We start from the raw sequence: 115343 nt of genomic DNA on the forward strand, positions 1-115343 counted from the left end.
GTCGGCGATGTCGTCGTCACCGCCCGGGACCACGACGGCGACAAGAGGCTGGTCGCGTATTACACGGGTGTCGGTGTGGAGGTGCAGGCCCTGCGTGAGCACCTGCGCGCCACCCTGCCCGACTACATGGTGCCTTCGTCCTTCGTACGGCTGGACGCCCTGCCGCTCACCCAGAACGGCAAGACCGACCGCAACGCCCTGCCCGCCCCGGACACCGACGCCCTCGCGCGCAGGGACTTCGAAGCGCCGGTGGGTGAGGTGGAGCAGGTCCTGGCCGAGACCTGGGCGGATCTGCTGGGGGTCGAGCGGGTCGGCCGTCACGACCACTTCTTCGAACTCGGTGGGCACTCCCTCCTGGCCGTCTCCATGACCGACCGGATACGCCGGACCGGGCTGCGGGCGGATGTGCGCACGCTCTTCACCTCACCGGTGCTGGCCGACTTCGCCGCGACGGTCGACGACGTGGACGGACAGGAGGCGGTCCCGCCGAACCTGCTCCCGCCGGACGGCGCGGTCATCACCCCGGACCTGCTGCCGCTGGTGGAACTGGAGCAGGGCGAGATCGACGAGATCGTCTCCCGGGTGCCCGGCGGCGCGGCCAACGTCCAGGACATCTACCCCCTGGCGCCCCTGCAGGAAGGCCTCCTGTTCCACCACATGATGAGCGCCGATGGCGACGTCTATCTGGACCTCTCGGTCCTGGCCTTCGACACGCGGGCCCGGCTGGACTCGTTCCTGGCGGCCTTGCAGGCGGCGGTCGACCGGCACGACATCCTCCGTACCGGAGTGACCTCCCAGGGCGTCCGCGAGCCGGTGCAGGTCGTGTGGCGCAAGGCGGTCCTGCCGGTCGAGGAGATCGCGCTGGACGAGGACCGCGACGCGGTGGAGGAACTGCGTACCCGCTTCGACCCGCGGGAATACCGGATCGACCTCGCACACGCGCCGCTGCTGCGGGTGATGATCGCCTTCGACCGGCGGCGGAACCGCTGGCTGTCCCTGCTGCTGACCCACCACCTGATACTGGACCAGACCACGGTGGCCCTGCTGCTCGACGAGGTCCGCACCCAGATGGACGGCGCGGCTTCGTCGGACGGTACGGCACCCTCCTCGCCGGCGGCCCCGCCGTTCCGGGACTACGTGGCCCGGACCCGGTCGGCGGTGAGCCACGGCGGACACGAGGAGTTCTTCACCCGGCTCCTCGGCGGGATCGACCAGCCGACGGCTCCGTTCGGCGTCCTCGACGTGCGGGGCGGCGCCGCCGGGGAGACCGAGGCACGGCACGCCCTCGACGAGGTCCTGGCCCTGCGGGTGCGCGAGCAGGCGCGGGTGCTGGGTGTGAGCCCGGCCGCCCTCTTCCATGTCGCGTGGGCTCAAGTCCTCGGGCGGCTGTGCGACCAGTCCGACGTGGTGTTCGGAACCGTTCTGTTCGGACGCGCACAGGGCGGAACGGACCGGATGCCGGGCATGTTCGTGAACACCCTGCCCCTGCGCGTCACCATCGGCGACGACAGCGTCCGCCACACCGTGGCCCGGACCCACGCCCTGCTGGCCGACCTGCTGCGCTACGAGTACGCCCCGCTCACCGCCGCCCAGCGGTGCAGCGGCGTCCCCGCCCCCACCCCGCTGTTCACCTCGTTGCTCAACTACCGGCATGTCGCGGCCCACAGCACGGTGACGGCTCCCCGCCCGGCCGGCGAAGGCATCGAGATCCTGCACACCGAGGAACGCACCAACTACCCCGTCGGCATCGCGGTCGACGACTTCGGCACGGCCTTCGAGCTCACCGCGCAGACGGCACGCGGCCTGGACGCGGAGTTGGTGTGCGACATGACGCGCACGGCCCTGGAGGGGCTCGTGGACGCGCTCCAGCACGCGCCCGAGACCCCGGCGGAGCGCATCGACGCCCTGCCCGCGCCGCACACCGAGCGGGTGGTGTACGAGTGGAACGACACCGCGGCCGCCTTCCCGGACGAGGCCTGTGCGCACGAGCTGTTCGAGCGGCAGGTGACCGTCCGCGCGGACGCCCCGGCCGTGGTCGCCGAGGACGGCACCCTGACCTACGGGCACCTCAACGCGGCGGCCAACCGACTGGCGCGACACCTGCGCTCCCTCGGCGTGGGACCCGACACGCGGGTCGCCGTCTGCCTCGAACGCGGCCTCGATCTCGTCGTCGCCGTGCTCGCGGTCCTGAAGGCCGGCGGCGCCTACGTCCCCCTCGACCCCGGCTACCCGCGGGAACGGCTCCGCTTCATGCTGGACGACAGCGCGCCCGTGGTGGCCCTGACCCACAGCCGGCTCGGCGGCCTTGTGGAGGACCACGGCCGTGTCGTCCGCGTGGATGCCGACGCCCACTACTGGGCCGACCTCGACGACACCGACCTCGACCGGGGCGGCCTCACCCCCGACCACCTCGCGTACGTCATCCACACCTCCGGCTCCACAGGCGTGCCGAAGGGCGTCATGGTCGAACACCGCAGCGTGTGCAACCTGGGGCTCTCTCGGCTCCCGGGGTTCGAAGTGGGGCCGGAGCACCGTCTCCTGCAGTTCGCCTCGTTCAGTTTCGACGGGTTCGTCTTCGAGCTGTTCGTCACCCTCTTCCGGGGCGCGTCCCTGCACGTCCCTCCGCCGGGCCCGTTGCTCGGCGACGATCTCCTCCGCATGGCCGCCGACCATGCGGTGACCCATGCCGTGCTGCCCCCGGCCGTCCTGGCCTCACTGCCCGACGACGCCGCTCTGCCGTCCGTCACGTCGCTCATCGTGTCCGGCGACGCGCCCCCGGAGACGGTCATGAACCGCTGGTCCGAGGGACGGTCGCTCGTCAACGGGTACGGACCGACGGAAGCCACCGTGTGCGCGACACTCCACCCCTGCGAGGAGGGCGGCACAACCGGCCGCACGCCCATCGGCCGCCCCATCGCGAACACCCGCGTCTACGTGCTGGACAGCCGGGGGCGTCCGGCGCCCGTGGGCGTGGTGGGCGAGTTGTACGTGGCGGGGGTCGGCGTCGGCCGTGGCTATCTGGGACGTGGGGAGCTGACGGCGGAGCGGTTCGTGGAGGATCCGTTCGTGCCGGGGAGCCGGATGTACCGCACGGGGGACCTGGGCCGCTGGCTGCCGGACGGTTCGGTCGAGTTCGCGGGCCGCGGCGACTTCCAGGTCAAGGTGCGCGGCTTCCGTGTCGAGTTGGGCGAGGTCGAGGCCCGGCTGGGTGAGATACCGGGCGTCGGCGACGTCGTCGTGACCGCCCGGAAGCACGAGGGAGACGACCGGCTCGTCGCGTATGTCACCGGTGAGGCGGAGGCGGAGTCGGTGCGTGCGCGTCTGGCGGCGGTGTTGCCGGAGTACATGGTGCCGGCGGCGTTCGTACGGCTGGCCGAGCTGCCACTGAGCCCCAACGGCAAGGTGGACCGCAAGGCCCTGCCCGCCCCGGACACCGACGCTTTCGCGCGCAGGGGTTTCGAGGCGCCGGCGGGCCAAGTGGAGGAGGCCCTCGCGGAGATCTGGGCGGACCTGCTGGGCATCGAGCGGGTCGGCCGCCTGGACCACTTCTTCGAACTCGGAGGACACTCCCTGCTCGCCGTGTCGCTCGTCGAGCGGATGCGGCGGGCGGGACTGACCGCTGACGTGCGGGCACTGTTCACCACTCCCGTCCTCGCCGACTTCGCCGCGACGGTGGACAACGCGGCCGACCAGGCGACGGTGCCGCCGAGCCTGATCGAGCCGGGCTGCACGCTGATCACGCCTGACCTGCTGCCGCTGGTGGAGCTGGAGCAGGACGAGATCGACGGGATCGTCTCCCGGGTGCCGGGCGGCACGGCGAACGTGCAGGACATCTACCCGTTGGCGCCCTTGCAGGAGGGCATCCTCTTCCACCACATGATGAGCGCGGAAGGAGACGTGTACCTCGATCCGTCGACCTTGACGTTCGACACGAGGGCCCGCCTCGACGCGTTCGTCGCGGCCTTGCAGGCGGTGGTGGACCGGCACGACATCCTGCGGACGGCGGTGGTGTGGCAGGGCGTGCGTGAGCCGGTGCAGGTGGTGTGGCGGCAGGCGACCGTGCCGGTGGAGGAGGTCCGGCTGGACGGTGCGGGGGAGGCGGTGGAGCAGTTGCGCGACCGCTTCGATCCCCGCCGGTACCGGATGGACGTCGGACAGGCCCCGCTGCTGCGGGCCGCCGTGGCCCACGACGGAGCCCGGGACCGGTGGCTGCTGCTGTTGCTGACCCACCACATGGTGGTGGACCACACCACGCTGGTCGTCCTGCTCGACGAGGTACGGCACGTCCTCCGCGGCGAGGCGGACGCTCTGCCGCCCGCCCTGCCGTTCCGCGACTTCGTCGTGCGGGCGCGGTCGGCGGTGAGCCGTGCCGAGCACGAGGAGTTCTTCACACGGCTGCTCGGCGAGGTCACCGAACCGACCACGCCGTTCGGGCTGCTGGACGTGCGCGGCGACGGCTCGGGGGTGACCGAGGCCAAGCGCGCGGTGGCACAGGGCCTGGCAGCACGGATCCGCGCACGGGCACGAGCGCTCGGAGTGAGCCCGGCCGCGCTCTGCCATGTGGCCTGGGCCCAGGTCCTCGGCCGGGTGTGCGACCGCACCGACGTGGTCTTCGGAACGGTGCTGCTCGGCCGCATGCAGGGCGGTGCCGGATCGGACCGGGTGCTGGGCATGTTCATCAACACCCTCCCCATCAGGGTCGAGATCGACGGCGGCGTACGCGACACCGTGCTGCGCACCTCCGCGCTGCTCGCGGACCTGCTCAGGCACGAGCACGCCCCGCTCACCCTCGCCCAGCGGTGCAGCCGCGTGACCGCCCCCACACCGCTGTTCACCTCCCTGCTCAACTACCGTCACACCTCGGCCGAGCAGGTCACCTCCCTGATCTCCGCCGACGGCGGCTGGGCGGGGACGGAGGTCCTCAGCAGCGACGAACGCAGCAACTACCCCCTGACCCTCGATGTCGACGACTTCGGCGCGGACTTCGAGCTGACAGCGCAGGCGGTGGACGGCGTGGACGCCGCGTCGGTGTGCGACATGATGCACACCGCGCTGGAAGGGCTGGTGGACGCGCTGGCGCAGGCTCCGGAGAGCCCCGCCGACCAGGTCGACGTGCTGCCCGCCGCCGCCCGGGACCAGGTGGTGGAGTCCTGGAACGACACGGCGGAAGCGTTCCCCCTCCACCTCTGCGCGCACGAGCTGATCCAGCAGCGGGCGGCCGAGTCCGGCGATGCGGTCGCGGTCGTGGCCGAGGAAGGGCAGCTCACCTACCGGGAGTTGAACACCGCGGCCAACCGGCTCGCCCGGCACCTGCGCTCGCTCGGGGTGACACCGGACACGCGGGTGGCGATCTGCCTGGACCGCGGCCTCGACATGGTCACCGCGCTGCTGGCCGTCCTCAAGGCGGGCGGGGCCTATGTCCCCCTCGACCCGACCTACCCGCGCGACCGCCTTCGGTTCATGGTCGCGGACAGTGCTCCTGTCGTGGTCCTCACCCGCACCCGCCACGACCACCTCGTCGACGACCACGACCGGGTCGTACGCATGGACGTCGACGGTGGCCTCTGGGCCGACCGGCCGGCCGACGACCTCGACCGGGACGAACTGACCGCGGAGCACCTCGCCTACGTCATCTACACCTCCGGCTCCACCGGAACGCCCAAGGGCGTCATGATCGAACACCGCCACCTGGTGAACTACGCGCTCGGAGCGGCCCGACTGTTCGGCATCACCCGCGACGACGTCGTCCTCCAGCAGAACACCCTGGGCTTCGACCTCTCGGTGGAGGAGATGTTCCCCGCCCTGGTCACCGGGGCGGCGCTGCTGGTGAGCACCGACCCGTTCGGAGCGGGCGATCCCGGCGACACGTCTCCGACGGTCCTGCATCTCACCGCGGCACACTGGCACGCCCTCGTCACCGAATGGGAGCGGTCGCCCGGTCTGATCCACGAGCAACTCCAGGCGGTACGACTGCTCAACGTCACCGGCGACACACTCTCCCCCCAGAAGCTGATGCGGTGGGACGCCGTACGGCCGACGGGAACACGGCTCGTCAACACGTACGGCCCGACAGAGGCGACCGTCTCCTGCACCGCCGCGTACGTCACGCACGACCCCGCTCTCGCGAGCGTCCCGATCGGGAGACCGCTGCCCAACTACCGCATCCACATCCTGGACGGCCGGGGTCGTCCGGTGCCCGCGGGTGCGGTGGGCGAGTTGCATGTGGCCGGGGTGAGCGTGGGACGCGGCTATCTGGGACGTGGGGAGCTGACGGCGGAGCGGTTCGTGGAGGATCCGTTCGTGCCGGGGGGCCGGATGTACCGGACGGGGGACCTGGGCCGCTGGCTGTCCGACGGTTCGATCGAGTTCCTGGGGCGCGGCGACTTCCAGGTGAAGGTGCGGGGCTTCCGGATCGAGTTGGGCGAGGTCGAGGCCCGGCTGGGCGAGGCGCCCGGCGTGGACGAGGCCGTGGTCGTGGCCCGTGAGGGCGACGACGGCAAGCAGTTGGTCGCGTATGTCACCGGTGAGGTGGAGGCGGAGTCGGTGCGCGCGCATCTGGCGGCGGTGCTGCCGGAGTACATGGTGCCGGCGGCGTTCGTACGGTTGGCCGAGCTGCCGCTGACACCGAACGGGAAGGTGGACCGTAAGGCCCTGCCCGCCCCTGGCACCGACGCTTTCGCGCGCAGGGGCTTCGAGGCGCCGGTGGGTGCGGTGGAGCAGGCGCTGGCGGAGATCTGGGCGGAGCTGCTGGGGGTGGAGCGGGTCGGCCGCCAGGATCACTTCTTCGAGCTGGGCGGGCACTCGCTGCTGGCGGTGTCGCTCGTCGAGCGGTTGCGGCGGGCGGGGCTGACCGCGGATGTGCGGGCGCTGTTCACCACTCCCGTCCTCGCCGACTTCGCGGCGACGGTCGGCGGCGCGGCCGACCGGGTCGTGGTGCCGCCGAGCCTGGTCGAGCCGGGCTGCACGCGGATCACGCCGGACCTGCTGCCGCTGGTGGAGCTGGAGCAGGACGAGATCGACGAGGTCGTCTCCCGGGTGCCCGGCGGCGCGGCCAACGTCCAGGACGTCTACCCGTTGGCGCCCTTGCAGGAGGGCATCCTCTTCCACCACATGATGGGGGACGGCGGCGACGCCTACCTCGAGACACTTGTCCTCGGCTTCGGCCCCGACCGAACAGAGATCTCCGCGTTCGTCGCGGCCTTGCAGGCGGTGGTGGACCGGCACGACATCCTGCGGACGGCGGTGGTGTGGCAGGGCGTGCGTGAGCCGGTGCAGGTGGTGTGGCGGCAGGCGACCGTGCCGGTGGAGGAGGTCCAGCTGGACGGTGCCGGGGACGCGGTGGAGCAGTTGCGCGACCGCTTCGATCCCCGCCGGTACCGGATGGACGTCGGCCAGGCCCCGCTGCTCCGCGTGATCACCGCGTTCGACCGGGGGCGGGGCAGGTGGCTGGTGCTCCTGTTGACCCATCACCTCGCCATCGACCATGTCGCGCAGGAAGTGCTGCAGGAAGAGGTCTTCCTCCACCACCAGGGCCGGACGGACGCCCTGCCGCCCGCGCTGCCGTTCCGCGACTTCGTGGCAGAGGCACGCCTGGGCGTGAGCCGCGCCGAACACGAGGAGTTCTTCACCCGGCAGCTGGGAGACGTCAGCGAGCCGACCGTGCCGTTCGGGCTCGTGGATGTGCGCGGCGACGGATCGGCCGTGGCAGAGGCGCATCATTCCGTGGAAGCGGACCTGGCGCGGCGGATCCGCGCCTGTGCCCGCACGTTGGGGGTGAGCGCGGCAGCGCTGTGGCATGTGGCGTGGGCGCAGGTTCTGGCCCGGGTGTGCGATCAGGACGACGTGGTGTTCGGGACGGTGCTGTTCGGCCGTATGCAGGCCGGTGCCGGATCGGACCGGGTGCTGGGCATGTTCATCAACACGCTGCCCCTGCGCGTCACCGTCGCCGACGACGGCGTACGGGAGGTCGTACGCGAGACCCACGCCCGCCTGGCAGACCTGTTGCGCCACGAACACGCGCCGCTGGTACTGGCGCAGGGGCGCAGCGGCGTCCCCGCCCCGGCCCCGCTGTTCACCTCGCTGCTCAACTACCGCCACAGCCAGGCGGAGGGCTCCGTCGATGCCGCCCTCACCTGGGAGGGCGTTGACGTGCTGTTCCGCGAGGAGCGCACCAACTACCCGGTCACCGTGTCGGTCGACGACTTCGGTGTCGGTTTCGAGCTCACCGCTCATGCCGCCGACGGAGCCGACCCGGAACTGCTGTGCGCGATGCTGCACACCGCCCTCGGCAACCTCGTGTCCGCGCTGGAGCAGTCGTCGCCCGAGACGCCCGCGAACCGGGTGGAGACGTTGCCCGACCGGTACCGCGTCCTTGTCCAGGACTGGAACGACACCGCGGTCGAGTACCCGGACCAGGCACTGGTGCACGAACTGTTCGAGCGGCAGGCGGCGCGGTCCGAGGACGCCGTGGCCGTCGTCGGCGTCGACGACCAGGAGATGACGTACCGGGAGCTGAACGCGGCGGCGAACCGGCTGGCGCGCCATCTGCGGTCGCTCGGCGTCGGGCCGGACACGCGGGTGGCGGTCTGCCTCGACCAGGGCGCGGACCTCGTCGTCGCCGTACTCGCCGTCCTGAAGGCCGGAGGCGCCTACGTCCCCCTGGACCCCGCCCACCCGCACCAGCGGCTACGGTTCATGCTCGCCGACAGTGACGCGGCCGTCGTGCTCACCCACACACGCCTCAAGGACCTCGCGGACGGCCACGACCGGGTCGTCCGCATGGACGTCGACGGCGGTCTCTGGGCCGACCGGCCGGACGACGACCTCGACCGGGGCGAGTCGACCGCCGACCACCTCGCCTACGTCATCTACACCTCGGGCTCCACCGGAGTACCCAAGGGCGTGGCGATGCCGCACGGGCCTTTGGTGAACCTCCTGCGCTGGCAGACGTCCCGCCCGGACTGGATCCCCCGTCGCACGGTGCAGTTCTCCGCGCTGGGATTCGACGTGTCCTTCCAGGAGATGTTCTCGACCCTCGTCTCCGGCGGGTGCTTCGTCCTCATGGACGCGAGCCTCAAGCCGGACGGGGAGAGGCTGCTGGCATTCCTCACGGAGCGGAAGATCGAACGTGTCTTCCTCCCGTACGCCGCCCTGCGCATGCTGGCCGACAGCGCCACCGGCGGGCCTGCCGCGATCCGCGCCCTCTCGCTACGGGAGGTGATCACCGCGGGGGAGCAGCTGGTCGTCAGCGGTTCGGTGGCCGCGTTCTTCGCGCAGCTGCCCGACTGCCGGCTGGAGAACCAGTACGGGCCGACCGAGACACACGTCGTCACCGCGCTGACCCTGCCGCGCGATGTCGCCCACTGGCCGAAGCTGCCGCCGATCGGCCGACCGGTCGCGAACACCCGGATCCACCTCCTCGACCGGCACGGTCGTCCCACACCCCAGGGTGCGGTCGGGGAGATCCATGTGAGCGGGGCCGGCGTGGCACGTGGGTACCTCGGTCGGCCGGACCTGACCGCGGAGCGGTTCGTGGAGGATCCTTTCGTGCCGGGTGCCCGGATGTACCGGACGGGGGACCTGGGCCGTTGGCTGCCCGACGGTTCGATCGAGTTCCTGGGGCGCAACGACTTCCAGGTGAAGATCCGGGGCTTCCGGGTCGACCCGGGGGAGATCGAGGCCCGCCTCGGCGATGTGCCCGGTGTGGGAGACGTCGTGGTCACGGCTCGCGAGCACGAGGGCGGCCACCGTCTGGTCGCCTACTACACCAGTGGTGAGGATTCCGTCGACGCCGGTCTGCTGCGCGCCCATCTGCGAGGCGTGCTGCCGGAGTACATGGTGCCGGCGGCGTTCGTACGGCTCGCCGAGCTGCCGTTGAGCCCGAACGGGAAGGTGGACCGCAGGGCCCTGCCCGCCCCGGACACCGACGCCTTCGCGAGCAGGGGCTTCGAAGCGCCGGTGGGTGCGGTGGAGCAGGCGCTGGCGGAGATCTGGGCGGAGCTGCTGGGAATCGAGCGTGTCGGCCGCCAGGACCACTTCTTCGAACTCGGAGGCCACTCCCTCCTGGCGGTGTCGCTCGTCGAGCGGATGCGCCGGGCGGGACTGCGAGGAGAGGTGCGGGCACTGTTCACCTCGCCTGTGCTGAGCGACTTCGCCGCGGCCATGGAGAGTGCGGGTGCCGAGGTCGCGGTACCGCCGAACCGGATCCCGCCGCACTGCGCGGCCATCACGCCCGACTTGCTGCCGCTGGTGGAGCTGGGCCAGGAGGAGATCGACGAGGTCGTCTCACGCGTGCCGGGCGGCGCGGAGAACGTGCAGGACATCTACCCGTTGGCGCCCTTGCAAGAGGGCATCTTCTTCCACCACATGATGGTGGGGAACGGCGATCCGTACGTACTTCCAGCCGTACTGGCCTTCGACACACGGGCACGGCTGGACGGCTTCCTCGCCGCCCTGCAGACGGTCGTCGACCGGCACGACATCCTGCGGACCGGGGTGGTGTGGCAGGGCATCCGCGAGCCCGTCCAGGTGGTGTGGCGCGAGGCCGCCGTCTCACTGGACGAGGTCGTACTGAGCGGTGACGAGGACGCCGTCGAGCAGTTGCGCGACCGCTTCGATCCCCGCAGCCACCGGATGGATCTCGGTGCCGCCCCGCTGATGCAGGCCTTCGCCGCATTCGACGCGGAGCGTGGCCGTTGGCTGCTGCTGCTGTTGACCCACCACCTGATCCTGGACCACACCACCCTGGTGGTGCTCCTGGAGGAGGTGCGGCAGGTGCTTCGCGGTGACCGCGACACGCTGCCCCCCGCGCTGCCGTTCAGGAACTTCGTCGCACAGGCGCGGCTGGGCGTGAGCCGTGCCGAGCACGAGGAGTTCTTCACCCGTCTGCTGGCCGACATCGACGAACCCACCGCCCCCTTCGGCCTGTTGGACGTCCACGGTGACGCCTCAGGGGTGGCGGAGGCACGCCGTGCGGTGGAGGGGAACCTGGCGGCGCGCGTGCGGGAACAGGCGCGGGTGCTGGGGGTGAGTGCGGCAGCGCTGTGGCATGTGGCGTGGGCGCAGGTTCTGGCCCGGGTGTGCGATCAGGACGACGTGGTGTTCGGGACGGTGCTGTTCGGCCGTATGCAGGCCGGTGCCGGATCGGACCGGGTGCTGGGCATGTTCATCAACACGCTGCCCCTGCGCGTCACCGTCGCCGGCGACGGGGCACGGGAGACGGTGACGCGCACCCACGCGTTGCTCGCCGACCTGCTGCGCCACGAGCACGCTCCGCTCACCCTCGCCCAGCGGTGCAGCGCCGTCCCCGCCCCGGCCCCGCTGTTCACCTCGTTGCTCAACTACCGCCACTCCGCCGGCGAAGACCCCGCCGGCCAGTCCGCACTGCGGTGGGAAGGCGTCGAGGGGCTGCTCCACGAGGACCGCACGAACTACCCGGTGACGCTGTCGGTGGACGACCTCGGCGCGGGGTTCGACCTCACCGCACAGGTCGCGTCCGGAGCGGACCCCGAACAGGTCTGCGAGCTGACGCACACCGCCCTGGAGCGCCTGGTCGACGCTCTGGAACACGCTCCGGAAACCCCGATGGAGCTGATCGACGTACTGCCCGCTCCTCGGTGGAACGAGACAGCGCCCCGCGGGAACGACACCGCGATCGCGCACCCCGAGCAGCCGTGCGTCCATGAGCTGTTCCAACGGCAGGCCGCCGCCCGCGGGGACGCGGTCGCCGTGACCGCCGAGGACGGTGCCCTGACCTACGGTGAGCTGAACGCCCAGGCCAACCGGCTGGCCCGCCACCTGCGGTCGCTGGGCGTCGGACCGGACGTGCTGGTGGCGGTCTGCGTCGAACGCGGCCTGGACCTGATCGTGGCGGTGCTGGCGGTACTGAAGGCGGGCGCCGCGTACGTACCGCTGGATCCCGGCTACCCGGGGGAGCGGCTGCGGTTCATGATCACGGACAGCGCTCCCGCGGTCGTCCTGACGCAGGATCGTCTGGCCGACCGGTTCAGCGACCACGACCAGGTCGTGTGCCTGGACACCGACAGTCATCGATGGGGCGACCTCGCGGCCACCGACCTCGCCCGTGCCGGGCTGACCGGGGAACATCTCGCCTACGTCATCTACACCTCCGGCTCCACCGGAACCCCCAAGGGTGTGATGGTGGAGCACCGGCAGGTGACGCGGCTGTTCTCCGCCACACGCGAGCTGTTCGCGTTCGACAGCGGTGACGTCTGGTGCCTGTTCCACTCCTTCGCCTTCGACTTCTCGGTCTGGGAGATCTGGGGAGCCCTGGCTCACGGCGGCCGGCTCGTCGTCGTGGACAAGGACACCGCCCGCTCACCGGACGCCTTCCACGAACTGGTGTGCCGCGAAGGGGTGACGGTACTCAACCAGACACCGAGTGCCTTCCGGCGCTTCGTGACGGCGAGCGACGGCAGCGGCCGAAGCCACCGCCTGCGCCACGTGGTCTTCGGAGGCGAGGCACTGGACCCGGCCGCGCTGGAGCCCTGGTGGCGCGAGAACGACCCCGCCTCGACACGCCTGACGAACATGTACGGCATCACGGAGACGACGGTGCACGTCACCCACTGCCCGCTCGGCCCGGGTACGCGACAGTCGGGCGCGCACAGCCCGATCGGGACGCCGCTCGCCGACCTCTCGGTGTACCTGCTGGACCGGCGGGGCCGCCCGGTGCCGACCGGTGCCGTCGGTGAGATCCATGTCGGCGGCGCCGGTGTGGCTCGTGGCTACCTGGGCCGCCCGGAGCTGACGGCGCAGCGGTTCCTGCCGGATCCGTTCGTCTCCCGGCCGGACGCGCGGATGTACCGGTCGGGTGACCTGGGCCGATGGCGTCCGGACGGGACCCTTGAGTACCTGGGCCGCAACGACTTCCAGGTCAAGATCCGTGGCTTCCGCATCGAGTTGGGCGAGATCGAGGCCTGCCTGGCCGAGGCCGACGGAGTCCGCGAAGCCGTCGTGGTCGCACAGGAGCACGGCACGCATGAGCACGGCACGCATGAGCACGGCGCGGGCGACACGCGTCTGATCGCCTACTACGTCGCGTCCACCGACCCCGCCCCCGACGCACACCAGCTGCGCGAGCACCTCAGCGGCACCCTTCCCGACCACATGGTCCCGGCGGCGTTCGTACGCATCGCCCAGGTTCCGTTGACGGCGAACGGCAAGATCGACCGCAAGGCACTGCCCGCCCCGGACACGGGCGCCTTCGCGCAGCGCGGCTACGAGCCGCCGGCAGGCGAGGTGGAGGCGAGCCTGGCGCCGATCTGGGCGGAACTGCTGGGGGTGGAGCGCGTCGGACGCGGCGACCACTTCTTCGAACTCGGCGGCCACTCCCTGCTGGCGGTCTCCCTCATCGAGCGGATGCGTCAGGCCGGGCTGCGGGCCGACGTGCGGGCGTTGTTCACCAGCCCGACGCTGTCGGCGTTCGCGGCGGCGACGGAACTCACCAGGGCGCACGGCGTGGACGACGACATCACCGAGATCAGGTTGTGAGCCACCGGCCCGGGACAGCGCACGGTCCGTGACCTCGTACGACCGCCCCCCCCGCCGGGCGCGACACCACAGCCCATTGCCCACCTCACCGTCGAGGTGTGACCGAAGCCGACAGGACAGGGAGACGAAGAACAGTGAACGGACAGGACATCCGGGGCCAGGCCGACGCGTTGGCGGAGCGGTACCCGGACCTCCGCGACCGGGTGGACCCCTCCCGGGTCGAACGCCTGCTCGGCGAGGCGGCCAAGGACGCGGTACACCGCGACGACTTCGGTTCCTCCGCCGAGGGCGGACGGGGCCAGAGCTACGTCGCCGCGCAGCGGTCCACCCACACTCGGGCACACGGAATCAACCAGCTCGCGCGTCTTTTCACCGAGCGCAGCCGGGCCCAGTCGGACGTGGTGCTCGATCTGCTCGGCGGCGACGGGCTCGTAGCCCGGGTCCTGGAGTCGACCGGCACGACAGCCCCGCGGGTCATCACGTGCGACGCCTCGCCGTTCATGGTGGAGGCCGCCTGGGCCCAAGGCATCCCGGCCCTGCTGCAGCGCGCCGAGTCGCTGCTCTTCCACACCGGGTCGGTGGGCGGAGTGCTCTTGGCCTACGGCACGCACCACATCCCCGAGGCAGACCGGCAGCGGGTGGCCGACGAGGCGTTCCGGGTGATCGAACCCGGTGGTGTCTTCGTGCTGCACGACTTCCTGGCGGGTTCGCCGGTCGACACATGGTTCACCAAAGTCGTGGACGTGTATGCGGCGACCGGACACGACCACCCTCATTTCCAGCTCGAGGAGACGGAGTCCCTACTGACCTCGGCCGGGTTCACCGACGTCGAACTGCTGTCGCTGGACGACCCGTTCGTGGTCAAGGGCCCCACCCGGGAACAGGCCGAGCTTGAGCTGGGCCGCTACCTTGTCGACATGTACGGCCTTGTCGCGCTGGTCGACGAGTACGGGCCGGAGGACGCCGCCCGACGCGCGTTCGAGCTGGCCTGCGACATCTTCCAGTACGAACGACCGGAACCGGCCCGCAGCGCGGTGTGCGCGGAGCCGGACACGGTGGGCGATCAGTGGACGGTGACGATGCCGCGGGAGGCGCTGGTAGCTGTCGGACGCAGACCGCCGCGCGACGTGGCCGCCTGACGACGCCCCGGACGCCGGGCTGAGGAGGTTGATGAAAACGGACGCCGTCCGCAGACTTCCGGTTGGTGCCGGCCCGGCTCCCCACTGGCCTGACGGCATCCCGGACGGATGCGCTGCGGCTCAAGGCAAAGAACGTCCGACACCACGGACCGTTCATGGGTGGTGGAACCCTGCGCGTTGGTGCCGACGGGGTCAGGTGCTGGGTGCCTCGAAGGTCTCGATCGCGCAGCGTGTTGCCCCGCTGCGCTCGATCCTGGCGTCGCTGGTGATCAGTGGGACACCGAGGCTCTCTGCGAGGGCCACGTAATGGGCGTCGTAGACGGAGAGGTTGTTCGACAACTCGCGTACGCGCCGCCACAGGACCAGCGTGGGGTGCAGATCGAGGGCGAGGGTCTGGTAATCGGTGATCGCCTTCACGGCCTCCTTTTCCGTGATCTTCGGCTTGCTGCCTCGCCGGCCGCGGGCCAGCCCGAAGACGGCCGAGGTGATCTCGTAGTCCAGCAGGCCGGGCGCTGCGAGGCTGTCGGCGCGGCTCACCCGCTCACGGATCGCGGTTCCGGTCTCGCCGTGGTCGAGGAGGAAGTGCACGAGGCTGGAGCAGTCAACGACGATCAACGTCGGCCCCGCCCGTCCTCGATGGCGTCGAGGATGTCGGTCGTGCTGAGCTCGGTGCGGGTTTCCCGCTCCAGGCGGGTGGCCATCTCCGTGAGGGTGGGCTTGGCGGCTTCCCGGGAGAGAAGGTCCAGGGCGTACGCCTGGAGAGACTTGCCCGCCTGCGCGGCGCGGACCTTCAGGGCGTTGACTGTGTCGTCCGGGACATCCCGGATCGTGATCGCGGTCATGCCTTCACTTTAGCAGCCATGCAGGCAATATGCAGTCATCAGGGCCGGTCGTACTGCCACAGTGGTACTGGCCCAACCGTGGGGATGCGGCGAATCCAAACGCTGCCGCTTGTCGGGCTCGTCGACGGACGCGGTGCTGCGCCCGTCGACGGCTCCACATCGGCGGCCCGAGCTGGATCAACCAGCACGCCGACGGCAACCCCTGGCGGAACAACTTCCGTGCCCGGACCATGCAGGTGGGTAGAGGTCAGAGTGAGGTGCTACCGGGGACGATCCGTGGAGGAGCCCACTGGTGGATGGCTTGTAGAGGTCCCACAGTGACCTCCGCTCATCCCGCCGGCCGGTCGACCGTGTCGTTGCAAGCCCGGCTCCAGTCTCGCTGGCGGGCACGGCGAGAGCCCGCCGGTGGACAGGCGGTGGACAGACGCCTTTGGACGGTGCATCACGGGATGGCACGGGCTAACCTGCCGCACGTGCTCTGATCAGGAAAAACGTCACCGGACAGTACGGCGAGGCACTACGCAACACGAACGCTCATGGTCTCGTAATGCGTAGGTCTCGGGTTCGAATCCCGAAGGCGGCTCCATCCGGGACCCCAGGTCAGGCCTCTGACCTGGGGTTTTTTGTTGTTCGTGCTGTCTCGTCCGGGCAGGATTGCGGCTGTTGACCTGCGCAGCCGTGATGCGTAGGTCGGAGGTTTGATCGCGGGTGTGGTTCATATCGTCCGGGAGGTGAAAGCCGTCTGACCTGCTGCTTTCAAGGCTTGGATGATGCCTGATCAGTTTCGGATGTCGATGGTGCGCGCAAGGGGAGCGCATCGGTGCATTCGGAGTGCAGCGGGTGGTCTGAGTGACGGGCCGTCGAGCGGGGCGCGTCGTCCGTGCCGAGATTGTCGATGTCGGTCAACTTGCGGCGCAGTTGATCTCCTGTGTCGCGGGACAATCTGGGAAGTGCGCAGGTGGACACGGCGGTTTACTGTCAAAGGATCTGCCGTCTTTGCGCGGCGGATGCCAGGGGTTCGACTCCCCTGGGCTCCACTTGCTTGCACCTCTCTGAACTGCGGAAAAGCAGTCAGGGGGGTGCCAAAATGCAAGCGGCTAACGGGGCCGGGACGAGTTTCGTCCCGGTCTGGTACGGCAGAGGCGGTTGCGCCGGGTGAAAGGGAGGGCAGGCCGGCGACTTTGGGGCGGAGCCCTGAGCGGTATCGCCGGGCGGGCCGGGTGCCTGGTCGGAGGAGGGCGTGTCGCTCACTATGGGCAGTGCGAAGCCGAAGCCGCCCGGCACCAGCGCCGCGGAGACCATAACGACCGTGCGCTGCTGGGCGGCCGTCAACTGCGGCTGTCCGCTCTTGTGCACGCGGCCCCGAACTCCTCGTTGCCCAGGCCGACGTGCTCCTCGTCGTCGCGCTGTCGGCCATGGCTTTTAGAGGCGTCAGCGGTGTGCGTCGAGCAGTGCCTTGCGCAGAGCCTGGTCGTCCTCCGGGGTCGAGGATCCGGACTGCCACGGATAGTCCAGAACCTGTGCCACCGTCCGGGCCATCTCGGTCCCCTCAAGGCGGTCGACGAGGTGGAGTGCCATGTCGATGCCGGCGGAGACGCCCGCGCTGGTCACGATGTGTCCGGCGTCGACCCAGCGCTGCTCGGCGCGTACCTCGATGTCCGGGGAGTGCAACGCGAGGTCGTCAAGGACGCTCCAGTGAGAGGTCGCGGGGAGCCCGTTGAGGAGCCCTGCCGCCGCGAGGACGAGGGCGCCGTTGCAGACCGACGCCAGGAGCGCGCCCTCGGCCGAGAGGGACCGCAGGCGTGACAGGTGGGCCTGGTCGGTCTGGAGGGCGTCGACTCCGGCGCCGCCCGGATGGATGAGGAGGTCCGGCTTCGGGTCGTCGTCGACGGCGCCGTCGGGTGTGACCCTCAGCCCCAGACCGCAGCGCACCGGTCCGCCGTCGATGCTCGCGGTGCGGACGACGACGTCACGTTCGGTCAGCTCCTGCCAGAAGCGGAGGGCCTCCCACGGGCCGATCGCGTCCAACTCCTCGACGCCTTCGAACAACAACACGGTGACTCGGTACGGGCGGGCTTCGGGCATGACTGTGGACCTCCTGGCGGAGCGGGTGGGGTGAATTCGACGTGGTGCCGGGCCACTTGACCTGGTCGTTTCGATCGTCCGAGGACGCCGTCACCCCGACAAGTGGCAGAAGTGGCCAAGGCGGATAGATTTCTGCCATGACCGTTCATCGCGTCGCCGTGCTCGCCCTCGACGGAGTACTGCCGATGGAAGTCGGCATGCCCTTCCACATCCTCGACAGGCCGGAGCTGTCCTACGAGTTGACGCTCTGCGGCCGTACTCCCGGACCCGTCGTGACGGACAACGGATGGCCGCTGACCGCCACGCACGGCTTTGACGCGGTCGGCGCCGCGGACACCGTGATCGTGCCCGCCTTCCACGGTCACGGACCCGCCGGCGGCGTACCGGACGACGTGGTGGCGGCCCTGCGCCGGGCCCACCGCGACGGCGCCCGGATCGCCTCGATCTGCACCGGGGCGTTCGCGCTCGCCGCCGCGGGGCTGCTCGACGGCAGGCGCGCGACGACCCACTGGCGCTACGCCGACGACCTGGCCCGCCTCCACCCGGCGGTCGAGGTCGATCCCGACGTGCTCTATGTCGATGACGGGGGTGTCCTGACCTCCGCGGGGGTGGCCAGCGGCATCGACCTCTGCCTGCATCTTCTGCGCCGCGACAACGGGGCGGCCGTGGCGAACGCGGTGGCGCGGGAGATCGTCGCCGCACCGCGACGGGAGGGCGGGCAGGCGCAGTTCATCAGGAGGCCGTCCGCGCCGCCTGCGAGGACGGGTCTCGGGGCGACCCTGGAGTGGGCGCTGACCCGCCTCGACCAGCCGCTGACGGTCGCCGGACTGGCCGCCCACGCCCGGCTCTCCACCCGGACCTTCGTGCGCGCCTTCGCGGCCGAGACCGGCACCACCCCGATCCGCTGGCTCAACGCGGCACGTGTGGACCGGGCCCGCGAACTCCTGGAGACCACCGACGCCACCGTCGGCCGCATCGGCGAGCTCTGCGGCCTCGGCACCCCGGCGAACCTGCGGCAGCACTTCCGCCGCGCCACGGGGACCACGCCGAGCGAGTACCGCCAGGCATTCACCGTGATCCGACCCTTCCCCATGTGACGCACGTCATGGTCGAGCGTCGGAACTCGGTGCCTTGCCACTCCGACTCCTGGAGCGGCATGGCTTCAACCGCTGCCTCTCGTACGACGGTTCGATGAGAACGATGAGAACAGGAAGGTCGAGCATGGCCGAGTCCCCGCGCAGATTCCTGCCTCCGCCGACGCTCTGCGGCTTCCTGCTGCTTCTCGTCCTGGTGTTCTCGGTGTCGTACGCCGTCGGATCGGCCGCCGGACCGGTGGCGCCCGGTATGCGCGGCACGGGGAGCACCCCGACCGGCGGCGGGAGCGAAGGCGGCAGCGAGGGTGGCATGGAGGACATGCCGGGGATGCACGGGAGCGGCGAGTGACGGCGGATGAGCCGGTGACGAGCCCGGTGGTTACGGACATCGCCGTCGGCGGTATGACCTGCGCGGCCTGTGTCCGGCGGGTGGAGAAGAAGCTCGCCAAGCTGGACGGTGTCACCGCGACCGTGAACCTGGCCACCGGGCTGGCCCGGGTCAGTCATCCGGAGAGCGTGCTGCCGGAGGAACTCGTCGTCGCGGTCGAGCAGGCGGGCTATCAGGCCGTTTTGCCCGTACGCGAGGAGAAGAAGGGGGCAGCCGAGGACGACGGGTCCGCGGCCACCGCCCGTCAGGAACGCGAACGGCTCCTCGTCACCGCGCTGCTCGCCGTCCCGGTCCTGGTCCTCTCCATGGTTCCGGACCTGCAGTTCCGCAACTGGCAGTGGCTGTGTTTCGCGCTGGCCGCCCCGGTGGCGGTGTGGAGCGCCTGGCCCTTCCACGAGCGGGCGGTACGAGGGCTGCGGCATTCCACGGCCACCATGGACACCCTTGTCTCGCTGGGCGTCGTCGCCTCCTTCTCCTGGTCGGCGTACGCGCTGTTCCTCGGGGGAGCGGGTGAGCCGGGGATGCGGATGCCGTTCAGTCTGCTGCCGTCCGCGTCGGACGGCACGGCGCACGTCTATCTCGAAGCCGCCGTGAGCGTGCCGCTGTTCGTGCTGACCGGGCGGTTCCTGGAGGCGCGGGCACGCCGGGGGACCGGAGCGGCCCTGCGCTCGCTGGCGGAGCTGGCGGCCAAGGAGGTCTCCGTCCGTGACGAGCGCGGCGAACGCTCCGTCCCCATCGGGGAGTTGTGTGTCGGGCAGGTCTTCGTCGTGCGCCCCGGCGAGCGCGTCGCCACCGACGGGCGGGTGACGGAGGGCAGTTCCGCCGTGGACCTGTCCCTGGTCACCGGCGAGAGCGAGCCCGTCGAGGTGGGCCCCGGATCGGCGCTGGTCGGCGGGGCCGTGAATGCCGGCGGGCTGCTTCTCGTACGGGCCACGGCAGTTGGCGCCGACACCCAGCTGGCGCGGATCACCCGGCTGGTGACGGAGGCGCAGGCGGGCAAGGCTCGGGCGCAGCGGCTGGCCGACGCGGTGGCCGGGGTGTTCGTGCCGGTCGTGCTGTCCGTCGCGGTGACCGTCCTCGGGTTCTGGCTCGGCGCCGGGGCCGATCCGCAGGCGGCGCTCACCGCCTGTGTGGCCGTCCTCGTCGTGGCCTGCCCCTGTGCGCTCGGATTGGCCACCCCGACCGCCCTGATGGCCGCCACCGGGCGCGGGGCCCAGCTGGGTGTGCTGGTGAGCGGGCCGCAGACGCTGGAGGCGCTCCAGCACGTGGACACGGTCGTACTCGACAAGACCGGCACTCTGACCTCCGGCCATATGACGGTCGCCCAGGTGACCGCGGTGCCCGGTGGGCTGGGGCAGGAGGAGCTGTTGCGGCTGGCCGGGGCGGTGGAGCAGGGTTCCGAGCATCCGCTCGGTCGGGCGATCACGGCGCACGCGCGCCGTTCGTCGGCCGGGGAACCGCTGCCCGCCGTGCGGGACTTCGTCGCCACACCGGGACGGGGTGTCAAGGGCCGCGTGGACGGTCGTACGGTCGAAGTGGTCGCGTTGGATGGTGAGTTGACCGGCGTGCTGGCCGAGGCGCTGGCCGCGGCGGAGAGCGCCGCGCACACGCCCGTACTCGTGCGCGTGGACGGCCGGGCCGAGGCCCTGATCGCCGTCGGTGATCTCGTGCGGCCCGGCAGCTACCGGGCCGTGGACCGGCTGCGGCGGCTCGGTATCCGCCCGGTGCTCGCCACCGGCGACCACGAGGCGCCCGCACGTGCCGTGGCCGAGGCTCTGGGTATCGACGAGGTGCACGCCCGCTGCTCACCGGAGGACAAGGCCGCCCTGGTGCGTCAGTTGCAGGAGGAGGGCTACCGGGTCGCGGTCGTCGGGGACGGCGTGAACGATGCCGCCGCGCTCGCCGGCGCCGATTTGGGCATTGCCATGGGCGGCGGCACAGACGTGGCCATCGGGGCCGCCGACCTGACCCTGGTGCGCGGCGACATCGAGGCGCTCGCCGATGCCGTACGGCTGGCCCGGCGCACGCTCGGCACCATCCGCGCCAACCTGGTGTGGGCCTTCGGCTACAACGTTGTCACCGTGCCGCTCGCGATGGTCGGGCTGCTCAACCCCATGGTCGCCGCCGCCGCGATGTCGGCGAGCTCCGTGCTGGTGGTCGGCAACAGCCTGCGGCTGCGCGCCTGGCAGCCCTCGCCCACACGCACACGCGGGACGCTGTCCGGGCAGGCAGGTGCCGTCCGATGAGGAAAGCCCTGGAGCGGATATCGGCCCGGATCGGCGACCGGCGACGGCTGAGGGACACCGCCCTGGCCGCCCTCGTGCCCGTCGCCGCGTGCAGTGTGGCCCTGGCGGGACTGACTGCCTGGACGGGCACGGGCAAGGCCGGTACTCCGGCACGGGTACGGGTCACCGACGGACGCGTCCTGCTGCCGTCGGCGGGTGTCCCGGAGACGGCGGCGTTCTTCCGCATCGCCAACGAGGGCGGCTCGGCCGACCAGCTGATACGGGTCACCTCGCCCGACGTCCCCGGCGGCATCACGCTCGCCCGACACCGGATGAACGGGGGGAACGGGGCCTACCGGAGCGCGGTCGGCTCCGTCGCCGTCGCGGCGGGCGACAGCCTCGACATGTCGCCGACCGGGGTGGACCTGACGGTCTCCGCCGGTTCGGGGAAGTGGCGGTCGGGCGACCTCGTCCCCTTCACCCTGGAGTTCCGGCGCAGCGGGCGGGTCAAGGTGCTCGCGGTCGTGGTGCGTCCGGGGACCATCTCCTTCCAGTAGTCGTCCCGGTGGACCGTCGAGTTCCCGCGCCGATCAGGTGACATGAGTCACTGTCCGGTTCGTGAGTCGCGGGCCCGGGGTGCGTCCATACCCTCTGACGACGATTGGGACCCGGGTGCGAAGATGGGCGCGTCATGGCTGTCGGAGGGTGGTGCCGCACGCTGCGGGCCGGTGTGTTCGCCACCGCCTGCGTGCTGCTGGCTGCCCTCGGCCACGTGATGATGTCCGGCGCTACCGTCCCCTGGTGGACCATGGCCGCCGGTGCGGCGGCGACCGGCACGGCCGGCTGGCTGCTGGCCGGTCGTGAGCGCGGGCGCGCGCTGATCGTCACCGTCGTGGTCGCCGCCCAGGCGGTGCTCCACGAGACGTTCTCCCTGGGGCAGACCCTGATGTCCGGACCGGCATCCGATCCGGCTGCCACCCACACGGGCATGGACATGGATGCCATGGACATGGGGTCCATGGACACGGGCGGCATGACGCACATGACGCACATGACGCACGGCTCCGGCGGCATGGGGCACACGCACACCATGGGCGGCTCCGCCTCGTTCGGGATGCTCGCCGCCCACCTCCTCGCCGCCGTCCTGTGCGGCTTGTGGCTCGCGTACGGCGAGCGCGCCGTCTTCCGCGTCCTGCGGGCCGCGGCAGCCCGGCTGACCGCGCCGCTGCGGATGCTGCTGGCGCTGCCCGTGCCGGCCCGCCGTCCCTCCGTGTGCAGGCGCCGTACCGCGTTCCGGTCCGCTCTGGCCCGCTTCCTTCTCTGCTGCTCGGTCACCTCCCGGGGGCCGCCCGTGGGCGCCGCTGTCGTCTGAGACAGCCGGAACGACCGGGGCAGAACCGCTTTCCTCCATGCCGTGATTCCCGTGTGGAGGGCAGCACGCTCGCCGTACGAGCCAATGCGACGCGCGACGAGCCCCGGGCATTCGCCGTACCCACCGCGTACGGCCGCACCCATGTCCCGCAGAGCCGACGTGTCCCGTGACGGGACGCCGGCTCCGGATGACCCGAGAAGGACACCACGTGACCACTTCTGTCCTGCCCGCTCCCCGCCGGCCGGAGCGTGCCACGGCGGACGCCTCCGCCACCGCCTGGGCACTGGCCGCCCGCGGCGGCGACCCCGACGCGGCCGAGCACTTCGTCCGCGCGCTGCACGGCGACGTACTGCGCTACGTCGCCTTTCTGAGCGGCGATCCCCAGGCCGCCGACGACCTGGCCCAGGACACGTTCGTCCGGGCCCTCGACAGCCTGCCGAGGTTCGAGGGGCGGTCCTCGGCCCGCACCTGGCTGCTGTCCATCGCCCGTCGCGCGGTGGCCGACAGCTTCCGCCGGGCTGCGGTCCGGCCCCGGCTGGCCGACGCGCATGACTGGCAGTCGGCCATGGAGCGTGCCCAGCCATGCGGACTGCCGGGCTTCGACGACGGCGTCGCGCTCCTCGACCTGCTGGAGACGCTGTCGGACGAGCGCCGTGAGGCGTTCCTGCTGACGCAGGTGGTGGGGCTGCCGTACGACGAGGCGGCCGGTTTCATCGGCTGCCCCGTCGGCACGGTCCGCTCCAGGGTGGCCCGCGCCCGGGCCGCCCTGGACCGCCTGCTGCTGCAAGCCGAGACACAGGCCGCCGAAGCGGCGTGACGGGAAGGCCGGCGCCTGCCGGCAGGCGCCGGCCTTCGCCGAATACGCAGCGATCGACGGGAACTTGGAGCCGTCTCCTCCCGACTGCTGTACCAGAACCCTTCAGCGCAGTCCGTACGCAAGGAGCCCGCATGTCGATCAACCGGCCGGTCGCCACCGCCCTGGCCGCAGCCCTCTGCCTGCTCACGGCGGCGTGCGGCTCCTCGTCCGACGCCACGGCGGGCGACAGCACCACGGAGGCCGCCTCGAAGTCCGGCTACCCGGTGACCATCGACAACTGCGGTGTGAAGCAGACGTTCGAGAAGGCGCCCAGCCGGGTCGTCGTGATGAACGGTGCCTCCGTCGCCGAGGTCTCCACCCTCCTCGCCCTCGGCCTGGGCGACAGGATCGTCGCCAACCAGCAGTCGTACGGCGCGTCCGAGGTGCCGGGCCGCGCCGCGGCCATCAAGAAGCTGCCCACCGGTGACGTCAAGCTCAACGAGGCGTACGACATCCCGCGCGAGGCCATGCTCGGCCTGCGCCCCGACCTCGTCCTGTCCGTCACCACGTACGGCTTCGACCAGAAGAACGGCTTCGCCACCCGAGACCAGCTGAAGCAGGTGGGAGCGGCCAGCTACGTCTCCCCGCAGGGCTGCGACGACGACCCGTCGAAGATGACGATCGCCGACAGCTACCGACTCCTGCGCGACATGGGCAGGATCTTCAACGTCAGTGACAAGGCGGAGAAGTTGATCGCCGCCTCCGAGAAGAACATCGCGGCGGTCTCCGACAAGGTCAAGGGCAAGAAGAAGCCGAAGGTCATGGTGCTCTTCTCCAACATGACCATGGGCAGCAACGACTTCAGCTCGATCTTCTCCCGAGGCATCGTCAACGACATCCTCGCCAAGGCCGGCGCCTCCAACGCCTTCGAGAGCGCCGCCACGACCACCTTCGCGGACCTGAGCAAGGAGAAGGTGGCCGCCACCGACGTCGACGCCGTCGTCGTCATCGCCTACAACGACCCGAACCCGGCGGCCTACGCCAGGAAACTGCTCAAGGAGTTCCCCCAGTGGCCGGCGGCCAAGAACAACACGTACGTGACGGTGTCCGATTCGATGTACCTCGGCCCCAGCAACGACCTGGCCGTTCAGAAGATCGCCGAGAAGCTGCACCCGGACGCGTTCTGACCCGTATCCGGGTCCCGCTGGCCTTCACGCTTCTGCCCCTCGCCCTGCTCGCCGCCATGATCGTGGCGATCAGTATCGGCGCGGTGAACGTCCCGCTCGGTGACGTGTGGTCGATCGTCTTTCACCACGTCACCGGCGCGGGGAAGGCACCCTCCGACCCCGCGCTCGACCAGATCGTCTGGAACTTCCGCACCCCACGCGTGGTCCTGGCCGCCCTGGTCGGCGCGGGACTCGCCGTGACCGGCGCGGTCCTCCAGACGGTGGTGGCCAACCCGCTCGCCGACCCCGTCGTCCTCGGCTTCTCCTACGGCGCCACGCTCGGCGCGGTCCTCGTCATCACCCTGGGCGGTGGCGCGGCGCTCGCCGGGCTCGGAGTGTCGGCGGCGGCCTTCCTCGGGGCGATCGTGGCGGGCGCACTGGTCTTCGCGCTCGGGCAGCGGCGGGGACGCCTCGCGCCGACCCGGCTGGTCCTGGCGGGCGTGGCCGTCGGCTATGTCCTCCTCTCGGCGACCAGCTTCGTGCAACTCCAGGCGACGCCCAACGAGTTGCGGACGGTCATGTTCTGGATGCTGGGCAGTGTCGCGGGAGCCCAGTGGGACCAGATCCCCACGGTGACCGCGGTGGTGCTGGCCACCACCGTGCTCCTCACACTCTTCGGCCGGCGCCTCAACGCCCTGCTGGCCGGCGACGAGTCGGCCACCGCGCTCGGCGTCGACGTCAACCGGCTGCGCGCGGTGCTGCTGGTCCTCAGCGCGCTGCTGACAGGCACGGTCGTCGCCGTCGCGGGCGGTATCGGCTTCGTCGGCCTGATGATCCCGCACCTCGTCCGCCTGACCCTGGGCGCCGACCACCGCCGCCTGTTGCCCCTGACCGCCCTGCTCGGATCCGTCTACCTGGTCCTCGTCGACCTGCTCTCCCGCACCCTCACCCGCCCCAACGAACTGCCGCTGGGCATCATCACCGCCCTCCTCGGCGCTCCCTTCTTCCTGTGGCTGCTGCGCCGCAACAAGGGCTTGGACTGATCGATGAAACTCACCGTGGACCGGCTCCACATCACCCTGGACCACACCCCGATCCTCCACGACGTGCGTCTGGAGGCGCACAAGGGCGACATCGTCGGCCTCGTCGGCCCCAACGGCAGCGGAAAGTCGACCCTGTTGCGTGTCGTCTACCGCTCACTGCGCCCGGCGGAGGGCGTCGTCAGGGTCGGCGAGGACGACGTATGGTCGCTGTCTCCCCGTACCGCGGCACGCCGTACCGCGGCCGTCCTCCAGGACGCCGGCGGGAACACCACCGGGCTGAGCGTCACCGAGATCGTCGCCCTGGGCCGGTCGCCCCACCACGGTCTGCTCGGACGGGACGGCGCCCAGGACCACCGGGCCGTGGAGGAGGCCATCGACCGCTGCGGCGTACGGCCGTTCGCGGACCGCGAGTATGCCTCGCTCTCCGGCGGTGAACGCCAACGCGTCCTGCTGGCGCGGGCGTTGGCGCAGGACCCCCGGCTGCTGGTTCTGGACGAACTCACCAACCACCTCGACATCCGGGCCCGGTTCGAACTCCTGGACCTCATCCGGGCCACCGGCGTCACCACACTCGCCGTCCTGCACGACCTCGACCTGGCCGCCCGGCTCTGCGACCAGCTGGTCGTCCTGCACGAGGGCGCCGTGGTCGCTGCGGGGCCGGTCCTGGAGGTGCTGACCCCGCAGGTCCTCGCCGAGGTCTTCGGCGTCCGCGCGAGCACGGAACGCCACCCCGACGGCGTCATCCGCATCACGTACGCGGCCCAGCCCCTTGCCGAAACGGACACCGCGCCGGACGACACCCCCTCGCTCGTCGAGACCGCCGACCGCTGATCCGGCGTCCGGTCAGGCCCCGGAACCCGTCGCGGGTTCCGGGGCCTCGTACTGCCGTCCGGCCCAGCTCGTATGATCTCTCTCAGGTAGTCGTCAGTGAGCGGTATCGAGTTCCCGCGAGGCGGCGACTGCCGGAAGCATCGGGTGCGAATCGGCGCACGGCTGCCCCGGACCGCGCTCCGGGCGGCCCGCACGCGGGCGCGTCGCGCCGTGCACCCGGGGGTATGCCTCGGCCAACCCCAGTGAAAGGCAGCCCACCATGAGCGACACCAACGCGCTGGAACCGCTGGCGACCTTCTGCGGAGAGTGCGACTGCGGCTGTCCGCAGTTGTTCGTGGACCCGAGCGCCCCCGAGGACCGCCGCGTCCTGCTCACCGACGACTTCGGCCAGCGCGTCCAGATGAGCGCCGTCCAGTTCGCCTCGCTCGTGGAAGAGGCGAAGGCCGGAAAGCTGGACGGCATAGCAATCGCCTGACAGATGCCACACCTGCCGAAGGCCGGGGCCCGCCCTGTGTGGCCCTGGGACGAACAGCCCAGCAGGGGAACCTGGTTCGGCGACCTGTCGTGGCTGTTGCCGGTGGCCACGGCGCTGGTGCTGGCCGCCGGTTACGCATGGCTCGGCGAAACGGTGGCGGGAGCCGCCGGTGCCCTCGTCGGCTGCCTGGTCGGCCTCGTCGTGAGCGGCCTGCTCCACGTGCTGGTGGACCGCACCGTGTCGGGGCGAAGGCCGGCCAGGGGGCCGTCATCGCCCCGGCGGAACTGAACGCACCGCATTCAGGCCCGAATCGCGCCGAGCACGTCCCGGCAGGCGTCGGCGGCGCGTCCGGTCGCCTCGGCGCACAGACGGCAGTGCTCGTGGTGCCGGGCGTGCTCGGCGCACAGGTCATGGCTGCGCCGGCAGGCGATGAGACACGCCTCGACCTGCGCGGTGAGCAGCGCCGGGTCGTGTCCGCTGCGGCGCGTGAGGATCCGGCGGGTCGCGGCGGTGACATCGGCGCAGTCCATGTCCCGGCCGATGGACGCGCGCAGTTCGTCGGCGTCCTTCTGCGCGAGCATGCCCGCCGCGCAGGCGGTGACAGCCGTCTCGCACGCGGAGAGTGCGTCGAGGGCCATGGCCACGGCCTCACTGCTGAGGACGCTCTCGTTGGTGACGCTGTCGAGGAGTTGACGGGTCTGGATCATGACGACCTCCTTGGCGAGGCGGAGGGGCTCTGCCGACGCTAGTACCGTCCGTGCCGCCGAGGAAGTGACCGCACGACCCGGTGACGCTACGCGTGACCGCGACAACGCTCCTGTCCGTAAGGGGCAGCAAGCCCATCGGTGCCAGGAGTTGCTCCGGGGAACCAGGGCGCACCGCCCCACGACTACCTACCAATGCTGTGTTCTCTCCCTCGAATCCATGGCGGGGGACGGGAACTCGAAGACCTCTCCATCCGACTGCTTTCAGGACAGCGGCCGAAATCGGTGCGCGGATTTCGGTGCCTTGTGCACCGCAGAGACAGCACGAGGTGGAGAGATGTCCGTCAACTCCGATGCCCCCGACCTGCCCGAACCATGTGGATCCACCGAAGACGAACCCGGCGCCACAGCCACCGCGACCACAGCGCCCAGGCCCGCCGCTCCGGACCGCCGGCCCGGGGGCTTCGGCGCGCTGCTGACCCGGCTGCACTTCTACGCCGGCGTCATGGTCGCGCCCTTCCTGCTCGTCGCGGCCGTGACCGGTCTGCTCTACGCCTTCACACCGCAGCTGGACTCGCTCGTCTACGACAAGGAACTCCACGTCTCCCGCATGGGCGACAGCGTCCTGCCCCTGTCCGAACAGGTGGCAGCCGCACGCGCCGAGCACCCGAAGGGCACCCTGACCGCCGTACGCCCGGGAAGCGGCGACGACACCACACAGGTGGACTTCTCGCTCCCCGAACTCGGCGAGAAGACACACACCGTGTACGTCGACCCGTACACCGGTGACGTCACCGGGCAGTTGACCACGTGGTGGACCTCGACCCCGCTCACGACCTGGCTGGACGTCCTGCACCGCGATCTCCATCTGGGCACGGTCGGCAACCTGTACTCGGAGATCGCCGCCAGCTGGCTGTGGGTGCTCGTCCTGGGCGGACTGGTCCTGTGGTGGCGCCGACGGCGCGGCAACCGGATCGCCCGGCACCTGCTGCTGCCCGACCGGTCCGCGAAAAAGGGCGTACGGCGCACGCGCAGCCTGCACGCCGTGACGGGAGTGTGGATCGCGCTCGGTCTGCTCTCCCTCTCCGCGACCGGTCTGACCTGGTCCACGTACGCCGGCGCGAACTTCAGCAAGGCCCTGGACTCGCTGAAGTCCAGCACGCCGTACGTCTCCACCTCCCTGACCGATGCCAACGCCGCGGACCCGAAGAGCGCCGACCCGGCCGCCATCGACGAAGTCCTGAAAGCGGCCCGCGACGACGGTCTCAGCGGTCCCGTCTCGGTGAGCGTGCCGGAGGACGGCACGACGGCGTGGACCGTGACCCAGACCCGCAACCTCTGGCCCGTGGGGCGCGACAGCGTCGCGGTCGACCCGACGACCGACCAGGTGGTCGACCGGATCGACTTCGCCGACTGGCCCTTCCTGTCCAAGCTGACCACATGGGGCGTCCAGGCCCACATGGGCCTGCTGTTCGGCATCGTCAACCAGCTCGTGCTCGCCGCCCTGGCCATTGGCCTGATCTGCGTGATCGTGTGGGGCTACCGCATGTGGTGGCAGCGCCGCCCCACCCGCGCCGACCGACGGGCCCTCCTCGGCACCCCGCCCGCCCGCGGAGGCTGGCGCCAACTGCCGTCCTGGGCCGTCGCCGTGGGCATCCTCGCGGTCGCCGCCGTCGGCTGGGTGATCCCGCTATTCGGCATACCGCTCGCCGCGTTCCTGGTCGTCGACCTCGCGGTCGGCGCCGCCCGGAGCCGCAGCATCCCCACCGGCTGAGCACATCCCCCGACCCATCTGTATTTAGAGGCATACCGATGCCTCAACGACCCCCAGGAGTTGCGCCATGGCACGGAAGCACTACCTCGTCACCGGCATGAGCTGCGAGCACTGCGCCGCGAGCATCAGGGAAGAGATCTCCGAGGTACCCGGTGTGAGCGAGGTGGACGTCAATGTGGCCGCGGGCTCGGTCACCGTCGACGGCACGGACCTCGACGACACGCTGCTGCGCGCGGCGATCGTGGAGGCGGGGTACGAGGTGGCCGCGACGGCCGCGGTCTGACCGGCCTGCCCCGCTCGCGACTCACACGAGCAGGACGAACATGACCGCCATCCCCAGCGCCATCGCGGCATGACACGCGGGCGACAGGACCCCGCCCGGACCCACCGCCACCAACACGGTGCCGTCGTCCGGCTGTTCCTGCCGCCCGCTCCCGTGCCTGCCCTTCGCCCGGTCGAGAGCGCGAGTGAGCCAGGCCAGGCCGAGGCCCCCCAGGACAAGCGCGAGCAGCACCGCCGTCGCCCTCGGCCCCGCCCCCGTCAGGCTCATGGCGGAGACTCCGGAACCGCCGGACATGTCCATCCCCGGCATGTCCCGCATCCCACCCGCCTCCGTGTGGCCGGACATCGCGCCGTCGGCGTCCATCGCCGCCACCATCCAGGCCATCGCTCCCATCATCACGAGGTGCGGCAGCGCGTGGAGCACCGCGCCGCCCCGGGAGCGGTCACCGGCCCGGAACGGGGCCGCCACCAGGAACCACAGCCCGCCCGCCGAGAACAGCACGACCTGCGGAAGAGCCGGCAGCTCCATGCCCCACGGCCAGGCCATGGCGATCATCAGCACCCCCATCGCCGCGTGCAGCGCGTGATCGACCCGTCCGGCGATCCCCGTACCGGGCGAGACCAGCCGCCACACCCCGTACAGGATCGGCACGGCAAACATCAGGCTCAGAATCCAGCGCAGCCCGCTCGCGGCGACCACAGAACCACCCCTGCTCCAGGCCGCCGTACGGCGGCCGACTCCGGTCACCGAAACAGCGACTGCTCTCCCGCTCGATGTGCGCAAGAGGAGTCGGGGCGGCGACGCGGTGAGTTCCCCGCGAGGGGTGTGAGCGCGGTCACTCGGGCTTCGAGGTGTGCGGGGGCGGTTCAGCGAGTCGTCGGGTCGGCCAAGTCCGGCCGGCCGTAGGGCTGGTGGCAGATGCCCGCAGATCTGGAGCTTCAGAGAGGAAGGGGAGCCTGGGTGCGTGCCGGGTGGCGGGGGCCGAGGAAGACGACGATGCCCGTGCCCTCGGGGGAGGGGTGGGTGGCCTGGGCCCAGCCCTGCCGTCGGTAGAAGGCGACGGCACGCGGGGAGCGGACTGAGGTGAGCAGCCAGGAGCGTCCCTCGGGGGCGTCGTAGGTGACCGCATCCAGCAGGCCGGCGGCCAGACCCGTGCCACGAACAGACGGTCGGACAGCGAGTTCGTCGATCTCGCGGGCGCCGCACAGCCACTCCACCGTGCGCCGCGCCCCCAGTCCGGCGGCGGCCTGCGGATAGCAGCGGTCGGTGGGGAAGGGGGCCACGGTCGTCCAAGCGGTGGCGAAGCCGGCGACCTCGGCCCCGGCGAAGGCGAGCGCCGAGGTGAACCCGGGGCGCCGGACGCCGTCCACCAGCCGCCCCACGAACTCGACCGCCCGCTCCTCGTCCTCGTTCCAGGGCGGGGCGCAGAAGGCTTCGACGTATACGGAGTACAGGGCGTCGGCGTGCTTCAGCAGGTCCTTGCCGCGGAAGACGCGGATGTCGAAGCGGCTGTCGGTGCCGATGACCGCGGGGGAGCCCACATCTTCTCCTTGTGGCCTTCTATTTGTTGTTGCGAGTAGTGTGCAATAAGCCTCCTCGGATGTGTACCCGGGCCGCACGAAGCCCTGGTCGACTGCGCCGGAGGAGCCGACGGCACGGGCACCGGTCCGTGCCGCCGTCCCGTACCGGATGCGGGGCGCTGTTTCGCCTGACAGCGTCCGTCCCATGGGCAGTGCCCCGCATCCACCTCGACCGGTCGGGCCCGTCCGGCCCGCATGTGACGTGGAGCCCTGCCATGACCCGTCTGCTGCCGGACGCCGGACCGCAACGCGTCCTCGCGGCCTCGAACTTCGTCTACACCGTCGGCAGCGGCCTCTATCTGACCGCCGGGGTCCTGTACTTCACCGAAGGAGTCCACCTCCCGGCGGGCCAGGTCGGGCTCGGGCTCGGCATCGGCGGGATCGCCGCGCTAGCCCTGGGCGTCGCGATCGGCCACCTCGCGGACCGCTACGGAGCGCGCGGCATCTACGCCCTCACCCTGCTCGTCCAGGCGCTGGCCACGGCCGGCTTCGTCCTGGCGGACAGCTTCTGGCCGTTCGTGGTCGTGGTCTGCGTGGCCGCGGGGGCGAAGGCGGCCGGGATCGCCGCCCGCTCGCCGCTCATCCGGCACTACGGCGGAGACCGGCCGCAGGAGTTCCGGGCCTATCTGCGGGCGGTGACCAACGTCGGCGTCTCCTTCGGCGCCGTGCTGGCGGGCTGGGCCGTCCAGGTGGGCACGCTCACCGCCTACCAGCTCATGGCCGTGGGCAACGCGATCGCCTTCGTGGTCTCCGCGGTGCTGCTGCTCCTCCTGCCGCCGGTCGCCCCTGTTCCCCCTGTCGGCGGCCCTCGTTGGAGTGCGCTGCGGGATCACCCCTATCTGCTGCTGACCGCCCTCGACGGGGTCATGGCGATCCAGTTCAAGGTGCTCACCGTGGCCATCCCGCTCTGGATCGTCGGCGCCACCTCCGCCCCGCACTGGCTCATCTCGGCCACCATGCTCACCGGCACGGTCATCGTCGTCGCCTTCCAGGTACGGGCCAGCCGCAACGTCGATTCCCCCACGGCGGGCGCGCACGCCTACCGGCGGGCGGGCGCGGCCTTCCTCGTCGCCTGCTCGCTGATCTCGCTGTCCGCGGGGATACCGGCGTGGGCCGCGGCGGCCCTGCTCATCGCCGCGGTGGTGATCCACACGGTGGGGGAGCTGTGGCACTCCGCCGCCGGCTTCGAGGTGTCCTTCGCCCTCGCCCCGCGGCATGCCACCGGCCAGTACCTCGGCGTGTTCGGGCTCGGCGCGGGCCTGGCCGAGGCCCTCGGCCCGGGCCTGCTCATCGCGCTCTGCATCACCTGGGGCCGCCCGGGCTGGTACGTCGTGGGCGCCATGTTCGCCCTGACGGGCCTGGCGGCACCGGCCGCGGTCCGCAGGGCGGAGCGGTGTCAGCACGACTCCCGGATGCGGTCGGCGCCGGCGAAGGCGTCGACGGCCTGACCGGTGCAGGGTGCTGCCCCGCCAGGCGTCGCTCATCCGCTTCGCCGGGTCGGTGAGTGTCGTGGCCTGGTCTCTTTCCGAGTCGATGGCTGAAAACTGGCCCGGCCTTTGCCGCACTTATCTTGTAGTTGCAAATAAGTTGCAGAAGCCTGGACGGCGCGGCTGAAAACGGCCGACCGCCCAGAAGTAAGGCCCATGTCCCCATGACCACCGCTCCCGAACCCGTCAGGCAGCGCCTGCGCACCTCGATGACCCGCCAGGAGTGGGCGAGCCTCGGCGGGATGGCCGCGTTCATCCTGGCCCTGCACGTCATCGGCTGGTTCACCCTCGTCGCGGTCGTCGCCCCCGAGCATTACAGCCTGGGCACCAAGACCTTCGGCATCGGCATCGGCGTCACCGCCTACACCCTGGGCATGCGGCACGCCTTCGACGCCGACCACATCGCCGCCATCGACAACACCACCCGCAAACTGATGAACGACGGGCAACGCCCGCTGTCGGTCGGCTTCTGGTTCTCCCTCGGTCACTCCACGATCGTCTTCGCCCTCGCCTTCCTGCTCTCCCTCGGCGTCAAGGCGCTGGCAGGACCGGTCGAGAACGACGACTCCACCCTCCACGGCGTCACCGGGTGGATCGGCACGACCGTCTCCGGGACCTTCCTCTACGTCATCGCGATCATCAACATCGTGATCATGGCGGGGATCTGGAAGGTCTTCCGCCAGATGCGCACCGGCCACTTCGACGAGGCCGCCCTGGAGGAACAGCTCAACAACCGCGGCTTCATGAACCGACTCCTCGGCCGCGTCATGAAGTCGATCACCAAGCCGTGGCAGATGTACCCGCTCGGCGTGCTCTTCGGTCTCGGCTTCGACACCGCCACCGAGATCGCGCTGCTCGTGCTGGCCGGCTCGGGCGCCGCGTCCGGCCTGCCCTGGTACGCGATCCTGTGTCTGCCGGTCCTGTTCGCCGCCGGGATGTCGCTGCTGGACACGATCGACGGCTCGTTCATGAACTTCGCCTACGGCTGGGCGTTCTCCAAGCCGGTCCGCAAGGTCTACTACAACCTCACCATCACCGGCCTGTCCGTCGCCGTCGCGCTCATCATCGGCACGGTCGAGCTGCTGGGCCTGGTCGCGGAAAAGGCGGACCTGCACGGCCCGTTCTGGGACTGGGTGTCCGGCCTCGACCTCAACATCATCGGTTACGTCATCGTCGGCCTGTTCTTCGCCACCTGGGCGGTCGCCCTGCTGGTGTGGAAGGTCGGCCGTATCGAGGAGAAGTGGACGGCCGGACTGGCGCAGCCGACCCCGGCGGAACAGGCCGCCGACTAGGACGATGCCCGGCACCGACCCGCCGGGGGCTCGCTCATCGCGCCGCTCAGACGGTGCAGCGAGTGCACCGTCCGTAGATGAGAAGCGCCCCCTCGGCGTCGGGCCGCAGGCCCGTCAGCTCCGCGAGCCGGTCCACCGCCTCGGTCAGGTGACGGCTCGACAGGCCCGCGACGCTGCCGCACTCCCGGCACACGGTGTGGTGGTGTGGCTCCCCCGAGATGCCGTAGCGCGCCGGCCTGGGACCGTGGACCGCGTGCACGAGACCCGCCGCCGTCAGCGCGTCCAGCGCGCGATAGACGGTGGTCGGGTCCACGGCATGCCCGGAGAGGGCCAGTTCCTCGCAGACCTCGGCCGGCGAGAGATGCCGCTCCGACGCCGACAGCAGGACCAGTAAACCGAGCCGGCCCTGAGTACAGCACAGCAGCCCGTGCCCCTTCAGCCGCGCCCGGGCCTCCGCCCGCACTGCTGCCGCCGCGTCACACGACGGCTGCTGGACCACGCTCACGCTTGAGCCCCTTCCCCGCGGCCGATGCCCCACGGCAAAGACTCGGTTGCAACTGCCCCGCCACGGCCCCAAGTCCTAGGTCCAATGCCTGATCGTCGGCGACACTTCTTGCTGCTAGCGTGCAGCTGCACATCATTCGCAATTATGTCGGAGGACGTTGGACATGCCGGTGTACACGCTCCCGGAACTTCCGTACGACTACTCGGCGCTCGCTCCGGTCATCAGCCCCGAGATCATCGAGCTGCACCACGACAAGCACCACGCCGCCTACGTCAAAGGCGCCAACGACACGCTGGAGCAGCTGGCGGAGGCGCGGGACAAGGAGACCTGGGGCTCGATCAACGGCCTGGAGAAGAACCTGGCCTTCCACCTGTCCGGGCACATCCTGCACAGCATCTACTGGCAGAACATGACCGGCCCGAAGGACGGCGGCGGCGAGCCCCTGGCCGCCGACGGCGTGGGCGACCTCGCCAACGCGATCACCGAGTCCTTCGGCTCCTTCGCCGGCTTCAAGGCCCAGCTGACCAAGGCCGCCGCCACCACCCAGGGTTCGGGCTGGGGTGTGCTCGCCTACGAACCGCTGAGCGGACGGCTGGTCGTCGAGCAGGTCTACGACCACCAGGGCAACGTCGGCCAGGGCTCGACCCCGGTCCTGGTCTTCGACGCCTGGGAGCACGCCTTCTACCTCCAGTACAAGAACCAGAAGGTCGACTTCATCGACGCCATGTGGGCCGTCGTCAACTGGCAGGACGTGGCCAAGCGCTACGCCGCCGCCAAGGAGCGCGGCGACAGCCTGCTGCTCCGCCCCTGACGCCGTAGCAGCGGCCCCGTAGACGTCCTGCTCGTGATCGTCTTCTCACCCTTCACGTGGCAGGCGGTACAACGGACGGCTCCCGCGGGCCCGATGCCCGCGGGAGCCGTCCTGCTGCTCGGGGGTCTCGTGCGCCGTCAGGCGGTGATGAACCGCAGTTCGGGCCGCTCCCAGTCGACCTTCGGTGGCGAGGGGGCGACCGTCCCCACCCGCTCGGCGCCCAGGCGTCGGTAGAACTCTTCCGCCGGGGGATGGGAGACCACCCGTACCTCGGTCAGCCCGGCCGCCCTGGCCCGGGAGATCATGTGCTCGATGAGGAGTCGGCCGACGCCCTTGCCCTGGACGTCGTCCGCCACGAACGCCAGGTCCAACTCCGGTGGCTTGAGCAGCAGGGAGTAGAAGCCCTGGAGCCGCCCGGTCCCGTCCGCGGCCACGAAGACCTGGTGGCGGGCGATGTAGTCGGCGGTGACCCGGTAGCCGGAAATGATCGAGGCGTACGACCCCTGGTAGGCACCGCAGTTCTGGACCAGTCCGGTGAGACGGTCCGCGTCCTGCGCGACAGCGCGCTTGATCGTCGTGGACTCCATCCCTACCGCTCCCCGGCTTTTGCGGCGGTCAGTTCCTGCCAGTGGACGGTGCGTTCGCACCAGCGGTCCAGGAGTACGTGGTCGTGGCCGACGGCGAGCAGTCCGGCGCCGGTCGCGGCGCGGTAGTCCTCGACGGCTGCCACCAGGGCGGCGGTGGTGGAGGCGTCCAGCATCGCGGTCATCTCGTCGCAGATCAGCCAGCGGGGGCGCAGGACGAGAGCGCGGGCCAGGCAGGCGCGTTGGAGCTGGCCGTCGCTGACCTCGTGGGGCCGGCGCTCCAACAGGTCGGGGGTGAGTCCGACGGACACGGCCAACTCGGTTAGGCGCTGCGGGATTTCCGCACGGCGGCCGGTGGCGCGCAGGGGCTCGGCGATCAGGTCGGCCAGGCGCGGCCGGGGGTCGGCGGAAAGGCGGGGCTGCTGGAAGACGACGCCGATGGCGGTGCGCTGGGCGCGCGGAGCGCGGTGCCGCCAGCGGTGTACGGGTTCGCCGTCGAGCGTCACGGTGCCGGTGTCGGGGCGGTGCAGCAGGGCCGCGACCCGGGCGAGGGTGGACTTGCCGCAGCCGCTGGGGCCCAGCAGGCCGACGGACTCGCCGGGGGCGACGGTCAGGGTGGCGCCGCGGACGACGGGGGCTCCTCTGCCGTATCCGGCGGTGATGTCGTGCAGTTCAAGCACGGAGGTCCTCCGCCACGTGCGGGTGGTGGCAGGCGATGCCGCCGACCGGCTGGGGGAGGGCGGCGCAGGCACTGCTGACCCGCTCGCAGCGGGCGGCGAAGGCGCAGCCCCCGGGGAGGTCGCCGAGTTCGGGCGGCATGCCGGGGATCGGGGTGAAGGCGCGGTCGGGGAGGGCCTGGAGGAGGCCGCGGCTGTAGGGGTGGCGGGGGCCGGGAGTGCCGAAGAAGGCTTCCGCGTCGGCGAGTTCGACGATCCGGCCCGCGTACATCACGGCCACGCGGTCGGCGACGCGCTCGGCGGCGGCCAGGTCGTGGGTGATCACGAGCAGGGCCCGGTGGCCGGTGTCGACGTGGCGGCGCAGTTCGTCCACCGTGTGGTCGACCAGGTCACGGTCGAGGCCGGTGGTGGGTTCGTCGGCCAGCAGCAGGGGCGCCTCGCCGACCAGGGCGAGAGCGGTCGCGGCGCGCTGGGCGAGGCCGCCGGAGAGTTCGTGCGGGTGACGGTCGAGGTGACCGGCGGGGAAGGCTGCCCGCTCGGCGGCGGCCTCGGCAGCCTGACGTACGGCGGCCCGCCCCCGTATGCCGGTCAACGCACGGACGGTTTGCTCCAGTTGGGAGCGGACCGTGCGCACCGGGGTGAGATGCGCGGCGGGGCTCTGCGGGATCAGGCCGATCAGGCGGCCCCGTACCGTGCGGGCCAGGGTGCGTTCGTCCGCGGCGAGCAGGTCGAGGCCGCCCAGACACGCCTGACCCGCGGCCTGGGCATTGGCGGGCAGCAGGCCGAGCAGGGCGGAGGCCAGGACGGACTTGCCGCAGCCGCTCTCGCCGATCAGGGCGAGACACTCACCGGCCGCCACGTCGAAGCGGGCGTCCGTGACGGCCGCGATCCGGCGACCGCCAGGCATGAGGAAGCGCACCGAGAGTCCGCGTACGGAGAGAACCGGCGGGGTCACAGCATCAGCTCCGATCGGCGCCGGGGGTTGATCCGCTCCCGCCAGGCACCGGCGAGCCCGGCGATGGCGAGCGTGGGCACGATGATGAACAGGCCCGGGAAGAGGGTCGGCCACCACTGCCCCGCCAGCAGCGAACCCCGCGCGCCCTGGATGAGATTGCCGAGACTGGCCAGATGGGTGGGCAGCCCGAGGCCCAGGAAGGACAGCGCCGACTCGTGCCACATCGCGTGCGGCACCATCAGGACGGCGGCCAACGCGGCCTGCGGCAGCACCGCGGGCAGCAGGTGCCGTACCGTTACGCGCCACCTTGAGGCACCTCCGGAGACGGCGGCGTCGATGTACGGCCGTGAGCGCAGGGACAGTACCTCGGCGCGCACGAGACGGGCGGTGGACAGCCAGTGGGTGAGCGCGACGGACACGACCACCGGCCACACGCCGGGCCGGAACATGGCCACGATGAAGATGCCCAGTAGCAGGTGCGGCACGGAGGAGACGGTGTCGACGACCCGCATCAGAGCTCGGTCCGCCCAGCCGCCCAGCGCCCCGGCCGTGGCGCCGACGGCCGTGCCGATCACGGTCGCGGTCAGGGCCGCCGCGACCCCGACCAGCAGGGAGACGCGCAGGCCGTAGACACAGCGCAGGAGGAGATCGCGGCCGAGGTCGTCGGTGCCGAAGGGGTGCGACCAGCTCGGTGGGAGGAGTTTCGAGGACAGGTCGACGGCCTGCTGGTCGAGCTGGACCAGGGGCGGGACGAGGAGGACGGCCAGCACGGTCGCGGCCACCAGCGCGGCGGAGACGCGGACCCGTACCGCCCGGGTGGAGCGGCGGCCGGTGCCGTAGGACCGCCAGATGGGCTCGGCCGTGGCCGTGGGTTCACATGTCACTGAACTTCACCCTCGGGTCGAACAGGCCGTACAGCAGGTCGGCGAGGAGGTTGCCGAGCAGCACGGCGGCGGTGGCCAGGGTCGTGAGGGCGGCCAGCAGCGGGAAGTCGACGGCGGTGGCAGCCTCCACGGTGGCCGCCGCGATGCCCGGCCAGCTGAAGACACTCTCCACCAGCAGGGCGCCGGTGATGAGTTCGGGCACCCGGGAGCCGACCAGGGTGAGCACCGGCAGCAGCCCGGAGCGCAGGGCGTGGCCGAGCAGGACGGTGCGTTCGCTCAACCCCCGGGCACGGGCGCCGCGTACGGGATCCTCGGCGAGCGCGTCGCCGACCCCCTGACGGACGTACAGGGTGAACCAGGGCAGTTGGGAGACGGCGAGTACCCCGGCCGGAAGCACGATGTGGCTCGCGACCTGCCCGAAGGTGACCTGCTCGCTGGCGGTGTCGGTCAGACCGCCCGCCGGGAGCACCCCGAGCTGGAGGGCGAAGAGCCAGACGGCCAGGAGCGCGAGCCAGAAGACCGGCGCCGCCTCCAGGGAGTAGGCGACGGCGGTGACCATCCGGTCGAGCGCGGATCCGGGGCGGCGGGCGGCCAGCACGCCGAGCACCGTCCCCGCCAGCACGGCCACCACGAAGGCGACCGCGCACAACAGCGAGGACCAGACCAGGCGTTCGCCGATCACCTTGGCCACCGGCTGCCGCAGGACGCTGGACTGGCCGAGGTCGCCGCCGAGCGCGGCGGTCAGCCAGTGCCACCAGCGGGAGGTGAACGGCTGGTCCACGCCCAGGTTCTCCCGCAGCCGCGCCAGCGTCTTGGCATCCGCGCCGAGCGCGGCCGTACCGGCGTACGCCTTGACCGGGTCGAAAGGGGAGGCCGCCGCGATCGCGAAGACGCCGAAGGTAACGACGAGCAGGATCGGGGCGGCGAACAACAGCCGCCGCCCCGCCAGCCGCGCCATCGCACCCCAGGGCACAGATCTTCCGGGGCAGGGTGTCACTTCTTGGGCTGCCAGGCTTCGAGATTCCACCACGGGCCGGAGGCGAAGCCGTGCTCGTGCGGCTCGACCTGCGTGGTCAGACCGCTCCAGCGGTCGGCGAGGACGTAGACGTGGTCGATGTGGGTGAGGAAGGTGTAGCCAGGGTTCTTCACCAGCTCCCGCTGGAGGCTGTCGTACGCCGCCTCGCGGGTCGCCTGGTTCGAGGTACGGCGGCCGGTGTCGAGCGCCTCGTCCACGACCGGATCGTCGTAGCGGGCCATGTTGTTGAAACCGTCGCCGGCGAGCGAGGAGTGCAGCAGGGTGTAGAGGCCGTAGTCGGGGTCGCCGTTGCTGCCGAAGCCGGCCAGGACCGCGTCGGTCTTCATGCGCGGCTCGATGACCTCCCAGGTGGCGCTCTCCACCGTCACCTCGATACCGGCCTTCTTGGCGTCGGAGGCGTAGGCGAGGGCGTGGTCCTGGCGGACCTTGTCGCCGGAGGGGTAGAGGAGGGTGAAGGAGGCACGCTGCCCGCCCTTCGTCCGGATACCGCCGTCACCGGTCTTCCAGCCGGCCTGGTCGAGGATCCGCTTCGCCTTGGCCAGGTCCTGGTCGCGCTCGATGCCCTTCGCGAACCAGAGGTCGTCGACGGGCAGCGGCCCGTACGCCGGGCGTCCGGCGCCGTCGAGGATCTTGTCGACCATGGCCTGCCGGTCCATGGCGGCGTCCAGGGCCTGGCGGACGGCGCGGTCGGCGGTGACCTTGTTCTCCTGGGGGAGGGTGACCGTGCGGAAGTCGTAGGTCTTCGCGTCGTACGTCTTCTTCGTGCTGTCGCTCTTGAAGGTGGCGGCGAGGTTGGGCGGCAGGATCGCGCCGTCGAGGTCGCCGGAACGCAGCCGGGCGGCCCGCACGTCGTCGTCCTCGATGACCGCCATGGTCACCTTCTTCACCTTCGGCGCACCGCCCCAGTAATCGGGGTTGGCCTTGAAGGTGAGCTTCTCGCCCTTGCTCCAGGAGGCCAGGACGTACGGGCCGGTGCCGACCGGCTCGGTGTTGAAGGAGCCGGTGTTGGGGTCCTGCCCCTTCGCCAGGTGCTCGGGGACGACGGGCAGGACCGTGCGCCCCTCGAAGGGGGCGTAGGGGTACTTGAGGCTGAAGACCACCCTGTCATCGCCGTCCGCGCTCACCTTCTTGATGGCGTCCAGCTCGCTGCGGTTGGTGTTGTTGGTCTTCGAGTCGAGGATCGTCTCGTACGTGAAGACCACGTCGGCCGACGTAAGCGGCTTGCCGTCGCTGAACTTCACGCCGTCGCGCAGGGCGTAGGTGTAGGTCAGGCCGTCGGCGCTCACCTCGGGCAGGGCCTTGGCGAGGGCCGGCTTCAGCTTCAGGTCGGTGTCCCGGGCCAGCAGGCCGTCGAAGATCTTCGAGTTGCCGTCCTTGCCGTAGCCGAGCAGCGGACTGAGCGTGTCCGGCTCGGAGGCCACCCCGATCACGACGGAGTCGGCCGCGTTGCCGCTGCCTGTGCTGTTGCCGGGGGCCGAGCAGGCGGCGACGCCGGTGAGTATCGCCGCCGTGGCGGCGGCTGTCCGTATCCGACGGACCGTCATGGACCTCACACCCTTAATGATGATCTCAAGCTGTTGCATATTAATTGCAATAAGGGCTACCCGGGCAGGTCGGAGGGCAGTCCGGTACCGGAAGGTTCTTCTCGGGCCTCATCCGGACCGGGCTGTGAGGGGAGGATGGCGTCCATGACGCAACACGCCGCAGGCCGTGTCCCGGCGGAGGCCGCCGGGGGAGGGCAACCGCTGGTCGTCGTGGCGGCTGCCGTCGTACGGGCCGGACGGCTCCTGGTCGTGAGCAAGCAGGCGGCCCCGGAAGTCTTCTACCTACCAGGAGGCAAGCCCGATCCGGGTGAGGAACCGCTGGAGACGCTGTCACGTGAGCTGGACGAGGAACTCGGCGTCCGTCCCGTCACCCCACGCCTGCTGGCCGACGTCGAGGCCATCGCGGCCCTTGAGGGGGTGCCGATGAGGATGACGGTGTACGAAGCCGGCATCAGCCAGGATCCCCGGCCCGCCGCCGAACTGGCCGCCCTGCGCTGGATCTCCGGTGCCGCAGACGGTCTCGAACTGGCTCCGGCGGTCAGGGACCACGTGCTGCCGCTGCTGAGGGAACGTGGCCTGTTGGAGTGCTGAGCAGGCTGGACTCGGACCGCCCGCGTGGTTACTTCGGCGCGAGGAACACCACGATGTCCGTCTCGTCGCCGGGCAGTGGTGCGGGCTCCTCCCAGGCGATGCGGCGGTAGAACGCGAGGGTGTCCGTCGCCTGACTCCAGGCCAGCAACCAGGCCCGCCCGTCCGGCACGGTGGCAGTGAGGGCGGACAGCAGCCGCCGTCCCAGACCGGTCCCGCGGGCGTGGCGCCGTACCCCCAGCTCGTCGACTTCGAAGGCCCCGACCAGCAGCTCGTCCACCCGGACCGCGCCCAGACGGCGCGTCACCTGGGCGTAGGCGCGGTCGGTGCGGAACGGTGCGAGGGTGGTCCAGCCGGTGGCGAACCCGTCGATCTCACCGTGCTCCGACAGGGCGAGTACGGCGCGGAATCCGGGACGGTGCGCGTCGGTCTCCAGCCGCTCTCGGAACGCCACCCGGGTCTTCTCCTTGTTCCGGTGCTGCCAGGGAGGGGCGGTGAAGACCTCTGCGTATGCCTCCGCGAGTTCGTCGGCCACGGTGAGGATGTCCTGGGTGAAGTGCCGCATGGAAGGTGAACCTATCCGCAGACGTGGGGCGACGGGGAACTGGAGATGCCGTGAGCGATCGCGGTAACTGGGGCCGTCGCCGGGGAACCACGTTGATCCGGCCTGTGGCCTCGTACGCGAGGCCGGATCAGCGGGCATTGCCAAGGGGGAGGGAACGGATTCCCTCCCCGGCAGGCGGGCGTCAGCCTCAGGATTCGGAGATTTCCTCGCGGACGGTGCGGGCCGCGGTCACGAGGTTCTCCAGCGAGGCGCGGGTCTCGGGCCAGCCCCGGGTCTTCAGGCCGCAGTCGGGATTCACCCAGAGCCGCTCCGGAGGGATCGCCTCAAGTCCCTTCCGTAGGAGGGCGGCTGCCTCGGCCGCGCTCGGTACGCGGGGGGAGTGGATGTCGTACACGCCGGGCCCGGCCTCACGCGGGTAGCCGTGTGCGGCGAGTTCGCGGGCGACCTGCATGTGGGAGCGGGCGGCCTCCAGGCTGATCACGTCGGCGTCGAGGTCGTCGATGGCCTGGACGATGTCGCCGAACTCGGCGTAGCACATGTGGGTGTGGATCTGGGTGTCCGGCCGTACGTCGGAGGTGGTGAGGCGGAACGCCTCGGTGGCCCAGTCCAGATACGCGGTACGGTTTTCGGCGCGCAGGGGGAGGGTTTCGCGCAGGGCGGGCTCGTCGACCTGGATGACCGAAGTTCCTGCCGTCTCCAGGTCGTTGACCTCGTCGCGCAGGGCGAGGGCGACCTGGCGGGCGGTGTCGGCGAGGGGCTGGTCGTCGCGGACGAAGGACCAGGCGAGCATGGTGACCGGTCCGGTGAGCATGCCCTTGACCGGGCGGGAGGTGAGGGACTGGGCGTACATCGTCCAGCGCACCGTCATCGGTTCGGGGCGGGAGATGTCGCCGGCCAGGATCGGCGGGCGGACGTAGCGGGTGCCGTAGGACTGCACCCAGCCGTGCTGGGTGGCGAGGTAGCCGGTGAGCTGTTCGGCGAAGTACTGGACCATGTCGTTGCGTTCGGGCTCACCGTGCACCAGGACGTCGAGGCCGGTCTTCTCCTGGAAGGCGATCACCTCGCTGATCTCTGCCCTGACGCGCTCCTCGTAGGCCGCTGTGTCGATCCGGCTGGCGCGCAGATCGGCGCGGGCGGTGCGCAGTTCGCCGGTCTGTGGGAACGAGCCGATGGTGGTAGTGGGCAGCAACGGCAGCTTCAGATAGGCCCGTTGGGCGGCGGCTCGCTGACGGTACGGGTAGGAGCGGCGCGTGTCGAACGCGGTGACGGCCGCCGCGCGGGCCCGGACGGCCGGATCGCGGGTGATCGGTGAACCCGCCCGGGAGGCCAGGTCTGCCCGGTTGGCGGCGAGTTCCGCGGCGATCGTGTCGGTGCCCTGGGCGAGTCCCTTGGCGAGGGTGACGATCTCGGCGGTCTTCTGGCGGGCGAAGGCGAGCCAGCGCAGGATCTGAGGCTCGATGTCCCGCTCCGCCGCCGCGTCGAGAGGGACGTGCAGGAGGGAGCAGGAGGCGGCCACGTCCACCCGGTCGGCCAGTCCCAGCAGCGTGCCGAGCGTGGTGAGCGAGGCCGACAGGTCGTTGACCCAGATGTTGCGGCCGTTGACCACACCCGCGATCAGGCGCTTGCCGGGCAGCCCGCCCACCCCGGCGAGGGCGTCGAGGTTGGCGGCGGCCGACTCGGTGAAGTCCAGGGCGAGTCCCTCGACCGGCGCCTTGGCCAGCACGGGCAGGGCGTCGCCGAGCCGGTCGAAGTACGAGGCCACCAGCAGCTTCGGCCGCTCGGTGAGGGCGCCGAGGTCGCGATATGTGCGCGCGGTGGCGTTCAGTTCGGCCGGGGTGCAGTCCTGGACCAGGGCGGGCTCGTCGAGCTGCACCCACTCGGCGCCCGCCGCCCGCAGGTCGGCGAGGACCTCGGCGTACACCGGCAGCAGCCGGTCGAGGAGGGTGAGCGGCGCGAAGTCCGCGGGCACGCCGGGGGCGGGCTTGGCCAGCAGCAGGTAGGTGACGGGACCGACCAGGACGGGCCGGGCGGCCAGACCGAGAGCGAGGGCCTCCTTCAACTCGGCGACCTGCTTGGCCGAATCGGCCGTGAAGACCGTGTCCGGCCCCAACTCCGGCACTAGATAGTGGTAGTTGGTGTCGAACCACTTCGTCATCTCCAGCGGCGCGACGTCCTGGGTACCGCGCGCCATGGCGAAGTAGCCGTCCAGGGCGTCGGCTTCGACGGCGGCCCGGTGCCGCTGGGGGATCGCGCCGACCATGACGGTGGTGTCGAGGACGTGGTCGTAGTACGAGAAGTCACCGGTGGGCACTTCGTGGATGCCGACGTCGGTGAGCTGCTGCCAGTTCGTACGGGGTAGCTCGGCCGCGGTGTCCTGGAGCGCGGCGGCGGTGACGCGGCCCTTCCAGTAGCCCTCGACGGCCTTCTTCAGTTCCCGGCCCGGTCCCTGGCGGGGGTAGCCGTACACGGTGGCCCGTGCTGCCGCGGCTGCGGACTTCGATGTCACGGAGATCTCCTTCGCGAGATGATTCCCTGAGACCCGGCGACGGGACGAGAGCGCGAAGGGGTGACGGACCGGACGGAAACGGCTCGTTGGCCGCCCGCTCGGTATGCACGCCGACCCGCCCACGAGGTCACCGGGACATCCGCGTACGAGTCGTCCGTACGCGGGCAACGGGCAGGTCTTCGGACTCACGGGCACGTCCCGTCGTACGAAACCGCCGTACGAGACACCTACTGGCCGTCGCTTCCCAGGCCCTGTACCTCGGGCCCAGTGCGTATGACGGCGGTCGTTCCCGCTCACCGCTGCGGGGCAGTCCCGGATTCCCACCGGGTTCCCTCTTGCGACGCGCCTGCCTGGCGGACAGGGCGAACCAGCTGCGCGCCACAGCCTATAGCCACCGAGGCGACACGGCTGTACCGCTTCGGCGGCACCGGCTTGACAGACGAACCGCACCACCTCGCGAAGGACGACACCACGATCCAAGTGACCGTCGGCCACCCGTGGCAGCGACGTACCCGATCTGGCCCAAGGACCGACCGGAGCAGGTCGCGGACAACCTCGCGGGGGTACAGCTCCTCCGTGACCACCAACCGCGACGACGCGTCCCGTGGACTGACACGCGCGGAACTGCTCGCGCTGCCTGCAGCAGTGGACCTGGAGACGGCGAACCGTGCGCTGTCCCTCAGCCGCACCACGGGATACCAGCTCGCCAAACATGGGCGTTATCCGTGCACGGTCCTCCGGCTGGGCAACGCCTATCGGGTCGTCACCGCCGATCTGCTCAAGCTGCTGCGCATCGACGTGGCGGAGACCGCGGAAGCCGAAGAGGCCGCCGCCGCGACGACGACGGCCGACGACGTCCCTGCGGCCTGCTGTTGCTGCAGATGCTGTTGCGCTCATCGCTGCGGGCGGCCTGTGTGATCCCGACAAAATGTGTCAGCATGGTGGCGTCGAGGGCCTACTTGTCTTCGCGTACCGCGTCGCTCAGGGGGCGGGGAGCGCAAGGGGAGCGCGGACGCCTGTGGACGGCGTAACACGGCGTACCGGCAGCGGGACCGCGATCGGTGCTCTGATCTGCGAAAACAGGATCTGATGCGATTGCGTGGCACACCTCGTCACGATCCCTATCGGGCTCGTAATGCGTAGGTCTCGGGTTCGAATCCCGAAGGCGGCTCTCTCTGAGGCCAGGTCAGATTCCTTCTGACCTGGCCTTTTGCGTTACGGCCCGGCAGCAAGCCCCCCGGCGACACGAGCCTGCTGAAGCGCGGACGGGGCTTTTGTGCGATATACAGTCATTTGGGTACCCCGCTTGCCGTCAGGCTTGATTCTCTGGAGTCCTCCCGATGACGTCGATGAGTCGCCTGCCATGAGGCCCCACCCGACGCGGGGGCGGATCACGGCGCTGGACGCCTACGACATCCGGTTTCCCACGTCGCGCCGGCTCGAAGGGTCGGACGCCATGAATCCCGATCCGGATTATTCGGCGTCCTATGTGATCATCCGCACCGATGCCGGGGACGGGCTGGAGGGGCACGGGTTCTGCTTCACCATCGGCCGGGGCAATGAGGTCGAGGTGGCGGCGATCGACGCGTTGCGCCCGCATGTGGTGGGGCTGCGGCTGCAAGAGGTCCTCTCCGACCTCGGAGGGTTCAGTCGCTCGCTCGTCGGCGACAGCCAGCTGCGCTGGCTGGGGCCGGAGAAGGGCGTGGTGCACATGGCCATCGGGGCGGTGGTGAACGCCGTGTGGGATCTGTACGCCAAGCGGGAGGGGAAGCCGCTGTGGAAGGTGCTGGCCGGGCTGTCGCCCGAGCAGGTGGTCGAGTTGATCGACTTCCGCTATATCGAGGACGCGCTGACCCCCGATGAGGCGCTGGAGATTCTGCGGCGGGCGCGGGGCGGGACGCAGGAGCGGCAGGCGCGGCTGCTCGCTGCGGGGTATCCGGCGTATGCCACGTCTCCCGGCTGGCTCGGTTACCCCGACCGCAAGGTCGCCGGGTTGGCACGGGAGGCCATGGACAGCGGGTTCGGGCAGATCAAACTCAAGGTCGGCGTCGATCCCGAAGACGATGAGCGGCGGTGCCGTACCGTGCGGGCGACGATCGGCCCCGGCGTGCGGATGGCGCTGGACGCCAATCAGCGCTGGGGGGTCGACGAGGCGGTCGGGTGGATCGGGCGGCTGGCGGAGTTCGACCCGTACTGGATCGAGGAGCCGACCAGCCCGGATGACGTTCTCGGTCTCGCGGCGATCCGCCGGGAGGTGGCGCCGGTGCGGGTGGCGACCGGCGAACACGTGCACAACCGGGTGATGTTCAAGCAGCTGCTCCAGGCGGAGGCGCTCGACTTCCTGCAGGTGGACGCCTGCAGGGTCGGGGGAGTCAACGAGAACGTGGCGATCCTCCTGCTCGCGGCCAAGTTCGGGATCCCGGTGTGTCCGCACGCGGGCGGGGTGGGCTTGTGCGAGCTCGTGCAGCACCTGGCGATGTTCGACTACCTTGCGGTTTCCGGCACCCTTCAGGACCGGGTCATCGAGTACGTGGATCATCTGCACGAGCACTTCCTCGACCCGGTCGTGATCGTCGGCGGGCGGTACGCGGCCCCGACCGCCCCCGGCTTCAGCTCGGCGATGCCGCCCGAGTCGCTCGCCGCGTACGCGTTCCCCGGCGGCGCCGCCTGGCAGAGCCCGTACGACGTGCCGGCCGAGGGCCCCCCGGCATGACGCCCGGCGGGGAATTCCAGGGACTGGCCGCGGTCGTCACCGGCGGGGCGTCCGGGATCGGCCTGGCCACCGCCGAGACCCTGGCCGCGAGGGGGTGCCGGGTGGCGGTGCTCGACCGGAGCCCTGGGCCCGTGCCCGCATGGCTGCACCCGGTACAGGCCGATGTCGGGGAGGCGGCCTCGGTGGCCGAGGCCGTGAGCCGGGTGGCGGACTTGTTCGGGCGCCTGGACGTGCTGGTCAACAACGCCGGCATCGGCGCACTGGGCACCGTCGAGGACAACGCGGACGACGAATGGCACCACGTGCTGGACATCAATGTGCTCGGCATCGTCCGCACCAGCCGGGCGGCACTGCCTCACCTGCGCCGGTCTCCCAGCGCGTCCATCGTCAACACCTGCTCGGTCGCGGCGCTGGCCGGGCTGCCGCAGCGGGCGCTGTACGCGGCCAGCAAGGGCGCGGTGCTCGCACTGACCCTGGCGATGGCCGCCGACCACAGCGGTGAGGGCATCCGGGTCAACTGCGTCAACCCAGGAACCGTGGACACCCCCTGGGTGCGTCGGCTGCTCGAACACTCCGACGACCCGGAGGCCGAACGCGCCGCTCTCGCCGCCCGTCAGCCCACCGGCCGCCTGGTGACCGCCCAGCAGGTCGCGGACGCCATCGCCTACCTCGCCGGGCCACTCGCCGGTGCCACCACCGGGACGGCACTCGCCGTGGACGGAGGGATACACGGCATCCGCACGCGTCCGGACTCCTTCCACTGACATGACCAGCCACTGACCGCTTACTCGGAGCCGAGCATCATGAAGCGACGCATCGCTGCTGTCGGAACAGCCCTCGCACTCGGCTGCGGGCCGGCCGTCACCGCCTGCGGTGGCGGCACGAGCAGCCCGACGGAGAACGCTTCGGGCAAGGCCGGGGTGGTGCTGCCGCTGCTCACCTCACCGTTCTGGGAGTCCTACGACTCCTACATCCCCAAGCAGGCCGCCGACCAGGACGTCCCAGTGCTCCAGACGGTGAACTCCGACTCCGATCCGAGCAGACAGATCACCGACATCCAGAACCTGCTCGCCCAGAACGTGAAGGGCCTGGTCGTCTCGCCGCTGGACTCCGCGGCGATCGTCGCCGGGCTGGACGCCGCGCAGCGCAAGGGCGTGCCGGTCGTCGCCGTCGACGTGGCGCCGGACAAGGGCAAGGTCGCGATGGTGGTCAGGGCCGACAACCGTGCCTTCGGGGAGAAGGCCTGCCGGCAGCTCGGCGATGCGGTGAAGACGGGCAAGGTCGTACAGATTCAGGGCGACTTGGCGTCGGTCAACGGGCGGGACCGGTCGGAGGCGTTCAGCGCGTGCATCAAGAAGAACTACCCCGGCATCAGGGTGCTGGACATCCCCGCCGTCTGGAAGGCGGAAAGGGCGGCGGCCGGTCTGGAGGCGCTGTACACCGCCAACCCCGACATCAAGGGCATCTACCTGCAGTCCGGCGGCGTGTACCTGGCCCCCACGCTGAGCACGCTGCGGCGGCACGACGCGCTGGTGGCGGCGGGCAATTCCCGGCACATCGTGATCGTCTCCAACGACGGCATCCCGCAGGAGCTGGACGCGATCCGCAAGGGCCTGATCGACGCGACGGTCTCCCAGCCGGCCGACCAGTACGCCAAGTACGGCATCTTCTACATCAAGCGGGCGATGGAGGGCCAGACCTTCCACCCCGGCCCGACCGACCACGACAGCACCATCGTCCGGCTGCCCGGCGGAATCCTGGAGGACCAGCTCCCGGCACCGCTGGTGACCGAGGGCAACGCCGACGACCCGTCGCTGTGGGGCAACCAGATCGGCAAGAGCTCCTGATCACCCGGAAGGCCGTCTCCCCGGGCCCCCAGGAAGCGAGAGGGCGATGAAGCAGAGGCCACCGACCCACTCCCGCGCCGACGACGCCGGCCGCCGTGCGGTGGCCGAGGCCCACGGGATCCGGAAGCGCTACGGGCCCACCGTGGCCCTGGACGACGTGCGGATCGCCGTCCGGGCCGGGGAGTCGCACGCCTTGGTCGGCCGTAACGGGGCCGGCAAGTCGACCCTGGTGGCCGTTCTGACCGGACTGCTGCGGCCGGACCGCGGGGTCGTCCTGTTCGACGGTGAACCCGCGCCCGGCCTGGCGGACCGTGAGGCGTGGCAGCGGCGGGTCGCCTGCGTCTACCAGCAGTCGACGATCATCCCTGATCTCACGGTCGCCGAGAACCTGTACGTCAACCGGCAACCCACGGTTCGTGGCCGGGTGATCAGCTGGCGGCGGATGCGCGCGGCGGCCCGCGAGCTGCTGGACGAATGGGGTGTGGAGGTCGACGAGAACGTCCCGGCCGGCGGGCTCACGGTCGAGGACGCCAAGATGGTGGAGATCGCACGGTCGATCTCGCGCGGAACCCGGTTCATCATTCTGGACGAGCCGACCGCCCAGCTGGACAGCCGGGCGATCGACCGGCTGTTCACCCACGTCCGGCGGTTGCAACGGGCCGGGATCACCTTTCTCTACATCTCCCACCATCTGGAGGAGGTCTACGACGTCTGCCAGGTCGTCACCGTCCTGCGGGACGCCCGCTGGATCACCACCGCGCCCGTGGGCGAGCTGGGCAGGAGCGAACTCGTCCAGGCGATGACCGGAGAGCGGGGCGCGGGTGCGGTCCCCGGTTCCGGCGCGATCCGGTCGCGGCCGGCGGAACACGCGCCCGCGGCCGTACGGGTGGACCGGCTGAGCGGCCCGCATTTCACAGACGTCAGCTTCGCCGTCCGGTCCGGGGAGACGGTGGGGCTGACCGGGCTCGCGGGCTCGGGGAGCCGTCAGGTCGCCGAGGCGGTGGCAGGGCTGTACCGGCCCGACAGCGGGCGGATCGAGGTTCTCGGCCGTGCGACGCGGCCGGGCAGCGTGACCTCGGCGCTCGCGGCGGGCGTGGGCTGTGTGCCGCGCGACCGGCACCACGAAGGCCTGGTACCGGAACTGTCGGTGGGAGAGAACGCCTCCATGACCATCACGGACCGGCTGGGGCGACTGGGTGTGATCTCGCGCCGGGCCAGGGACGCCTTCGCCCGGCGGACGATCGCCGGTCTCGACATCACGACGGACGGTCCGGCCCAGCCGGTCAAGGACTTGTCGGGCGGCAACCAGCAGAAGGTCGTCATGGGCCGGGCGCTGGCCAACGACCCGGGGGTGCTGGTGCTCATCAACCCGACGGCGGGTGTAGACGTGAAGTCCAAGCGGGCGCTGCTGGCGGTCGTCGACCGGGCCAGGGCCGCGGGACGTGCGGCGATCGTCGTCTCGGACGAGCTGGCGGACCTGCGGACCTGCGACCGCGTGCTGGTGATGTTCAACGGCTCGCTCGCCGCCGAGTACACCGTCGGCTGGACCGACGAAGAACTGGTGGCCTCGATCGAAGGGGTCGGCACCGGCCATGAATGACACCGCGCCGAACGGCCCGACGCCCGGTGCTGGACCGGACCTGGCGGCCCACCGCCCCCTCCGCGCGGTCGCCCTCGGCCGGATCCGCGACCTGGCGCTGCTGCCCGCGGTGCTCCTGCTGCTGGTCATCGGCGCGGTCAGCAACGAGAGCTTCCTCGAGCGGGACAACCTGCTGAATGTGCTCAGCGCCTCCTCGGCGCTCGGGTTGCTGGTGCTCGCCGAGGCGGTGATCCTCATCAGCGGCAAGATCGACCTCTCGCTGGAGTCGGTCGCGGGGATCGCTCCGGCGCTCGGCTTCATGACCGTGATCCCGGCCGCCTCGGCGGGTTTCGGCAGCGAGCTGCCCGCCTGGTCCGGCCTGCTGATCATTCCCCTCGCCGGAGCGCTGATCGGGGTCGTGAACGGTCTGCTGATCGTCAAGCTCCAGCTCAACGGCTTCATCGTGACCCTGGCGATGAACATCGTGCTGCGCGGAATCCTGGTCGGCATGGTGTCAGGCAAGACCCTGTTCGAGGCCCCGGCCGCGTTCTTCGCCCTGGGGTCCGACAACTGGCTCGGCATCCCCGTCTCCGTATGGGTGACCGGCGCCTGCTTCGCTGTCGCCGGGTGGGTGCTGCACTACCACCGGCTGGGACGCGCGGTGTACGCGGTCGGCGGCAACGCCCCGGCCGCGCGCGCGGCGGGCATCCGCGCCGACCGGGTGGCCTGGGGCGTTCTGGTCATCGGGGGGACACTGGCCGCGCTGGCGGGCCTGGTGATCGCCGGACGGGTCGGGGCGATCAACGCCAATCAAGGCCAGAACCTGATCTTCACCGTGTTCGCGGCCGCGGTCATCGGCGGCATCAGCCTGAACGGCGGCAAGGGATCCCTGGCCGGGGCGTTGCTCGGGGTCCTGCTGCTGGGCATGCTGGAGAACCTGCTCACTCTGGCGCAGGTGTCGTCCTTCTGGATCCAGGCCATCTACGGCGCGATCATCCTGGTGGCGCTGATGATCGCCCGGCTCACCACCGGCGAGGGCCAGGACTAGCGCACGGCCCGGACCGTTCGTCGAGGGGCGCAGCGCCGTGCCATACGCCCTAGAATGTCGGATATGCCATCCGCCAGATAGGACGGCTGCCATGGTGTTCCACACGGAGGCAACACCGGACGGAACGCATGGACCGTTCGAGACCGCCAACGTGGCTGCTGCGGTGATCGACGCGAAGGGCAAGGTCATCGGCTGGACCGGGGCCGCTGAGCGGCTCCTGGGATACGGCGCGGCGGAGATCCTCGACCGTCCCGGGGCGACGCTGCTGGCACAGCCCGAAGACGCCTCACGGGCGGCCGAGGTCGCCGAGGAGTGCGGCACCCGGGAGAGCTGGGGCGGCCTGGTCGGCGCCCGGCACCGTGACGGCCGCCGCCTCGAGGTCGGCCTGCGCGTGACCGCGATGTCCGACACCGACGGCCGCAAAGCATGGCTCGTATCGGCGATCGATGTGTCGAAGTCCCCGACCTGGGCGGTCAGCGGGGAGGTGCTGGAGGCTTTTCTCACCCGCTCCCCCCTCGGCATGGCCGTGCTGAGCCCGGACCTGCGGTACGTGTGGTTGAACGACACCCTGGAGCGCTACGGCGGCGTCCCGCGCGATGAGCGGCTCGGGCGCCGGATGTCGGACTCGTTGCCGGGCCTGAACACCGAGGCGCTCGAAGCGCAGATGCGGCAGGTGCTGGAGACCGGCGTGCCGGTCATCGACTACGAGTACCGGGGCTGGACCTGGGCGGATCCGCACCAGGAACACGCCTACTCCACTTCGTTCTTCCGGCTCGACGACCCCGACGGCAGCCCGCTGGGCGTGTGCTACATGGGCATGGACGTCACCGACCGATGGCGGGCCCGGCAGCGCCTGGCCCTGCTCAGCGAGGCCAGCGCCTGTATCGGGGGCACGCTGAATGTGATGCAGACCGCCCAGGAGCTGGCCGACTTCTCGGTGCCGAGGCTCGCCGACTTCGTGACCGTCGACCTGCTGGAGGCGGTGCTGCACGGCGACGAACCCGGCTCGGGGCCGGCCGACAGCGCGTACCTGGTGCGGCGTGCCGGGCAGCAGTCGATCCACGAGGGCTGCCCGGAGTCGGTGATCAGAACCGGCGACCTGATCGACGCGCCCAGGTCCTCGCCGTACTTCGAGAGCATGGTCAACGGCAGCCCTGTGCTGGAACCCTTCATGAACCCGGCCATCGCCCCGTGGGTCGCGCAGGACCCGGCGCGGGCCAGGAGCATCGCGGAGTTCGGGATGCACTCGGTGATGTGGGTGCCGCTGTCCGCGCGCGGAGCCGTGCTGGGAGTGGCCACCTTCGTCCGGACGGAGCATCCACAGCCGTTCGAGGAGGACGACCTGCTGCTCGCCGAGGAGCTGGTCGGCCGGGCCGCTGTGTGGGTGGAGAACGCCCGCCGCTACACCCGTGAGCATGCCGCGGCGCTGGCCCTGCAGCGCAGTCTGCTCCCGCGCGGGCTGAACGGCGGGACGGCCATGGAGGTGGCCTCGCGCTATCTGCCGGCCGATGCCCGTGAGGGGGTGAGCGGCGACTGGTTCGATGTGATCCAGCTGTCCGGCGCCCGGGTCGCCCTGGTCGTCGGTGACGTGGTCGGGCACGGCCTCAACGCCGCGGCGACCATGGGCAGGCTGCGCACCGCCGTCCAGACGCTCGCCGATATGGACCTGCCGCCCGATGAGCTGCTGGCGCACCTGGACGACCTGGTGATCCGCCTGACGGAGGAGAAGGGCGGCGACGACGAGCCCATCGCCACCGCGGTGCTGGGCGCCACCTGCCTCTATGCCGTCTACGACCCGGTCACCCAGCTGTGCACCATGGCCCGGGCCGGACATCCGCCGCCCGCCGTGGTCACCCCCGGCGGCAAGGTCGTCTTCCCGGACCTTCCGGCGGGTCCTCCGCTGGGCCTCGGCTCGTTGCCCTTCGAGTCCGCCGAGATATCCCTCCCCGAGGGAAGCCTGATCGCCCTCTACACCGATGGCCTCATCGAGACCAGTGACCAGGACATCGACGTCGGGCTGTCCCGCCTCAGCGACGTGCTCGCGCAGTCCGGCCTGCCGCCGGAGAAGTTGTGCTCGGCGGTCGTGAACAATCTGCTGGTCGGCCCGCAGACCGACGACGTCGCCCTGCTCCTGGCCCGGCCGCATGCCCTGGGCGCCGACCGGGTCGTCTCGTGGGACCTGCCGACGGATCCGGCGATCGTCGCGAGCGCCAGGGAGCTGGCCGTCCGCGCCCTGCTCGGATGGCAGCTGGACGACCTGGTGACGACCACAGAACTGGTGGTCAGCGAGTTGGTCACCAACGCCATTCGGCATGGCACCGGACCCGTCAGGCTGCGCATGATCCGGCACGACAAGCTGATCTGCGAGGTGTCCGACACCAGCAACACCTCGCCCCGGATGGGTCATGCGCGGACCACCGACGAGGGCGGCCGGGGGTTGTTCCTGGTCGCGCAGCTGACCCGCCGGTGGGGTACGCGCTACACCCCGGCCGGAAAGATCATCTGGGCCGAGCAGGACCTCCCGGGCGAGTGGACCACCGGGGCGGGGGCCGGCGGCCCGGGTGCTTGAGAGCCCCTCTGCGGCGGGGCTGCCCGCGGCGTGAGCGCGAAGGGCCCGAGGCGACCGTGAGGCACCGGGCCCCGGGCCGGGCGGATCCGGCCCGGGGTTCTTGCGCGTTTTCAGCGGGTGGTTTCCCGTTCGACCGGCAGCCACAGCTCGGCGTCCGCCTCCGTGCCGTCGGGGGACAGGCGGGTGCGGAGGATCTCCGGGCCGGGGCGGGTGCGGTAGGGGTTGGACGGGAACCACTCGGTGTACACGTCGTGCCAGAGTCGCTGGATAGCATCGGGGGCGGGCCCCGAGGTGGTGAAGACAGCCCAGGTGCCGGGCGGTACCGGGAGTGCGGTGGTGCCCTCGGGTGCCGGAGCCGGTGTCGGGCCGGAGGTGATCACGGCGTGGTAGTAGTCGAGTTCCGTGCCCTCCGCGCGGCTCGGATCCAGGTCGTCGCAGACCGCGACGAGGCCCTGCGGCTCCTGGCCGGACAGTTTTCCCAGCCGGTCCACGGCGGGCTTGTCGAGGCCCCGGACGAAGTCGATGATCACCTGGTTCGGGCCGGAGTGGATCAGGGGGATCCTGGTCTTGAAGCCCGTGACGGTGAAGGCCGGGCGGTCCATGACGCGGTAGTGCATGCTGCTGCTCCCTTCGACGGTGAGGCGGAAGGTCAACCGGGGCTGGGAGACGAGCGCGGCGCCGGTGCGACGGGCCTCGCCCGGGCCCACGCCGTGCATCGCGCGGAACGCCCGCGCGAACGCCTCGCCGGAGCCGTAGCCGTAGCGGACCGCGATCTCCAGGAGCGTTTCGTCCCCGGCCAGCACCTCCGCCCCCGCGACCGTCAGCCGGCGGCGGCGGACGTACTCCGACAGCGGCATGCCGGCCAGGGCCGAGAACATGCGGCGCAGGTGGTACTCCGAGGTGCAGGCCGTACGCGCCAGTTCGGCCGTGTCGACGGTGCGGCCGAGGTCGCGTTCGATCCGTTCCATCACCTGGTTGAGCCGGTCCAGCACGTCCGGTCTCCTTCCTTTCGAGCCCTCACGCTAGGCAGCGCGTGCCGTGCCGCACCCGACATCCTGTGCCCGTTCCGGTCGGGTGCCGCCCTGCGCCGAACGGCGTAGCCCACCACCGTCCGGCAGGCGTCCTCAAGACGTCCCTACCGTGAACGGCTAGCATCGCCCGTCGATCAGTCAGCTGCCGACCGGTACGAGGTGAGGACATGAGGGCGCCCAGGATCGCCGTCGCCGTGGTGACGATGGGCAACCGGCCCGACGAGGTCGACGCCCTGCTGGAGTCCGTCGCCAAACAGGACGTGCCGCCCGAGCGGATCGTCGTCGTCGGCAACGGCTGCCCGCTGCCCGACTTCGCCCACCGGCTGTCCCTGCCCGGCGAGGTCACCACCGTCGAGCTCGACGAGAACGTCGGCTGTCCCGGCGGGCGCAACGCGGCCCTTGCGCGGCTGCGGGAGTTCGGCGACATCGACGTCGTGGTGGATCTGGACGACGACGGACTGCTCGTCGACCCCGACGTGCTGCGCCGCGTGCGGGACCTGTACGCCGCCGACGAGCGGCTCGGCATCGTCGGCTTCCGCATCGCCGACGAACTCGGCGAGACGCAGCAGCGGCACGTGCCCCGCCTCGGCAACTCGGACCCCCACCGGGGTGGTTACGTCACCGGTTTCCTCGGCGGCGGGCACGGGTTGCGGATGGCGATGCTCGACGAGGTCGGCGACTGGCCCGCCGAGTTCTTCTTCGCGCACGAGGAGACCGACCTCGCGTGGCGGGCGGTCGATGCCGGGTGGCGGATCCTGTACGCGCCTGAGCTGCTGCTCCGGCACCCTCGGACCTCGCCCGCCCGGCACGCCATCTACTACCGGGTGAACGCCCGCAACCGGGTCTGGCTGGCCCGGCGCCGGCTGCCGCTCCCGCTCGTTCCCGTCCATCTGGGTGTGTGGGTGCTGCTCACCCTCGCCCGCAATCGGACGGGCGCCGGGCTGCGCGCATGGTTCGGCGGATTCGTGGAGGGCGTACGGGAGCCGGCGGGGGAGCGGCGGCCCATGCGGTGGCGGACGGTGTGGCGACTGACCCGGCTGGGACGGCCACCCGTGATCTGACGTGCCGCCGGGAACTGACATGGCGCCCGTGATCTGACGTGCCGCCGGGAACTGACATGGCGCCCGTGATCTGACGTGCCGCCGGGAACTGACATGGCGCCCGTGATCTGACGTCATCCCCGTGCCATCCGTCATTCGACGTGGCGCCTGTCATCCGACGTGGCGCCCGTCATGGCGCGTCGGCGGAGTCCGCCTTGCCGGACAACCCGCCGCGGCGGGGAGGTGGAGAGGGTCCCGGCCGTTCACCTCTCCGGCCGGGACCCGGACCCGGCCGCGGCGGCGACACTCCCCCGAGTTGCGCGTTCAGACGCGCGCACCGCCGGGCCAGATCCGATGTAGTGATCACATCAGGCTTTGCCAACGGATCGCTAACATGTGGCCAATGCTTCGCCGTTGGGTCATCCGCCGGTCGGCCGGAAGTCGCCGAACCCGGGTGGAGGACGGCCAGGGCATCGGCGGTTCCCGACGCGGCAGGTGAAGGGGAGGGTGGCGGAAATCCGTCGCCCGAGGGCGGAAACCCGCCAAGGCGGGTTCACGGGGGAGTGGCGCGATGATGCGGTTCGGGCTGTTGGGCCCACCGGTGCTGTTCCGCGACGACCAAGGCGGGCCCCTGAGCGACGCCATGCCCGTCGCAAGCGCCAAGTCCCGTGCTCTGCTGGCCACGTTGCTCCTCGACGCCGGACGGGTGGTCCCCGCCGAGGCGCTGGAGGACGCGCTGTGGAGCGGAGCGCCTCCCCTTTCCGCCCGGGCCTCGCTGCACAATCACATCGCCCGGCTGCGGCGGCTGCTCGACGATCCGGGACGGCTGCGCACGGTGCCGTCCGGGTACGTGCTGCGGCTGGACGAAGGCGAGTTGGACGTCCACGTCTTCGACGGACACGTCAGCGCCGCGAGGGCCGCGCACACCGGCCGGGCCTGGGAGCGGGTCCTGCGCGAGAGCGCGGGCGCGCTCGGGCTGTGGCGGGGCGCGCCGCTCGCCGGGCTGGCCCCCGAGGTGGGCGGGTACGCCTTCGCGCAGCGGCTGTGCGAGGCCCGGCTGTTGCTGCTGGAGTGGCGCCACGACGCCGAGCTGGCGCTGGGCGGTCCGCGCCTGCACGAGCTGGTGCCGGAGCTGGCGATCCTGACCGGCGAGTATCCGCTACGGGAGGTCTACCACCGGCAGTTGATGCTCGCCCTGCACCGCACCGGCCGTCAGGCCGAGGCCCTGGCCGTCCACCGGGACCTGAGGACTCGCCTCGTCGGCCGGCTCGGCATCGAACCGGGGGCGGGGGTGCGGGAAGCGCATGCGGAGGTGCTGCGGGGGGTCGTGGGCGACGGCGGTGCAGCGCAGCCGGGTGGCAGCGGCAGGGTACTGATGTGCCCGGCCGACGGAACGCCGCCCGATGGCCCGGGCGCACCGGTGCCTCCCCCTGCATCACCCGGTGACCCGGGCGCACCGGTGCCTCCCCCCGCATCACCCGGCGACCCTGCCGGACCGGTGCCTCCCCACGCCCAACTCGCCCAACCGCCCCATGCCCAACTGCCCCCGGCTCCGACCCCCTTCGTCGGCCGCCGTGCCCTGCGCGACTCCCTGCGGCGCGCGCTCACGGCGCCCGGCCCCCACCCCGTCGCCGTCATCAGCGGCATGGCCGGCGTGGGGAAGAGCGCGCTCGCCCTGGAGGTCGCCCACCAGGTGGCGGAACGTTTCCCCGATGGGCAGTTGCACCTCGATCTGCACGGTGCCACCCCGGGCAGGACGCCTCTCACCCCTGGCGAGGCCCTCACCGCGCTGCTGCGTGACCTCGGCACCGAGCCCTGCCGCATCCCCGAGCGGCCGGACGCCGCCGCCGCGTTGCTCCGGTCGCTGCTCGCGCCGACCCGCATGCTCCTGGTGCTGGACGACGCGGCGAGCGCCGCGCAGGTACGGCCGCTGCTGCCGGGCGGCGCCCGGTGCGCGGTGCTCGTCACCGGCCGTTCGCCGCTGACCGCTCTCGACGGCGCGGCCCGGTTCCCGCTGGGCCCGCTGTCGGACGAGGAGAGCGCCGAACTCCTGCGCAGCGCCTCGGGCCGCGACGGCCTGGACGGCACGGACGCCGCCCGGCTCCTCGTCGAGCTGACCGGCCGGCTTCCGCTGGCCCTGCGCGTCCTCGCCGCGCGGCTCGCCGCCCGCCGGGCCCTGACGCCCGAGGCGCTCGCCGGGCAACTCGCCACCCCCGGGCAGCGGTTGCGCCACCTGGAGTACGACGACCTGAGCGTCCGCCGCTCCCTGGCCGTCGCCTACGACGCACTCGCCGCCTCCGCGTGCGAGACCGACCGGGACGCGGCCCACACCCTGCGCGGTATCGGCACGCTCGACCTGCCCGCCTACGGCGTCCCCCTGCTCGCCCGTCTCACCGGCATCGGCGAAGCCCGCACCGAGGCGGCCCTCGACCGTCTCCTCGACGTGGCCCTGCTGGAGGAGACGACGTACGGCCGCTACCTGCCGCACGTCCTGGTGCGCGACTTCGCCCGTGAACGGGCCGGAGAACCGGGCGCCGTGGACACCGCCGGCACGGCGCTGCGCTGGTACGCCGCTGTCGCCGAGCAGATCCTCGCCGCCTCGGTGGGACCCGGCCCCGGCCGGGACGGCATCCCTCCAGGCGGACCACGGGCCGGCATCGAGCAGGGAGCCGCGTGAGCTCCCGGGGTGCCGGGTGATCACTTGGCGTCCGCGTAGCACTCCACCACGGCCGTCGTGAACGGGAAGCGCACCGGTGTCTGGCCGAAGGTCAGCCGCCCGGCCAGGGCCGCCGCCTCGCGGATCGCCGCCACGACCGCCTCGGCCTCCTCCGTGGGGCAGTGCACGATCACCTCGTCGTGCTGGAAGAAGACCAGCTCGGCCGCCAGCTCCGCGCAGCTCCTGCGCAGCGCGGCGAGCAGCAGCAGCGCCCAGTCGGCGGCGCTGCCCTGGACGACGAAGTTGCGGGCGAAGCGGCCGCGGGCGCGGGCGTTGGTGGAGGCGTAGCCGGGCACCCACGCGGCGCTGTCGTCGGACCGGTCCGCCTCGGCGGCCGGGATGCCCGCTTCCTCGGTCGCGTCGTCCGTCCCCCGGGCCGCCGGCGGACAGGTCCGGCCGAGCCAGGTCCGCACGAGCCGGCCCTCCTCACCGGCCCGGGCCGCGTCGTCGACGTAGGCCACGGCTCTGGGGAAGCGGCGTCTGAGTGCCGCGAGGTTCTTCAGACCGTCGCCGGAGGTCTGGCCGTAGACCGCGCCGAGCACGGCGAGTTTGGCCTGGGAGCGGTCGCCGGAGAAGGCCCGGTCGGAGACCGACTGGTACAGGTCGCTCTCCCGCCCGGCCACCTCCATCAGGCCCGGGTCGCGGGAGATCGCGGCGAGGACGCGCGGTTCCATCTGGTCGGCGTCGGCGACGACGAGCCGCCAGCCGGGGTCGGCGACCACGGCCCGCCGGATCACCTTGGGGATCTGGAGCCCGCCCCCGCCGTTGGTGACCCAGCGGCCGGTCACCGTCCCGCCCGCGAGGAACTCGGGCCGGAAGCGGCCCTCGCGCACCCAGTCCTGCAGCCAGGACCAGCCGTGGGCGACCCAGATGCGGTACAGCTTCTTGTGTTCCAGCAGGGGTTTGACGGCCGGATGGTCGATCGTCCCGATCTCCCACTTACGGGTCGAGGAGACCTTGATGCCGGCCTGGGCGAACGCCTTGACCACGTCGGCGGGCAGGTCGGGCCGCACCCGGCGGCCGAAGGCCCTGGACACCTCCTCGGCCAGCTCGGCCAGCCGGCGTGGCTCGCCGCCGCCCGCGTAGCGATCGCCCAGCAGGTCGTGCAGCAGGGCGCGGTGCACCTCGGCGCTCCAGGGCAGCCCGGCACGGTTCATCTCGGCCGCCACCAGCATGCCCGCCGACTCGGCGGCCGTGAGCAGCCGCATGCGGTCGGGGTGCTCTGCGCTGTCGTGCCGCCGCTGCTGCCCGGCGTACACCGCGAGGAGGTCCGTCAGGGGCAGGTGGACGCCCTGAGGCTCGAACAGGGAGGACTGGGAGCCCGGTTCCGCGGACCGCTGCGGCGGATCGGGCGGTACGGGGCCGCCGCGCAGCCGGGCCAGGGCGGCCGCGGCCGAGCGTGGTTCCCCGTACCGCCCCTCGTGGCCGAGGAGGAGCGTCTCGGCGGCCTCGATGTCGTAGCACCGCTCGACTCGCACCCCCGTGGCGAGCAGGCGCGGGTAGACCTCGGCGGTGGACCGCCACACCCACCGTGTGACGCCGGGACGGCTCCGTACGGCGTCGGCGGGATCCGCCTCCCGCCGCACCGGTCCTCCGGGCAGCCCGTCCGGGCCGAGGGGGGCGACGTCCACGCCACCGTCCTCGGCCGGGGCGAGTGCCCAGCGGTCGGCCATGCGGTGAGTGTGACAGGGGGGTCTGACAACGCCCCCTGCCGCCGCCGACGTGGCTCAGGACTCGTCCGGCATGTCCTTCTGCGCCTGCACGATCTTCTCCAGGGCCTCGGTCACGAACCGCTCGGTCCGCTCCTTGCCGATGCCCAGGCCGCTGAGGACCCCCTGGCCGTTCTCGTGCTCCAGCAGGGCGAGCAGGACGTGCTCGGTGCCGATGTAGTTGTGGCCGAGGCGCAGGGCCTCGCGGAAGGTGAGTTCCAGGACCTTCTTGGCGGCCGGGCCGTACGGCACGAGCTCCGGGGCGTCCTCGACGGCCGGCGGGAGCGCCGCCGTGGCCGCCGCGCGGACCGCGTCGAGCGAGACCCCCTGCTCGACGATCGCCTTCGCGGCGAGTCCCTCCGGTTCGGCCAGCAGCCCGAGGACGAGGTGTTCGGGCAGGCCCTCGGCGTTGTGCGCGGCCTTGGACGCGTTGTGCGCGGCCATCACCACGCTGCGGGCGCGCGGCGTGTACCGGTTGAAGCCCTGGCTCGGGTCGAGGTCGGCCGACTCCTTGGGCACGAACCGCTTCTGCGCGGCCTGCCGGGTGACGCCCATGCTCTTGCCGATGTCGGTCCAGGAGGCGCCGGAGCGCCGGGCCTGGTCGACGAAGTGGCCGATCAGGTGGTCGGCCACGTCGCCCAGGTGGTCCGCGGCGATCACCGCGTCCTGGAGCTGGTCGAGCGGCTCCTCGTGGACCTTCTTGATGGCCGCGATGAGGTCGTCGAGACGGATGGATGACGTGGTGTCGGGATGCGTCATGTGTCAACCGTAGGTTGCGCCCCAGCGACTGTCAACCGAGAGTTGACACTCGACCGCGGGTTCCGGGACGGGCCTCACGGCGTGGCACCATCGGCCCGTGAGTACGTCCAGCACCGTCGACCGCGCGTTCGCAGCGGCCCTCTACGAGACCGGCGAGACGGCCCTCGACACCGGTGCCTCCCTGCTCGCCTGCGACCCGGCGGCGGACCGTGAACTCGACCGGCGCGGACAGGAGTTCGTGGCGGCGGCCTGGCGGCGCGGCTGGCAGCCGGCCGATGTCGTCCGGCTCGTCCGGCGCGAGCTGGACGACGTCCACGTGCTCCTGGTGGCCGCGCTGATCCGCGCGCAGGCGCCCGGCGACGGCCCCCGGGGCCGCCGCTGGACCGGGCAGCTCGCGGACCTCCCCGCCGACGCCCCGCCCCGCACCGACCGCTTCTCGTACGCCACGGCCGTGCTGGAGCTGTACCGGCTGCTGCTGCGGCTGCCCTCCCTGGAGGCCCTCGACGAGCCGCCCGGGGCCGCGCCCGGAGAGGGCGGCGCCGAGTCGCGGATGCTCACCCGCATCCGCGCGCTGCTGGCCAAGGCGGAGGCGACCGGTTTCCCGGAGGAGGCGGAGGCGCTCAGCGCCAAGGCGCAGGAGCTGATGGCCCGGCACAGCGTCGACGAGGCGCTGCTCGCGGCTCGGGCACCCTCGCCGGACACGCCAGGGGCCTGCCGGGTCGGGGTCGAGCCGCCGTACGAACAGGCCAAGGCGGTGCTGCTGGACGCCGTCGCCGGCGCCAACCACTGCCGGGCGGTGTGGAACGAGCCGCTCGGCTTCTCCACGGTCGTCGGCTTCGAGGCCGACCTGGAGGCGGTCGAACTCCTCTACACCTCGCTCCTCGTGCAGGCCACGACCGCGATGACCAGGGCGGAAGCCGCACAGAGGGCCGGTGGCCGCAAGCGCACCAAGACGTTCCGGCAGTCGTTCCTCGCCGCCTACGCCCATCGCATCGGCACCCGGCTGGCGGCAGCCGCCAAGACCCAGGTGACCGACGATCTGCTGCCGGTCCTCGCCTCCCGCGAGGTCGCCGTCACCGGGCGGCTGGAGCGGATGTTCCCGGAGACGACCACGACCCGGCTGCGCGGGGTGCGCGACGAGGAGGGCTGGACGCAGGGCGCGCAGGCGGCGGACGGTGCCCAGGTCCGCCACCGGCCGCCGCTGCGCTGACCCGCCGTCGGCGCCCTCGGCCCGTCAGTCGCCCGACGTCTCGAAGCCGCTCACCGAGGGCTTCTTGTCCGCCGCCCAGGCGACCTCGCCGTACGACCACTTCAGCTCGTGGGCGGTCTTGGTGTCGCCGGGCAGGGTGAAGGACGCCTTGCGCACGGCCAGGCTCTCCGCGGAGCCCGCCTCGCCCCGGACGTAGGTGATCGTGAAGGACGTGGTGCCGCCCTTCCCCAGGGTCAGCGACTGGGCCTTCGCGCCCTCGTCCGGGGAGACGGAGGTCGTCTTGTCGTCGGCCAGCAGGTCCACGCCGGGGAAGCCCTTCAGCGTGCACTGTGCGCCCTTGTTGGTGAGCGTGACGGTGACGGTGCCGGTGTCCCCGGCGGCCGGGGCGGCCCCGGCGCCGACCTCGACGCCCATGTTGCCGAGCGCGCAGGCCGCGTCGCCGGGCCGGTCCGCGTTCTTGACGTCGTCACCACCGGCCTTGTCGTCGCTGCAGCCGGTCAGCAGGACCGTCGCGGCGAGGGCGGCGGCCAGGGTGAGGGGATAGGTGCGCATGTGGTCCTCTGAGCGTGTCGAACGGGAGCGGCATCGGGCCCCTGGATCATCACGCACGCGCGCACCGCACGGCCACGCACCCCCTGCGATTCCCCCGAACGCCGGACTCCGGGACCTGCGCGTGGTAATCCGTGGAATGCACGCTCCACGCCCCTCGCACCACGCGCCACGCCCCTCGCGCCACGCGCTCCCGGCACCGGACAGGCCGCGGTGCCCGTCGGCGATCCGCGGCCGTCCGTCCGGAGCCCGTGTGTCAGCCGAGGCTCGCCGTCGGCAGCCCCGTCGGCAGTTTGCCGCCCTCGGCCTTCGTGTACGTCTCCGTGCCGAGGCCGCCCTCCCAGGTGACCTTCAGGCTGTTCTTGTTCACCGAGTCGACCATGCCGGTCGCCCGGTCCTTGGAGCCGTCCGTGCACCTCAGGCGGATCATCCGCATGCCGGACTGCTCGCCCGCGGTGCCGCTGCACACGCTGCCGCCGGTGGCGAACAGCGCCGCCTGCTTGCCGGTGATCACCAGGGCCACGGCCTTGCCGCCGGTCGTCGCGAGCCAGCTGCCCGCCAGCGCACCGCCGGACGTCCCGCCGGAACCGGAACCGGAGTCTGCGCCCGCCGGGGCGGACGCCGAGGCCGACGGGGAGGGGGCGGCGGACGCGTCGTCGCCCGAGTCGCCTCCGCTGCTGCACGCGCTCAGCACGAGCGCGCCCGCCAGCCCCGCGGCCGCCGCGGCGACGCGCACGGCGCCGGAGCGGCGCGGGAAGATCACCGAAGTCACTGCAAGCCCCCAAGCTGTAACCGGGCCGACCGGCCCGGACGGCACCGGCCGGCCCCGTGGCCGGAACGATCGCAGCAAGCTACCAGGGCCCGTCAAGAGCCCCCGGAGCGACCGCAACAAACTGCCAGGGCCCGCCGAGAGCCCCATGACCACCTCTTACCAGGACGACTTGCGCACGCCGGGCAGATGTCCCGCGTGCGCCTGCTCCCGCAGACCCACCCGGGACAGCCCGAACGCGCGGAAGTAGCCGCGCGGCCGGCCGTCCACCTGGTCGCGGTTGCGTACGCGCGTGGCACTCGCGTCGCGCGGCTGCCTGCGCAGCTCCGCCTGCGCGGCGAGCCGTTCGGCCTGCGTCGACGACGGCCGCCGGATGATCTCCTTCAGCTCGGCCCGCCGGGCGGCGTACCGCGCGACGACCTCCTGCCGCCTGTCGTTCTTCGCGATCTTGCTCTTCTTCGCCATCAGATCCTCACTCCCCGGGCGCGGATCCGGGCGACGGCCGCCTCGATCCCGATCGTGTCGACGGTCTTGATGCCCTTGGTGCTGAGCCGGAGCCGGACGTACCGGCCCTCGCTCGGCAGCCAGTAGCGCTTGGACTGGATGTTGGGGTCGAACCGGCGCGGCGTGCGCCGGTGGGAGTGGGAGATGCGGTTGCCGAAGCCGGGCTGTGTGCCGGTCAGCATGCAGTGCGCGGACATGGGTGGTGACGTACCTCTCTGCCTCAAGTTGTGGAAATGGATTTCATTTTCAGTATCATAGCGGCATGGCACGCAACGAACTCCGTCCGGTCATCAAGCTCCGGTCCACCGCCGGGACCGGCTTCACCTACGTGACCCGCAAGAACCGCCGCAACGACCCGGACCGCATGACCCTGCGCAAGTTCGATCCGGTCGCCGGTCGTCACGTCGACTTCCGAGAGGAGCGCTGAGCATGCGCCAGGGAATCCACCCGGAGTACGGGCCCGTCGTCTTCCGCGACCGTGCCGCGAACTACGCCTTCCTCACCCGCTCGACCCTCTCCGCCACGGCGGGCGAGAAGACGATCGAGTGGGAGGACGGCAACACCTACCCGGTCGTCGACGTCGAGATCTCCGACGTCAGCCACCCCTTCTACACCGGCACCGCCCGCGTCCTGGACACCGCAGGCCGCGTCGAGCGCTTCGAGCGCCGGTACGGAAAGAAGGGCTGATCGCGTGACCGTCCCCCCTCGGCTCCCGGTCGTGATCGTCGCAGGGCTGCACGCCGACGCCCGCAGAGCGGCCGTCGCGCGGCTGCTCGCCGACGTGCCCGGCGGTGTCGTCCTCCACCACGACCTGGCGACGGCCGCCACGGGCACGGTCGTACGGACCGTCCGGGACGCCTCCGGTGTCCTCGACGCCGGGGAGGCGCCGCTCGTCAACGACTGCGCGTGCTGCGCCCTGCGCGAGGACCTGGTGCCCGAGCTGGAGCGGCTGCGGGACGCCGGATCCACCCGGCTGGCCGTCGTCGAACTGTGGGACTCCGTCGAGCCCAAGGCCATGGCCGAGGTCGTCACGGCGGGCGGGCTCACCGTCACCGGCGTGATCACGGCCGTCGACCCGGCCCTGGTCCTGCCGTACCTCGGCAACGGCGACGACCTCGCCGACGCCGGTCTCGCCGCCGCCGCGACCGACCGGCGCACGGTCGCCGACACTTTCGCGCGCCAGCTGGAGTACGCCCCGGTCCTCGCCGTCGCCGACTCGCCGGAGGCCGACGACGAGGACCACGAGCTGCTCGCGCAACTGCACCCGACGGCCCGCCGGGCACCGGTCGGGCAGGAAGCCCTCGCGGACCGGGCCGACGACGGCCTGACCGTGCCGACCCCGCGCAGGGGTCCGCTCTCCCCGCTGGCCGAGGCCGCCCTGGCCGGATTCGACGTCGAGGCGGCCGCCGCCGCCCAGCACCCGGCCTGCGCGCTGCTCCCCGCCGAGGCCGACGCGCACGGCGTCTCCACCCTGGTGTGGCACCGGCGCCGCCCCTTCCACCCGGAGCGGCTGTACGCCGCGCTGGAGGACCTGACCTGCGCGGCCGCCCGCAGCCGGGGCCGGTTCTGGCTCGCCGACAAGCCCGACACGCTCTTCCACTGGGACGCGGCGGGCGGGGCCCTGTGCGTGGAGAGCACGGGCCCGTGGCTGGCGTCCCTGCCGGACGCGGCCTGGGAGATGGTCCCGCCGGTGCGCCGTGCCGCCGCCGCGCTGGACTGGCACCCCGAGCACGGGGACCGCGGCCAGCACCTGGTCTTCACCTCGCCCGGCCTCGACCGGGACGGCCTGGAACGGCTGCTGGAGTCCTGCCTGCTGACCGACGCCGAGTACGCCGCCGGCCCCGACGCCTGGCAGCGCCTGCCGCACGCCTTCGACACCCTCCTGGAGGTCTGACCCGCCATGCCCCGCAAGCCCGACCGCAAGCCCGCCAAGGACCGGCCCAACCCCCTGGACCAGGCCGGGATCACGTACATCGACTACAAGGACACCGACCTGCTGCGGAAGTTCATCTCCGACCGCGGCAAGATCCGCAGCCGCCGCGTCACCCGGGTGTCGTCCCAGCAGCAACGGCAGCTGGCCAGGGCCGTCAAGAACGCCCGCGAGATGGCACTCCTGCCGTACACCGCCCGCTGACGCCGAGCCCGTCCGGCCCGGGTGAGGTTCCCCACGCTTGACGGGTGGGGAACCCTTTGCCCGTCCCACGGCCGGGCAGGGGGCCGCCGCCGACCGTCCGGCGCGACGACACGTGGCGGGTGGCCGGGACCGGGCCGGACGCCGGTCGGACCGGCCGCGCGGCGGCATTCCCGTGAGCCGTGCCGGGGCGCGGGGTGCGCAGGCCGGCGGGAGCCGCAAGCCGAGCGGGTGTCCGGCGATGGTCCGAGCCGGGCACCGGCCACCAGCACGACACCGGTCTCCTGCGACCGGCCCATTTCTCCCCGTCCTCGCAGGCCACGGCCGCCTTCCGGATGCGGGTCGGCCGGCCGAACGCCCTTCGCACAGCCGTGCGTCTCAGCTCCCGCTTCTCCGGTACGGCCGCCGCGCCGTCGCCTCGGCCCGCCGCCGAGCGGATGCTCCGCCTCCACCGGACCTCCCCGAACCGGGCCACTTCCGCGCAGGCCGCGGGGAACGAGAGGCGGGGGCGAGCCGTCAAACAGTCGAGAGCTTCGGTCAAGCGGTCGTCAAAGCTGTAACCGTGGAACCACCCCGCGTGCACGTGCATCTGCCCATGCATCTGCACATGAACAGGGCTATGATCCGGGTCAGTTGACCACTGCACCAATGGCCACACCAGCCAGTGCACCACCGGGGAGCGACCTGTGGACCACGACGTGTACAACGGTATGGCGGCCGCCGGACTGCGCGGTGTGGCCTGGCAGAAGAGCCGGCACAGCAACTCGCAGGGCTCGTGCGTGGAGTTCGCCCGGCTGCCGGGCGGTGATGTGGCCGTACGCAACTCGCGCTTTCCCGACGGCCCCGCGCTGGTCTACACCCGTGCCGAGATCGAGGCGATGCTGCTCGGCGTGAAGGACGGCGAGTTCGACCATCTGGTCGGCGGCTGAGGCTCCGTCGGCCCCGGTGAAATCGGGGCGAAGTGCCCTCGGTGCGCGGTGACGCGCGTAGAATTGCGGCGCGAGAATGCGCCGCGGTCTCTCATTCCCCGCCGGGGTGTGGACCGGCGTGCGGCAGCCGGAACAGCGCCCAGACCACCTTGCCGTCGAGCGCGCCCGCGAGCGGGTGCCAGCCCCAGCTGTCGCTGAAGGAGTCGACGAGGAAAAGCCCGCGGCCCGACTCGGCCGAGAAGTCGTCGGTCTCCCGGGCGACCGGACTGTCGTGGCTGGGATCGCGTACCGCGCACACCAGCCGCTCGGACCACCGCATCAGGTGCAGGCGCACAGGGGGTTCGCGGTCGCCGGTACACGCGTTGCCCGTGGGCAGGCCGTGCCGCAGCGCGTTGGTGACGAGTTCCGAGACCACCAGGCAGACGTCGTCGAACCGCTCGCCCATGTCCCACTGGTCGAGGGTCCGGCGGGTGAACCGCCGCGCCTCGCGGACCGCTTCGTAGCGGGCGGGAAGGGCGCAGGAAGCGGCGTCGGACACGGCCGCGGGATCCAGCGGCGGAAGGCCCTGCCGTAACGGCTCGAGCATGGTCGATCCATTCGTCCCCATGCGAGGCACTCCCGGGAATTCGCGGTCGGTGCGATGCGGCGGTGGTGCGGGACCATGGTTTCGGATGCGTACAGCAGATGCAAGGGCAGATGCACGTGCACGTGACCGGAATGAGATGTCCCGTACCGGTTGTTGGGAAATTTTTCCGTCATCTTCGCGTCGCTCTTTGGCCGTTCACTTGCCTTCTTCTTGCTCCCGCGCGCGAGCGTCGACCGACTCGATTCCGTTTCCGTAACCGGACGAGTACTGCTCGGAGTGTTTTAGTGGCAGACTGCGGCCCCTGAAGACGTTGGGGAGGCTGGCGAACGTGAGCGCGGGAGAGCCGGGATCGGTGGTGCGGCGCATGCTGCTCGGATCACAACTCAGGCGACTGCGTGAGGCGCGGGGCATCACGCGCGAGGCGGCGGGCTATTCGATCCGCGCCTCCGAGTCGAAGATCAGCCGGATGGAGCTGGGCCGGGTGAGCTTCAAGACCAGAGACGTCGAGGACCTGCTGACCCTGTACGGCATCACCGACGAGCAGGAGCGCTCCTCCCTGCTGTCCCTGGCCAAAGAGGCCAACGTCGCCGGGTGGTGGCACAGTTACTCGGACGTGCTGCCCAGCTGGTTCCCGACCTACGTCGGCCTGGAGGGCGCCGCCTCGCTGATCCGGGCGTACGAGGTGCAGTTCGTGCACGGACTGCTGCAGACCGAGGCGTACGCCCACGCGGTGGTCCGCCGGGGCATGCAGGGCGCGAGCGAGGCCGACGTCGAACGCCGCGTGGCGCTGCGGCTGGAGCGGCAGAAGTACCTCTTCGACGAGCGCGCGCCCGACTTCCACATCATCCTGGACGAGGCCGCCCTGCGCCGCCCGTACGGCGACCGCGAGGTGATGCGGGGCCAGCTCCAGCACCTCATCGAGATCTCCGAGCGGCCCAACGTCCGGCTCCAGGTGGTGCCGTTCAGCCTCGGCGGCCACTCCGGCGAAAGTGGCGCGTTCACGATCCTCAGCTTCCCCGAGTCCGACCTGTCGGACGTCGTCTACCTGGAGCAGCTCACCAGCGCGCTGTACCTGGACAAGGCCGAGGACGTCGCCCAGTACGAGAAGGCGCTCAAAGAGCTCCAGAGCGACAGCCCGGGCCCGTCGGAGAGCCGGGACCTTCTGCGGGGCCTCCTCCAGCTCTCCTGAAGTACTCCTCCAACTCGCCTGAAACATCAGTACGATGACGTGTGATCAGATCGTGAAGGCGCGATCGGAGATCTTCCAGGGATCGAGGGATCACACATGTCGTCGTCCTGCTTCACCGACCTCGCACAGCAGTACATCGACGGTGAGTGGCGCCCGGGCACCGGTTCCTGGGACATCATCGACTTCAACCCGTACGACGACGAGAAGCTGGCGTCGATCACCATAGCCACGGCCGACGAGGTCGATCAGGCGTACCGGGCGGCGGCCCGCGCCCAGAAGCAGTGGGCCGCGACCAACCCCTACGCCCGCCGGGCGGTCTTCGAGAAGGCGCTGCGCCTGATCGAGGAGCGCGAGGCCGAGATCTCCGAGGCCATCATCGCCGAGCTCGGCGGCACACGCCTGAAGGCGGCCTTCGAGCTGCACCTCGCCAAGGAGTTCCTGCGCGAGGCGGTCCATCTGGCGCTGGCCCCCGAGGGCCGGATCATCCCCTCGCCGGTGGACGGCAAGGAGAACCGCGTCTACCGCGTGCCGGTCGGCGTCGTGGGTGTGATCAGCCCCTTCAACTTCCCGTTCCTGCTGTCGATCAAGTCGGTCGCCCCGGCGCTCGCGCTCGGCAACGCCGTGGTGCTCAAGCCGCACCAGAACACGCCGATCGTCGGCGGCTCCCTGGTCGCGAAGCTCTTCGAGGACGCGGGGCTGCCCGGCGGGCTGCTGAACGTCGTCATCACCGACATCGCGGAGATCGGCGACGCCTTCATCGAGCACCCGGTCCCCAAGGTCATCTCCTTCACCGGCTCCGACGCGGTCGGCCGGCACGTGGCGACCGTCTGCGCCCGGCTGTTCAAGCGCTCCGTGCTCGAACTGGGCGGCAACAGCGCGCTGGTGGTCCTCGACGACGCCGACATCGACTACGCGGTCGACGCGGCGGTCTTCAGCCGGTACGTCCATCAGGGCCAGGTCTGCATGGCCGCCAACCGGGTCCTCGTGGACCGGTCGGTCGCGGACGAGTTCACCGAGAAGTTCGTGGCCAAGGTCAAGACCCTCAGGACGGGCGACCCGCGCGACCCGGAGACCGTCATCGGCCCGGTCATCAACTCCTCCCAGGCGGACGCCGTCTCCGGCGTGGTCGAGCAGGCCCTCGCCGAGGGCGCCACGGCCCTGGTGCGCGGTGGGCGGACCGACAACCTCGTCGAGCCGTCGGTGCTGACCGGCCTCCCCGCCGACTCGGCGCTGCTCCGGCAGGAGGTCTTCGGCCCGGTCGCCTTCCTGGTCCCGTTCGACGGCGAGGAGGAGGCCGTACGGCTCGTCAACGACACGCCGTACGGCCTGAGCGGTGCCGTCCACACCGGGGACGTCGAGCGGGGTGTGGCGTTCGCCAAGCGGATCGACACGGGCATGTTCCACGTGAACGACGGCACCGTGCACGACGAGCCGATCGTCCCCTTCGGCGGTGAGAAGCACTCGGGCATCGGCCGGCTCAACGGCGACACGATGCTCGACTCGTTCACCACGACCAAGTGGATCTCGGTGCAGCACGGCCGGAGCGGGTTCCCGTTCTAGAGCCCTCATCTTTCGAGTTGCCGGCGCGCGGGCCCTTGCGGACGGAACCTGACCGCAAGGGCCCGTAGCTTGGTCGGTGTCAGGGGGAGAGGCCCCCGGGCCCGACGAAAGGCGGCGGTCATGGTCACCCACGTTCCGGCGGAGGCACACGGCGACGAGCGCGGAGCGCTCCTGTCCTTCATCGCCGAGCAGCGCGGCGGCGTCCGCCGGGCGGTGCTCGGGCTGACGGACGAGCAGGCGGGCTCCCGCCCCAGCGCCAGTGAGCTGTCCCTGGCCGGGCTGGTCAAGCACGTCGCCGAGGTCGAGCAGATGTGGGTCTCCCTGGCCAAGGGCGAGCCGCCTGCGGTGGTGCGGGACCGGACCAACTGGCACGAGTGCTTCCAGCTGGTCGAGGGCGAGACCGTCGCGTCGCAGCTGGCCTACTGGGAGAAGGTCGCCGCAGAGACGGAGGCCTGCATCCGCTCGGTTCCGAGTCTCGACGACACCTTCGCGCTGCCGGCGCAGCCCTGGTTCCCGCCGGACGGCCGGGTCTCCCACCGCTGGCTCTGCCTCCACCTCATCCGTGAGACGGCCCGGCACGCCGGTCACGCCGACATCATCCGCGAGTCCCTGGACGGCAGGACCGCCTTCGAGCTGGTGGCCGAGGAACAGCGGGCGGCGGCCGCGTCCTAACCTGGACCGCATGTCAGCGATCCGCCTCCTCGTGCTCGGCGCGGTCCGTATGCACGGCCGCGCCCACGGCTACCAGGTGCGCAACGACCTGGAGTACTGGGGCGCGCACGAGTGGTCCAACGCCAAGCCCGGCTCGATCTACCACGCCCTGAAGCAGATGGCGAAGCAGGGGCTGCTGCACGCGCACGAGATCGCCCCGTCCACGGCGGGCGGCCCGCCGCGTACGGAGTACGAGATCACCGGGCAGGGCACCGAGGAGTACTTCAGGCTGCTGCGGGACGCGCTGGTCACCTACGACCAGCGGGGGGACGTGAAGACGGCCGCCGTCGGCTTCGTCGTCGATCTGCCGCGGGCGGAGGCGGTGGCGCTGCTGAAGGAGCGGACCCTGCGGATCGAGCAGTGGCGGGCCTCCGTCCTGGAGCACTACGTGCCCGAGGAGGGGCCCGAACAGCTCGGGCACATCGGCGAGATCATGAACATGTGGGTCCACACGGCCGACTCCGAGGGCGAGTGGACCCGCGGTCTCATCGAGCGCATCGAGGGCGGCGCCTACACCTTCGCCGACGAGGGCGACCCGTTCGTCGGCATCCTGGCCGACGATGTGGAGAACCCCTACGCGACGGGGGAGCCGCATCCCGGAGATGCTCACTAATCAAGTTTGACGACTGGCCTCGACGGGGTTACCTTCGAGCATGTAGTCAAGTTTGACTAAAGAGGGAGGCTCGGTGGCCGACACGGCGATCATCGTCGAAGGCGCGGAGAAGACGTACGGCGGCAAGAAGGCGCTGAACGGGCTCGGCCTCACGGTCGCGCGCGGCACGGTGCACGGGGTGCTCGGCCCGAACGGCGCGGGCAAGACCACCCTGGTGAGGGTCCTGTCCACGCTGCTGCGGCCCGACGCGGGCCGGATCGAGGTGGCAGGGCACGACGTGGTGCGCGAGGCCTACGCCGTGCGGCTGCGCATCGGCCTGCTCGGCCAGCACGCCGCGCTCGACGAGGAGCTCGGCGGACGGCAGAACCTGGAGCTGTTCGGCCGGCTGCACCATCTGGGCACGCGGCGGGCACGCGCGCGTGCGGACGAACTCCTGGAGCGTTTCGGCCTGGCCGACACCGGCCGCAAGGCGGTGCGGCAGTACAGCGGCGGCATGCGGCGCCGCCTGGACCTCGCCGCGTCCCTGATCACCGAGCCGGAGGTGCTGTTCCTGGACGAGCCCACCACCGGTCTGGACCCACGCGGCCGCGCCGAGGTGTGGTCGTCCGTCCGCTCGCTGGTCGGCGGCGGCACGACGGTCCTGCTCACCACCCAGTACCTGGAGGAGGCCGACCAGCTCGCCGACCGCATCTCGGTCGTCGACGCCGGCCGGGTCATCGCCGAGGGCACGGCGGACGAGCTGAAGGCCGAGACGGGGGGCGACCGCATCGACGTGGTCCTGCGCGACGCCGGCCAACTGGGTGCCGCGGTCGCGCTCCTGCCGCTGACGGGGATCAGCGTCGACACCGACCGCCGGCTGCTGAGCGCCCCGGTCACCGACCGCATGGAGGCACTCTCCGGCGTCGTACGGGCCCTTCGGGAGGCCGGGATCGAGGCGGAGGACGTCGCGCTGCGCCGCCCGACGCTGGACGAGGTGTTCCTGCACCTCACCGGGGACGACCGCCGAGTGAAGGAGGCCGCGTGACCGCCTACGCCCTGACCGACTCCTGGACCATGACCCGCCGGGAACTCGCCCGCTGGGGGCGGCAGCCGGTCCAGGTCGTCGTCAACCTGGTCTTCCCGGTGATGCTGCTGCTGATGTTCGGCTACCTCGTCGGCGGCGGCCGCGGGGTGAGCGGCGAGTACCGCGACTACCTGATCCCCGGCATGCTCGCGCTCACCATGGCCTTCGGCCTGGAGGGCACGATGCTCGCCGTCACGCAGGACCTGAACAAGGGCGTGATCGACCGCTTCCGCTCGATGCCCATGGCCAACGGGGCGGTACTGGTGGGCCGTTCGGCATCCGACATGCTCCAGTCGGCGCTGGCCCTGGTCGTGCTGATCGGCGTGGGCGCCGCGCTCGGCTGGCGTCCCGGCGGCGGCCCGACCGCGCTCCTCGGGGCGGTGGGCCTGCTGCTCCTGTTCCGGTTCGCCATGCTGTGGATCGGCATCCACCTGGCACTGGTGGCGGGGAAGCCGGAGATGGTCCAGGCCGTGCAGATCCTGGTCTGGCCGGTCGGCTTCCTCTCCAACGCGCTGGCCGCACCCGGCTCCATGCCCGGCTGGCTGGGCACGGTCGTCGAATGGAACCCCATGTCCCACACGGCCACGGCCGTACGGCACCTGTTCGGCGTGCCCGGCACCGAGTCCGGGCACGCCTGGGCCGCGGTCGTCTGGCCCCTGGCCCTGCTGGCGGTGTTCTTCCCGCTGGCGGTACGCAGGTTCGCGCGGCTGAGCCGCTAGGCGGTTCCCGCGCGGTTCCGGCGGGATCCCTCTAGTGGTGGAAGCTCGTCGCCGCGCCCCTGTCCTCGGTCAGCGGGCGCGGCTGCCGCCGCAGGTCCGGCAGCAGCCGCTCCAGGTCCTGCGCGAGCAGGTCGGCGAGGTCGGCGGAGAAACCGTTGCGGCACACCACCCGCAGCACGGACAGGTCCTGACGGTTCTCCGGGAAGGTGTACGCGGGCACCAGCCAGCCGTGCTCGCGCAGCCGCCGGGACACGTCGAAGACGTCGTACGCCTTCACGTCCGGGGCGGTCGTGAAGGCGAACACCGGCAGTTCGTCGCCCCGGGTCAGCAGCCGGAAGTCGCCGAGCGCCTCGACCCGCCCGGCCAGCCCCGTGGCCACGTCCCGCGCGGCCTGCTGGACGGCCCGGTAGCCGTCCCGGCCCAGTCGCAGGAACGTGTAGTACTGCGCCACGACCTGCGCGCCCGGGCGGGAGAAGTTCAGCGCGAACGTCGGCATGTCGCCGCCCAGGTAGTTCACCCGGAACACCAGCTCCTCCGGCAGGGCCTCCGCGTCCCGCCACAGCGCCCAGCCGACGCCCGGGTAGACCAGCCCGTACTTGTGCCCCGAGGTGTTGATCGACGCCACCCTCGGCAGCCGGAAGTCCCACACCAGGTCCTCGTCGAGGAACGGCGCGACCATGGCCCCGGACGCCCCGTCGACGTGCACGGGGACGTCGTGCCCGGTCCGCTCCTGCAGCGCGTCCAGCGCCGCGCACAGGTCCGCGATCGGCTCGTAGGACCCGTCGAAGGTGGAGCCGAGGATGCCCACGACCCCGATGGTGTTCTCGTCGCACAGCTCGGCAGCGGCCTGCGGGTCCAGGTGGAACCGCTCGCCCTCCATGGGCACCAGACGGGCCTCCACCTCCCAGAAGTTGCAGAACTTCTCCCAGCAGACCTGCACGTTCACGCCCATGACGAGGTTGGGCCGGGCGCCGGGGTAGCGGTCGGCGTTGCGTTTCGCCCAGCGCCGCTTCAGCGCCATCCCGGCGAGCATGCACGCCTCGCTCGACCCGGTCGTCGAACATCCCACGGCGGTCGACGGGTCGGGCGCGTTCCACAGGTCCGCGAGCATCGCCACACAGCGCCGCTCCAGCTCGGCGGTGCGCGGGTACTCGTCCTTGTCGATCATGTTCTTGTCCCGGCACTCCGCCATCAGCAGCCCGGCCTCCGGCTCCATCCAGGTGGTGACGAAGGTGGCGAGGTTCAGCCGGGCGTTGCCGTCGAGCATCAGTTCGTCGCGCACCAGCTGGTGGGCGGTCGCCGGTGCGATGGGCTGGCCCGGGAGCCGGTGGGTGGGCGGGGCCTCGGCCATGTCGCCGAGCGGGTTGGCGGGCCCGTAGAAGGGGTTGACGGACAGGCGGCTCTCGGCGGCTCGGCGGGGGCCTTCGTGGAGCGGCATGGGTGCCTCCAGGGGTGAGTTCTGCGGGGGGGAGAGAGATTTCGACAGGAGCTCAGCGGACCGAGGTGCCGTCCTTGCGCAGCTGCATCTGAGGCCGGCCCGTGACCAGCAGCCAGGCGGGCAGCGAGGCGATGCAGAGCAGGGCGATGATCCCGGGCTCGGCGACCAGCACCGCGGCCACGAACAGGCTGAGCCAGCCCTGCCGCGTGATGGCCAGCAGCACTCCGAGCACCCCGGCGGACACCCCCACCGAGGGGTGCACCCCGGACACCAGCGCGTGCGCGCACAGGCCGAGGGTGGTGCCGACGAACACGGCGGGAAAGATCCGCCCGCCCCGGAAACCGCAGGACGCGGCGACGACCAGGGCGGCCAGCTTCACCACCGTCATGACGGCGAACTCCCCGGCCGACCAGCCGTCCGGGTCGTGCGCCAGCGTGGCGATCTCGTCGAGCCCCTTGAACAGCGTCAGATGACCGCCCAGGGCCGCGAGAGCGCCGAGCACGAGCCCGCCCGCCGGGAGCGTCAGCATCGGGTGCCCCAGCCGCCGGAACGCCGCGTGGACGTACGGGAAGGCCCGAACGGCGCACAGGGCGAGCAGCGCGCCCACCGAGGCGACCACGATCGACGCCAGCAGGTCGGACCAGCCCGCCCGGCCGAAGGACGGCAGGTTCAGGGCGAAGCTCGGGTGGTCGAGGAGGGTAACGGTCAGGGAACCGGCGGCCGCGGCGGTCAGCGGCGCGAAGAGGTTGTCCCACAGCATGCCGCGGGTCTCCCGGCGGGCCAGCAGCTCGGAGATCGCCAGGGCGGCCGCCACCGGGGTGCCGAACAGGGCGCCGATGGTCGCCGCCTCCGCGAGTGCCGGCCAGATCCGCCCCGGCGCCCGGGGGATGAACCGGCCACCCAGCCAGACCGCGAGGCCCACGTTCACGGTGATGATCGGGTTCTCGGGGCCCAGGCTGGGCCCGCCGGCCAGCATGAGCGCGGTCACCAGCACCAGCCCCGGCAGCACGACGGGCGGCAGCACGGGAGCGTCCAGCCCGACGGTCGCCGGATCCGGGCCGGCGTGTCCCGGTACCTTCCACACCACCAGCCCGACCGCGACGCCGGTCGCGGTGAGCACGGCGAACATCCACGCCACCGAGTACCGGCCGATGCCGAGCGCGTCCGGCACGGTCTCCCACAGCACGTCCTGCAGCTGCTCGGCCGCGACCTCCACCCCCACCAGGATCAGGCTGGAGATCACGCCCACGACGACGGCGGGCACGATCGACGGCAGCAGGGCGCGGGCGGGCGTCGACGCATGGACGGCGGGTGCCTGGTCTTCGGAGTCCTGGACCACGGGCACACGATAAACGGATCAAACCGTACAAACAGGATAAGTGGGCAACACGCTTGCACCTCACGTGGCGTGAGGCCCGACCGTGGAGCACGGAAGAAGCGGAAGGAGGGCGCGGAAGTGAGCTACGCCGTGGGACAGGTCGCGGGCTTCGCCGGTGTCACGGTGCGCACGCTGCACCACTACGACGACATCGGCCTGCTCGTGCCGAGCGAACGCAGCCACGCGGGCCACCGGCGCTACAGCGACGCCGACCTCGACCGGCTGCAGCAGATCCTGTTCTACCGGGAACTCGGCTTCCCGCTCGACGAGGTCGCCGCCCTGCTCGACGACCCGGAAGCGGACCCGCGCGCGCACCTGCGCCGCCAGCACGAACTGCTGACCGCCCGGATCGAGAAGCTGCGGAAGATGGCGGCGGCCGTGGAGCACGCCATGGAGGCACGCACGATGGGAATCAACCTGACGCCCGAGGAGAAGTTCGAGGTGTTCGGCGACAAGGACCCGGAGCAGTACGCCGAGGAGGCGGAGCAGCGCTGGGGCGGCACCGAGGCGTACGCCGAGTCACAGCGCCGCGCCGCGCACTACACCAAGGAGGACTGGAAGCGCATGCAGGCCGAGGTGGCCGACTGGGGCGAGCGCTACGACGCCCTGATGACCGCAGGCGAGTCCCCGACCGGCGAAGCGGCCATGGACATGGCCGAGGAGCACCGGCAGCACATCTGCGGATGGTTCTACGAGTGCTCGTACGAGATGCACCAGGGTCTCGGCGAGATGTACGTCGCCGACGAGCGCTTCAAGGCGTTCTACGACTCCATGCGCCCGGGCCTCGCCGAACACCTGAGGGACGCGATCGTCGCGAACGCCGCCCGCCACCACGCGTGAGAGGTCCTGACCCGGGCGGCTACTCCCGGGTCAGGACCACCGCCGTGCCGTACGCGCACACCTCGGTGCCGACGTCCGCCGCCTCCGTCACGTCGAAGCGGAAGGCCAGGATGCCGTTGGCGCCACGCGAGCGTGCCTGTTCGACCAGCCGCTCCATGGCCTGGTTGCGGGTCTGCACCAGCGTCTTCGTGAGCCCGCGCAGCTCGCCGCCGACCATCGACTTCAGCCCGGCGCCGATCTGGCTCCCCACGTGCCGGGAGCGCACGGTCAGGCCGAAGACCTCGCCGATCACCTCCCGCACGTGGTAGCCGGGTACCTCGTTCGTCGTGACGACGAGAACCTCGGGATCCGGGCCCTGTCCGCCGCCGTACTCATCGATGCCCATGGTCCACAGCTTTGTCCGGGCCCGCCCACAGTGCATCCTGAGTACGCCCATGGAACCTGGGCCATGACGGCTGCGTTGATACTTTGAGGCAGCCAGCCCCCGCCCGTACCCCACTGCAGCAGGAGCCACATCCCCGTGACCACGCTTGCGCTCGGCCCCGAGTGGCTCAGCCCGGACTACCTGATCTCGACGTTCAGCCTGCCCGGCATCCTGCTCATCGTCTTCGCGGAGTCCGGGCTCTTCGCGTTCCTGCCGGGCGACTCCCTGCTGTTCACGGCCGGTCTCTTCGTGGCCGAGGGCACCTACATCACCCAGCCGCTGTGGCTGGTCTGCGCCCTGATCGTGCTCGCCGCCGTCCTCGGCGACCAAGTGGGCTACATGATCGGCAAGTTCCTGGGCCCGAAGCTCTTCAACCGCCCCAACTCCAAGCTCTTCAAGCAGGAGAACCTGGACAAGGCCCACGAGTTCATGGAGAAGTACGGCCCCAAGGCGATCGTCCTGGCCCGCTTCGTCCCCATCGTGCGCACCTTCGCCCCCATCGTGGCCGGCGCCGGCCGCATGAAGTACCGCACGTTCCTCACGTACAACGTCATCGGCGGCGTGGCCTGGGGCACCGGCGTCACCCTCGCGGGCTACTGGCTCGGCCAGATCGGCTTCATCAAGAAGAACGTCGAGGCGATCCTCGTCCTGATCGTCGTGCTCTCCGTCGTCCCGATCATCATCGAGTACCTGCGCGACCGCTCGAAGAAGAAGCGCGCGGCGGGCGAGGCCCCCGAGCAGCACCGGCAGCAGCCCCCCGCCATGGACGACGCGACGACCCAGCTCCGCCGCATCACCCCCGACGACCAGCCGCCCCACCAGCAGCCGCAGCAGCAGCCCTACGGCAACCAGAACGGCTACAACGACCAGCAGTACTACGGCCAGTACCCGCAGAGCCCGGGCTACGGGCAGCAGCAGGGCGGCCACCAGCAGCCTGCCCCGGGCTACGGCCACCAGCAACAGGGCGGTCACCAGCAGCAGGGCGGTCACCAGCAGCCGTACGGCACGCAGCAGGGGCCTTACGGCAACGGCTACTGAGCCGACTGTCCTGGGGGCGCGGGGACCTGCGCGAACACCCCCACCGGCCCGCGGCCGCCGGCGTACCCCCGGGCCCCGACCTTCTCGGGGCTAGAAACCCCTGGTGCGCTTGGCGGCCCGCCGCTTGTCCGCGGACCCGATGCGCAGGAACATCCGGGAGATCTCCGACCCGAGGTTCACCCCGATGGCGATGGCCATGGCGAGCGCCACCGCCTTCGACAGCGACACCAGCCCCTCGTCCACCTCGTTCTGGGCGATCGCCAGCAGTCCGAAGTACGTCGCGGAACCCGGCAGCAGGGGCCCGATCGCCGCCGTCGTGTAGGGCAGGGCTGAGGCGAACTGATACCGGGACAGCAACTGCCCGAACAGCCCCACCAGCCCCGCGGCCGCCGCCGTGGACGCCACCGGCGAGATGTCCCCCACGAGGTGCATCGCGCCGTAGACGACCCACGCGACACCGCCGTTCAGCGTCACCCAGATCACGGTGGATCGTTCCTGCTGGAGCAGCACCGCGAACGCCAGGGACAGCAGCATCGACGCCCCGATCATCATCACCGGGTCGTCGGAGGCACCGAGCGCCTGGTCGGGGTTGAGCCGCGCGCCCAGCTGCACGCCGAAGTACAGCACCAGCAGCACACCCGCGACGATGCCGACGAAGAAGTACATGACCTCCAGCAGCCGCGCGGACGCGGTGATGTAGAAACCGGTCAGCCCGTCCTGCACCCCCGCCACCAGCGCCCGCCCGGGCAGCAGCGCGAACAGCCCACCGGTGATGACCGCGGAGGCCTTCACGTCCACATGGCCGATCGTCAGCGCGACCCCGATCGCGGCCGGCGGCATCGCGGCGACCGTGAACTGGTAGAACTCCGGCAGCCCGCGCCCCGCGCACAGCCACGCCAGCCGGTCACCGAGCATCGCGCCCAGCGCCGCGGCGACGAACACGATCATGTCGCCGCCCACCAGCACGGAGGCCGCACCGGCCAGCAGCCCGCTCGCCCCGGTCAGCGCCCAGCCCGGATAGGGGTGCCGGTTACGGCGGATCTCCGCCAGCCGCCGGTAGGCCTCCTCCAGGGAGACCGCCGTCTCGTCGTCGCTGAGGTCGTCCACCAGCTGGTACACGGCCGCCAGCCGCGTGTAGTCCGTGCCCCGGCGGCGCACGGTCCGCGACGCCGTGACCGGGTCGTCGACCAGGGACGGCTGGTAGGAGATCGCCAGCAGCGTGAAGGTGACGTTGGGCTCGCAACGGTCAAGACCGTACGACCGGCAGACGGCGAACATCGCCGCCTCCACGTCCTCGGCGCCCTCACCGCCCGCCAGCAGCAACTCGCCGATACGCAGCGTCAGGTCGAGCACGCGCGGCACCGCGGGGCCCGCCTCGTCCGTGCTGCGCTGGCTCGGTTCCGGCGCCGGCCGCTCCGCCACCGGCATGCGCAGCATCGTGCGCATCCGGTCCTGCCAGGGCACGTCCTTGGTGAGGCTGACCACGGGGATCCCGCTCGGCGGCGTGAAGGCCGACGGGGCGTGCTTGGAGCTGTACGTGCTCGGCGGGGTGAAAGCCGACCCCTCGGACTCCACCGACGGCGCCTGGTGCACGTCCAGACCCTGCGGCACCGCGAACTCCGACGTCGTGTCGGACTCCGCACCGGCCGCTCCGCGCAGGGCCAGACCCTCCGGGATCGCGAACTCCGACGTCGTCGACATGTCCCCGTCGACCCCGGCCCCGGCCGGCGGGACGAACGCACTTCTCGCCTCGTCCGACCTGGGTTTGCGGTCCTCCGCGTCCTTCACTGCCTGGCGCTCCCTGTACGACACGTCAGCCTCGTACCCCCCACAGCCTCAGTATGCGCACAGACGGACGAACGGGCCGCACACGAAGGCGTGCGGCCCGTGAGCATCAGGAGAGGAGGTCAGTGACCGCCCTGGTCCTTGAAGCGCTTGTAGGACCGCTCGATCTCGGCCTCGGCGTCGGTGCGGCCCACCCAGTCGGCGCCCTCGACCGACTTGCCCGGCTCCAGGTCCTTGTAGACCTCGAAGAAGTGCTGGATCTCCAGGCGGTCGAACTCCGACACGTGGTGGATGTCCCGCAGGTGCTCCACGCGCGGGTCCGTCGACGGCACGCACAGCAGCTTGTCGTCGCCGCCGGCCTCGTCCGTCATGCGGAACATGCCGATCGCCCGGCAGCGGATCAGGCAGCCCGGGAACGTCGGCTCGTCGAGGATGACCAGCGCGTCCAGCGGGTCGCCGTCCTCGCCGAGGGTGTTCTCGACGAAGCCGTAGTCGGTCGGGTAGGCGGTCGAGGTGAAGAGTCGCCGGTCCAGGCGGATACGACCGGTCTCGTGGTCCACCTCGTACTTGTTGCGCGAACCCTTCGGAATCTCGATCGTGACGTCGAACTCCACCGGTGGCTCCTCCATGATCAACACATAGTTCTGGTGGTTAAGTGTCCCTCACGCAGGTGTGTGATCGCGAAAGGGGCTGGTGGTCGTGCCAGAGCTGAGGCCTTGGCGGGCCGCCAAACCGCACGTGGTGCGGCTCGCGGATGCCGTACGACCGGGCCTGGCCCGGGCCGCGGCAGCCACGAAACCACGGCTCGCGCGGCTCGTACGAGCCGGGAAACCGCAGGTCGCGAAGGTCGCACGGCCCAAGACCTGGCAGTACACAGCGGGCGCCGCCACCGCCGGACTCGCACTGACCGCCGGTGTGGTGACCGCCGCCGGTCCCTGGGACTCCTCGGGTCAGCGTACGGCCGAGCGGGACCGGGCAGTGGCCATGGGCCGCGCGGGTGGCACAGATCACGGCAGCGCCCCCGGCGCCCCCGGCCGGCCCCGGCCCGCCCCCAGCGCCGGACCCGTGCTGACCGCCCTCGGCGGCGTCAGCACCGTCAAGTCGGCCCCGGAGGGCAAGGCCCTCGCGGACGCCCTGCGCCCCCTGCTCCAGGACCCCGCCCTCGGCCCCCGGCCCGCCGCGGCGGTCCTGGACGTGACCAGTGGGCGGCGGCTGTTCGGCTCCGGCGCGGACACCGGGCTCACCCCGGCCTCCACGACGAAGATCGCCACGGCCGTCGCCGCGCTGTCCGCGATGGGCCCCGACCACCGCCTCACCACCCGCGCCGCGCTGGAGCCCGACACGAAGGAAGTCGTCCTGGTCGGGGGCGGCGACCCCACCCTCACCGCCCGGGAGAACACCGCGGGCCCGGCGAGCCTGCGCACCCTGGCCGCCCGTACGGCCGCCGCGCTCGCCGACCGGGGAGTGCGCGAGGTCACCCTCTCCTACGACACGACCCTCTACGCGGGCGACGAAAAACACCCGATCGGGGACAACCCCAACCTCGCCCTCGTCAGCCCCCTGATGGCGGACGAAGGCCGCACGAACGACTCGGTGAGAGGCCCGGTCGAGCGCGTGAAGGACCCGGCGGCGGACGCGGCCCACCGGTTCGGGGAGCTCCTGGCGTCGTACGGCATCACGACCACGTCCCCCGGCCCGTCCAAGGCCACGACCCGCGCCAAGACCCTCGCGTCCGTCTCCTCGCCCCCGCTCTCCGCCCTCGTCGAGCGCATGCTGACCAACAGCGACAACGACATCGCCGAGGCCCTCGCCCGCCAGACGGCGATCGCCACGGGCGAACGGCCCGACTTCGCCGGAGCCGGCCGGGCGATCGGCTCCCGGTTGCGGGGGCTCGGCCTCCCTCTGAAGGGAGCCGCGTTCAAGGACGGCAGCGGCCTCGACCGCGCCGACCGGCTGACCCCCGGCCTCCTCACCGCGCTGCTCGCGAAGGCGGGCGACCCCTCCCACCCCGAGCTGCGCCCGGCCCTCACCGGCCTCCCCGTCGCCGGCTTCACCGGCACCCTGAGCACCCGCTACCACGACGGGGCGTCCGGCGTCGTCCGTGCCAAGACCGGGACCCTCTCCGGCGTCCACACCCTCGCGGGCACCCTGGTCGACGAGGACGGCCGCCTGCTGGCCTTCGCGTTCATGGCCTCCGGCACGGACCCCGGCAGCCCGACGGCGTCCCAGCAGGCCCTGGACCGGGTCGCGACGGCCCTGGCGGCGTGCGGCTGCAGGTGACGGACGGGCCCGGCCCGGCCCGTCCCCGGCCCCGGCTGCCCGCACTTGGCCCCGCGTGGGGGCGAGCCGGCTGACGGAGCCCCGTCGCCGCCCTGCCCCGGTCGGAGGCGTGCCCGCCGGCGGGGCTTCCGTCTCGCCGTCCTCCGGTCGGGGGCGTGCCCGCCGACGGGGTCCCGGCCGTCGCCGCCCTGCCCCAGCGGGCGGCCCTCACGTACGGTTGACGCATGACGAGCATCGGTGGTGCTTCAACCGGCATGGTCGACTGGAATCTCGCGGTCGCGACCGCGACCCGGCTCGTACGGCCGGGCCCCGAGGTCAGTCGCGACGAGGCCCGGGCCGTCGTCGCGGAGCTGCGCCGGCATGCCAAGGCCTCGGAGGCACACGTCCGGGAATTCACCCGTCTGGGCACCGAGGAGGGGCACGACACCCCCGTCCTCGTCGTCGACCGGCCGGGCTGGGTCCGGGCGAACGTCGCCGGGTTCCGGGAGATCCTGCGGCCCCTGCTCGACAAGATGCAGGAACGGCGCGGCACCACCACCGGCGGTGCGGTCATGAGCGCCGTCGGCGGCAAGGTCACCGGCGTCGAACTCGGCATGCTGCTGTCCTTCCTGGCCTCCAGGGTCCTCGGCCAGTACGAGACCTTCGCCCCCGCCGCCGGCGACCTCCCCTCCGGCGGTTCCCCCGGCGCGCCGGGGGGCGGCAGGCTCCTGCTCGTCGCCCCGAACATCGTCCACGTGGAGCGCGAACTCGACGTAGACCCCCACGACTTCCGGCTCTGGGTCTGCCTCCACGAGGAGACGCACCGCACCCAGTTCACCGCCGTGCCCTGGCTGCGGGACCACCTGGAGGGTGAGATCCAGTCGTTCCTCCAGGAGACCGACGTCGACCCCGTGACCGTCCTGGAACGCGTCCGGGAAGCCGCCCAGAGCCTCGCCGGGGGCCGCCCCGAGGCCGAGGAGGACGACGGCGGCCGCTCCCTCGTCGAGATCGTCCAGACCCCCGCCCAGCGCGAGATCCTCGGCCGCCTCACGGCCGTGATGTCCCTGCTGGAAGGGCACGCCGACTTCGTGATGGACGGCGTCGGCCCGGACGTCGTACCGACCGTCGGGGAGATCCGCGAGAAGTTCCAGCAGCGCCGCGCCAAGGGCGCCTCCCGCCTGGACCTGGCCCTGCGCAAGCTGCTCGGCCTGGACGCCAAGCTCCGCCAGTACCGGGACGGCGAACGGTTCGTGCGGGCCGTCGTCGACGAGGTCGGCATGGACGGCTTCAACCGCGTGTGGACCTCACCCAACACCCTCCCCACCAAGTCGGAGATCGCCAAACCGGCGGACTGGGTCGCGCGGGTGCACCGCAGGGCCGAGTAGTGAACTACGCGGGAAGGTCGTGAAGGGAAACCGGCCGACGGCAGGCGAACGCCCCTCCAATCACCCGTCCGAGGGACCGTGAGGCAGGGGTAGGCGTGCAATGCTCGGGGAACGGCCCGGTTCTGTCACCATCTACACACTCTGCGTGACCGGCACGCGGGCTCACCCCCCCCCGAAAACTTCATGAAGGGAACCGGACATGGGTCCCCATCCTGCGGTCGCGGCGATACGCCTGGCGGTCCGCCGCGTCCTCCACGACCTCCTCACCGAACACCACCGCGCCCCCGCCGCGGTCCCGCACGCCTCCCCGCACGAGCATCCCCCGAGCTCCCGGCCGCACGCGAGCACGGGCGTACCCCCCACCCCGCCGCTCGTGCTCGTGGCGTGCTCCGGTGGCGCCGACTCCATGGCCCTCGCCTCCGCCCTCGCCTTCGAGGCCCCCAAGCTCGGCATCAGAGCCGGAGGCGTCACCGTCGACCACGGCCTCCAGACCGGCTCCGACCTGCGCGCCGCGGAAGTCGTCCAGCGTCTGCGTGAACTGGGCCTCGACCCGGTCGACTCCGTCACCGTCACCGTCGGCCGCGCCGGCGGACCCGAGGCCGCCGCCCGCGACGCCCGCTACACCGCACTCGACACCGCGGCCGAACGCCACGGCGCCACCGCCGTCCTGCTCGGCCACACCCGCGACGACCAGGCCGAAACCGTCCTGCTCGGGCTCGCCCGGGGCTCCGGCATCCGCTCCCTGTCCGGCATGGCCGCGGTCTCGGGGGCCGGCGGCCGTTACCGGCGCCCCTTCCTGGAGCTCGACCGGCAGACCGCCCGCAAGGCCTGCATGGTCCAGTCCCTGCCCGTCTGGGACGACCCCCACAACGCCGACCCGGCCTACACCCGCTCCCGGCTCCGCCACGAGGGTCTGCCCGCCCTGGAGAAGGCCCTCGGCAAAGGCGTCGTCGAGGCCCTCGCCCGTACGGCCCGGCTCTCCCGCGACGACGCCGACGCCCTGGACTCCTGGGCCGGCCAGGCCGAGCCCACCGTCCGCGACGCCGCCGGGCTCCTGGAGTGCGCCAAGCTCTACGCCCTGCCGCCCGCCGTACGCCGCCGCATCCTGCGCCGGGCCGCCATCGCGGCCGGTGCGCCCGCCGGCTCGCTGTTCGCCCGCCACATCGAGGAAGTCGACCGCCTGATCACCGGCTGGCGCGGCCAGGGAGCCATCAACCTCCCCGGCAAGGTCGTGGCCCGGCGGCAGGGTGGCAGACTGGTGATTCGGCAAGGCTGAACCACGACCCCTCCCCACAGCCTGGCGGAGGGGCCGATCGGCCGGTGGGACGACCGAAAGTGATGCGGGTGGACGCGAAAGACATGGGTGCCGACCTCGAGAAGGTGCTCATCACCAAGGAAGAGATCGACGCCAAGCTGGCCGAGCTGGCAGCGAAGATCGACGCGGAGTACGCGGGCAAGGACCTGCTGATCGTCGGAGTCCTCAAGGGCGCGGTGATGGTCATGGCCGACCTCGCGCGGGCACTGTCCACCCCCGTCACCATGGACTGGATGGCCGTATCCTCGTACGGGGCGGGCACCCAGTCCTCCGGTGTGGTGCGGATCCTCAAGGACCTCGACACCGACATCAAGGGCAGGCACGTCCTGATCGTCGAGGACATCATCGACTCCGGCCTGACCCTGTCCTGGCTGCTCTCCAACCTCGGCTCGCGCGAGCCCGCCTCCCTCAAGGTGTGCACGCTGCTGCGCAAGCCCGAGGCCGCGAAGGTCGCCATCGACGTGGAATGGGTCGGCTTCGACATCCCCAACGAATTCGTCGTGGGATACGGACTCGACTACGCCGAGAAGTACCGCAACCTCCCGTTCGTCGGTACGCTCGCGCCCCACGTGTACGGCGGCTGAGAACCCGGCCGCAGTGCCGTGACGGTGATCGGGAACCCCAGCGGACTTCCCGCCGTTGGAGCAGGCGTAGGCGGATCGCCAGCCGTCCCACGCAGCTTCAGGTGACAATGCTGGGGTACCGTCCGAAGAACAGTCTTTATCAAACTCACTATGGCAGGAGGGACGGGGCGGCACCGCTCCGTATGGATGGACGTGAAGCGATACTTCCGTGGGCCGGTCATGTGGATCGTGCTGGCCGTCCTTGCCGTGGTCGTGTTGATGCAGGTCGTCGGCTCGTCCGGCGGCTACAAGACGGTGGACACCGGCCAGGTCGTCCAGGCGATCAACCAGAACAAGGTCGAGTCGGCCAAGCTGACCACCGGTGACGAGCAGACCATCAAGGCCACGCTCAAAGACGGTGTGAAGGTCGAGGGCAGCTCGAAGATCCAGGCGAGCTACATCGGCGACCAGGGCGTCGACATCGCCAACACGCTGCAGAACAAGTACCAGGACAAGCAGATCCCGGACGGCTACACCGTTTCGCCGTCCAAGCAGAACCCGTTCGTCGGCATCCTGCTCTCCCTGCTGCCCTTCGTGCTGATCGTGGTCGTGTTCCTCTTCCTGATGAACCAGATGCAGGGCGGCGGCTCCCGCGTCATGAACTTCGGGAAGTCCAAGGCGAAGCTCATCACCAAGGACACCCCCAAGACCACCTTCTCCGACGTCGCCGGGTCCGACGAGGCCGTCGAGGAGCTCCACGAGATCAAGGAGTTCCTCCAGGAGCCTGCCAAGTTCCAGGCCGTCGGAGCCAAGATCCCCAAGGGCGTCCTGCTCTACGGGCCTCCCGGTACCGGCAAGACCCTGCTCGCGCGTGCCGTCGCGGGCGAGGCGGGCGTCCCCTTCTACTCGATCTCCGGTTCCGACTTCGTCGAGATGTTCGTCGGTGTCGGTGCCTCCCGAGTCCGTGACCTGTTCGAGCAGGCCAAGGCGAACGCCCCGGCGATCGTCTTCGTCGACGAGATCGACGCGGTCGGCCGCCACCGCGGCGCCGGCCTCGGCGGTGGTCACGACGAGCGCGAGCAGACCCTGAACCAGCTCCTCGTCGAGATGGACGGCTTCGACGTCAAGGGCGGCGTGATCCTCATCGCCGCGACGAACCGGCCCGACATCCTCGACCCCGCGCTGCTGCGCCCCGGCCGCTTCGACCGGCAGATCGCCGTCGACCGCCCGGACATGCAGGGCCGTCTGGAGATCCTCAAGGTCCACCAGAAGGGCAAGCCGGTCGCGCCCGACGTCGACCTGTCGGCCATGGCCCGCCGTACACCCGGCATGACGGGTGCCGATCTGGCCAACGTCCTGAACGAGGCCGCCCTGCTGACGGCCCGCAGCGACCAGAAGCTGATCGACAACCACATGCTGGACGAGGCGATCGACCGTGTGGTCGCGGGCCCGCAGAAGCGGACCCGGATCATGTCGGACAAGGAGAAGAAGATCACCGCGTACCACGAGGGCGGACACGCCCTGGTCGCGGCGGCCTCACCGAACTCCGATCCCGTCCACAAGATCACGATCCTGTCGAGAGGCCGCGCCCTCGGCTACACGATGGTGCTGCCGGACGAGGACAAGTACTCGACCACGCGCAACGAGATGCTGGACCAGCTGGCCTACATGCTGGGCGGCCGCGCGGCCGAGGAGCTCGTCTTCCACGACCCGACCACGGGTGCCGCCAACGACATCGAGAAGGCCACGGGCCTGGCCCGCGCGATGGTCACGCAGTACGGCATGACCGAGCGTCTCGGCGCGATCAAGTTCGGTGGCGACAACACCGAGCCCTTCCTCGGCCGTGAGATGTCTCACCAGCGCGACTACTCGGAAGAGGTCGCCGCGCTCGTGGACGAAGAGGTCAAGAAGCTCATCGAGACGGCGCACAACGAGGCGTGGGAGATCCTCGTCGAGAACCGCGACGTCCTCGACAACCTCGTGCTGCAGCTGCTGGAGAAGGAGACGCTCGGCAAGGAGGAGATCGCCGAGATCTTCGCACCGATCGTCAAGCGCCCGCCGCGACCTGCCTGGACGGGTTCCTCCCGCCGTACGCCGTCCACCCGTCCGCCGGTCCTCTCCCCCAAGGAGCTGGCCCTGACGAACGGGGCGAACGGCGCGACGCCGGCCATCTCCACCGCGAAGAGCACCGCGGCGGAGCCCGCCCCGGCGCCCGAGCGGACCCCGGAGGACCGCCCCGAGAGCTGACCCGAGCTCTCCCGGTGGCCCATCGCCCCGGAATGGATGCCGCGCCCCCCAGGTTTTAGCCTGGGGGGCGCGGCTTTTCGCCATTTGGGCAGGCCGCCCCGTGAAGGACAGAGGAACGAGGCAGCAGATGACCGACCCCGTGGCGCTGGACGGCGACGGCCAGATCGGCGAGTTCGACGAGAAGCGCGCCGAGAACGCCGTGCGCGAACTGCTGATCGCGGTGGGCGAGGACCCGGACCGCGAGGGCCTCCGCGAGACACCGGCACGGGTGGCGCGGGCGTATCGGGAGTTGCTCGCAGGGCTGCGGCAGGAGCCCGAGGACGTTCTCACGACGACGTTCGACCTTGGGCACGACGAGATGGTCCTGGTGAAGGACATTGAGATTGTTTCTCTCTGTGAACATCATTTGTTGCCATTCCACGGTGTGGCCCACGTGGGTTACATCCCGGCCGAGACCGGCAAGATCACCGGCCTGTCGAAGCTCGCCCGTCTCGTCGAGGTGTTCGCCCGGCGGCCGCAGGTGCAGGAACGACTCACCACGCAGATAGCGGACTCGCTGATGAAGATCCTCGAGGCGCGGGGCGCCATCGTCGTGATCGAGGCGGAGCACATGTGCATGTCCGTGCGCGGCATTCGCAAGCCGGGGGCCAAGACCACGACATCGGCGGTCCGTGGCCAGCTTCGGGATGCAACGACCCGGTCCGAGGCGATGAGTCTGATACTGGCGCGCTGACCCGATTGTCAGTGGTGCCCGATACCGTCCTTGATCAGTGAGGTGATCGCGGATCAGGGGGGATCGCGGTGGAGTGTGGGCTGCCGAGCAAGCAGCTGGTGAGCGCGGTCGGCGGGGGTCGCCAGGCCCGGAACGTCGAGGTGGGCTCGAAACTGTGGAGCCTGGACGGCACACGGACGGTGCAGACGACCGTCGTCGGAATCTCGGCTGTGAAGGCGCGTGAGGTCGTTGACGTGGTGACCGACCGTGTCACCTTCACCGTCGCCCCGCGGCAGGAGCTGCGCACGCCAGAGGGCTGGGTTCCCGCAGTTCACGCTCCGGGCGCCATGATCGCCTGGACACACGCCCGGAAGTTGTGCCGGGAGCGACCGACGATCGTGACCGGGTACGAGTTCGGCTATCTGGTAGGCGCCACTTGTGCTGACGGCACGGTCGGCAAGAACTACGTGTCTCTTGTCGTCAATGACGAGTCCTTCGCGTCGCGGTACGCCGAGTGTCTGACCAAGGCCACCGGGCTGTCGGCGCGCCTCGAACCGGTGACGCGGCCCTCCGGATTTCTCGGGCGGGACGTCCCGGGGTTCCGTGTGCGGGTGGTGTCGTCGTACCTCTCCGACGCCCTGCGGCAGTACGTGGGAGGCGACGCGCACCACATGCGGCAGCGCTTCCCGCGGGTCGTGCTGTACGACGACGTCACGTTTGCCGGCTTCCTGGACGGCTATGTGGACGGTGACGGCCATCGGATCCGCAAACACTGGGACGCGCGGGTGGTGGTCAGCGGGAACGTTCCGTTTCTGCGCGAGATGGCAGCGATCATCGGTGCGCGGTTCACACCGAACCCCGTGCCAGGTCGCGCGTCGCGCGTGTACATCTCCGACCAGTGGGCCCGCAGGGGGACCTTCCAGCCCGAGTACCACCCGTTGGAGCCGGAGGAGAACACTTGGGTGGAGGTACGGGACGTTCACCTGCGCCAAGCCGGCGGGACGAAACCCTTCACCCTCTACAGCTACCGCCTCGACCCCCACCCCGGCTTCCTCGTCAATGGGCATCTCGCCCGTCAGCCCTGGTGAGCGCCGACGGCGTCAGACCGTCGGTGCCACGCCCGTGCCGTCGTTCTCGTCGTCCTCGGGGAGCTTGCAGACCCGCTCCAGGAACATGGCGGCCGCTATGACGCCGATGCCCGCGACGACGGAGAAGCCGGCGTAGATGGCCTGGTCGCGGCGGGCGGGGATGTCGAGGGACTCCAGGAGGAAGACGCCGGTCCCGCCGTACATGCCGGCGACGAGGGCGGCGACCAGGGCGCTGGCGTGGCCGAAGACCACCGCGCGGGCCGCCATGAGGGGGTCGACGCCCTTCGCCTCGGGGCGGCGCTCGCGCTGGGCCTTGAGCCGGGCGCGGATCGAGAGCGCCGTGGCCAGCAGGACCACGGCGATCACGGCCAGGACGATGGGTGCGGCCAGCGGGACGCTCGGGAGCGTGCCGACCGAGCTCCACAGGCGGGCGCCCGCCCAGGACAGGACTCCGGCCACGACGAAGACGCCGGCCAGCACCCGGATACGCAGCTCTCTCACGGTGTCCCTTCGGTTCCCCCGGCTTCCGGCCCGGTTCACGGCCGTCTAGACCTTAACGGCTACTCGGGCAGCCGGAGTTCCAGGTCGTGACGGGGCGCGACCCCGGCACGGGTGACGGTGTCGAGGAGACCGGCGACGGGACCGAGGCCGGGCAGCTGCGCCTCGGGGTCCAGGTCGTGCCAGGGGGCCAGGACGAAGGCGCGCTCGTGGGCGCGCGGGTGGGGGAGGGTGAGCTGCGGGTCGTCGGAGACGACATCGGCGTAGGAGACGATGTCGACGTCGAGGGTGCGGGGGCCCCAGTGCTCGTCCCGGACGCGGTGGAAGGCCTCCTCGACCGCGTGTGCGCGCTCCAGGAGCGAGGACGGCGGGAGGGTGGTCTTGAGGACCACGACGGCGTTGAAGTAGGCGGGCTGGCTGCCGGGATCCACGCCCCAGGGCTCGGTCTCGTAGACCGGGGAGACGCCCTTGACGCGGACGCCGGGGGTGTCCTCCAGGGCGTCGACGGCTCCCTGGAGCGTCTCCAGGCGGTTGCCGAGGTTGGAGCCGAGGGCGACCACGGCCCGTTTGGGGTTGGACAGGGTCGTGTCGGCGGCGTCGACCTTCTCGACGACGGAGGCGGGCACCGGCTGTACGGTCGGGTCGGTCGGACCCTTGATGAAGGGCGCGGTCATACTCGGCTCCGGGTGATGGTGACGGTCACGTCGTCGAAGGGGACGGTGATCGGGGCTTCCGGCTTGTGGACGCAGACCTCGACCTCCTGTACCTCCTCGTGCTTCAGACAGGCCTGGGCGATGCGCTCGGCGAGCGTCTCGACGAGGTCGACGGGCTCGCCCTGGACGACGGCCACGACCTCCTCCGCCACGATGCCGTAGTGCACGGTCTTCGCCAGGTCGTCGTCGGCCGCGGCCGGTCGGGTGTCCAGGCCGAGGACGAGGTCCACGATGAAGGTCTGGCCCTCCGCGCGTTCCTCGGGGAACACGCCGTGGTGCCCGCGGGCCTTCAGGCCGCGCAGCGCGACACGATCCACGCGAATCACTCCTGCAATCGTCGGTCAGGGCCGGTGGGTGCCGTGTGCGGTCGGCACACCGGCCTCGGTCGAATCTACCTGCGTGCACGGGCGGTCCCGGGCCACAGGGTGTGGGGTCTGTGTCCGGGCCCGGCAGGGTTCATCCAGCGTTTCCCCTGGGGAACCCGTCGGTGCACAGGTTGGTAGCCGCCCCTACCCGGGCGTAGGTGATTCCAACCACTTCCTGGCGCGTACCCACTCAGGAGGGGGTGTCGTCCTGCTCGTCCTCGTCTGTTTCCGCCAGGACGGGGGAAGCGTGGTGCGACCAGATCTTCCACCCCTGGGGCGTGCGCCGGAACACGTTGGTCGCGACCACGAGCTGTCCGACGAGCGGGCCGAGCTCCTCGCCGGCGCCCTCGGGCGCGGGGCCTCCGCTGAGGATGTTCTCCGTGCAGGTCACCAGGGCGGTGTCGCCGGTGACGGAGACGTGCACGTCGGTCAGGAAGAACTGGATGTAGTCGGTGTTCGCCATGATCAGCGCGTACGACCTGAGGACCTCGCCGCGGCCGGTGAGGACCGGCCAGCCGGGGTGCACGCAGGAGACCACACCGACGTCGGCGGGGTCGTGGTACGTCTCGTCGACGCCCAGGTCGGAGGGGGTCAGCCAGAGCGACGCCAGTTCCTCGAAGTCGCCCTGCTCCAGCGCCTCGTAGAAGGCGGTGTTGGCGGCCTCGACCTGTTCGACGTCGGTGTGCGGGGCGCTCACCGGGCTCCTTCTGCGCCGCTGCGTGCACCTTCGACGGCGCGGGCGACCCGTACGGCGTCCGCGGTGGCGCGCACCTCGTGGACGCGGACCGCCCATGCGCCGGCGTGCGCCGCGAGCGCGGAGACGGCCGCGGTGGCCGCGTCCCGTTCGCGTGCGGGCGGCGGGGGGCCGTCGGGGCCGGCGAGGACCCGGCCGAGGAAGCGCTTGCGGGAGGCGGCGACGAGCAGCGGGTGGCCGAGGGTGAGGACCCGGTCGAGGCCGGCGAGGAGGGCGAGGTCGTGCTCGGCGTCCTTGGAGAAGCCGAGGCCGGGGTCGACGATGACGCGGTCGGGGGCGATGCCGCCCGCCAGAACGGCCTCCACGCGCGCGTGCAGTTCGTCGACGACCTCGGTGACGACGTCGGCGTACTCGCCCCTGACGTTGCCGCCCTGGAGGAAGCCGCGCCAGTGCATGACGACGAAGGGGGCGCCGGCGTCGGCGACGGCCGGGATCATGCGGGGGTCGGCGAGGCCGCCGCTGACGTCGTTGACGAGGGCGGCACCGGAGGCCAGGGCCCGTTCGGCGACGGAGGCGCGCATGGTGTCGACGGAGACCGTGACGCCCTCGGAGGCCAGTCCGCGGACGACGGGGATGACGCGCCGCAGCTCTTCGTCCTCGTCGACCCGGGTGGCGCCGGGGCGGGTGGACTCGCCGCCGACGTCGACCAGGTCCGCGCCCTCGGTGACCAGGCCGAGGCCGCGTTTGACGGCGGCCGTGGTGTCGAAGAAGCGGCCGCCGTCGGAGAAGGAGTCGGGGGTGACGTTCACGACTCCCATGACCGCGCAGCGGTCCCGTTCCGGTAGGCCCGTCACGCGCCCGCGTCCGCTCTGGTTGCTCATATGTTCAGCGTAGGCCCCGGCGGGGGCCGTCCGGGGCTGCGGCCCGGGCGACGGCCCCGGGCGGAGGAGGGGTCATGCCGCCCGGACGTCGCGTTCGGCCGTGGTGGCGTGGGCGCAGGGGCGGGGGGTGGCCAGGCGCCGCCGGCGCAGGAAGCGCGGCAGGGGGAGGGCGAGGTTGACGAAGCCCTCGGCCTGCATGGCGGCGAAGCCGATCCGGGGCAGGTCGGCGGGGGCGCGGTAGACGACGAAGCGGGGCTCCCAGCGCGGCTGGAACTTGGCGTTGAACTTGTAGAGGGACTCGATCTGGAACCAGCGGGAGAGGAAGACCAGCAGTCCGCGCCAGGCGCGCAGCACCGGGCCGGCGCCGATCTTCTCGCCGCGGGCGAGGGCCGCGCGGAACATGGCGAAGTTGAGGGAGACGCGCACGACGCCGAACCTGGGTGCCGCCTGGAGGGCGGCGACGATGAGCAGTTCGTTCATGCCGGGGTCGGCCGAGCGGTCGCGGCGCATCAGGTCCAGGGAGGCGCCGTCGGTGCCCCACGGCACGAAGTGCAGGATCGCCTTCAGGTCGCCGTAGGGGCCCGGGTGGTCGTCCTGTTTGTGGGCGGTGGCGATGAGGCAGTCGCCGTCGGCGGGGTCACCGACGCGGCCGAGTGCCATGGAGAAGCCGCGTTCGGTGTCGGTGCCGCGCCAGTCGTCGGCGGCGTGGCGGATGCGCTCCAGCTCGGCCTCGCCGAGGTCACGGACACGTCGTACCCGGGTTTCGTAACCGGCGCGCTCGATGCGCTTGACCATCTGGCGCACGTTGCGCATCGCGCGGCCGGCGAGGGAGAAATCCGCGACGTCCACCACCGCCTCGTCGCCCAGTTCGAGGGCGTCGAGCCCGGTCTCGCGGGTCCACACCTCGCCGCCGGTCTCGGAGCAGCCCATGACGGCGGGGGTCCAGGAGTGGGCCCTGGCCTCGTCCATGAACCGTTCGATGGCGCCGGGCCAGGCCTCGACGTCGCCGATCGGGTCGCCGCTGGCGAGCATCACGCCGGAGACGACGCGGTAGGTGACGGCCGCCTTGCCGCTGGGGGAGAAGACGACGGCCTTGTCGCGGCGCAGTGCGAAGTGGCCGAGGGAGTCGCGGCGTCCGTGCTTGTCCAGCAGGGCGCGCAGCGCGGCCTCGTCCTCCTCGGTGAGCTGTGCGGCCGGGTGCTCGGGGCGGAAGGCCAGGTAGATGGTGGTGACGGCGGTGAGCAGGCCGAGGGCGCCGAGGGAGAAGGCGACGGTCCATGAGGTGTCGCCCCGGTAGTCGACGGGGCCTTCGAAGCCGAACAGGCCGTAGATGACGTGGGTGATGCGGTCGGCGAGGCTGGGGTCGCCGATGATGCGCCCGCTGTGGACGCTGACGACGAGCAGCCCGAGCGCGAGCGAACCGGCGCTCATGAGGACGAAGTTGGCGAGGGCCTTCCAGCGGCTGCGCGGGTCGGGCAGGGCGTTGAACTGGTCGCGGTGGCGCAGCAGGGGCGCCAGCAGGACCAGGGAGATCAGCACGCCCACGAGCGAGTGCCGGTAGGTGAACTGGGCGACGGCACCGGCGGGCAGGAGTGCCACCGCGGCCCGCCAGGCCCGGCGCTTGCCGCGCTTGAGGCCGTGGGCGAGGAGGAGCAGCAGCACGCCGGTGCTGAGGGAGAGGGCGGCCGCGAACGGGCCGAGGGCGCCGGGCAGGACCTCGGCGATGGCGTGCATCCTGCTGTGCCGGAAGCGGGGGAAGACGCCCGCGGCGATGTCCAGGGCGCCCACCAGGGCGCAGGCTCTGCCGACGAGGACGGGGACGGCCTCGGGACGTGGCCCGCGTGTTATCCGGCTCAGCCGGCCCGGGCGGGACGCATCGCTGTTGCGACGCGGAACCTCACCCGACATTTCCTCATCTGTCCTGACAGACATCGCATCCCGTAGTTCTGCGAGAGACCTTGGATCCGGTGCCGATTCGGGCATCCGGCGACATTGCGCCCTCTAGGACGGTGTCTCGGGGAGAGAGGTTCACTCCCCATGTCAAAGCCGTTTCAAAGGCCGAGGAAAGTCCGGGACAAGCCCTTGCGAAGGAGTGCGGGGGTACGGGTCCGGACGGAGAGCGCGGACAGGTGACCGACCCATGGGTCTGACGAGCAACGAGGTGCTGGCGCTGGCCGTGCTGTCCGCCGTGCTGCTGTTCGCCGGCACGGTCTGGCTGTGGCCGCGGCTGGCCCGGCGCGGCCTGCGTGCCGTGAGCGGGCGGATCGCCCTGCTGCTGGGCACCCAGGTGGCGCTGTTCGCCGCGGTGGGCCTGATGGCCAACCAGTCCTTCGGGTTCTACGCGAGCTGGGCGGACCTGTTCGGGCAGGAGAAGGACCAGGGCGTGGTCGTCGACCACCTGCCGGACGGGGGCCCGCTGGAGGTGGTCGGCTCGCGCCGGGTGCCAGGGGCGGGCCGTGCGCTGCCGCAGGCCGGCGGCCGGATCCAGCGGGTCGACATCGTGGGCCGTACGACGCGCATCGCCTCGCCCGCGTACGTCTATCTGCCGCCGGAGTACTTCCAGCCGCGGTACCGCACCCACCGGTTTCCCACCGCCGTCGTGCTGACGGGTTATCCGGGCACGGCGTCGGCGCTGGTGGAGAAGCTCCGCTATCCGCGTACGGCTCTGGAACTGGCCCGGGCGGGCCGGGCGAAGCCGATGATCCTCGTGATGTTGCGGCCGACGGTGGCGCCGCCCCGGGACACGGAGTGCGTCGACATCCCGGGCGGTCCGCAGACGGAGTCGTTCTTCGCGAAGGATCTCCCCGACGCGTTGCGCACGCACTACAGGGTGGCCGAAAAGCCGGGCGGTCTGGGCATCATCGGCAACTCCACGGGGGGTTACTGCGCGTTGAAGATCGCCCTGCACCATCCCGGTGTGTACGGCGCCGGGGCCGGTCTGTCGGCTTACTACAAGGCGCCGATCGACGCCACGACAGGCGATCTGTTCCAGGGCGACAAGACGCTGCGCAATCGCGCGGACCTGCGGTGGTACCTCGCGCACGAGCCCGCTCCGGATACGTCCCTGCTGGTCAGCAGCAGCAAGCAGGGAGAGACCAACTACCGGGACACACTGAGGTTCATCGAGCGGGTGGAGGGCACCGGGCGGACGCGGATCTCGTCGATCATCCTCGAAAGCGGCGGGCACAACTTCAACACCTGGCGGCGCGAGATTCCGGCGGCGCTGGAGTGGATGAGCGGGCGGCTGATCGAACCCTGAAAACGATCTTGAGAATTGGGTGAGCGATCGATTCCGGTTGTCCCCGAGTTCTGAAGTGATGTGAACGTTTCGGTACGGCTTTGTTTTTGCGGGGTGGCTCACCATGATTCGCCTACGCGCGGTAAGTTTCTGGCCATGCCACGTGGACGTCACCGCCATTCCCCGCCCCTGCACAGGATGCTGCCCCCGTCGGCGATCGCAGGCGTCTCCCTCGTCTGCGCCCTGGGACCCTGGGTGTTCACGGAGCCGATGGTGCTCCGCGGTCTGGCCGCCGCCGCGGCGGCGACGGCGGTCATCGGGGCGGTCGTGCTACGCCGTTGGGACACCCAGGCGGGCAAGCGCGTCGCCGACCTCACGCGCGCGCGTGCGAGCGACGAGTGGCGCTTCGAGGAACGCGTGGCCGAACTGGAGGCCGACATCGAGGAGTCGCGCGAGCTGCGCGGAAAGCTGGAGCAGCGGCTGCGCGCCAAGCGCACGGAACTGGCCGGACTGCGCAACGAGCACGCCGCACTGCTGCGCCGGTACGCCACGGCGGAGGCGGAGCGGGCGAGCGTCCTGGAGGACCGTCGCGTTCTGGAGATAGAGGCGACCGCTCCGGTCCGGGCCGCGCTGCCGGCGGGGGCGTCGGACGCGGTGGAGGCTTCGCCGGAGCCGGACGAGGCGACTGCCGCGACTGCCGCGCCTGGCGCTCTCGGCGTGGAGGAGCAGCCCGCGGTGCCCGCCGTGTTCTCGCCGGAGGGCTCCCGGCTGTTCCTGCGGGCCGCGGCCGCACTCGCCCGGTTCGACGGTGAGACGGTCCCGGACCCGGACGGCGGCGGCGACGGCGACGGTGACGGCGTGCCGAAGGGCGAGGACAAGGACGGGGACGAGGGCGAGGGCGCGGAGGCCGCGCAGGAGTCGAAGCGGGAGCAGGGGGACCAGCGGGAGCAGGCGCGCGAGGACGAGGCACGGGAGCGGTCCGAGGCGGCCGACGGCCACGAGCGCGCAGCGGCCGAAACGGCTGTTCCGGCGGCTGCGGCCGCCGTGAAGGGCGGCGGGCCCTCCGTGTCGGCCGACGAGGCTACCGGGAAGGCCGGCGAGGCTTCCGGGAAGGCCGGCGAGACCGGGACAGGGCAACTCCCGGAGTCCGCACGGCCCGAGCAGTCGCTTCCGGCCGAACGGCCCGTCAGCTCCGGCCGGTCCGTGCGTCCCGAGCAGTCGCTTCCGGCCGAACGGCCCGTCAGCTCCGGCCGGTCCGTGCGTCCCGAGCAGTCGGCCCGGGCCGGACAGTCCGTCAGCCCCGAGCAGTCCGTCAGCCCCGAGCAGCTGGTCAGCCCCGAGCAGTCCGCCCGGGCCGAGCAGCCCGTCCGTACCGAGCAGCCCGCGGGGCGGCTCCCCGGGCACTACACCGTCCCGACCGCGGTGGCCGTTCCGCCGCAGTCGCCGGTGCGGCGTCCGCCGACCGGGGGCGGGTTCGACTTCTTCGGCACGAAGGCCGGTACGTCCCGCGCTGCCCTGGAGGCCGTGCAGAACGAGGACCTCGCCGATGTCGTCGGCCAGGAGGCGCTCGCCCTGCACAAGGCCGAGACCGAGGCCCGCTACAAGCCGGCCGACGAGGAGTCTCGCGGCATCGGCCAGGTCATCGACCTGACGGCGCACGACGAGACCGAGCAGATCGACGTACAGGGACTGCGCAGCGCGGTGTCCTGAGACCTGTGCCGACGAAGGGCCCCTCGGCTGCGGCCGGGGGCCCTTCGCTGTTTCCCGCGGTCACGCCACCCAGCCCGTCCCGCGGTCACGCCACCCAGCCCGTCCCGCGGTCACGCCACCCAGCCCTTCCCGCGGGCGCCAACCGGCCCTTCCCGCGGGCGCCAACCGGCCCTTCCCGCGGGCGCCAACCGGCCCTTCCCGGGGTCGCCAACCGGCCCTTCCCGGGGTCGCCAACCGGCCCTTCCCGGGGTCGCCCGAAGCGGCCCCTCCCGCGGTCACCGAACCGGCTCTTCCCGGCTTCACCCCATCCGGCTTTCCCTCAGGGTCAGGTCATCCGGCTTTCCCCAGGGTCAGGCCATCCAGCGGTCCGGTCGTGCGTCCCTGCGCCCCGTACGGGAACGCTCCGCCTGTGCCGCCAGCAGCTCGCGCGCCTCACCGGCGTCCCGCAGCCGGGCCCGCACCGTCTTGTTCGCGCCGGTGTCCACACACACGTCGGCGACGCCCCGGGCCCGCTCCCACGGCCCCTGCGTCATCCGCACGCTCTGCACCTTGGCGTGCGGCACCAGCGCCAGGCTCCGTCGCAGCAGCCCGGACCGGGCCGCGAACACCGCGTCCGTGACGGCGAGTCCGTACCCGCGCCACCACAGCGGCACGCACCAGCGGGCACGGCGCGGCGACGGCGACAGGGCCGCGGGCCCCGGCACGCTCACCCCCGGCAGCACGAGCGCGACGACATCCTCGGCGATCTCGCGCGGAGCGACCGGCACCAGCACGGAGTTGGACGAACCTGCGACGTCCAGCTCCACCCGCACCCAGCCGTGCCGCCGCCACAGCAGCGGCTCCACGATCCGCACCGTCTGCACGCGCCCCGGCGGCACCGTCTCGTGGGCCCGGTCCAGCAGCCCGTGGTCGATGCGCAGCCCGTCGGGCGACTCGCCCACCGTCCAGTCGTACTCGGCGACGAACCGTCCCACGCTGCTCGCGCCCGCCGCGCCCAGCAACGGCAGGGCGACCGCGAGGATCGTCCACAGGCTGTGGGTGAGCAGCCACAGCACCGGCGGGACGACGAGCGCCGCGGCCAGTGACATCCAGGTGGCGCCCGTCAGCACCAGCGACAGGGCGAGCACGCCCGGCGGCACCCGCAGCAGCTGCCGGGACGGGGCCTCGCCGACCTCGTGCGCGGTCTCGGGTGCGAAACCGGCCGCCCGGGCGAGCAGTTCGGCCCGCAGCGCCCGTGCCTCGTCGGCGCCGAGGAAGGCCAGTTCGTCCTTCTTGTCGGTGCCTATGACATCGATCTTGAGCTTGGAGACACCCGCGACCCGGGCCAGCAGCGGCTGGGTGATGTCGACGGCCTGGATCCGCTCCAGCCGGATGTGCGCGGTGCGCCGGAAGACGAGCCCGGTACGGATGCGCAGTTCGGTCCCGGTCACCGCGAAGTGCGTGAACCACCAGGAGCAGAAGCCGTAGAGGGCCGCGGCCGGGACGAGCACCGCGAGGCCGATCAGCAGCGTGGTCGTGGTCAGCCGGGTCAGATGGCGCTGCGCCCCGTCCGGGTCGTGCACGGCCCAGCCGATGACCACGGCGACCGGTGCCCAGGCGCGGCGCAGCGGTGTGACGGGGTGCAGCCGCCGCTCGGTCACCTCGGCGGCGGATCCCGAGGCCTCGGCCGCCCCTGAGGCCTCGGCGGCCTCCGGCGCCGTCACAGCCCCGCCGACCGGGCTTCGCCCAGCTCGGTGAGCCGGTCGCGCAGCCGTTCCGCCTCGGCCGGGTCCAGACCCGGGATGGTCGCGTCGGTGGCCGCGGCGGCCGTGTGCAGCTGCACGCTGGCCAGCCCGAAGTGCCGCTCGACGGGCCCGGACGTGACCTCGACCAGCTGCATCCGCCCGTACGGCACGACCGTCTCCTCGCGCCACAGCACGCCCCGGCTGATCAGCAGGTCGTCGGCCCGCTCGGCGTACCGCCAGGAACGCCAGTTGCGCTCGATCATCACCCAGCCCCAGGCCAGCAGGACCAGCGGCGGCAGGGCGAAGGCGGCCCAGGCGGGACCCGCCAGCAGCCCCGGCAGCAGCCCGGCGGCCAGGGCGATCAGCCCCAGCCACACGACCAGCAGCAACCGGCGCATCCTCAGCAGCCCGGGCGGCAGCGCGATCCACACCGGCTCACCCCCGGCCGCCACGGCCGTGCCCTGTGTCCCGTCCGGCCCCACCTCGTGCGGACTCCCCGTATCCATGGGGCCAGCGTACGTAGGAGAGACTGTGTTCATGACTCCTACGACGGAGACCATGGTCGGAATCGGCGGCGCCGCGGAGAGCACCGACATGGTGCTCAACATCGGGCCGCAGCACCCGTCCACCCATGGTGTGCTGCGGCTGAAGCTCGTCCTGGACGGCGAGCGCATCAGGAGCGCGGAGCCGGTGATCGGCTACATGCACCGCGGCGCGGAGAAGCTGTTCGAGGCGCGCGACTACCGCCAGATCATCATGCTCGCCAACCGCCACGACTGGCTGTCGGCGTTCTCCAACGAGCTGGGCGTGGTCCTCGCCGTGGAGCGGATGCTCGGCATGGAGGTCCCCGAGCGCGCGGTGTGGCTGCGCACACTGCTCGCCGAGCTGAACCGGGTGCTCAACCACCTGATGTTCCTCGGCTCGTACCCGCTGGAACTCGGCGGGATCACGCCGATCTTCTACGCCTTCCGGGAGCGCGAGGAGCTCCAGCACGTCATGGAGGAGATCTCCGGCGGCCGGATGCACTACATGTTCAACCGCGTGGGCGGCCTCAAGGAGGACCTGCCGGCCGGGTGGACCACGCGCGCGCGTGCCTCGGTCGCCGACGTGCGCTCCAGGATGGACCGCTTCGACGACCTGGTGCTCGGCAACGAGATCTTCCGGGGCCGCACCCGGGGCGTCGGCACCCTCACCGCCGAGGCCGTGCACGCCTACGGGGTGAGCGGGCCGATCGGGCGCGCCTCGGGCGTCGACTTCGACCTGCGCCGGGACGAGCCGTACCTCGCCTACGGCGATCTCCAGGACACCCTGAAGGTGGTCACCAGGCAGGAGGGCGACTGCCTCGCCCGCTTCGAGTGCCTCCTGGAGCAGACGCACAACGCGCTCGACCTGGCGGACGCCTGCCTCGACCGGCTTGCCGAGCTGCCGCCCGGGCCGGTCAACCAGCGGCTCCCGAAGGTCCTGAAGGCGCCCGAGGGACACACCTACGCCTGGACCGAGAACCCGCTCGGCATCAACGGCTACTACCTCGTCAGCAAGGGCGAGAAGACCCCGTACCGGCTGAAGCTGCGCTCGGCGTCGTACAACAACATCCAGGCGCTGACGGAGCTGCTGCCGGGGACGCTGGTCGCGGACATGGTGGCGATCCTGGGGTCGATGTTCTTCGTGGTCGGGGACATCGACAAGTAGGGGCTCACTCGGAGAGTGCGGGGCTCACCCCGGGAACGGGCCGGGGATCCCGACCGGCTGCACCAGCCAGCCGAAGTCGCCGAGACCGCCCGCAGCGGTGAGCTCTGCGGCCTCACCGGCGCTCGCGAGGGCGCGTACGTACCCGGCGGGGTCGGTGGAGGCCAGCGACAACGGTGGGCGGGCGCCGGTCACGTCCAGGGCGTGCAGCGCCTCGCGCTGGGGGAGCACCCGTCCGCCGGGCAGGGCGCACGCGTCCAGGGCGACATGGGCCGTGATGTCGCAGGAGCCGTCCGGGACGGGTGTGGTCCCGCGGCCCTCCCGGAACCCCGTCAGCGTGCCGAACGGCGGGCGGGTGCCGACCGTGTGCGCGTAGTCCACGGCCACGGCGAGCCCCCGCCGCAGCGTCGCGACCGCGGCGGCCCAGGCCTCGTCCCGGGGCAGACCGATCTCGGCGCGCAGCCCCTCCTCGCCGGGCAGCGGCCACCACCGCTCCAGCCACCGCGCCGACGCCCCGCCAACCGGCTCCCCGAGCCGCTCGGTCCCGTCCTCGCGGACCATGACCAGCCGGGCCACGCCCGCGGCGTCCACCTCCACGACCTCCACGGGCACGTTGTCCAGCCACTCGTTGGCGAACAGCAGCCCGGTCGTCCCCTCCGGGGGCGCGGCCAGCCACTCGATCCGGTGATCGAGCCCCGCGGGCCGCTCGGCGATCTCGACGGCGTACGCGCGCGTCCGTGCCGCCACATCGGCGGGGAGCGCGGCCAGCACCCCGCCCGTCAGCTCCCCCCGCCCGGCCGCCATGTCGACGAAGTCCAGCACCGCGGGCCGCCCCAGCGCCTCGTCGACCCGGCACAGCAGCCGGGCCACGGCCCCCGCGAACAGCGGCGAGGCGTGTACGGAGGTCCGGAAATGCCCGGCCGGTCCCTCCGCGCGCCGGTAGAAGCCCCCCGGCGCGTACAGGGCGTCCTGCGCCGCGGCACGCCACCCGCGCCACTCGTGCCGCCCGTTCCGCTCGTCCCTCGTGCCTGCCGTCACCGGGCCAGGCTATGTGGACACAACGAACGCAACTCCACCTTGCGGAGTATGCGCGCCCGGTGCGGATCGGCCCTCCGGTTGACCCCTGCACCTGTCGCGCTTGCCTACGCTGGGTTACGTGCAGCGCCTCTATGACTTCCTCCGCAGGCACCCGACGTGGGTCGACGGCACCTGGGCCGTCGTTCTCCTCGGGATTTCGGTGCTGGGCGGGGCGGCGGGCCGGCGGGTCGGCCCCTGGTCCGTGGTCGTTCCGATCACGGTGCTGCTGAGCCTGGTGGTCGCGTTGCGCCGCCGGATGCCGGAGAAGATGCTGCTGCTCGCGGCGGCGGTCGGCGTGGCCCAGCTGGTCACCGACGTCGCGATCCTGCCCGCCGACTTCGCCATGCTGGTGATCGTCTACACCGTCGCGGTGGAAGGGACCCGCTGGGCCTCCCGCTTCGCACTGGTCACCGGCCTGTGCGCGGCCCCTCTGGCGCAGCTGCGCTGGTCGAACGAGCAGACGGGGATCGCGGGCGACATCGCCCTGGCGGTCCTCCAGACCGTCCCCTTCGCCCTCGCCTGGGTGCTCGGCGACTCCATCCGCACCCGCCGCGCCTACTTCGCCCAGCTGGAGGAGAGGGCCGCCCGCCTGGAGAAGGAGCGCGAGGCACAGTCCAAGGTCGCCGTCGCCGCCGAACGGGCCCGGATCGCACGCGAGTTGCACGACGTCGTCGCGCACAACGTCTCGGTGATGGTGGTCCAGGCCGACGGTGCCGCCTACGTCCTGGACGCCGCGCCCGACCAGGCGAAGAAGGCCCTGGAGACCATCTCCTCCACCGGCCGCCAGGCCCTCGCCGAGATGCGCCGCCTGCTCGGCGTACTGCGCACCGGCGAACACCAGGAGGCCGGCGAGTACGTGCCGCAGCCCGACGTCCAGCAGATCGAGGACCTCGTCGAGCAGTGCCGCGGACACGGACTGCCCGTCGACTTCAAGATCGAGGGCACGCCCCGCCCGCTGCCCAGCGGCGTCGAGCTCACCGCCTACCGCATCGTGCAGGAGGCGCTCACCAACACCCGCAAGCACGGCGGGCCCAACGCGGGCGCGAGCGTGCGGCTGGTCTACTTCGACGACGGCCTCGGCCTGCTCGTCGAGGACGACGGCAAGGGCGCCCCGCACGAGCTGTACGAGGAGGGCGGCTTCGACGGGCAGGGCCACGGACTGATCGGCATGCGCGAGCGGATCGGTATGGTCGGCGGCACCCTGGACGCGGGCCCGCGCCCGGGCGGAGGATTCCGCATCAGTGCCCTGCTGCCCCTCAAACCCGCGCACTGACACCGCCGCACGCCCCTCGCTGACACCTGTAACGATCAGTCACGACCCCTGTGACGACCTGTCACGACCCCTGTGACGCCCCCAGTGACGAACCGACTTGGAAGAGGCCCGATGACGATCCGCGTGATGCTCGTCGACGACCAGGTGCTGCTGCGCACCGGGTTCCGGATGGTGCTCGCCGCCCAGCCGGACATGGAGGTCGTGGCGGAGGCGGGCGACGGCGTCGAGGCCCTCCAGGAACTGCGGACGACCGAGGTCGACGTGGTGCTGATGGACGTCCGCATGCCGAAGCTCGACGGGGTGGAGACCACCCGCCGGATCTGTGCGGACACCGACCCGCCGAAGGTGCTCATCCTGACCACCTTCGACCTCGACGAGTACGCCTTCTCCGGGCTGAAGGCGGGTGCCTCCGGCTTCATGCTCAAGGACGTCCCGCCGGCCGAGCTCCTGACCGCGATCAGGGCCGTGCACAGCGGGGACGCGGTCGTCGCACCCTCCACCACCCGGCGTCTGCTGGACCGCTTCGCACCGATGCTGCCGGGCACCCAGAAGCCCCAGCACAAGGAGCTCGAGCGGCTCACCGACCGTGAGCGGGAGGTCATGGTGCTGGTCGCGCAGGGCCTGTCCAACGGCGAGATCGCGGCGCGGCTGGTGCTGTCCGAGGCGACCGTGAAGACGCACGTGGGCCGCATCCTGACCAAGCTCGGGCTCAGGGACCGGGTGCAGGTCGTGGTGCTGGCCTACGAGACGGGGCTGGTGCGGGCCGGCGGCCACGGCTGACCCGGCCGTGCAGACGCGACGGCGGTGGCCCCACCGCGCTGATCCGTCGGCGCGGGCCGGTCACCTGAGGATCCCTTCCAGGAACTCGCTGCCGAGCCGGGCCACCACCGTCACGTCCAGCTGGTGCAGCACGTAGCGGCCGCGGCGGCGGGTCGTGATCAGGCCCGCCTTCTTCAGCACGGCCAGATGCCGGGATATCTCCGGGGCCGTCATGCCGAGCACCTGCGCCAGCTCGCTGGTGGTGTGCGCGCTGCGGGCCAGGTGGCGGCACATCCGCATCCGCACCGGATGGGACAGCGCTGTCATCCGCAGGGCCAGCTGTTCGACCGTCTGCGGTGCGGCGAGCTCCGGGGAGCCCACCGGGTAGTGCAGCACCGGCTGCCAGCCGTACCGGTGCAGGACCATCAGATGCGGCCAGCCGAGACTCGTCGGGACGAGCAGCAGACCGCCGTCGCCCGTGGCCGTACGGCCGTCGCCCAGCTTGTCGACCGTGATCCGGGTGCCGGCGGCGTCGAGCGTGATCGCCGGCGACACCGCGGCCAGCCCCTCGGCCAGGCCCTTGCGCCGCAGCAGGTCCGTCTTGTGCCGGGCGTCGGCCGCGAGCTGGTGGCGCAGCCGGGCCCAGGCCTCCGCGAAGAAGGCCTCGTCGCAGTCCCGCAGGAACTGCCGCAGCCAGGCCCGGATCCTGGGCGGGTCCGCCAGCAGCCGCTCACCGAACTGCAGTTGCCGCGGGCCGCGCGCGGCGGCCAGCTCCAGTGCCCGGCGGTGGGTCTCCGGGTCGGTCAGCGCCGTCTTCGAGTCTTCGCCGTAGCCGGTGCCACAGGTGAACTCCATTGCCGCGTCCACGAACTGCTCGTCGGACAGCTTGTCGAGCTGGTCCAGCTCCTCGGCGAGGGTCGCGCCCGGGAGCGTGCGCCGGTCCGGCAGCCCCGCCCAGGGCAGGAACAGGTCCGAGAACGTCGTCCGCCACAGGAAGTCCGCCTCGCACATCCGGTCGGCCAGATGCGGGTCGAGCCGGGCCGTCACCCCCGTCACCCAGCCCTGCAGGCCCGGATGGTGGGCCGGTTCGGACAGCGCGTGCAGGGCCATGCCGAGCTCGGCCAGGGGCGACGGCACGACGGCGACCGCCTCGGGCCGCAGCCCCTCGATGTCGATGTGCACGCTCATGCCCTCATGGTGCACCCGGCCACCGACAACGCCCCGTCGATTGACGAGCCTGGTCAATCGACGCGACGCCGTCGCCGGTTCGCACGCACGGTGGGACCACCGGGGCACCCGCGGAGCCTTCGGACCTCCATCACCCCGTCCCGCAGAGGCGATTCACCATGAGCATCACGCAGCAGTACCTCCTCGACAGCCACCGCGCCCGGTCCCTCGGCGAGCCCGGCCCGCCCGCCCCCGGTACCGAAGACTGGAAGGTCGTGCGGGAGTGGCGCGACGCACGGCACTTCCGTGCCGCCCTCGCGGGCCGCCCGGTCCGCCACCGCCTCCGGGACGTCCTGGGGCGGTCGCGGTGGCCTGCCTGACCTGCTCCGGGACGCCCTGGGGCGGTCGCGGTGGCCTGCCTGACCTGCTCCGGGACGCCCTGGGCGGTTGCGGGGCCCTACCTGACCTGCTCCGGCAGCCGGGCCACGAACTCCGCCACCGCCGCCTTCACGTCCTCGGCACTCCACTCCAGCCCGTCGGCCCGCACATGCACCTCCGTGAGCGCCAGTCCGGGGCCGCCCCGGTCCCAGCCGTTGCCGAACAGGGCGACCCCCGTCTCCTCGGCCATGCGGACCGCCGTCTCCCCGAGGACGTCCGCCTCGTACGGCAGCCACACCTGGAAGTCGTGGGTGTGCGGCACCTCCGGGTGCACACGCGCCCACGGCACCCCGGCCGCCGTGAACGCCTCACGCATCGAGGCGGCCACCACGCGCGCGTGGGCCACGTACTCCGGCAGCCGGGGCAGCTGCCGCTCCAGCCCGACCAGCGCCGACAGCACCGTGGGGAACTGCTGGAAGACCGTCCCGCCGTACCGGTGCCGCCAGGTCTTCGCCTCCTCGACGAGCTCCCTCGGACCCGCGAGCGCCGCACCGCCGAAAGCCTCCAGGGCCTTGTAGAACGACACGTAGACGCTGTCGGCCAGGCCCGCGATCTCCTCCAGCGGACGGCCGAAGTGGACGGTGGACTCCCACAGGCGGGCCCCGTCGAAGTGCACCACCGCGTCCCGTTCCCGCGCGGCCTCGACGACCGCGGTGAGCTCCTCCCAGGCGGGCAGCACGAAACCGGCGTCCCTGAGGGGCAGTTCCAGCATCAGCGCCCCGAACGGCTCCTCGAAGTCGCGCACCTCGGCGGCGGTCGGCAGCCGCGGCTCGTCCGTCAGCCGCACCGGACGCAGCCGGCCGACCTCGCTGAACGCGTTCCGCTCGTGCACCTCGGGATGGCTGAGCGCGTGCAGGGCGACGGTCGGGTTCCCGGTGCGGCCCGCCCAGCAGCGCAAGGCCACCTGCTGGGCCATCGTGCCCGTCGGGAAGAACGCGGCCGCCTCGGTGCCGAGCAGCCCGGCGACCTTCGTCTCCAGCACCTCGACGACACCGTCGCCGTACACGTCGGACAACTGGTCGAGGTCGTGGACGGCCGCCGCCTCCTCCAGCAGCGCCAGGCGCTCCCGGAGGCTCCGGTGGAAGCCGAAGCGCGCGAACACGCGCCGGGCCCCGTGATGGGCGGCCAGCCGCCGTGCGCGCAGCCGCGCGACCCGGTCCTCGTCCGTCACCCGGTCCTCGCGTTCCGCCGTATCGCTCATGCCCCGGATCCTGCCCCGCGCGCGGGCGGCAGGGCATCCGCATTTCCGGACGCCCTGCCGGGAATGCCGCACGGGCATGCACAGCCTGTGGACGACCGAACGCCCCTCGAACCGATCGCGTTAACATGACGAGAAATCGTCCGGTACCCGGAGCGGACTGGAACGGGAAGGCCGCCGTCGAGTGAACACAACCCCACAGCCAGACCCCAAGGACCGCCCCGCGCGGCTCACCGTCGGCGTCGTCGGCGCCGGCCGTGTAGGACCCGCGCTCGCCGCGTCCCTGCAGCTCGCCGGGCACCGCCCGGTCGCCGTCTCCGCCGTCTCGGACGCCTCCCGGCGCCGCGCCGCGCACCTGCTGCCCGACGTGCCGGTGATGCCGCCCGCGGAGGTCCTGAAGCGAGCCGACCTGGTGCTGCTGACGGTCCCCGACGACGCCCTGCCCGAGCTCGTCACCGGCCTCGCCGACACCGGCTCCGTCCGCCCGGGGCAGCTCCTCGTGCACACCTCGGGGCGGTACGGGGCGCGGGTCCTCGACCCTGCCCTGCGCGCGGGCGCCCTGCCGCTCGCCCTGCACCCCGCGATGACCTTCACGGGCACGCCCGTGGACGTCCAGCGGCTGGCCGGCTGCTCCTTCGGCGTCACCGCCCCCGAGGAGCTGCGCCTCGCCGCCGAGGCCCTGGTCATCGAGATGGGCGGCGAGCCGGAGTGGATCGCCGAGGAGAACCGGCCGCTCTACCACGCGGCGCTCGCCCTGGGCGCCAACCACCTGGTCACGCTGGTCGCCCAGTCGATGGAGCTGCTGAGCGCGGCCGGCGTCACGGCCCCCGACCGGATGCTCGGCCCGCTGCTGGGCGCGGCCCTGGACAACGCCCTGCGCTCCGGCGACGCGGCCCTCACCGGCCCGGTCGCGCGCGGCGACGCGGGCACGGTCGCCGCGCACGTCGCCGAGCTGCGCCGGCACGCGCCCCAGGCAGTCGACGGCTACCTGGCGATGGCCCGCGCGACCGCAGACCGGGCCCTGGCCCACGGCCTGCTGAAGCCGGAACTGGCCGAGGACCTCCTCGGGGTACTCGCCCACGGGACCGACGGCACTCACGGCACCGACGGCACCGAAGGGGACGCCCGATGACCACCACCCTGCTGCGCACCGCCGGCGAGCTGCACGCGCGCGCGGGTGCGGGCCGCCGCGCCGTGGTGATGACCATGGGCGCGCTGCACGAGGGCCACGCCAAGCTGATCCGCACCGCGCGCACCCTCGCGGGGCCGGACGGCGAGGTCGTCGTCACCGTCTTCGTCAACCCGCTCCAGTTCGGCCAGGGCGAGGACCTCGACCGCTACCCCCGCACCCTGGACGCCGACCTCGCCCTCGCGGAACAGTCGGGCGCGGACGTCGTGTTCGCCCCCGCCGTGGACGAGGTCTACCCGGGCGGCGAGCCCCGGATCCGCATCACCGCGGGCCCCATGGGCGAGCGCCTGGAAGGCTCCTCCCGCCCCGGCCACTTCGACGGCATGCTCACCGTCGTCGCCAAGCTGCTGCACCTGACCCGCCCCGACGTCGCCCTCTACGGGCAGAAGGACGCCCAGCAGCTCGCCCTGATCCGCCGCATGGTGCGGGACCTGAACTTCGGCGTGGAGATCGTCGGCGTGCCCACCGTCCGCGAGGAGGACGGCCTGGCCCTGTCCAGCCGCAACCGCTACCTGTCGGCGGCCGAGCGGCGCACCGCCCTCGCCCTGTCCGGGGCGCTGTTCGCGGGCCAGGACCGGCACGCCGCACAGGAGGCGCTGCGGGCCCGGGCGCGCGAGGTGCCCGCCACGCGCGCGCGTGCCGAGGCGCTCAGCGCCATAGGGGAGTCCCGTGCGGCGGCGGACGCGCACGCCGTGGCGACGGCGGTCCCGGGCGGCCCGTCGGCCGTCCGCGCCGCCGCGCGCCAGGTCCTGGACGAGGCCGCCCGCCTCGAACCGCCTCTCGTGCTGGACTACCTCGCCCTGGTCGACCCGTCCGACTTCGCCGAGATCGAGGACGACTTCACCGGTGACGCGATCCTCGCCGTCGCGGCCCGGGTCGGGGCGACCCGGCTGATCGACAACGTCCCGCTCACCTTCACACGCTTCGGAGCCGCCTCGTGACCACCACAGGCATACGTCTGCACGCGCCCGCCCCCGGTTGGTCCATCTCCGCGGACGTGGTCGTCGTCGGCTCCGGTGTCGCCGGCCTGACCGCGGCACTGCGCTGCGAGGCGGCCGGCCTGCACACGGTCGTCGTCACCAAGGCCCGCCTCGACGACGGCTCCACCCGCTGGGCCCAGGGCGGCATCGCCGCGGCCCTCGGCGAGGGCGACACCCCCGAGCAGCACCTCGACGACACCCTGGTCGCGGGCGTCGGCCTCTGCGACGAGGACGCGGTCCGCCTCCTGGTCACCGAGGGTCCCGACGCCGTACGCCGCCTCATCGAGACCGGCGCCCGGTTCGACGAGTCCTCCGAAGGCGACCTCGAACTGACCCGCGAGGGCGGCCACCACCGCCGCCGCATCGCCCACGCCGGCGGTGACGCCACCGGCGCCGAGATCTCCCGCGCGCTGGTCGAGGCCGTCCGCGCGCGGGGCATGCGCACCGTCGAGAACGCGCTCGTCCTGGACCTCCTCACGGACGCGGAGGGCCACACCGCCGGCGTGACCCTGCACGTCATGGGGGAGGGCCGGCACGACGGCGTCGGCGCCGTCCACGCCCCCAACGTGGTCCTGGCGACCGGCGGCATGGGCCAGGTCTTCTCCGCGACCACCAACCCGTCGGTGTCGACCGGCGACGGCGTGGCGCTCGCGCTGCGGGCCGGCGCGGAGGTCAGCGACCTGGAGTTCGTCCAGTTCCACCCGACCGTGCTGTTCCTCGGCCCGGACGCGGAGGGCCAGCAGCCGCTGGTCTCCGAGGCCGTGCGCGGCGAGGGCGCCCACCTGATCGACGCCGGCGGCGTCCGCTTCATGGTCGGGCAGCACGAGCTGGCCGAACTGGCCCCCCGCGACATCGTCGCCAAGGGCATCCTGCGCCGCATGCTGGAGCAGAACGCCGAGCACGTCTACCTCGACGGCCGGCACTTCGGCGCGCAGATGTGGGAGCACCGTTTCCCGACGATCCTGGCCTCCTGCCGCGCCCACGGCATCGACCCGGTCACGGACCCCGTCCCGGTCGCTCCGGCCGCCCACTACGCCTCAGGCGGCGTCCGCACCGACTCCCACGGCCGTACGACCGTCCCCGGCCTCTACGCGTGCGGCGAGGTCGCCTGCACCGGCGTGCACGGAGCCAACCGCCTGGCGTCCAACTCCCTGCTCGAAGGCCTGGTCTACGCCGAGCGCATCGCGGCCGACATCGCGGCGAACGGCCTCCACGCGCGCGTGCCCCAGCCGGTTCCGCAACCGGAGATCCCCGAGCACCCCCTGCAGAGCCCTCGGGCCCGCTTCGCGATCCAGCGGATCATGACGGGCGGGGCGGGCGTGCTGCGTTCCGCCGGCTCCCTCGCCAAGGCCGCCGACCAGCTCCAGCGACTGCACTCCGACGCCCGGGAGGCCCTCGCCGAGAACGGCAGGACGGCCGAGGCCGGCGTCGACACCTGGGAGGCCACCAACCTGCTGTGCGTGGCCCGCGCGCTGGTCGCCGCAGCCCAGCTGCGCGAGGAGACCCGGGGCTGCCACTGGCGCGAGGACCGCCCCGAGCGCGACGACGCCGCCTGGCGACGGCACATCGTCGTCACCCTGAATCCGGACCGCACGCTGGCCGTGCACACCACGGACACCACAGACTTCCCCCCGACCCTCCCGACCCACGCCCCTCAGGAGCAGTGACCGACGTGAGCACCCCCGACCTTCCCCTGGCCTCCTCCGGAGGCTGCTCGGACGGCTGCGCCTGCGGCGCGGACGACGAGGCGTACCTGGAGTGCGGCCTGGACCCCGCACTCGCCCAGCTCCTGGCCGACGCCGGTCTCGACCCCGTCGAGGTCGAGGACATCGCCAACGTGGCCCTCCAGGAGGACCTGGCCCACGGCGTGGACGTGACGACGGTGGCGACCATCCCCGAGGACGCGGTGGCCACGGCCGACTTCACCGCACGCGAGGCGGGCACGGTGGCCGGGCTGCGGGTCGCCGAGGCGGTCATCTCGGTGGTCTGCGAGGAGGAGCTGGAGATCGAGCGCCACGCCGAGGACGGCGACCGCGTCGAGGCCGGCCAGAAGCTCCTCTCCGTCACCACCCGCACCCGCGACCTCCTCACGGCCGAGCGCAGTGCGCTGAACATCCTGTGCCGCCTGTCGGGCGTCGCGACGGCCACGCGCGCGTGGGCGGACGCGCTCGACGGGACCAAGGCGAAGGTCCGCGACACCCGCAAGACGACCCCCGGCCTGCGCAGCCTGGAAAAGTACGCGGTCCGCTGCGGCGGCGGCGTCAACCACCGCATGTCCCTCTCCGACGCGGCCCTCGTCAAGGACAACCACGTGGTCGCCGCGGGCGGTGTCGCGCAGGCCTTCCAGGCGGTGCGCGAACGCTTCCCGGACGTGCCCATCGAGGTCGAGGTCGACACCCTGGACCAGCTCCGCGAGGTCCTGGACGCCGGCGCCGACCTGATCCTGCTGGACAACTTCACTCCGGCCGAGTGCGCCGAGGCCGTCGAGACCGTCCAGGGCCGCGCCGCCCTGGAGGCCTCCGGCCGCCTCACGCTCGACAACGCGAAGGCGTACGCGGACACCGGCGTCGACTACCTCGCCGTCGGAGCCCTCACCCACTCCTCGCCGATCCTGGACATCGGCCTGGACCTGCGGCCGGCGGAGTAGGGGCGGTACGGGTCATGCTGCTGACGATCGACGTAGGAAACACCCACACCGTCCTCGGCCTGTTCGACGGCGACGAGATCGTCGAACACTGGCGCATCTCCACGGACGCGCGCCGCACCGCCGACGAACTGGCGGTCCTCCTCCAGGGCCTGATGGGCATGCACCCGCTCCTCGGCGACGAGCTGGGCGACGGCATCGACGGCATCGCCATCTGCGCCACCGTCCCCTCGGTCCTGCACGAGCTGCGCGAGGTGACCCGCCGCTACTACGGCGACGTGCCCGCGATCCTCGTCGAGCCGGGCGTCAAGACGGGCGTGCCGATCCTCATGGACAACCCCAAGGAGGTCGGCGCCGACCGCATCATCAACGCGGTCGCGGCGGTCGAGCTCTACGGAGGCCCCGCCATCGTCGTCGACTTCGGCACGGCGACGACGTTCGACGCGGTCAGCGCGCGCGGCGAGTACGTCGGCGGGGTCATCTCGCCCGGCATCGAGATCTCCGTCGAGGCTCTCGGCGTCCGCGGCGCCCAGCTCCGCAAGATCGAGGTGGCCCGGCCCCGCAGCGTCATCGGCAAGAACACGGTCGAGGCGATGCAGTCGGGCGTCATCTACGGCTTCGCCGGCCAGGTCGACGGCGTCGTCGGCCGCATGGCCCGCGAGCTGTCGGAGGACCCCGACGACGTCACGGTCATCGCCACGGGCGGGCTGGCCCCGCTGGTGCTGGGCGAGTCCTCGGTCATCGACGAGCACGAACCGTGGCTGACCCTGATCGGCCTGCGCCTGGTGTACGAGCGCAACGTGTCACGCATGTGAGCCGCCGCCCGGTGTTGCGGCCGGGACCGGGTGGGTCCGCAGCCGGGCGGAGCCGCGCCCGCACCCGCGTACGGCGAGAAGGGGACGTGTCGGGGGGTGTCCGCCCGCAGCGGTTGGCGCGTCAACGCCGGTCAGTCGGTATGAAGGCCCATCGCGCCGTTCCGAGGACGGACACCCCCCGGCGCGGCCCCGACCCCACCCGACGGTCAGGCGAGGACGCGCACCCGACGGTCAGGCGAGGACGCGCACCCGACGGTCAGGCGAGGACGCGCACCCGACGTCACGCGAGGACGTTCCCCCCCGCCCACCCGAGTGGTCCCCCGCGCCACACCCACCCCCTATGCGCAATTTGTCTGATTAGCGCGTATCGTCGCCGCATGCCCACGCCATACGGATCCCGCGGCGGCATGGCGTTCGGCGTGGAGGAGCTGCGTGTGCTCCGCCGCGCTCTCGCCCTCGCCCTCCACCCCACCCCCGCCTCGGCCGACGACGTCCAGGACTGTCTCCGTCTCGCAGAGTCGCTCGACGAGGCGCTGCGGGAGGGAGTCAGGCTGCGTGCCTTCCTCGTGGCCGACCTGGGCCGGTACCGCACCGCCCTCCCCGGCACCGCCGCCGGCTACCTCGCGCTCCTGGACGAGGCCCTGGGCGCCGGTTACCGCCCCCTCCCCGACGACCTGGCCGCCCTGCGGGCCCTGCGCGGCAATCCCGCCGCAGCGGCCCTCCTGGACCGCTGCACGCCCGCCACCGGGGCAGCCGCGCCCGCCCCGGTGGCCGTCGTCCCCGGCTCCCGCGACCGAACCGGCACCAGCGCCGCCGCCGGCACCCGTACCGGCACCCGTACCGCCACAGGCACCGGCACCCGTACCGCCACAGGCACCGGCACCCGTACCGGCACAGGCGCCCGCACCCCCACCCGTCTCCTGGCGATCCCCGGCGGCCGCCGCGCCCCCGGTGACGCCGCCGCGAACGGCCCGGAGAAGCAGCCCGAGAAGAAGCCCGCGCGCAAGCCGGCGCCCCCCAAGCCCGCCCCGGCCCCCGCCCCCGACGCCCCGAAGCCCTCCCGCCCGATCCCCACCCCGGGCGAGGTCTTCCCGCGCCGCAAGCCGGCCCCACCGCCCCCCGCGAACCCCCAGCAGCTCGCCGCGGGCTGACGTGGCTACCCTGGATCCATGGACTACGTCTCCGCGCTCCTGCCCCCGGCCGTCATGGCCGTCTTCTTCATCGGCGTGATCCGGGTGATCGTGAAGACCCAGGGCGGCGCCAACAAGGCCAAGGAGGACGCGGCCGTGGACGCCGCCCTCGCGCGCGTGGAGGGCGCCCGCCAGTCCGGCACGGCCCCTTCGAAGACCGACGCCTGACCCACCCCTTCCGAGGGCGTACGACTCGGTGGACCCGCACCCCGCGGCGCCCGCACAGCCGAGCCGTACGCCCTTTTTGTTCCCGTTCGCCGGTGAAGCGCACGTCCGCCACGCCATAACCGGGATCTCCCACTATTGTTCTGAGCTGTGCCTCGCCCATTGGGAGAACTCGAAGAC

The 115343-nt window shown here is 71.7% G+C and carries 101 protein-coding genes, 1 pseudogene and 1 riboswitch (1 of these 103 running past the window's edge); of the genes and pseudogenes, 63 read left to right on the plus strand and 39 right to left on the minus strand.

Translation table 11 applies throughout. From position 1 onward, the window contains the following. Nucleotides 1-13512 (plus strand): amino acid adenylation domain-containing protein (locus ACFCXS_RS32985; protein WP_376647032.1); only part of this gene is annotated, 13512 nt, incomplete at its 5' end. Nucleotides 13513-13646: 134 nt separating this feature from the next. Next, entirely contained in the window at nt 13647-14651 is a 1005-nt protein-coding gene (locus ACFCXS_RS32990; RefSeq protein WP_376647033.1) for a class I SAM-dependent methyltransferase, read from the plus strand. A 192-nt stretch (nt 14652-14843) separates the two neighbouring features. On the opposite strand, the gene ACFCXS_RS32995 is transcribed toward ACFCXS_RS32990, so the two are convergent. The 3 genes from ACFCXS_RS32995 to ACFCXS_RS33005 form a co-directional block, all read right to left on the minus strand. Next, nucleotides 14844-15266: a type II toxin-antitoxin system VapC family toxin gene (locus ACFCXS_RS32995; RefSeq protein WP_376647034.1), complete on the minus strand. Its 423-nt coding sequence runs from the start codon at nt 15264-15266 to the stop codon at nt 14844-14846. After that, a complete protein-coding gene (locus ACFCXS_RS33000) occupies nt 15263-15493 on the minus strand; it encodes an antitoxin (protein ID WP_376647035.1) in 231 nt (76 codons plus the stop codon). Before ACFCXS_RS33000 ends, ACFCXS_RS32995 begins: the two co-directional genes overlap by 4 nt. Before the next feature lie 1431 nt (nt 15494-16924). Further along, entirely contained in the window at nt 16925-17578 is a 654-nt protein-coding gene (locus tag ACFCXS_RS33005) for a DJ-1/PfpI family protein (RefSeq protein ID WP_376647036.1), read from the minus strand. Nucleotides 17579-17715: 137 nt separating this feature from the next. Here ACFCXS_RS33005 and ACFCXS_RS33010 point away from each other — a divergent pair, with 137 nt between their 5' ends. The 11 genes from ACFCXS_RS33010 (at nt 17716) to ACFCXS_RS33060 (ending at nt 27256) form a co-directional block, all read left to right on the plus strand. Next, nucleotides 17716-18675 (plus strand): GlxA family transcriptional regulator, encoded by a 960-nt coding sequence (locus tag ACFCXS_RS33010; protein WP_376647037.1) that lies wholly within the window; start codon nt 17716-17718, stop codon nt 18673-18675. Between the two features lie 124 nt (nt 18676-18799). Then, nucleotides 18800-19021, plus strand: a complete 222-nt coding sequence (locus ACFCXS_RS33015) for a hypothetical protein (RefSeq protein ID WP_376647038.1) — start codon at nt 18800-18802, stop codon at nt 19019-19021. Further along, on the plus strand, nt 19018-21306 hold the full coding sequence (locus ACFCXS_RS33020) for a heavy metal translocating P-type ATPase (protein WP_376647039.1): 2289 nt from the start codon (nt 19018-19020) through the stop codon (nt 21304-21306). The genes ACFCXS_RS33015 and ACFCXS_RS33020 overlap by 4 nt, the downstream gene beginning before the upstream one ends. Beyond that, complete coding sequence (locus tag ACFCXS_RS33025; protein ID WP_376647040.1) at nt 21303-21842, plus strand: copper chaperone PCu(A)C; 540 nt, start codon at nt 21303-21305, stop codon at nt 21840-21842. The genes ACFCXS_RS33020 and ACFCXS_RS33025 overlap by 4 nt, the downstream gene beginning before the upstream one ends. Nucleotides 21843-21976: 134 nt before the next feature. After that, nucleotides 21977-22657: a hypothetical protein gene (locus ACFCXS_RS33030; protein WP_376647041.1), complete on the plus strand. Its 681-nt coding sequence runs from the start codon at nt 21977-21979 to the stop codon at nt 22655-22657. Nucleotides 22658-22865: 208 nt separating this feature from the next. Then, the gene (locus ACFCXS_RS33035; protein WP_376647042.1) at nt 22866-23474 is read left to right on the plus strand and encodes a sigma-70 family RNA polymerase sigma factor; all 609 of its coding nucleotides are present in this window, start codon (nt 22866-22868) and stop codon (nt 23472-23474) included. Nucleotides 23475-23605: 131 nt separating this feature from the next. After that, a complete protein-coding gene (locus ACFCXS_RS33040) occupies nt 23606-24640 on the plus strand; it encodes an ABC transporter substrate-binding protein (protein ID WP_376647043.1) in 1035 nt (344 codons plus the stop codon). Nucleotides 24641-24696: 56 nt separating this feature from the next. After that, the gene (locus ACFCXS_RS33045; protein ID WP_376647044.1) at nt 24697-25662 is read left to right on the plus strand and encodes a FecCD family ABC transporter permease; all 966 of its coding nucleotides are present in this window, start codon (nt 24697-24699) and stop codon (nt 25660-25662) included. A gap of 3 nt (nt 25663-25665) precedes the next feature. Then, nucleotides 25666-26493 (plus strand): ABC transporter ATP-binding protein, encoded by an 828-nt coding sequence (locus ACFCXS_RS33050; RefSeq protein ID WP_376647045.1) that lies wholly within the window; start codon nt 25666-25668, stop codon nt 26491-26493. 259 nt (nt 26494-26752) lie between these two features. Then, nucleotides 26753-26968: a hypothetical protein gene (locus ACFCXS_RS33055; RefSeq protein ID WP_376647046.1), complete on the plus strand. Its 216-nt coding sequence runs from the start codon at nt 26753-26755 to the stop codon at nt 26966-26968. A 3-nt stretch (nt 26969-26971) separates the two neighbouring features. After that, entirely contained in the window at nt 26972-27256 is a 285-nt protein-coding gene (locus ACFCXS_RS33060) for a hypothetical protein (RefSeq protein WP_376647047.1), read from the plus strand. A gap of 11 nt (nt 27257-27267) precedes the next feature. Here the strand turns inward: ACFCXS_RS33060 and ACFCXS_RS33065 are convergent, their stop codons facing one another. Beyond that, nucleotides 27268-27675 carry a hypothetical protein gene (locus ACFCXS_RS33065; protein ID WP_376647048.1) on the minus strand — a complete coding sequence of 136 codons (408 nt, stop codon included), beginning with the start codon at nt 27673-27675 and terminating at the stop codon, nt 27268-27270. 334 nt (nt 27676-28009) lie between these two features. Between ACFCXS_RS33065 and ACFCXS_RS33070 the strand changes: the two genes are divergently transcribed. Together ACFCXS_RS33070 and ACFCXS_RS33075 are read left to right on the plus strand one after the other, a co-directional pair. Then, entirely contained in the window at nt 28010-29446 is a 1437-nt protein-coding gene (locus ACFCXS_RS33070; protein ID WP_376647049.1) for a PepSY-associated TM helix domain-containing protein, read from the plus strand. Between the two features lie 67 nt (nt 29447-29513). Beyond that, complete coding sequence (locus tag ACFCXS_RS33075) at nt 29514-29729, plus strand: heavy-metal-associated domain-containing protein (RefSeq protein WP_376647050.1); 216 nt, start codon at nt 29514-29516, stop codon at nt 29727-29729. A 21-nt stretch (nt 29730-29750) separates the two neighbouring features. Here the strand turns inward: ACFCXS_RS33075 and ACFCXS_RS33080 are convergent, their stop codons facing one another. Both ACFCXS_RS33080 and ACFCXS_RS33085 read right to left on the minus strand, forming a co-directional pair. Then, nucleotides 29751-30476, minus strand: coding sequence for a DUF5134 domain-containing protein (locus ACFCXS_RS33080; protein WP_376647051.1), 726 nt, complete (start codon nt 30474-30476; stop codon nt 29751-29753). A 191-nt stretch (nt 30477-30667) separates the two neighbouring features. Continuing rightward, nucleotides 30668-31270: a GNAT family N-acetyltransferase gene (locus ACFCXS_RS33085; RefSeq protein WP_376647052.1), complete on the minus strand. Its 603-nt coding sequence runs from the start codon at nt 31268-31270 to the stop codon at nt 30668-30670. 254 nt (nt 31271-31524) lie between these two features. On the opposite strand from ACFCXS_RS33085, the gene ACFCXS_RS33090 reads away from it, so the two are divergent. Further along, complete coding sequence (locus ACFCXS_RS33090) at nt 31525-32757, plus strand: MFS transporter (protein ID WP_376647053.1); 1233 nt, start codon at nt 31525-31527, stop codon at nt 32755-32757. A gap of 203 nt (nt 32758-32960) precedes the next feature. Beyond that, on the plus strand, nt 32961-34088 hold the full coding sequence (locus ACFCXS_RS33095) for a HoxN/HupN/NixA family nickel/cobalt transporter (protein WP_376647054.1): 1128 nt from the start codon (nt 32961-32963) through the stop codon (nt 34086-34088). 46 nt (nt 34089-34134) lie between these two features. Here ACFCXS_RS33095 and ACFCXS_RS33100 read toward each other — a convergent pair whose 3' ends face one another. Beyond that, on the minus strand, nt 34135-34593 hold the full coding sequence (locus ACFCXS_RS33100; RefSeq protein ID WP_376647055.1) for a Fur family transcriptional regulator: 459 nt from the start codon (nt 34591-34593) through the stop codon (nt 34135-34137). 163 nt (nt 34594-34756) lie between these two features. On the opposite strand from ACFCXS_RS33100, the gene ACFCXS_RS33105 reads away from it, so the two are divergent. Then, nucleotides 34757-35404, plus strand: coding sequence for a superoxide dismutase (locus tag ACFCXS_RS33105; RefSeq protein ID WP_376647056.1), 648 nt, complete (start codon nt 34757-34759; stop codon nt 35402-35404). 137 nt (nt 35405-35541) lie between these two features. On the opposite strand, the gene ACFCXS_RS33110 is transcribed toward ACFCXS_RS33105, so the two are convergent. The 6 genes from ACFCXS_RS33110 to ACFCXS_RS33135 are packed head-to-tail and all read right to left on the minus strand — an operon-like array spanning nt 35542 to nt 41084. Beyond that, a complete protein-coding gene (locus tag ACFCXS_RS33110) occupies nt 35542-35991 on the minus strand; it encodes a GNAT family N-acetyltransferase (protein WP_376647057.1) in 450 nt (149 codons plus the stop codon). 2 nt (nt 35992-35993) lie between these two features. Further along, on the minus strand, nt 35994-36668 hold the full coding sequence (locus ACFCXS_RS33115) for an ABC transporter ATP-binding protein (RefSeq protein WP_376647058.1): 675 nt from the start codon (nt 36666-36668) through the stop codon (nt 35994-35996). After that, nucleotides 36661-37572: an ABC transporter ATP-binding protein gene (locus ACFCXS_RS33120; protein ID WP_376647059.1), complete on the minus strand. Its 912-nt coding sequence runs from the start codon at nt 37570-37572 to the stop codon at nt 36661-36663. The genes ACFCXS_RS33115 and ACFCXS_RS33120 overlap by 8 nt, the downstream gene beginning before the upstream one ends. A 44-nt stretch (nt 37573-37616) precedes the next feature. Beyond that, nucleotides 37617-38504, minus strand: coding sequence for an ABC transporter permease (locus tag ACFCXS_RS33125; RefSeq protein ID WP_376647060.1), 888 nt, complete (start codon nt 38502-38504; stop codon nt 37617-37619). Continuing rightward, nucleotides 38494-39462, minus strand: coding sequence for an ABC transporter permease (locus tag ACFCXS_RS33130; RefSeq protein ID WP_376647061.1), 969 nt, complete (start codon nt 39460-39462; stop codon nt 38494-38496). The genes ACFCXS_RS33125 and ACFCXS_RS33130 overlap by 11 nt, the downstream gene beginning before the upstream one ends. Nucleotides 39463-39497: 35 nt before the next feature. Continuing rightward, the gene (locus ACFCXS_RS33135) at nt 39498-41084 is read right to left on the minus strand and encodes an ABC transporter substrate-binding protein (protein ID WP_376647062.1); all 1587 of its coding nucleotides are present in this window, start codon (nt 41082-41084) and stop codon (nt 39498-39500) included. 144 nt (nt 41085-41228) lie between these two features. Here ACFCXS_RS33135 and ACFCXS_RS33140 point away from each other — a divergent pair, with 144 nt between their 5' ends. Further along, entirely contained in the window at nt 41229-41675 is a 447-nt protein-coding gene (locus tag ACFCXS_RS33140; RefSeq protein ID WP_376647063.1) for an NUDIX domain-containing protein, read from the plus strand. Between the two features lie 28 nt (nt 41676-41703). Here the strand turns inward: ACFCXS_RS33140 and ACFCXS_RS33145 are convergent, their stop codons facing one another. Both ACFCXS_RS33145 and metE read right to left on the minus strand, forming a co-directional pair. Beyond that, nucleotides 41704-42237 carry a GNAT family N-acetyltransferase gene (locus tag ACFCXS_RS33145; protein WP_376647064.1) on the minus strand — a complete coding sequence of 178 codons (534 nt, stop codon included), beginning with the start codon at nt 42235-42237 and terminating at the stop codon, nt 41704-41706. Between the two features lie 187 nt (nt 42238-42424). Continuing rightward, the gene (gene metE, locus ACFCXS_RS33150; protein ID WP_376647065.1) at nt 42425-44743 is read right to left on the minus strand and encodes a 5-methyltetrahydropteroyltriglutamate--homocysteine S-methyltransferase; all 2319 of its coding nucleotides are present in this window, start codon (nt 44741-44743) and stop codon (nt 42425-42427) included. A 152-nt stretch (nt 44744-44895) separates the two neighbouring features. After that, a riboswitch (cobalamin riboswitch) is annotated at nt 44896-45130 on the minus strand. 189 nt (nt 45131-45319) lie between these two features. Between metE and ACFCXS_RS33155 the strand changes: the two are divergent. From ACFCXS_RS33155 to ACFCXS_RS33185, 7 genes and pseudogenes are all read left to right on the plus strand, one after another. Next, nucleotides 45320-45532 (plus strand): annotated as a pseudogene (locus tag ACFCXS_RS33155) (hypothetical protein); the annotation flags it as partial. Nucleotides 45533-46106: 574 nt separating this feature from the next. Beyond that, nucleotides 46107-47456 (plus strand): enolase C-terminal domain-like protein, encoded by a 1350-nt coding sequence (locus ACFCXS_RS33160; RefSeq protein ID WP_376647153.1) that lies wholly within the window; start codon nt 46107-46109, stop codon nt 47454-47456. Beyond that, nucleotides 47453-48220 (plus strand): SDR family NAD(P)-dependent oxidoreductase, encoded by a 768-nt coding sequence (locus ACFCXS_RS33165; protein ID WP_376647066.1) that lies wholly within the window; start codon nt 47453-47455, stop codon nt 48218-48220. The genes ACFCXS_RS33160 and ACFCXS_RS33165 overlap by 4 nt, the downstream gene beginning before the upstream one ends. A gap of 39 nt (nt 48221-48259) precedes the next feature. Then, a complete protein-coding gene (locus tag ACFCXS_RS33170) occupies nt 48260-49303 on the plus strand; it encodes a sugar ABC transporter substrate-binding protein (RefSeq protein WP_376647067.1) in 1044 nt (347 codons plus the stop codon). A gap of 46 nt (nt 49304-49349) precedes the next feature. Further along, the gene (locus tag ACFCXS_RS33175) at nt 49350-50903 is read left to right on the plus strand and encodes a sugar ABC transporter ATP-binding protein (protein WP_376647068.1); all 1554 of its coding nucleotides are present in this window, start codon (nt 49350-49352) and stop codon (nt 50901-50903) included. Continuing rightward, nucleotides 50896-51930 carry an ABC transporter permease gene (locus ACFCXS_RS33180; RefSeq protein ID WP_376647069.1) on the plus strand — a complete coding sequence of 345 codons (1035 nt, stop codon included), beginning with the start codon at nt 50896-50898 and terminating at the stop codon, nt 51928-51930. The genes ACFCXS_RS33175 and ACFCXS_RS33180 overlap by 8 nt, the downstream gene beginning before the upstream one ends. Nucleotides 51931-52021: 91 nt before the next feature. Then, nucleotides 52022-54499: a SpoIIE family protein phosphatase gene (locus ACFCXS_RS33185; protein ID WP_376647070.1), complete on the plus strand. Its 2478-nt coding sequence runs from the start codon at nt 52022-52024 to the stop codon at nt 54497-54499. Between the two features lie 110 nt (nt 54500-54609). On the opposite strand, the gene ACFCXS_RS33190 is transcribed toward ACFCXS_RS33185, so the two are convergent. Further along, entirely contained in the window at nt 54610-55491 is an 882-nt protein-coding gene (locus tag ACFCXS_RS33190) for a helix-turn-helix domain-containing protein (protein WP_376647071.1), read from the minus strand. A 206-nt stretch (nt 55492-55697) separates the two neighbouring features. Here ACFCXS_RS33190 and ACFCXS_RS33195 point away from each other — a divergent pair, with 206 nt between their 5' ends. Continuing rightward, complete coding sequence (locus ACFCXS_RS33195; RefSeq protein ID WP_376647072.1) at nt 55698-56591, plus strand: glycosyltransferase family 2 protein; 894 nt, start codon at nt 55698-55700, stop codon at nt 56589-56591. Nucleotides 56592-57141: 550 nt separating this feature from the next. Continuing rightward, the gene (locus ACFCXS_RS33200; protein ID WP_376647073.1) at nt 57142-59247 is read left to right on the plus strand and encodes a BTAD domain-containing putative transcriptional regulator; all 2106 of its coding nucleotides are present in this window, start codon (nt 57142-57144) and stop codon (nt 59245-59247) included. Between the two features lie 20 nt (nt 59248-59267). On the opposite strand, the gene ACFCXS_RS33205 is transcribed toward ACFCXS_RS33200, so the two are convergent. Together ACFCXS_RS33205 and ACFCXS_RS33210 are read right to left on the minus strand one after the other, a co-directional pair. Beyond that, on the minus strand, nt 59268-60959 hold the full coding sequence (locus ACFCXS_RS33205; RefSeq protein WP_376647074.1) for a bifunctional 3'-5' exonuclease/DNA polymerase: 1692 nt from the start codon (nt 60957-60959) through the stop codon (nt 59268-59270). Nucleotides 60960-61013: 54 nt separating this feature from the next. Beyond that, on the minus strand, nt 61014-61754 hold the full coding sequence (locus tag ACFCXS_RS33210) for a Clp protease N-terminal domain-containing protein (protein WP_376647075.1): 741 nt from the start codon (nt 61752-61754) through the stop codon (nt 61014-61016). Nucleotides 61755-61851: 97 nt separating this feature from the next. On the opposite strand from ACFCXS_RS33210, the gene ACFCXS_RS33215 reads away from it, so the two are divergent. Then, nucleotides 61852-62964, plus strand: a complete 1113-nt coding sequence (locus ACFCXS_RS33215; RefSeq protein WP_376647076.1) for a DUF2786 domain-containing protein — start codon at nt 61852-61854, stop codon at nt 62962-62964. 24 nt (nt 62965-62988) lie between these two features. Here the strand turns inward: ACFCXS_RS33215 and ACFCXS_RS33220 are convergent, their stop codons facing one another. The 4 genes from ACFCXS_RS33220 to rpmB form a co-directional block, all read right to left on the minus strand. Beyond that, the gene (locus ACFCXS_RS33220) at nt 62989-63516 is read right to left on the minus strand and encodes a DUF4232 domain-containing protein (RefSeq protein WP_376647077.1); all 528 of its coding nucleotides are present in this window, start codon (nt 63514-63516) and stop codon (nt 62989-62991) included. A gap of 253 nt (nt 63517-63769) precedes the next feature. Continuing rightward, nucleotides 63770-64285: a hypothetical protein gene (locus tag ACFCXS_RS33225; protein WP_376647078.1), complete on the minus strand. Its 516-nt coding sequence runs from the start codon at nt 64283-64285 to the stop codon at nt 63770-63772. A 156-nt stretch (nt 64286-64441) separates the two neighbouring features. Beyond that, nucleotides 64442-64747 carry a 30S ribosomal protein S14 gene (gene rpsN, locus ACFCXS_RS33230; protein ID WP_376647079.1) on the minus strand — a complete coding sequence of 102 codons (306 nt, stop codon included), beginning with the start codon at nt 64745-64747 and terminating at the stop codon, nt 64442-64444. Further along, on the minus strand, nt 64747-64983 hold the full coding sequence (rpmB, locus tag ACFCXS_RS33235; protein WP_344461052.1) for a 50S ribosomal protein L28: 237 nt from the start codon (nt 64981-64983) through the stop codon (nt 64747-64749). The genes rpsN and rpmB overlap by 1 nt, the downstream gene beginning before the upstream one ends. A gap of 65 nt (nt 64984-65048) precedes the next feature. Between rpmB and rpmG the strand changes: the two genes are divergently transcribed. The 5 genes from rpmG (at nt 65049) to ACFCXS_RS33260 (ending at nt 67846) form a co-directional block, all read left to right on the plus strand. Next, nucleotides 65049-65213 carry a 50S ribosomal protein L33 gene (rpmG, locus tag ACFCXS_RS33240; RefSeq protein WP_030846000.1) on the plus strand — a complete coding sequence of 55 codons (165 nt, stop codon included), beginning with the start codon at nt 65049-65051 and terminating at the stop codon, nt 65211-65213. A gap of 2 nt (nt 65214-65215) precedes the next feature. Then, nucleotides 65216-65473 carry a type B 50S ribosomal protein L31 gene (locus ACFCXS_RS33245; protein ID WP_221758008.1) on the plus strand — a complete coding sequence of 86 codons (258 nt, stop codon included), beginning with the start codon at nt 65216-65218 and terminating at the stop codon, nt 65471-65473. 4 nt (nt 65474-65477) lie between these two features. Further along, complete coding sequence (locus tag ACFCXS_RS33250; protein WP_376647080.1) at nt 65478-66680, plus strand: CobW family GTP-binding protein; 1203 nt, start codon at nt 65478-65480, stop codon at nt 66678-66680. Nucleotides 66681-66686: 6 nt separating this feature from the next. Beyond that, a complete protein-coding gene (gene rpsR / locus ACFCXS_RS33255) occupies nt 66687-66920 on the plus strand; it encodes a 30S ribosomal protein S18 (protein WP_376647081.1) in 234 nt (77 codons plus the stop codon). 707 nt (nt 66921-67627) lie between these two features. Then, nucleotides 67628-67846: a DUF397 domain-containing protein gene (locus tag ACFCXS_RS33260; protein WP_050810297.1), complete on the plus strand. Its 219-nt coding sequence runs from the start codon at nt 67628-67630 to the stop codon at nt 67844-67846. A gap of 91 nt (nt 67847-67937) precedes the next feature. On the opposite strand, the gene ACFCXS_RS33265 is transcribed toward ACFCXS_RS33260, so the two are convergent. Continuing rightward, entirely contained in the window at nt 67938-68453 is a 516-nt protein-coding gene (locus ACFCXS_RS33265; RefSeq protein ID WP_376647082.1) for an ATP-binding protein, read from the minus strand. Between the two features lie 343 nt (nt 68454-68796). Between ACFCXS_RS33265 and ACFCXS_RS33270 the strand changes: the two genes are divergently transcribed. The 6 genes from ACFCXS_RS33270 (at nt 68797) to ACFCXS_RS33295 (ending at nt 74287) form a co-directional block, all read left to right on the plus strand. Next, nucleotides 68797-69621 (plus strand): helix-turn-helix transcriptional regulator, encoded by an 825-nt coding sequence (locus tag ACFCXS_RS33270; RefSeq protein WP_362244364.1) that lies wholly within the window; start codon nt 68797-68799, stop codon nt 69619-69621. 96 nt (nt 69622-69717) lie between these two features. After that, nucleotides 69718-71181, plus strand: coding sequence for an aldehyde dehydrogenase family protein (locus tag ACFCXS_RS33275; RefSeq protein WP_376647083.1), 1464 nt, complete (start codon nt 69718-69720; stop codon nt 71179-71181). Between the two features lie 120 nt (nt 71182-71301). Next, the gene (locus ACFCXS_RS33280; protein ID WP_376647084.1) at nt 71302-71853 is read left to right on the plus strand and encodes a DinB family protein; all 552 of its coding nucleotides are present in this window, start codon (nt 71302-71304) and stop codon (nt 71851-71853) included. Nucleotides 71854-71863: 10 nt separating this feature from the next. Continuing rightward, nucleotides 71864-72505, plus strand: a complete 642-nt coding sequence (locus ACFCXS_RS33285) for a PadR family transcriptional regulator (protein WP_376647085.1) — start codon at nt 71864-71866, stop codon at nt 72503-72505. Between the two features lie 73 nt (nt 72506-72578). Then, nucleotides 72579-73529: an ATP-binding cassette domain-containing protein gene (locus tag ACFCXS_RS33290; RefSeq protein WP_376647086.1), complete on the plus strand. Its 951-nt coding sequence runs from the start codon at nt 72579-72581 to the stop codon at nt 73527-73529. Beyond that, on the plus strand, nt 73526-74287 hold the full coding sequence (locus ACFCXS_RS33295) for an ABC transporter permease (protein WP_376647087.1): 762 nt from the start codon (nt 73526-73528) through the stop codon (nt 74285-74287). The genes ACFCXS_RS33290 and ACFCXS_RS33295 overlap by 4 nt, the downstream gene beginning before the upstream one ends. 31 nt (nt 74288-74318) lie before the next feature. Here the strand turns inward: ACFCXS_RS33295 and ACFCXS_RS33300 are convergent, their stop codons facing one another. Together ACFCXS_RS33300 and ACFCXS_RS33305 are read right to left on the minus strand one after the other, a co-directional pair. Further along, nucleotides 74319-75725, minus strand: a complete 1407-nt coding sequence (locus ACFCXS_RS33300) for a glutamate decarboxylase (protein WP_376647088.1) — start codon at nt 75723-75725, stop codon at nt 74319-74321. Between the two features lie 52 nt (nt 75726-75777). Then, the gene (locus ACFCXS_RS33305; protein WP_376647089.1) at nt 75778-77064 is read right to left on the minus strand and encodes an ion channel protein; all 1287 of its coding nucleotides are present in this window, start codon (nt 77062-77064) and stop codon (nt 75778-75780) included. Between the two features lie 117 nt (nt 77065-77181). Here ACFCXS_RS33305 and ACFCXS_RS33310 point away from each other — a divergent pair, with 117 nt between their 5' ends. Next, nucleotides 77182-77943: a MerR family transcriptional regulator gene (locus ACFCXS_RS33310; protein ID WP_376647090.1), complete on the plus strand. Its 762-nt coding sequence runs from the start codon at nt 77182-77184 to the stop codon at nt 77941-77943. A gap of 19 nt (nt 77944-77962) precedes the next feature. Here ACFCXS_RS33310 and ACFCXS_RS33315 read toward each other — a convergent pair whose 3' ends face one another. Beyond that, nucleotides 77963-78328: a YbjQ family protein gene (locus tag ACFCXS_RS33315; protein WP_376647091.1), complete on the minus strand. Its 366-nt coding sequence runs from the start codon at nt 78326-78328 to the stop codon at nt 77963-77965. A 135-nt stretch (nt 78329-78463) separates the two neighbouring features. Between ACFCXS_RS33315 and ACFCXS_RS33320 the strand changes: the two genes are divergently transcribed. Continuing rightward, complete coding sequence (locus tag ACFCXS_RS33320; protein WP_376647092.1) at nt 78464-79405, plus strand: DedA family protein; 942 nt, start codon at nt 78464-78466, stop codon at nt 79403-79405. 90 nt (nt 79406-79495) lie between these two features. Here ACFCXS_RS33320 and ACFCXS_RS33325 read toward each other — a convergent pair whose 3' ends face one another. After that, the gene (locus tag ACFCXS_RS33325; protein WP_376647154.1) at nt 79496-81193 is read right to left on the minus strand and encodes a threonine/serine exporter ThrE family protein; all 1698 of its coding nucleotides are present in this window, start codon (nt 81191-81193) and stop codon (nt 79496-79498) included. A gap of 119 nt (nt 81194-81312) precedes the next feature. Continuing rightward, complete coding sequence (locus tag ACFCXS_RS33330) at nt 81313-81804, minus strand: inorganic diphosphatase (RefSeq protein ID WP_007452023.1); 492 nt, start codon at nt 81802-81804, stop codon at nt 81313-81315. Between the two features lie 79 nt (nt 81805-81883). Between ACFCXS_RS33330 and dacB the strand changes: the two genes are divergently transcribed. The 7 genes from dacB to ACFCXS_RS33365 all read left to right on the plus strand — a co-directional run bounded on the left by dacB (nt 81884) and on the right by ACFCXS_RS33365 (nt 90759). Then, nucleotides 81884-83470, plus strand: coding sequence for a D-alanyl-D-alanine carboxypeptidase/D-alanyl-D-alanine-endopeptidase (dacB, locus tag ACFCXS_RS33335; RefSeq protein ID WP_376647093.1), 1587 nt, complete (start codon nt 81884-81886; stop codon nt 83468-83470). Nucleotides 83471-83694: 224 nt separating this feature from the next. Continuing rightward, nucleotides 83695-84834 carry a zinc-dependent metalloprotease gene (locus tag ACFCXS_RS33340; protein WP_376647094.1) on the plus strand — a complete coding sequence of 380 codons (1140 nt, stop codon included), beginning with the start codon at nt 83695-83697 and terminating at the stop codon, nt 84832-84834. A 199-nt stretch (nt 84835-85033) separates the two neighbouring features. Continuing rightward, nucleotides 85034-86110, plus strand: a complete 1077-nt coding sequence (tilS, locus tag ACFCXS_RS33345; RefSeq protein ID WP_376647095.1) for a tRNA lysidine(34) synthetase TilS — start codon at nt 85034-85036, stop codon at nt 86108-86110. Nucleotides 86111-86172: 62 nt separating this feature from the next. Then, nucleotides 86173-86733 (plus strand): hypoxanthine phosphoribosyltransferase, encoded by a 561-nt coding sequence (hpt, locus tag ACFCXS_RS33350; protein ID WP_053669745.1) that lies wholly within the window; start codon nt 86173-86175, stop codon nt 86731-86733. A gap of 186 nt (nt 86734-86919) precedes the next feature. Then, entirely contained in the window at nt 86920-88959 is a 2040-nt protein-coding gene (gene ftsH, locus ACFCXS_RS33355) for an ATP-dependent zinc metalloprotease FtsH (RefSeq protein WP_344461017.1), read from the plus strand. A gap of 127 nt (nt 88960-89086) precedes the next feature. After that, nucleotides 89087-89692 carry a GTP cyclohydrolase I FolE gene (gene folE / locus ACFCXS_RS33360; RefSeq protein WP_376647096.1) on the plus strand — a complete coding sequence of 202 codons (606 nt, stop codon included), beginning with the start codon at nt 89087-89089 and terminating at the stop codon, nt 89690-89692. A 68-nt stretch (nt 89693-89760) separates the two neighbouring features. After that, nucleotides 89761-90759 (plus strand): hypothetical protein, encoded by a 999-nt coding sequence (locus ACFCXS_RS33365; RefSeq protein WP_376647097.1) that lies wholly within the window; start codon nt 89761-89763, stop codon nt 90757-90759. Between the two features lie 12 nt (nt 90760-90771). Here the strand turns inward: ACFCXS_RS33365 and ACFCXS_RS33370 are convergent, their stop codons facing one another. From ACFCXS_RS33370 to ACFCXS_RS33395, 6 genes are all read right to left on the minus strand, one after another. Continuing rightward, complete coding sequence (locus ACFCXS_RS33370; protein ID WP_376647098.1) at nt 90772-91260, minus strand: DUF3180 domain-containing protein; 489 nt, start codon at nt 91258-91260, stop codon at nt 90772-90774. 59 nt (nt 91261-91319) lie between these two features. Then, nucleotides 91320-91931, minus strand: a complete 612-nt coding sequence (gene folK / locus ACFCXS_RS33375; protein WP_376647099.1) for a 2-amino-4-hydroxy-6-hydroxymethyldihydropteridine diphosphokinase — start codon at nt 91929-91931, stop codon at nt 91320-91322. Further along, nucleotides 91928-92287, minus strand: a complete 360-nt coding sequence (gene folB, locus ACFCXS_RS33380; RefSeq protein ID WP_376647100.1) for a dihydroneopterin aldolase — start codon at nt 92285-92287, stop codon at nt 91928-91930. Before folB ends, folK begins: the two co-directional genes overlap by 4 nt. A 238-nt stretch (nt 92288-92525) precedes the next feature. After that, nucleotides 92526-93032 carry a nuclear transport factor 2 family protein gene (locus tag ACFCXS_RS33385; protein ID WP_376647101.1) on the minus strand — a complete coding sequence of 169 codons (507 nt, stop codon included), beginning with the start codon at nt 93030-93032 and terminating at the stop codon, nt 92526-92528. Beyond that, nucleotides 93029-93910 (minus strand): dihydropteroate synthase, encoded by an 882-nt coding sequence (gene folP / locus ACFCXS_RS33390; protein ID WP_376647102.1) that lies wholly within the window; start codon nt 93908-93910, stop codon nt 93029-93031. Before folP ends, ACFCXS_RS33385 begins: the two co-directional genes overlap by 4 nt. A 72-nt stretch (nt 93911-93982) precedes the next feature. Further along, nucleotides 93983-95818, minus strand: a complete 1836-nt coding sequence (locus ACFCXS_RS33395; protein ID WP_376647103.1) for a phosphatidylglycerol lysyltransferase domain-containing protein — start codon at nt 95816-95818, stop codon at nt 93983-93985. Nucleotides 95819-96050: 232 nt separating this feature from the next. Here ACFCXS_RS33395 and ACFCXS_RS33400 point away from each other — a divergent pair, with 232 nt between their 5' ends. Both ACFCXS_RS33400 and ACFCXS_RS33405 read left to right on the plus strand, forming a co-directional pair. Next, nucleotides 96051-97169: an alpha/beta hydrolase gene (locus ACFCXS_RS33400; RefSeq protein WP_376647104.1), complete on the plus strand. Its 1119-nt coding sequence runs from the start codon at nt 96051-96053 to the stop codon at nt 97167-97169. A gap of 135 nt (nt 97170-97304) precedes the next feature. After that, nucleotides 97305-98858 carry a hypothetical protein gene (locus ACFCXS_RS33405; protein WP_376647105.1) on the plus strand — a complete coding sequence of 518 codons (1554 nt, stop codon included), beginning with the start codon at nt 97305-97307 and terminating at the stop codon, nt 98856-98858. A 350-nt stretch (nt 98859-99208) separates the two neighbouring features. Here the strand turns inward: ACFCXS_RS33405 and ACFCXS_RS33410 are convergent, their stop codons facing one another. Together ACFCXS_RS33410 and ACFCXS_RS33415 are read right to left on the minus strand one after the other, a co-directional pair. Beyond that, on the minus strand, nt 99209-100561 hold the full coding sequence (locus ACFCXS_RS33410) for a PH domain-containing protein (RefSeq protein WP_376647106.1): 1353 nt from the start codon (nt 100559-100561) through the stop codon (nt 99209-99211). Next, complete coding sequence (locus tag ACFCXS_RS33415) at nt 100558-101088, minus strand: PH domain-containing protein (protein ID WP_376647107.1); 531 nt, start codon at nt 101086-101088, stop codon at nt 100558-100560. Before ACFCXS_RS33415 ends, ACFCXS_RS33410 begins: the two co-directional genes overlap by 4 nt. 31 nt (nt 101089-101119) lie before the next feature. On the opposite strand from ACFCXS_RS33415, the gene ACFCXS_RS33420 reads away from it, so the two are divergent. Next, nucleotides 101120-102271 carry an NADH-quinone oxidoreductase subunit D gene (locus ACFCXS_RS33420; protein ID WP_376647108.1) on the plus strand — a complete coding sequence of 384 codons (1152 nt, stop codon included), beginning with the start codon at nt 101120-101122 and terminating at the stop codon, nt 102269-102271. A gap of 24 nt (nt 102272-102295) precedes the next feature. On the opposite strand, the gene ACFCXS_RS33425 is transcribed toward ACFCXS_RS33420, so the two are convergent. Further along, nucleotides 102296-103306 (minus strand): SAM-dependent methyltransferase, encoded by a 1011-nt coding sequence (locus tag ACFCXS_RS33425; protein ID WP_376647109.1) that lies wholly within the window; start codon nt 103304-103306, stop codon nt 102296-102298. Nucleotides 103307-103424: 118 nt separating this feature from the next. Between ACFCXS_RS33425 and ACFCXS_RS33430 the strand changes: the two genes are divergently transcribed. Together ACFCXS_RS33430 and ACFCXS_RS33435 are read left to right on the plus strand one after the other, a co-directional pair. After that, entirely contained in the window at nt 103425-104618 is a 1194-nt protein-coding gene (locus ACFCXS_RS33430) for a sensor histidine kinase (RefSeq protein ID WP_376647110.1), read from the plus strand. A gap of 111 nt (nt 104619-104729) precedes the next feature. Next, complete coding sequence (locus ACFCXS_RS33435; RefSeq protein WP_376647111.1) at nt 104730-105398, plus strand: response regulator; 669 nt, start codon at nt 104730-104732, stop codon at nt 105396-105398. Between the two features lie 60 nt (nt 105399-105458). On the opposite strand, the gene ACFCXS_RS33440 is transcribed toward ACFCXS_RS33435, so the two are convergent. Beyond that, nucleotides 105459-106565, minus strand: a complete 1107-nt coding sequence (locus ACFCXS_RS33440; protein ID WP_376647112.1) for a DUF5937 family protein — start codon at nt 106563-106565, stop codon at nt 105459-105461. Nucleotides 106566-106723: 158 nt separating this feature from the next. Here ACFCXS_RS33440 and ACFCXS_RS33445 point away from each other — a divergent pair, with 158 nt between their 5' ends. Then, nucleotides 106724-106924 carry a hypothetical protein gene (locus tag ACFCXS_RS33445; RefSeq protein ID WP_376647113.1) on the plus strand — a complete coding sequence of 67 codons (201 nt, stop codon included), beginning with the start codon at nt 106724-106726 and terminating at the stop codon, nt 106922-106924. Between the two features lie 77 nt (nt 106925-107001). Here the strand turns inward: ACFCXS_RS33445 and ACFCXS_RS33450 are convergent, their stop codons facing one another. After that, complete coding sequence (locus tag ACFCXS_RS33450) at nt 107002-108183, minus strand: threonine aldolase family protein (protein WP_376647114.1); 1182 nt, start codon at nt 108181-108183, stop codon at nt 107002-107004. Nucleotides 108184-108364: 181 nt separating this feature from the next. On the opposite strand from ACFCXS_RS33450, the gene ACFCXS_RS33455 reads away from it, so the two are divergent. The 8 genes from ACFCXS_RS33455 to ACFCXS_RS33490 form a co-directional block, all read left to right on the plus strand. After that, on the plus strand, nt 108365-109312 hold the full coding sequence (locus ACFCXS_RS33455) for a Rossmann-like and DUF2520 domain-containing protein (RefSeq protein ID WP_376647115.1): 948 nt from the start codon (nt 108365-108367) through the stop codon (nt 109310-109312). After that, entirely contained in the window at nt 109309-110310 is a 1002-nt protein-coding gene (gene panC / locus ACFCXS_RS33460) for a pantoate--beta-alanine ligase (protein ID WP_376647116.1), read from the plus strand. Before ACFCXS_RS33455 ends, panC begins: the two co-directional genes overlap by 4 nt. Beyond that, nucleotides 110307-112016 carry an L-aspartate oxidase gene (locus ACFCXS_RS33465; protein ID WP_376647117.1) on the plus strand — a complete coding sequence of 570 codons (1710 nt, stop codon included), beginning with the start codon at nt 110307-110309 and terminating at the stop codon, nt 112014-112016. Before panC ends, ACFCXS_RS33465 begins: the two co-directional genes overlap by 4 nt. 5 nt (nt 112017-112021) lie before the next feature. Continuing rightward, a complete protein-coding gene (gene nadC, locus ACFCXS_RS33470; RefSeq protein ID WP_376647118.1) occupies nt 112022-112996 on the plus strand; it encodes a carboxylating nicotinate-nucleotide diphosphorylase in 975 nt (324 codons plus the stop codon). Nucleotides 112997-113010: 14 nt separating this feature from the next. After that, complete coding sequence (locus tag ACFCXS_RS33475) at nt 113011-113808, plus strand: type III pantothenate kinase (protein WP_376647119.1); 798 nt, start codon at nt 113011-113013, stop codon at nt 113806-113808. A 407-nt stretch (nt 113809-114215) separates the two neighbouring features. Next, nucleotides 114216-114959, plus strand: a complete 744-nt coding sequence (locus ACFCXS_RS33480; protein WP_376647155.1) for a hypothetical protein — start codon at nt 114216-114218, stop codon at nt 114957-114959. Nucleotides 114960-114977: 18 nt separating this feature from the next. Beyond that, nucleotides 114978-115166 carry a hypothetical protein gene (locus tag ACFCXS_RS33485; RefSeq protein ID WP_376647120.1) on the plus strand — a complete coding sequence of 63 codons (189 nt, stop codon included), beginning with the start codon at nt 114978-114980 and terminating at the stop codon, nt 115164-115166. 147 nt (nt 115167-115313) lie between these two features. Then, on the plus strand, nt 115314-115343 hold the 5' end (the start) of the coding sequence (locus ACFCXS_RS33490) for a BlaI/MecI/CopY family transcriptional regulator (RefSeq protein WP_376647121.1). It continues 444 nt past the right edge of the window; the window shows 30 of its 474 coding nt (coding positions 1-30); it begins with the start codon at nt 115314-115316; its stop codon lies beyond the right edge, outside the window.

Origin of the sequence: Streptomyces sp. NPDC056373 (genome assembly GCF_042262425.1) — a bacterium.
Lineage (GTDB): Bacteria > Actinomycetota > Actinomycetes > Streptomycetales > Streptomycetaceae > Streptomyces.

Excerpts from the sequence above, each read along its gene's own strand:
- ACFCXS_RS33000 (WP_376647035.1), bottom strand. The coding sequence starts at position 15,493 with ATGACCGCGATCACGATCCGGGATGTCCCGGACGACACAGTCAACGCC.
- ACFCXS_RS33005 (WP_376647036.1), bottom strand. The coding sequence starts at position 17,578 with ATGCCCGAAGCCCGCCCGTACCGAGTCACCGTGTTGTTGTTCGAAGGC.
- ACFCXS_RS33010 (WP_376647037.1), top strand. The coding sequence starts at position 17,716 with ATGACCGTTCATCGCGTCGCCGTGCTCGCCCTCGACGGAGTACTGCCG.
- ACFCXS_RS33015 (WP_376647038.1), top strand. The coding sequence starts at position 18,800 with ATGGCCGAGTCCCCGCGCAGATTCCTGCCTCCGCCGACGCTCTGCGGC.
- ACFCXS_RS33025 (WP_376647040.1), top strand. The coding sequence starts at position 21,303 with ATGAGGAAAGCCCTGGAGCGGATATCGGCCCGGATCGGCGACCGGCGA.
- ACFCXS_RS33030 (WP_376647041.1), top strand. The coding sequence starts at position 21,977 with ATGGCTGTCGGAGGGTGGTGCCGCACGCTGCGGGCCGGTGTGTTCGCC.
- ACFCXS_RS33040 (WP_376647043.1), top strand. The coding sequence starts at position 23,606 with ATGTCGATCAACCGGCCGGTCGCCACCGCCCTGGCCGCAGCCCTCTGC.
- ACFCXS_RS33045 (WP_376647044.1), top strand. The coding sequence starts at position 24,697 with ATGATCGTGGCGATCAGTATCGGCGCGGTGAACGTCCCGCTCGGTGAC.
- ACFCXS_RS33050 (WP_376647045.1), top strand. The coding sequence starts at position 25,666 with ATGAAACTCACCGTGGACCGGCTCCACATCACCCTGGACCACACCCCG.
- ACFCXS_RS33055 (WP_376647046.1), top strand. The coding sequence starts at position 26,753 with ATGAGCGACACCAACGCGCTGGAACCGCTGGCGACCTTCTGCGGAGAG.
- ACFCXS_RS33060 (WP_376647047.1), top strand. The coding sequence starts at position 26,972 with ATGCCACACCTGCCGAAGGCCGGGGCCCGCCCTGTGTGGCCCTGGGAC.
- ACFCXS_RS33065 (WP_376647048.1), bottom strand. The coding sequence starts at position 27,675 with ATGATCCAGACCCGTCAACTCCTCGACAGCGTCACCAACGAGAGCGTC.
- ACFCXS_RS33070 (WP_376647049.1), top strand. The coding sequence starts at position 28,010 with ATGTCCGTCAACTCCGATGCCCCCGACCTGCCCGAACCATGTGGATCC.
- ACFCXS_RS33075 (WP_376647050.1), top strand. The coding sequence starts at position 29,514 with ATGGCACGGAAGCACTACCTCGTCACCGGCATGAGCTGCGAGCACTGC.
- ACFCXS_RS33090 (WP_376647053.1), top strand. The coding sequence starts at position 31,525 with ATGACCCGTCTGCTGCCGGACGCCGGACCGCAACGCGTCCTCGCGGCC.
- ACFCXS_RS33095 (WP_376647054.1), top strand. The coding sequence starts at position 32,961 with ATGACCACCGCTCCCGAACCCGTCAGGCAGCGCCTGCGCACCTCGATG.
- ACFCXS_RS33105 (WP_376647056.1), top strand. The coding sequence starts at position 34,757 with ATGCCGGTGTACACGCTCCCGGAACTTCCGTACGACTACTCGGCGCTC.
- ACFCXS_RS33110 (WP_376647057.1), bottom strand. The coding sequence starts at position 35,991 with ATGGAGTCCACGACGATCAAGCGCGCTGTCGCGCAGGACGCGGACCGT.
- ACFCXS_RS33120 (WP_376647059.1), bottom strand. The coding sequence starts at position 37,572 with ATGCCTGGCGGTCGCCGGATCGCGGCCGTCACGGACGCCCGCTTCGAC.
- ACFCXS_RS33130 (WP_376647061.1), bottom strand. The coding sequence starts at position 39,462 with ATGGCGCGGCTGGCGGGGCGGCGGCTGTTGTTCGCCGCCCCGATCCTG.
- ACFCXS_RS33135 (WP_376647062.1), bottom strand. The coding sequence starts at position 41,084 with ATGACGGTCCGTCGGATACGGACAGCCGCCGCCACGGCGGCGATACTC.
- ACFCXS_RS33140 (WP_376647063.1), top strand. The coding sequence starts at position 41,229 with ATGACGCAACACGCCGCAGGCCGTGTCCCGGCGGAGGCCGCCGGGGGA.
- ACFCXS_RS33145 (WP_376647064.1), bottom strand. The coding sequence starts at position 42,237 with ATGCGGCACTTCACCCAGGACATCCTCACCGTGGCCGACGAACTCGCG.
- ACFCXS_RS33160 (WP_376647153.1), top strand. The coding sequence starts at position 46,107 with ATGAGGCCCCACCCGACGCGGGGGCGGATCACGGCGCTGGACGCCTAC.
- ACFCXS_RS33165 (WP_376647066.1), top strand. The coding sequence starts at position 47,453 with ATGACGCCCGGCGGGGAATTCCAGGGACTGGCCGCGGTCGTCACCGGC.
- ACFCXS_RS33170 (WP_376647067.1), top strand. The coding sequence starts at position 48,260 with ATGAAGCGACGCATCGCTGCTGTCGGAACAGCCCTCGCACTCGGCTGC.
- ACFCXS_RS33175 (WP_376647068.1), top strand. The coding sequence starts at position 49,350 with ATGAAGCAGAGGCCACCGACCCACTCCCGCGCCGACGACGCCGGCCGC.
- ACFCXS_RS33180 (WP_376647069.1), top strand. The coding sequence starts at position 50,896 with ATGAATGACACCGCGCCGAACGGCCCGACGCCCGGTGCTGGACCGGAC.
- ACFCXS_RS33185 (WP_376647070.1), top strand. The coding sequence starts at position 52,022 with ATGGTGTTCCACACGGAGGCAACACCGGACGGAACGCATGGACCGTTC.
- ACFCXS_RS33195 (WP_376647072.1), top strand. The coding sequence starts at position 55,698 with ATGAGGGCGCCCAGGATCGCCGTCGCCGTGGTGACGATGGGCAACCGG.
- ACFCXS_RS33200 (WP_376647073.1), top strand. The coding sequence starts at position 57,142 with ATGATGCGGTTCGGGCTGTTGGGCCCACCGGTGCTGTTCCGCGACGAC.
- ACFCXS_RS33205 (WP_376647074.1), bottom strand. The coding sequence starts at position 60,959 with ATGGCCGACCGCTGGGCACTCGCCCCGGCCGAGGACGGTGGCGTGGAC.
- ACFCXS_RS33210 (WP_376647075.1), bottom strand. The coding sequence starts at position 61,754 with ATGACGCATCCCGACACCACGTCATCCATCCGTCTCGACGACCTCATC.
- ACFCXS_RS33220 (WP_376647077.1), bottom strand. The coding sequence starts at position 63,516 with ATGCGCACCTATCCCCTCACCCTGGCCGCCGCCCTCGCCGCGACGGTC.
- rpsN (WP_376647079.1), bottom strand. The coding sequence starts at position 64,747 with ATGGCGAAGAAGAGCAAGATCGCGAAGAACGACAGGCGGCAGGAGGTC.
- rpmB (WP_344461052.1), bottom strand. The coding sequence starts at position 64,983 with ATGTCCGCGCACTGCATGCTGACCGGCACACAGCCCGGCTTCGGCAAC.
- rpmG (WP_030846000.1), top strand. The coding sequence starts at position 65,049 with ATGGCACGCAACGAACTCCGTCCGGTCATCAAGCTCCGGTCCACCGCC.
- ACFCXS_RS33245 (WP_221758008.1), top strand. The coding sequence starts at position 65,216 with ATGCGCCAGGGAATCCACCCGGAGTACGGGCCCGTCGTCTTCCGCGAC.
- rpsR (WP_376647081.1), top strand. The coding sequence starts at position 66,687 with ATGCCCCGCAAGCCCGACCGCAAGCCCGCCAAGGACCGGCCCAACCCC.
- ACFCXS_RS33260 (WP_050810297.1), top strand. The coding sequence starts at position 67,628 with ATGGCGGCCGCCGGACTGCGCGGTGTGGCCTGGCAGAAGAGCCGGCAC.
- ACFCXS_RS33265 (WP_376647082.1), bottom strand. The coding sequence starts at position 68,453 with ATGGGGACGAATGGATCGACCATGCTCGAGCCGTTACGGCAGGGCCTT.
- ACFCXS_RS33270 (WP_362244364.1), top strand. The coding sequence starts at position 68,797 with ATGCTGCTCGGATCACAACTCAGGCGACTGCGTGAGGCGCGGGGCATC.
- ACFCXS_RS33275 (WP_376647083.1), top strand. The coding sequence starts at position 69,718 with ATGTCGTCGTCCTGCTTCACCGACCTCGCACAGCAGTACATCGACGGT.
- ACFCXS_RS33280 (WP_376647084.1), top strand. The coding sequence starts at position 71,302 with ATGGTCACCCACGTTCCGGCGGAGGCACACGGCGACGAGCGCGGAGCG.
- ACFCXS_RS33285 (WP_376647085.1), top strand. The coding sequence starts at position 71,864 with ATGTCAGCGATCCGCCTCCTCGTGCTCGGCGCGGTCCGTATGCACGGC.
- ACFCXS_RS33300 (WP_376647088.1), bottom strand. The coding sequence starts at position 75,725 with ATGCCGCTCCACGAAGGCCCCCGCCGAGCCGCCGAGAGCCGCCTGTCC.
- ACFCXS_RS33315 (WP_376647091.1), bottom strand. The coding sequence starts at position 78,328 with ATGGGCATCGATGAGTACGGCGGCGGACAGGGCCCGGATCCCGAGGTT.
- ACFCXS_RS33340 (WP_376647094.1), top strand. The coding sequence starts at position 83,695 with ATGACGAGCATCGGTGGTGCTTCAACCGGCATGGTCGACTGGAATCTC.
- tilS (WP_376647095.1), top strand. The coding sequence starts at position 85,034 with ATGGGTCCCCATCCTGCGGTCGCGGCGATACGCCTGGCGGTCCGCCGC.
- hpt (WP_053669745.1), top strand. The coding sequence starts at position 86,173 with ATGCGGGTGGACGCGAAAGACATGGGTGCCGACCTCGAGAAGGTGCTC.
- ftsH (WP_344461017.1), top strand. The coding sequence starts at position 86,920 with ATGGACGTGAAGCGATACTTCCGTGGGCCGGTCATGTGGATCGTGCTG.
- folE (WP_376647096.1), top strand. The coding sequence starts at position 89,087 with ATGACCGACCCCGTGGCGCTGGACGGCGACGGCCAGATCGGCGAGTTC.
- folK (WP_376647099.1), bottom strand. The coding sequence starts at position 91,931 with ATGACCGCGCCCTTCATCAAGGGTCCGACCGACCCGACCGTACAGCCG.
- folP (WP_376647102.1), bottom strand. The coding sequence starts at position 93,910 with ATGAGCAACCAGAGCGGACGCGGGCGCGTGACGGGCCTACCGGAACGG.
- ACFCXS_RS33395 (WP_376647103.1), bottom strand. The coding sequence starts at position 95,818 with ATGTCGGGTGAGGTTCCGCGTCGCAACAGCGATGCGTCCCGCCCGGGC.
- ACFCXS_RS33400 (WP_376647104.1), top strand. The coding sequence starts at position 96,051 with ATGGGTCTGACGAGCAACGAGGTGCTGGCGCTGGCCGTGCTGTCCGCC.
- ACFCXS_RS33405 (WP_376647105.1), top strand. The coding sequence starts at position 97,305 with ATGCCACGTGGACGTCACCGCCATTCCCCGCCCCTGCACAGGATGCTG.
- ACFCXS_RS33415 (WP_376647107.1), bottom strand. The coding sequence starts at position 101,088 with ATGGATACGGGGAGTCCGCACGAGGTGGGGCCGGACGGGACACAGGGC.
- ACFCXS_RS33420 (WP_376647108.1), top strand. The coding sequence starts at position 101,120 with ATGACTCCTACGACGGAGACCATGGTCGGAATCGGCGGCGCCGCGGAG.
- ACFCXS_RS33435 (WP_376647111.1), top strand. The coding sequence starts at position 104,730 with ATGACGATCCGCGTGATGCTCGTCGACGACCAGGTGCTGCTGCGCACC.
- ACFCXS_RS33440 (WP_376647112.1), bottom strand. The coding sequence starts at position 106,565 with ATGAGCGTGCACATCGACATCGAGGGGCTGCGGCCCGAGGCGGTCGCC.
- ACFCXS_RS33445 (WP_376647113.1), top strand. The coding sequence starts at position 106,724 with ATGAGCATCACGCAGCAGTACCTCCTCGACAGCCACCGCGCCCGGTCC.
- ACFCXS_RS33450 (WP_376647114.1), bottom strand. The coding sequence starts at position 108,183 with ATGAGCGATACGGCGGAACGCGAGGACCGGGTGACGGACGAGGACCGG.
- panC (WP_376647116.1), top strand. The coding sequence starts at position 109,309 with ATGACCACCACCCTGCTGCGCACCGCCGGCGAGCTGCACGCGCGCGCG.
- ACFCXS_RS33475 (WP_376647119.1), top strand. The coding sequence starts at position 113,011 with ATGCTGCTGACGATCGACGTAGGAAACACCCACACCGTCCTCGGCCTG.
- ACFCXS_RS33480 (WP_376647155.1), top strand. The coding sequence starts at position 114,216 with ATGGCGTTCGGCGTGGAGGAGCTGCGTGTGCTCCGCCGCGCTCTCGCC.
- ACFCXS_RS33485 (WP_376647120.1), top strand. The coding sequence starts at position 114,978 with ATGGACTACGTCTCCGCGCTCCTGCCCCCGGCCGTCATGGCCGTCTTC.